The sequence below is a fragment of the Paenisporosarcina quisquiliarum genome, from assembly GCF_027563315.1.
In the GTDB taxonomy this organism is placed as follows: Bacteria; Bacillota; Bacilli; order Bacillales_A; family Planococcaceae; genus Paenisporosarcina; species Paenisporosarcina quisquiliarum.
Window position 1 is genome coordinate 115,343 of record NZ_JAMKBJ010000003.1, and the last position, 115,343, is coordinate 230,685.

Annotated in this window: 116 protein-coding genes, 1 tRNA gene, 1 riboswitch and 1 other annotated feature (2 of these 119 running past the window's edge); of the genes, 25 read left to right on the plus strand and 92 right to left on the minus strand. The window is 38.8% G+C overall.

What is annotated here, in order from left to right; all coding sequences use genetic code 11:
• The 5 genes from M9R32_RS04795 to M9R32_RS04815 form a co-directional block, all read right to left on the minus strand.
• Window positions 1-574, minus strand: the 5' portion of a protein-coding gene (locus M9R32_RS04795; RefSeq protein ID WP_269925598.1) for a hypothetical protein. It extends 671 nt beyond the left edge of the window; only the first 574 of its 1,245 coding nucleotides appear in the window; it begins with the start codon at window positions 572-574; the stop codon falls past the left edge of the window.
• The gene (locus tag M9R32_RS04800) at window positions 544-1,725 is read right to left on the minus strand and encodes a DUF58 domain-containing protein (RefSeq protein WP_269925599.1); all 1,182 of its coding nucleotides are present in this window, start codon (window positions 1,723-1,725) and stop codon (window positions 544-546) included. The genes M9R32_RS04795 and M9R32_RS04800 overlap by 31 nt, the downstream gene beginning before the upstream one ends.
• The gene (locus M9R32_RS04805) at window positions 1,722-2,660 is read right to left on the minus strand and encodes an AAA family ATPase (protein WP_269925600.1); all 939 of its coding nucleotides are present in this window, start codon (window positions 2,658-2,660) and stop codon (window positions 1,722-1,724) included. The genes M9R32_RS04800 and M9R32_RS04805 overlap by 4 nt, the downstream gene beginning before the upstream one ends.
• Before the next feature lie 89 nt (window positions 2,661-2,749).
• A complete protein-coding gene (locus tag M9R32_RS04810; RefSeq protein WP_269925601.1) occupies window positions 2,750-2,938 on the minus strand; it encodes an aspartyl-phosphate phosphatase Spo0E family protein in 189 nt (62 codons plus the stop codon).
• Between the two features lie 95 nt (window positions 2,939-3,033).
• A complete protein-coding gene (locus M9R32_RS04815; RefSeq protein ID WP_269925602.1) occupies window positions 3,034-3,222 on the minus strand; it encodes a hypothetical protein in 189 nt (62 codons plus the stop codon).
• A 121-nt stretch (window positions 3,223-3,343) separates the two neighbouring features.
• Here M9R32_RS04815 and M9R32_RS04820 point away from each other — a divergent pair, with 121 nt between their 5' ends.
• The 3 genes from M9R32_RS04820 to M9R32_RS04830 are packed head-to-tail and all read left to right on the plus strand — an operon-like array spanning window position 3,344 to window position 4,959.
• Window positions 3,344-3,565 (plus strand): DUF2187 family protein, encoded by a 222-nt coding sequence (locus tag M9R32_RS04820; RefSeq protein ID WP_269925603.1) that lies wholly within the window; start codon window positions 3,344-3,346, stop codon window positions 3,563-3,565.
• A 55-nt stretch (window positions 3,566-3,620) separates the two neighbouring features.
• Window positions 3,621-4,226 carry a CPBP family intramembrane glutamic endopeptidase gene (locus M9R32_RS04825; RefSeq protein WP_269925783.1) on the plus strand — a complete coding sequence of 202 codons (606 nt, stop codon included), beginning with the start codon at window positions 3,621-3,623 and terminating at the stop codon, window positions 4,224-4,226.
• Between the two features lie 49 nt (window positions 4,227-4,275).
• Window positions 4,276-4,959: a hypothetical protein gene (locus M9R32_RS04830; protein ID WP_269925604.1), complete on the plus strand. Its 684-nt coding sequence runs from the start codon at window positions 4,276-4,278 to the stop codon at window positions 4,957-4,959.
• A gap of 35 nt (window positions 4,960-4,994) precedes the next feature.
• On the opposite strand, the gene M9R32_RS04835 is transcribed toward M9R32_RS04830, so the two are convergent.
• The 3 genes from M9R32_RS04835 to M9R32_RS04845 all read right to left on the minus strand — a co-directional run bounded on the left by M9R32_RS04835 (window position 4,995) and on the right by M9R32_RS04845 (window position 7,407).
• Window positions 4,995-5,441 carry a MarR family winged helix-turn-helix transcriptional regulator gene (locus M9R32_RS04835; protein ID WP_269925605.1) on the minus strand — a complete coding sequence of 149 codons (447 nt, stop codon included), beginning with the start codon at window positions 5,439-5,441 and terminating at the stop codon, window positions 4,995-4,997.
• Between the two features lie 63 nt (window positions 5,442-5,504).
• On the minus strand, window positions 5,505-5,987 hold the full coding sequence (locus M9R32_RS04840) for a methylated-DNA--[protein]-cysteine S-methyltransferase (RefSeq protein ID WP_269925606.1): 483 nt from the start codon (window positions 5,985-5,987) through the stop codon (window positions 5,505-5,507).
• Window positions 5,938-7,407: a PAS domain-containing sensor histidine kinase gene (locus M9R32_RS04845; RefSeq protein WP_269925607.1), complete on the minus strand. Its 1,470-nt coding sequence runs from the start codon at window positions 7,405-7,407 to the stop codon at window positions 5,938-5,940. Before M9R32_RS04845 ends, M9R32_RS04840 begins: the two co-directional genes overlap by 50 nt.
• Before the next feature lie 201 nt (window positions 7,408-7,608).
• Here M9R32_RS04845 and M9R32_RS04850 point away from each other — a divergent pair, with 201 nt between their 5' ends.
• Window positions 7,609-9,357, plus strand: coding sequence for a B12-binding domain-containing radical SAM protein (locus M9R32_RS04850; RefSeq protein WP_269925608.1), 1,749 nt, complete (start codon window positions 7,609-7,611; stop codon window positions 9,355-9,357).
• Window positions 9,358-9,382: 25 nt separating this feature from the next.
• Here the strand turns inward: M9R32_RS04850 and M9R32_RS04855 are convergent, their stop codons facing one another.
• From M9R32_RS04855 to M9R32_RS04900, 10 genes are all read right to left on the minus strand, one after another.
• Window positions 9,383-10,732 carry a TrkH family potassium uptake protein gene (locus tag M9R32_RS04855; RefSeq protein WP_269925609.1) on the minus strand — a complete coding sequence of 450 codons (1,350 nt, stop codon included), beginning with the start codon at window positions 10,730-10,732 and terminating at the stop codon, window positions 9,383-9,385.
• Between the two features lie 129 nt (window positions 10,733-10,861).
• A complete protein-coding gene (locus M9R32_RS04860) occupies window positions 10,862-12,055 on the minus strand; it encodes an anti-sigma-I factor RsgI family protein (protein WP_269925610.1) in 1,194 nt (397 codons plus the stop codon).
• Window positions 12,052-12,810 carry an RNA polymerase sigma-I factor gene (sigI, locus tag M9R32_RS04865; protein ID WP_269925611.1) on the minus strand — a complete coding sequence of 253 codons (759 nt, stop codon included), beginning with the start codon at window positions 12,808-12,810 and terminating at the stop codon, window positions 12,052-12,054. Before sigI ends, M9R32_RS04860 begins: the two co-directional genes overlap by 4 nt.
• A 132-nt stretch (window positions 12,811-12,942) precedes the next feature.
• Window positions 12,943-13,668 (minus strand): hypothetical protein, encoded by a 726-nt coding sequence (locus M9R32_RS04870; RefSeq protein ID WP_269925612.1) that lies wholly within the window; start codon window positions 13,666-13,668, stop codon window positions 12,943-12,945.
• A 137-nt stretch (window positions 13,669-13,805) separates the two neighbouring features.
• Window positions 13,806-14,549: a TerC family protein gene (locus M9R32_RS04875; protein ID WP_269925613.1), complete on the minus strand. Its 744-nt coding sequence runs from the start codon at window positions 14,547-14,549 to the stop codon at window positions 13,806-13,808.
• Window positions 14,550-14,563: 14 nt separating this feature from the next.
• Window positions 14,564-14,716: riboswitch (yybP-ykoY riboswitch) on the minus strand.
• Between the two features lie 64 nt (window positions 14,717-14,780).
• Window positions 14,781-15,866, minus strand: a complete 1,086-nt coding sequence (locus tag M9R32_RS04880; RefSeq protein ID WP_269925614.1) for an SDR family oxidoreductase — start codon at window positions 15,864-15,866, stop codon at window positions 14,781-14,783.
• A 90-nt stretch (window positions 15,867-15,956) separates the two neighbouring features.
• Window positions 15,957-19,025 carry an efflux RND transporter permease subunit gene (locus M9R32_RS04885; protein WP_269925615.1) on the minus strand — a complete coding sequence of 1,023 codons (3,069 nt, stop codon included), beginning with the start codon at window positions 19,023-19,025 and terminating at the stop codon, window positions 15,957-15,959.
• A gap of 410 nt (window positions 19,026-19,435) precedes the next feature.
• The gene (locus tag M9R32_RS04890; protein WP_269925616.1) at window positions 19,436-21,010 is read right to left on the minus strand and encodes a peptide chain release factor 3; all 1,575 of its coding nucleotides are present in this window, start codon (window positions 21,008-21,010) and stop codon (window positions 19,436-19,438) included.
• Between the two features lie 154 nt (window positions 21,011-21,164).
• On the minus strand, window positions 21,165-22,649 hold the full coding sequence (locus tag M9R32_RS04895) for a UDP-N-acetylmuramoyl-L-alanyl-D-glutamate--2,6-diaminopimelate ligase (RefSeq protein WP_269925617.1): 1,485 nt from the start codon (window positions 22,647-22,649) through the stop codon (window positions 21,165-21,167).
• Between the two features lie 11 nt (window positions 22,650-22,660).
• Window positions 22,661-23,716, minus strand: a complete 1,056-nt coding sequence (locus tag M9R32_RS04900) for a M42 family metallopeptidase (RefSeq protein WP_269925618.1) — start codon at window positions 23,714-23,716, stop codon at window positions 22,661-22,663.
• Between the two features lie 103 nt (window positions 23,717-23,819).
• Between M9R32_RS04900 and M9R32_RS04905 the strand changes: the two genes are divergently transcribed.
• Window positions 23,820-25,418 (plus strand): ATP-binding protein, encoded by a 1,599-nt coding sequence (locus tag M9R32_RS04905; RefSeq protein ID WP_269925619.1) that lies wholly within the window; start codon window positions 23,820-23,822, stop codon window positions 25,416-25,418.
• A gap of 98 nt (window positions 25,419-25,516) precedes the next feature.
• On the opposite strand, the gene M9R32_RS04910 is transcribed toward M9R32_RS04905, so the two are convergent.
• Both M9R32_RS04910 and M9R32_RS04915 read right to left on the minus strand, forming a co-directional pair.
• Entirely contained in the window at window positions 25,517-26,905 is a 1,389-nt protein-coding gene (locus M9R32_RS04910; protein ID WP_269925620.1) for an aldehyde dehydrogenase, read from the minus strand.
• 108 nt (window positions 26,906-27,013) lie between these two features.
• A complete protein-coding gene (locus tag M9R32_RS04915) occupies window positions 27,014-27,952 on the minus strand; it encodes a Gfo/Idh/MocA family protein (RefSeq protein ID WP_269925621.1) in 939 nt (312 codons plus the stop codon).
• Between the two features lie 135 nt (window positions 27,953-28,087).
• Between M9R32_RS04915 and M9R32_RS04920 the strand changes: the two genes are divergently transcribed.
• Window positions 28,088-28,231, plus strand: coding sequence for a hypothetical protein (locus M9R32_RS04920; RefSeq protein WP_269925622.1), 144 nt, complete (start codon window positions 28,088-28,090; stop codon window positions 28,229-28,231).
• A gap of 54 nt (window positions 28,232-28,285) precedes the next feature.
• Here M9R32_RS04920 and M9R32_RS04925 read toward each other — a convergent pair whose 3' ends face one another.
• Window positions 28,286-29,557, minus strand: a complete 1,272-nt coding sequence (locus M9R32_RS04925; protein ID WP_269925623.1) for an MDR family MFS transporter — start codon at window positions 29,555-29,557, stop codon at window positions 28,286-28,288.
• A 31-nt stretch (window positions 29,558-29,588) separates the two neighbouring features.
• Window positions 29,589-30,497: a DNA-3-methyladenine glycosylase family protein gene (locus M9R32_RS04930; protein WP_272508279.1), complete on the minus strand. Its 909-nt coding sequence runs from the start codon at window positions 30,495-30,497 to the stop codon at window positions 29,589-29,591.
• A gap of 68 nt (window positions 30,498-30,565) precedes the next feature.
• On the opposite strand from M9R32_RS04930, the gene M9R32_RS04935 reads away from it, so the two are divergent.
• From M9R32_RS04935 to M9R32_RS04945, 3 genes are all read left to right on the plus strand, one after another.
• The gene (locus M9R32_RS04935; RefSeq protein WP_269925624.1) at window positions 30,566-31,291 is read left to right on the plus strand and encodes a thermonuclease family protein; all 726 of its coding nucleotides are present in this window, start codon (window positions 30,566-30,568) and stop codon (window positions 31,289-31,291) included.
• Between the two features lie 16 nt (window positions 31,292-31,307).
• Window positions 31,308-31,832 carry a 2'-5' RNA ligase family protein gene (locus M9R32_RS04940; protein WP_269925625.1) on the plus strand — a complete coding sequence of 175 codons (525 nt, stop codon included), beginning with the start codon at window positions 31,308-31,310 and terminating at the stop codon, window positions 31,830-31,832.
• Window positions 31,833-31,909: 77 nt separating this feature from the next.
• A tRNA-Val gene (locus M9R32_RS04945) sits at window positions 31,910-31,982 on the plus strand.
• Window positions 31,983-32,131: 149 nt separating this feature from the next.
• On the opposite strand, the gene M9R32_RS04950 is transcribed toward M9R32_RS04945, so the two are convergent.
• The 16 genes from M9R32_RS04950 to M9R32_RS05025 form a co-directional block, all read right to left on the minus strand.
• Window positions 32,132-32,758 carry a DUF1643 domain-containing protein gene (locus tag M9R32_RS04950; protein WP_269925626.1) on the minus strand — a complete coding sequence of 209 codons (627 nt, stop codon included), beginning with the start codon at window positions 32,756-32,758 and terminating at the stop codon, window positions 32,132-32,134.
• A 74-nt stretch (window positions 32,759-32,832) separates the two neighbouring features.
• Window positions 32,833-33,810 carry a hypothetical protein gene (locus tag M9R32_RS04955; protein ID WP_269925627.1) on the minus strand — a complete coding sequence of 326 codons (978 nt, stop codon included), beginning with the start codon at window positions 33,808-33,810 and terminating at the stop codon, window positions 32,833-32,835.
• Window positions 33,811-34,845: 1,035 nt separating this feature from the next.
• Window positions 34,846-35,229 (minus strand): peroxiredoxin family protein, encoded by a 384-nt coding sequence (locus M9R32_RS04960; RefSeq protein ID WP_269925628.1) that lies wholly within the window; start codon window positions 35,227-35,229, stop codon window positions 34,846-34,848.
• Window positions 35,230-35,240: 11 nt separating this feature from the next.
• Complete coding sequence (locus M9R32_RS04965) at window positions 35,241-35,588, minus strand: DsrE/DsrF/DrsH-like family protein (protein WP_269925629.1); 348 nt, start codon at window positions 35,586-35,588, stop codon at window positions 35,241-35,243.
• A 42-nt stretch (window positions 35,589-35,630) separates the two neighbouring features.
• Window positions 35,631-36,407 (minus strand): sulfite exporter TauE/SafE family protein, encoded by a 777-nt coding sequence (locus M9R32_RS04970; protein WP_269925630.1) that lies wholly within the window; start codon window positions 36,405-36,407, stop codon window positions 35,631-35,633.
• A gap of 75 nt (window positions 36,408-36,482) precedes the next feature.
• The gene (locus tag M9R32_RS04975) at window positions 36,483-37,610 is read right to left on the minus strand and encodes an MBL fold metallo-hydrolase (RefSeq protein ID WP_269925631.1); all 1,128 of its coding nucleotides are present in this window, start codon (window positions 37,608-37,610) and stop codon (window positions 36,483-36,485) included.
• Window positions 37,611-37,732: 122 nt separating this feature from the next.
• On the minus strand, window positions 37,733-38,125 hold the full coding sequence (locus M9R32_RS04980; RefSeq protein WP_269925632.1) for a DsrE/DsrF/DrsH-like family protein: 393 nt from the start codon (window positions 38,123-38,125) through the stop codon (window positions 37,733-37,735).
• Between the two features lie 47 nt (window positions 38,126-38,172).
• Window positions 38,173-38,748 (minus strand): sulfurtransferase TusA family protein, encoded by a 576-nt coding sequence (locus tag M9R32_RS04985; RefSeq protein ID WP_269925633.1) that lies wholly within the window; start codon window positions 38,746-38,748, stop codon window positions 38,173-38,175.
• Between the two features lie 50 nt (window positions 38,749-38,798).
• Window positions 38,799-39,095 carry a rhodanese-like domain-containing protein gene (locus M9R32_RS04990; RefSeq protein WP_269925634.1) on the minus strand — a complete coding sequence of 99 codons (297 nt, stop codon included), beginning with the start codon at window positions 39,093-39,095 and terminating at the stop codon, window positions 38,799-38,801.
• 34 nt (window positions 39,096-39,129) lie between these two features.
• The gene (locus tag M9R32_RS04995) at window positions 39,130-39,609 is read right to left on the minus strand and encodes a DsrE/DsrF/DrsH-like family protein (RefSeq protein ID WP_269925635.1); all 480 of its coding nucleotides are present in this window, start codon (window positions 39,607-39,609) and stop codon (window positions 39,130-39,132) included.
• A gap of 57 nt (window positions 39,610-39,666) precedes the next feature.
• Complete coding sequence (locus tag M9R32_RS05000) at window positions 39,667-39,894, minus strand: sulfurtransferase TusA family protein (protein ID WP_269925636.1); 228 nt, start codon at window positions 39,892-39,894, stop codon at window positions 39,667-39,669.
• Between the two features lie 202 nt (window positions 39,895-40,096).
• Entirely contained in the window at window positions 40,097-40,219 is a 123-nt protein-coding gene (locus M9R32_RS05005; RefSeq protein WP_269925637.1) for a hypothetical protein, read from the minus strand.
• Between the two features lie 225 nt (window positions 40,220-40,444).
• Window positions 40,445-42,475: a TRAP transporter permease gene (locus M9R32_RS05010; RefSeq protein WP_269925638.1), complete on the minus strand. Its 2,031-nt coding sequence runs from the start codon at window positions 42,473-42,475 to the stop codon at window positions 40,445-40,447.
• Complete coding sequence (locus tag M9R32_RS05015; protein ID WP_269925639.1) at window positions 42,468-42,983, minus strand: DUF1850 domain-containing protein; 516 nt, start codon at window positions 42,981-42,983, stop codon at window positions 42,468-42,470. The genes M9R32_RS05010 and M9R32_RS05015 overlap by 8 nt, the downstream gene beginning before the upstream one ends.
• A gap of 71 nt (window positions 42,984-43,054) precedes the next feature.
• Window positions 43,055-44,014: a TAXI family TRAP transporter solute-binding subunit gene (locus M9R32_RS05020; protein WP_269925640.1), complete on the minus strand. Its 960-nt coding sequence runs from the start codon at window positions 44,012-44,014 to the stop codon at window positions 43,055-43,057.
• Between the two features lie 108 nt (window positions 44,015-44,122).
• Complete coding sequence (locus M9R32_RS05025; protein WP_269925641.1) at window positions 44,123-44,707, minus strand: phosphatidylglycerophosphatase A family protein; 585 nt, start codon at window positions 44,705-44,707, stop codon at window positions 44,123-44,125.
• A gap of 107 nt (window positions 44,708-44,814) precedes the next feature.
• Here M9R32_RS05025 and M9R32_RS05030 point away from each other — a divergent pair, with 107 nt between their 5' ends.
• The 3 genes from M9R32_RS05030 (at window position 44,815) to M9R32_RS05040 (ending at window position 46,563) form a co-directional block, all read left to right on the plus strand.
• On the plus strand, window positions 44,815-45,537 hold the full coding sequence (locus M9R32_RS05030) for an alpha/beta hydrolase (protein WP_269925642.1): 723 nt from the start codon (window positions 44,815-44,817) through the stop codon (window positions 45,535-45,537).
• Window positions 45,538-45,614: 77 nt separating this feature from the next.
• A complete protein-coding gene (locus M9R32_RS05035; protein WP_269925643.1) occupies window positions 45,615-46,133 on the plus strand; it encodes a YjcG family protein in 519 nt (172 codons plus the stop codon).
• Window position 46,134: 1 nt separating this feature from the next.
• The gene (locus M9R32_RS05040; protein WP_269925644.1) at window positions 46,135-46,563 is read left to right on the plus strand and encodes a GNAT family N-acetyltransferase; all 429 of its coding nucleotides are present in this window, start codon (window positions 46,135-46,137) and stop codon (window positions 46,561-46,563) included.
• A gap of 35 nt (window positions 46,564-46,598) precedes the next feature.
• On the opposite strand, the gene M9R32_RS05045 is transcribed toward M9R32_RS05040, so the two are convergent.
• From M9R32_RS05045 to M9R32_RS05070, 6 genes are all read right to left on the minus strand, one after another.
• Window positions 46,599-46,859 (minus strand): stage VI sporulation protein F, encoded by a 261-nt coding sequence (locus M9R32_RS05045; RefSeq protein WP_269925645.1) that lies wholly within the window; start codon window positions 46,857-46,859, stop codon window positions 46,599-46,601.
• Window positions 46,860-47,009 carry a YjcZ family sporulation protein gene (locus tag M9R32_RS05050; RefSeq protein WP_269925646.1) on the minus strand — a complete coding sequence of 50 codons (150 nt, stop codon included), beginning with the start codon at window positions 47,007-47,009 and terminating at the stop codon, window positions 46,860-46,862.
• Between the two features lie 66 nt (window positions 47,010-47,075).
• Window positions 47,076-47,441: a stage V sporulation protein AE gene (spoVAE, locus tag M9R32_RS05055; protein ID WP_269925647.1), complete on the minus strand. Its 366-nt coding sequence runs from the start codon at window positions 47,439-47,441 to the stop codon at window positions 47,076-47,078.
• A 9-nt stretch (window positions 47,442-47,450) separates the two neighbouring features.
• Window positions 47,451-48,455: a stage V sporulation protein AD gene (locus M9R32_RS05060; protein ID WP_269925648.1), complete on the minus strand. Its 1,005-nt coding sequence runs from the start codon at window positions 48,453-48,455 to the stop codon at window positions 47,451-47,453.
• Window positions 48,449-48,904, minus strand: coding sequence for a stage V sporulation protein AC (gene spoVAC / locus M9R32_RS05065; protein WP_269925649.1), 456 nt, complete (start codon window positions 48,902-48,904; stop codon window positions 48,449-48,451). The genes M9R32_RS05060 and spoVAC overlap by 7 nt, the downstream gene beginning before the upstream one ends.
• Complete coding sequence (locus M9R32_RS05070) at window positions 48,904-49,311, minus strand: YhcN/YlaJ family sporulation lipoprotein (RefSeq protein ID WP_269925650.1); 408 nt, start codon at window positions 49,309-49,311, stop codon at window positions 48,904-48,906. The genes spoVAC and M9R32_RS05070 overlap by 1 nt, the downstream gene beginning before the upstream one ends.
• 130 nt (window positions 49,312-49,441) lie before the next feature.
• Here M9R32_RS05070 and M9R32_RS05075 point away from each other — a divergent pair, with 130 nt between their 5' ends.
• On the plus strand, window positions 49,442-49,972 hold the full coding sequence (locus M9R32_RS05075; RefSeq protein ID WP_269925651.1) for a CotY/CotZ family spore coat protein: 531 nt from the start codon (window positions 49,442-49,444) through the stop codon (window positions 49,970-49,972).
• Window positions 49,973-50,314: 342 nt separating this feature from the next.
• Here the strand turns inward: M9R32_RS05075 and M9R32_RS05080 are convergent, their stop codons facing one another.
• The 3 genes from M9R32_RS05080 to mgtE all read right to left on the minus strand — a co-directional run bounded on the left by M9R32_RS05080 (window position 50,315) and on the right by mgtE (window position 53,125).
• Window positions 50,315-50,623 (minus strand): hypothetical protein, encoded by a 309-nt coding sequence (locus M9R32_RS05080; RefSeq protein ID WP_269925652.1) that lies wholly within the window; start codon window positions 50,621-50,623, stop codon window positions 50,315-50,317.
• A gap of 102 nt (window positions 50,624-50,725) precedes the next feature.
• Window positions 50,726-51,496 (minus strand): enoyl-ACP reductase FabI, encoded by a 771-nt coding sequence (fabI, locus tag M9R32_RS05085; RefSeq protein ID WP_269925653.1) that lies wholly within the window; start codon window positions 51,494-51,496, stop codon window positions 50,726-50,728.
• A 255-nt stretch (window positions 51,497-51,751) separates the two neighbouring features.
• Complete coding sequence (mgtE, locus tag M9R32_RS05090) at window positions 51,752-53,125, minus strand: magnesium transporter (protein ID WP_269925654.1); 1,374 nt, start codon at window positions 53,123-53,125, stop codon at window positions 51,752-51,754.
• A gap of 99 nt (window positions 53,126-53,224) precedes the next feature.
• On the opposite strand from mgtE, the gene prpE reads away from it, so the two are divergent.
• Window positions 53,225-53,968 (plus strand): bis(5'-nucleosyl)-tetraphosphatase PrpE, encoded by a 744-nt coding sequence (gene prpE, locus M9R32_RS05095; protein ID WP_269925655.1) that lies wholly within the window; start codon window positions 53,225-53,227, stop codon window positions 53,966-53,968.
• Here the strand turns inward: prpE and M9R32_RS05100 are convergent.
• From M9R32_RS05100 to M9R32_RS05115, 4 genes are read right to left on the minus strand one after another with little or no spacing between them, the layout of a single operon-like run.
• A complete protein-coding gene (locus tag M9R32_RS05100; protein WP_269925785.1) occupies window positions 53,965-54,837 on the minus strand; it encodes an RluA family pseudouridine synthase in 873 nt (290 codons plus the stop codon). The genes prpE and M9R32_RS05100 overlap by 4 nt on opposite strands.
• Window positions 54,830-55,630: an NAD kinase gene (locus M9R32_RS05105; RefSeq protein WP_269925656.1), complete on the minus strand. Its 801-nt coding sequence runs from the start codon at window positions 55,628-55,630 to the stop codon at window positions 54,830-54,832. Before M9R32_RS05105 ends, M9R32_RS05100 begins: the two co-directional genes overlap by 8 nt.
• Window positions 55,627-56,307 (minus strand): GTP diphosphokinase, encoded by a 681-nt coding sequence (yjbM, locus tag M9R32_RS05110; RefSeq protein WP_269925657.1) that lies wholly within the window; start codon window positions 56,305-56,307, stop codon window positions 55,627-55,629. The genes M9R32_RS05105 and yjbM overlap by 4 nt, the downstream gene beginning before the upstream one ends.
• A gap of 44 nt (window positions 56,308-56,351) precedes the next feature.
• The gene (locus M9R32_RS05115; protein ID WP_269925658.1) at window positions 56,352-56,738 is read right to left on the minus strand and encodes a UPF0738 family protein; all 387 of its coding nucleotides are present in this window, start codon (window positions 56,736-56,738) and stop codon (window positions 56,352-56,354) included.
• Between the two features lie 109 nt (window positions 56,739-56,847).
• On the opposite strand from M9R32_RS05115, the gene M9R32_RS05120 reads away from it, so the two are divergent.
• From M9R32_RS05120 to M9R32_RS05130, 3 genes are all read left to right on the plus strand, one after another.
• The gene (locus tag M9R32_RS05120) at window positions 56,848-57,420 is read left to right on the plus strand and encodes a CYTH domain-containing protein (protein ID WP_269925659.1); all 573 of its coding nucleotides are present in this window, start codon (window positions 56,848-56,850) and stop codon (window positions 57,418-57,420) included.
• 155 nt (window positions 57,421-57,575) lie between these two features.
• Window positions 57,576-57,974: a globin domain-containing protein gene (locus tag M9R32_RS05125; protein WP_269925660.1), complete on the plus strand. Its 399-nt coding sequence runs from the start codon at window positions 57,576-57,578 to the stop codon at window positions 57,972-57,974.
• Window positions 57,971-58,783: a ClpXP adapter SpxH family protein gene (locus tag M9R32_RS05130; protein WP_269925661.1), complete on the plus strand. Its 813-nt coding sequence runs from the start codon at window positions 57,971-57,973 to the stop codon at window positions 58,781-58,783. Before M9R32_RS05125 ends, M9R32_RS05130 begins: the two co-directional genes overlap by 4 nt.
• A gap of 405 nt (window positions 58,784-59,188) precedes the next feature.
• Here M9R32_RS05130 and pepF read toward each other — a convergent pair whose 3' ends face one another.
• The 10 genes from pepF to M9R32_RS05180 form a co-directional block, all read right to left on the minus strand.
• Window positions 59,189-61,006: an oligoendopeptidase F gene (gene pepF / locus M9R32_RS05135; protein WP_269925662.1), complete on the minus strand. Its 1,818-nt coding sequence runs from the start codon at window positions 61,004-61,006 to the stop codon at window positions 59,189-59,191.
• A 64-nt stretch (window positions 61,007-61,070) separates the two neighbouring features.
• Window positions 61,071-62,219, minus strand: a complete 1,149-nt coding sequence (locus tag M9R32_RS05140) for a competence protein CoiA (protein ID WP_269925663.1) — start codon at window positions 62,217-62,219, stop codon at window positions 61,071-61,073.
• Window positions 62,220-62,323: 104 nt separating this feature from the next.
• Window positions 62,324-62,992, minus strand: a complete 669-nt coding sequence (mecA, locus tag M9R32_RS05145; RefSeq protein ID WP_269925664.1) for an adaptor protein MecA — start codon at window positions 62,990-62,992, stop codon at window positions 62,324-62,326.
• A 265-nt stretch (window positions 62,993-63,257) separates the two neighbouring features.
• Entirely contained in the window at window positions 63,258-63,653 is a 396-nt protein-coding gene (spxA, locus tag M9R32_RS05150; RefSeq protein WP_162920212.1) for a transcriptional regulator SpxA, read from the minus strand.
• A 408-nt stretch (window positions 63,654-64,061) separates the two neighbouring features.
• The gene (locus M9R32_RS05155) at window positions 64,062-65,267 is read right to left on the minus strand and encodes a putative glycoside hydrolase (protein WP_269925665.1); all 1,206 of its coding nucleotides are present in this window, start codon (window positions 65,265-65,267) and stop codon (window positions 64,062-64,064) included.
• 140 nt (window positions 65,268-65,407) lie between these two features.
• On the minus strand, window positions 65,408-66,349 hold the full coding sequence (locus M9R32_RS05160) for an ABC transporter ATP-binding protein (RefSeq protein ID WP_269925666.1): 942 nt from the start codon (window positions 66,347-66,349) through the stop codon (window positions 65,408-65,410).
• Entirely contained in the window at window positions 66,349-67,404 is a 1,056-nt protein-coding gene (locus tag M9R32_RS05165) for an ABC transporter ATP-binding protein (RefSeq protein WP_269925667.1), read from the minus strand. The genes M9R32_RS05160 and M9R32_RS05165 overlap by 1 nt, the downstream gene beginning before the upstream one ends.
• A 17-nt stretch (window positions 67,405-67,421) precedes the next feature.
• A complete protein-coding gene (gene opp3C, locus M9R32_RS05170; RefSeq protein ID WP_269925668.1) occupies window positions 67,422-68,441 on the minus strand; it encodes an oligopeptide ABC transporter permease in 1,020 nt (339 codons plus the stop codon).
• The gene (gene opp3b, locus M9R32_RS05175) at window positions 68,441-69,373 is read right to left on the minus strand and encodes an oligopeptide ABC transporter permease (protein ID WP_269925669.1); all 933 of its coding nucleotides are present in this window, start codon (window positions 69,371-69,373) and stop codon (window positions 68,441-68,443) included. Before opp3b ends, opp3C begins: the two co-directional genes overlap by 1 nt.
• Window positions 69,374-69,570: 197 nt before the next feature.
• Window positions 69,571-71,307 (minus strand): peptide ABC transporter substrate-binding protein, encoded by a 1,737-nt coding sequence (locus M9R32_RS05180; protein ID WP_269925670.1) that lies wholly within the window; start codon window positions 71,305-71,307, stop codon window positions 69,571-69,573.
• Window positions 71,308-71,550: 243 nt separating this feature from the next.
• Between M9R32_RS05180 and M9R32_RS05185 the strand changes: the two genes are divergently transcribed.
• Together M9R32_RS05185 and trpS are read left to right on the plus strand one after the other, a co-directional pair.
• Entirely contained in the window at window positions 71,551-71,898 is a 348-nt protein-coding gene (locus M9R32_RS05185) for a DUF3899 domain-containing protein (RefSeq protein WP_269925671.1), read from the plus strand.
• Window positions 71,899-71,952: 54 nt separating this feature from the next.
• Window positions 71,953-72,175: a binding site (T-box leader), on the plus strand.
• 226 nt (window positions 72,176-72,401) lie between these two features.
• Entirely contained in the window at window positions 72,402-73,388 is a 987-nt protein-coding gene (gene trpS, locus M9R32_RS05190; protein WP_269925672.1) for a tryptophan--tRNA ligase, read from the plus strand.
• Between the two features lie 667 nt (window positions 73,389-74,055).
• Here the strand turns inward: trpS and M9R32_RS05195 are convergent.
• From M9R32_RS05195 to M9R32_RS05225, 7 genes are all read right to left on the minus strand, one after another.
• Window positions 74,056-75,897, minus strand: a complete 1,842-nt coding sequence (locus tag M9R32_RS05195; protein ID WP_269925673.1) for an oligopeptide ABC transporter substrate-binding protein — start codon at window positions 75,895-75,897, stop codon at window positions 74,056-74,058.
• 71 nt (window positions 75,898-75,968) lie between these two features.
• The gene (locus tag M9R32_RS05200; protein ID WP_269925674.1) at window positions 75,969-76,880 is read right to left on the minus strand and encodes an ABC transporter permease; all 912 of its coding nucleotides are present in this window, start codon (window positions 76,878-76,880) and stop codon (window positions 75,969-75,971) included.
• A gap of 31 nt (window positions 76,881-76,911) precedes the next feature.
• Window positions 76,912-77,874 (minus strand): oligopeptide ABC transporter permease, encoded by a 963-nt coding sequence (gene opp4B, locus M9R32_RS05205; RefSeq protein ID WP_269925675.1) that lies wholly within the window; start codon window positions 77,872-77,874, stop codon window positions 76,912-76,914.
• A gap of 1 nt (window position 77,875) precedes the next feature.
• Entirely contained in the window at window positions 77,876-78,823 is a 948-nt protein-coding gene (locus tag M9R32_RS05210; protein ID WP_269925676.1) for an ABC transporter ATP-binding protein, read from the minus strand.
• Window positions 78,820-79,869 (minus strand): ABC transporter ATP-binding protein, encoded by a 1,050-nt coding sequence (locus tag M9R32_RS05215; RefSeq protein WP_269925677.1) that lies wholly within the window; start codon window positions 79,867-79,869, stop codon window positions 78,820-78,822. Before M9R32_RS05215 ends, M9R32_RS05210 begins: the two co-directional genes overlap by 4 nt.
• Window positions 79,870-80,356: 487 nt before the next feature.
• Window positions 80,357-81,592 (minus strand): beta-ketoacyl-ACP synthase II, encoded by a 1,236-nt coding sequence (gene fabF, locus M9R32_RS05220; RefSeq protein WP_269925678.1) that lies wholly within the window; start codon window positions 81,590-81,592, stop codon window positions 80,357-80,359.
• A gap of 110 nt (window positions 81,593-81,702) precedes the next feature.
• A complete protein-coding gene (locus tag M9R32_RS05225; RefSeq protein WP_269925679.1) occupies window positions 81,703-82,638 on the minus strand; it encodes a beta-ketoacyl-ACP synthase III in 936 nt (311 codons plus the stop codon).
• 190 nt (window positions 82,639-82,828) lie between these two features.
• Between M9R32_RS05225 and M9R32_RS05230 the strand changes: the two genes are divergently transcribed.
• The gene (locus M9R32_RS05230) at window positions 82,829-83,017 is read left to right on the plus strand and encodes a YjzD family protein (RefSeq protein ID WP_269925680.1); all 189 of its coding nucleotides are present in this window, start codon (window positions 82,829-82,831) and stop codon (window positions 83,015-83,017) included.
• A gap of 56 nt (window positions 83,018-83,073) precedes the next feature.
• On the opposite strand, the gene M9R32_RS05235 is transcribed toward M9R32_RS05230, so the two are convergent.
• The 3 genes from M9R32_RS05235 to M9R32_RS05245 all read right to left on the minus strand — a co-directional run bounded on the left by M9R32_RS05235 (window position 83,074) and on the right by M9R32_RS05245 (window position 86,846).
• Complete coding sequence (locus M9R32_RS05235; protein WP_269925681.1) at window positions 83,074-85,188, minus strand: ATP-dependent Clp protease ATP-binding subunit; 2,115 nt, start codon at window positions 85,186-85,188, stop codon at window positions 83,074-83,076.
• A gap of 525 nt (window positions 85,189-85,713) precedes the next feature.
• Complete coding sequence (locus tag M9R32_RS05240; RefSeq protein WP_016428030.1) at window positions 85,714-86,022, minus strand: metal-sulfur cluster assembly factor; 309 nt, start codon at window positions 86,020-86,022, stop codon at window positions 85,714-85,716.
• 50 nt (window positions 86,023-86,072) lie between these two features.
• Window positions 86,073-86,846 carry a prolyl oligopeptidase family serine peptidase gene (locus M9R32_RS05245; RefSeq protein WP_269925682.1) on the minus strand — a complete coding sequence of 258 codons (774 nt, stop codon included), beginning with the start codon at window positions 86,844-86,846 and terminating at the stop codon, window positions 86,073-86,075.
• A gap of 137 nt (window positions 86,847-86,983) precedes the next feature.
• Here M9R32_RS05245 and M9R32_RS05250 point away from each other — a divergent pair, with 137 nt between their 5' ends.
• From M9R32_RS05250 to M9R32_RS05260, 3 genes are read left to right on the plus strand one after another with little or no spacing between them, the layout of a single operon-like run.
• A complete protein-coding gene (locus M9R32_RS05250; RefSeq protein ID WP_269925683.1) occupies window positions 86,984-87,790 on the plus strand; it encodes a Cof-type HAD-IIB family hydrolase in 807 nt (268 codons plus the stop codon).
• Between the two features lie 25 nt (window positions 87,791-87,815).
• A complete protein-coding gene (locus tag M9R32_RS05255) occupies window positions 87,816-88,670 on the plus strand; it encodes a DegV family protein (protein ID WP_269925684.1) in 855 nt (284 codons plus the stop codon).
• Window positions 88,671-88,688: 18 nt separating this feature from the next.
• Entirely contained in the window at window positions 88,689-90,017 is a 1,329-nt protein-coding gene (locus M9R32_RS05260; RefSeq protein ID WP_269925685.1) for a CoA-disulfide reductase, read from the plus strand.
• A gap of 197 nt (window positions 90,018-90,214) precedes the next feature.
• Here M9R32_RS05260 and M9R32_RS05265 read toward each other — a convergent pair whose 3' ends face one another.
• The 9 genes from M9R32_RS05265 to M9R32_RS05305 all read right to left on the minus strand — a co-directional run bounded on the left by M9R32_RS05265 (window position 90,215) and on the right by M9R32_RS05305 (window position 103,706).
• Window positions 90,215-91,672, minus strand: a complete 1,458-nt coding sequence (locus tag M9R32_RS05265; RefSeq protein ID WP_269925686.1) for an alpha-amylase family glycosyl hydrolase — start codon at window positions 91,670-91,672, stop codon at window positions 90,215-90,217.
• A gap of 298 nt (window positions 91,673-91,970) precedes the next feature.
• Window positions 91,971-92,345, minus strand: a complete 375-nt coding sequence (locus M9R32_RS05270) for a YisL family protein (RefSeq protein ID WP_269925687.1) — start codon at window positions 92,343-92,345, stop codon at window positions 91,971-91,973.
• A 102-nt stretch (window positions 92,346-92,447) separates the two neighbouring features.
• The gene (locus M9R32_RS05275; RefSeq protein ID WP_269925688.1) at window positions 92,448-93,350 is read right to left on the minus strand and encodes a fumarylacetoacetate hydrolase family protein; all 903 of its coding nucleotides are present in this window, start codon (window positions 93,348-93,350) and stop codon (window positions 92,448-92,450) included.
• Window positions 93,351-93,392: 42 nt separating this feature from the next.
• On the minus strand, window positions 93,393-94,583 hold the full coding sequence (locus M9R32_RS05280; RefSeq protein WP_269925689.1) for a DUF418 domain-containing protein: 1,191 nt from the start codon (window positions 94,581-94,583) through the stop codon (window positions 93,393-93,395).
• A 2-nt stretch (window positions 94,584-94,585) separates the two neighbouring features.
• The gene (addA, locus tag M9R32_RS05285; protein ID WP_269925690.1) at window positions 94,586-98,308 is read right to left on the minus strand and encodes a helicase-exonuclease AddAB subunit AddA; all 3,723 of its coding nucleotides are present in this window, start codon (window positions 98,306-98,308) and stop codon (window positions 94,586-94,588) included.
• Window positions 98,292-101,786, minus strand: a complete 3,495-nt coding sequence (gene addB / locus M9R32_RS05290; RefSeq protein WP_269925691.1) for a helicase-exonuclease AddAB subunit AddB — start codon at window positions 101,784-101,786, stop codon at window positions 98,292-98,294. The genes addA and addB overlap by 17 nt, the downstream gene beginning before the upstream one ends.
• A 96-nt stretch (window positions 101,787-101,882) precedes the next feature.
• Window positions 101,883-102,455 carry a signal peptidase I gene (lepB, locus tag M9R32_RS05295; RefSeq protein ID WP_269925692.1) on the minus strand — a complete coding sequence of 191 codons (573 nt, stop codon included), beginning with the start codon at window positions 102,453-102,455 and terminating at the stop codon, window positions 101,883-101,885.
• A complete protein-coding gene (locus M9R32_RS05300) occupies window positions 102,452-103,090 on the minus strand; it encodes a TVP38/TMEM64 family protein (RefSeq protein ID WP_269925693.1) in 639 nt (212 codons plus the stop codon). Before M9R32_RS05300 ends, lepB begins: the two co-directional genes overlap by 4 nt.
• A gap of 58 nt (window positions 103,091-103,148) precedes the next feature.
• Window positions 103,149-103,706 (minus strand): helix-turn-helix domain-containing protein, encoded by a 558-nt coding sequence (locus tag M9R32_RS05305; protein ID WP_269925694.1) that lies wholly within the window; start codon window positions 103,704-103,706, stop codon window positions 103,149-103,151.
• 75 nt (window positions 103,707-103,781) lie between these two features.
• Here M9R32_RS05305 and M9R32_RS05310 point away from each other — a divergent pair, with 75 nt between their 5' ends.
• Together M9R32_RS05310 and M9R32_RS05315 are read left to right on the plus strand one after the other, a co-directional pair.
• A complete protein-coding gene (locus M9R32_RS05310) occupies window positions 103,782-104,468 on the plus strand; it encodes an AzlC family ABC transporter permease (RefSeq protein ID WP_269925695.1) in 687 nt (228 codons plus the stop codon).
• A complete protein-coding gene (locus M9R32_RS05315) occupies window positions 104,468-104,776 on the plus strand; it encodes an AzlD domain-containing protein (protein ID WP_269925696.1) in 309 nt (102 codons plus the stop codon). Before M9R32_RS05310 ends, M9R32_RS05315 begins: the two co-directional genes overlap by 1 nt.
• Before the next feature lie 750 nt (window positions 104,777-105,526).
• Here M9R32_RS05315 and M9R32_RS05320 read toward each other — a convergent pair.
• The 12 genes from M9R32_RS05320 to ftsX all read right to left on the minus strand — a co-directional run.
• Window positions 105,527-106,321, minus strand: coding sequence for a sulfite exporter TauE/SafE family protein (locus tag M9R32_RS05320; RefSeq protein WP_269925697.1), 795 nt, complete (start codon window positions 106,319-106,321; stop codon window positions 105,527-105,529).
• 4 nt (window positions 106,322-106,325) lie between these two features.
• A complete protein-coding gene (locus M9R32_RS05325; RefSeq protein WP_269925698.1) occupies window positions 106,326-106,676 on the minus strand; it encodes a rhodanese-like domain-containing protein in 351 nt (116 codons plus the stop codon).
• A 12-nt stretch (window positions 106,677-106,688) separates the two neighbouring features.
• Window positions 106,689-106,949, minus strand: a complete 261-nt coding sequence (locus M9R32_RS05330) for a metal-sensitive transcriptional regulator (protein WP_269925699.1) — start codon at window positions 106,947-106,949, stop codon at window positions 106,689-106,691.
• A gap of 48 nt (window positions 106,950-106,997) precedes the next feature.
• On the minus strand, window positions 106,998-107,234 hold the full coding sequence (locus M9R32_RS05335) for a glutaredoxin family protein (protein WP_269925700.1): 237 nt from the start codon (window positions 107,232-107,234) through the stop codon (window positions 106,998-107,000).
• Between the two features lie 19 nt (window positions 107,235-107,253).
• Window positions 107,254-108,630 carry an MBL fold metallo-hydrolase gene (locus tag M9R32_RS05340; RefSeq protein ID WP_269925701.1) on the minus strand — a complete coding sequence of 459 codons (1,377 nt, stop codon included), beginning with the start codon at window positions 108,628-108,630 and terminating at the stop codon, window positions 107,254-107,256.
• A gap of 158 nt (window positions 108,631-108,788) precedes the next feature.
• Window positions 108,789-109,034 carry a CsbA family protein gene (locus tag M9R32_RS05345; RefSeq protein WP_269925702.1) on the minus strand — a complete coding sequence of 82 codons (246 nt, stop codon included), beginning with the start codon at window positions 109,032-109,034 and terminating at the stop codon, window positions 108,789-108,791.
• 10 nt (window positions 109,035-109,044) lie between these two features.
• Window positions 109,045-110,214, minus strand: coding sequence for a PDZ domain-containing protein (locus M9R32_RS05350; RefSeq protein ID WP_269925703.1), 1,170 nt, complete (start codon window positions 110,212-110,214; stop codon window positions 109,045-109,047).
• 80 nt (window positions 110,215-110,294) lie between these two features.
• Window positions 110,295-111,725, minus strand: coding sequence for a S41 family peptidase (locus M9R32_RS05355; RefSeq protein WP_269925704.1), 1,431 nt, complete (start codon window positions 111,723-111,725; stop codon window positions 110,295-110,297).
• Between the two features lie 78 nt (window positions 111,726-111,803).
• Window positions 111,804-112,379, minus strand: coding sequence for a redoxin domain-containing protein (locus M9R32_RS05360; RefSeq protein WP_269925705.1), 576 nt, complete (start codon window positions 112,377-112,379; stop codon window positions 111,804-111,806).
• Window positions 112,376-113,026: a hypothetical protein gene (locus M9R32_RS05365; RefSeq protein WP_269925706.1), complete on the minus strand. Its 651-nt coding sequence runs from the start codon at window positions 113,024-113,026 to the stop codon at window positions 112,376-112,378. Before M9R32_RS05365 ends, M9R32_RS05360 begins: the two co-directional genes overlap by 4 nt.
• Before the next feature lie 140 nt (window positions 113,027-113,166).
• Entirely contained in the window at window positions 113,167-114,525 is a 1,359-nt protein-coding gene (locus M9R32_RS05370; protein ID WP_269925707.1) for a murein hydrolase activator EnvC family protein, read from the minus strand.
• A 24-nt stretch (window positions 114,526-114,549) separates the two neighbouring features.
• On the minus strand, window positions 114,550-115,343 hold the 3' portion of the coding sequence (gene ftsX, locus M9R32_RS05375) for a permease-like cell division protein FtsX (RefSeq protein WP_269925708.1). It continues 91 nt past the right edge of the window; only the last 794 of its 885 coding nucleotides appear in the window; the start codon falls outside the window, past its right edge — the gene reads right to left on this strand; it ends in the stop codon at window positions 114,550-114,552.

The following is a 115,343-nucleotide window of genomic DNA, read 5'->3' on the forward strand; positions in this document are numbered from 1 at the left end:
CTGCAATGCTTATAATTCCCAAATAAAATAAAACAAGTTTATAAAACGGCACTCGATTCTCTTCTTTTGAGCGCTTCCATTGAACAATCATTCGATCCAGCATAAATAAAAGTATACCGACAATAGCCAATTGTATGGTCTCTCTTATCGCATCAGGTCTTCTTAATATGGTCGCTAAAAAATAGGATAAAGAGAAAAGCACAAGAAGCAGAGTCATAAAATACCCATCATGTGTGGCATCCTCTTGAATTTTAGAATATCGTTCCTGTATTCTCCACAATGAAAATGCTAGTATAGCAGCAAAAAACCAAAATGGAGCCCCGAATACGAATGCCAACAGACCGAAGATTACTGAAACTAGTAAAGAAATGGCTATTTGGTAGCCCGTCTTATAGAAAAATAAATTGATTACGATCGCTATTAACAATAAAATACCGATCCATAAGAATGGAAAGGAAATTGTCGTATCTCCTCTAATAAATATGAAAAGAAATGATATTAACCATACATCTTGAAGGAACTTTCCAAATGATTCGAATTGTACTAATGGCTTTGAAGAGACTGCTGATGCCATTTCACTTCACCTCCAAGACTCGATAGTCGAACATCCACTTGAGTTTGTTTGGCCCATTTCTTCACATATTTACCCAGCTCTTGCGAATCATGTGTAAATATAATGACTGTCATTGGAAGGTTTCCATGCATATCCAGATGCATCAACATACGGTTAAATGGAATCGTCAGTTCATTATTAGACAGGACTGATAATAATTCCATCGCATATTGACGGTGCTTTTGACCATCTCCAACAGGAAGATAAACATATGGGGTCGTTCCAAACGATCTGACATTGACCGTCAATGAAAATGGAATTCCTTCTCTATAGAAATAATCCACAAAGGAGGCAATTTCCTCAATTCTTTCTTCAAGATCAGAAATAATGGAATAGTGATTGACGACATTTAACACTAACAATACAGATTCATTTGCAACTTGAGTGAAAACTTTCGTTTGAAGTTGCTGCATTCTTGCACTGGCTTTCCAGTGAATATGATGAAATTGATCACCTGCCTGGTAATTTCTCGTCCCTATTGGTGAAAACAAGTCTTGATACAACGAATATTTATACTCATAATCCCCCGGTTTAAGTGGGGAAGGTTTTCTTTTGTCTTTTAATGAATGAATAGTTGGATAAACCATTTGTTCCATTCGTAAAAGCGGTTTATGTAGTAAAAAGACAGAGCCCTCACCGAAAACATGCGGAATCGTTAATTCCAAACTTGTTAGCTTTGATAATCCTCTCTTCTGCCCTTCAATTGGAACTTTCACTGTCACTATTTCTTTATAACCAATCGTCAGAGGAACGACAATTTCGATTAGTTTACTATGACTTGTATCCTTATCATTTAGTGGCTTAACTGCATCATGAAAATGTAACCTGAGTTGGCCGTTCCAAATGGGAAGCCCCTTATTTTCAAATGTCAGTTCCCATTCAGACCTTTCTCCTTTGAACATACGACGTCTATTTTTATCATTTACTAACGTCAATTTTTTTCCTACATTTTTCAAATAATAAATTTGCATGAACGTTACTACACCAAAGAAACCAAAAACGCCAGCTGCTACATATTGCGCAACAATGACTGACATCGTAAAGCATAGAGCAATAATTGTCAGAACCCAATTGGTCTTCATTGCACCGAAATATTCCCGTTGCCAGGTCATCTTGCCATGGCCTCTACAGGAGTTTGTACAGAATCAATAATGTCGTGGAGAATTTGTGCTGGTTCACGGACCAATAACCCTTCAGCAGATAATATAAGTCTATGGGTAGCAAGTGGTGGAACCATTTTCTTCACATCATCCGGGGTTACGTAAGTACGTCCATTTATGAATGCATAGCCTTGTGCTGCATGCAGAAGTGCCAGGGAAGCACGAGAACTTAATCCTAATTCAACGTGCGCATGTTGCCTTGTCGCTTGAATGATTTGTAAAATATACGTCTCTATATCTTCATGGACCGTTACGTTTCGGACTTCTCTACGCCATTGTTGTACATCTTCAATGTCTATAATCGATGAAGTTTTTACCTCTCCAGGATTTTGACTAAACTCTCTTAAAATTCTTCTTTCTTCCTCAAAGCTCGGATAACTTATTTCAATGCGGAATAAGAAACGATCCAATTGGGCTGCTGGCAATGAAAAAGTACCTTGTTGTGATTCCACAGGATTTTGAGTAGCAATTACCATAAACGGATTCGGAAGAACGATCGTCTCTCCATCAATTGTCACTTGCTTTTCCTCCATCGCTTCCAACAAGCTCGATTGAGTTCGAGGAGTCGCACGGTTAATTTCATCTGCAAGCAAAATGTTGGTGGCTACCGGTCCAGTTCGCAGAACAAATTCCTGTGTTTTCGGATCAAAGTAACTGATACCTGTTACGTCAGAAGGCAATACATCAGGTGTAAACTGTAACCTCTTGAAATTCCCTTTAAATGCATGTGCAAAAGATTTAGCCATCATCGTCTTCCCTGAACCAGGAACACTCTCAAGCAACACATGACCACCTTGAATTAAAGCAATTAACATAAAATCTATTTCTTTCTCACGTCCCACAATTGACTCATTTAAATTTTTTCTCAGCAAATTCAATTTTGACATTCTAAATCCCCCTTATTAACTATATAAGTATACCAAATATACCTATTATTCTGATAAAACCAGATAATAAAAAAACTAAGCAGAAACGCTTAGTTTTTCATTAATTCTTTATCAATCGACGGTTTATTTGGGAAGTCTTTTAATTGATATATGTTTAATAAACGATCTAACTTTTTACTAAGTCGGATAGTATTGACGTTTCCAAAACCATTTTCAAGCGCTGACTTAATCATTTTTTCTCTTGTAAGTTCCACTTGCTCAAGAATTGATTCCGGCACGTGATACCTCCTTTACCAAACCCATATTATCCATTATTATACACCAATATCTTATCGTAAACACAAGTTTATTCCGACAAAATCCGACATTTTTATTAACTTCTTGCTTCAAGATCATAAGTATAGATAACAATTCCACCCTGTTTAGCAGTACCTCTTATATGTTTAAAGTCTTCCCTCTTAACCAAAACTTCACGAAATGCCAAAAAGTCGTCTTTTTCGATTGTAATAGAGGTTAGTTTACCAGTTCTTAATTCTTCCAATTGTTGTTCATATGTATTCATGGGTAGTCTCCCTTTATATAAAAATTTCAATTGATTTAAATATGTTTTCAGAAAATACTTTACGGCAGAAAAATTATCATGCACACTATTGAATATGACTGCATTAAGGAGCTGAATGTCTGTGGAAATAGCAACTGTAGGATCAATAATTGAATTTAAAGATGGCTTGCAGGGAATAGTAGAAAAAGTCAACGAAAACTCCGTCATTGTGAATCTTTCCATAATGGAAAATTTCGACGAACTCGAAATTGAAGAAAAAACAGTCGTTAATCATAAACGGTATAAAATAGTATACCTTAAAGAGCAAGAGTCTACACCCATTGCTGAAGTAGAAGAAGAGTGATTCCTAAAAATTTAACAGAGCCCAAAAAGTACTGGAGGTGTGTAAGTTGAATATTATGGCTTCTCATCTAAGATGGACTGTCTTACTGGTTATTGTCTATTTATTACTTTTTCTCACTTTTTCGTTCGAAGTAATTTTTTGGTATATGTACACATTCACTATGCTATTATTTATGGCCTTATCATTTGTTCTTGGTAAAATGGAAGACGAAGTTCAGACCTGGGAGTACTTAATTTTCGGAATTGGTTATGGTACACTCACTTATGGGCTAATTGCTACTGCATATCGATTCTTTTCAATATTTACGGATCAGGCAGCAGTTTCAGTCGAACGATTTTTGAGTGACTACGGCCCGACAACCGTTTGGCACTACTTGTTATTGATGCTGATTATAGCCCCTGGAGAAGAGTTATTTTGGCGCGGCTTTATTCAGCAAAAATTAAAAAGGTATATGAGCCCTTTCTTTGCTGTATTGGTTGCCTCCTTACTTTTCGGATTATCTATGGCTTTCAGCGGATTTTGGCTGGGAGTTCTTGCGGCGGTCACATCAGGGTTACTGTGGGGACTATTGTATGAGTGGAAAAAAAGTATGCCACTCATTATCATTGCTCACATTACAATGACCATTCTCCTATTTTTGGTTTTACCGCTCAACTCTTGAAACATATGACAATCACATCACGTCTACTACACAAAGGAGGAATATTTATATGAAAAAATCATGGCTATTATTTGCATCCTTGTCTCTAGCAATTACGATGCTTTCTGCCTGTAACTCTACTGATGAAGCAAATGGTTCTGAAAGTGATAAAACCACTGAAGTTGAATCAGATGAAACGACTGTTGATGAAACAGCTGATGAAGATAAATCAAAAGAGGAAACAGAAACTTCTACTGATACTGAAACTAGAGGACCTGAAAAAGCACTTTCCTATTCAATCGATGACGAAAAGAAAGAGGAAACAGCTAAGTTAACGGATAGTGACGAACAGAACTATTCGATTTACAAATTAGATGGCTATTCATTAACAGGAGAAGAGCCTAATAAAGATTCACTTTACTATGACGAAAATTCAGCCGTATTCATGCGTGTTGAAACGATTTCCAAAGATGAAGCTGACTACGAAATCATTAGAGATACGATGATTGAAAGTATTGCAGCTGTAAGTATTGGTAAAGAGCCTGTGAAAATTGATAAACAAGAAAAATTACCACAAGGCGAAGGCATTTCTAATCAAATTGGATACGAATCGAAGTTTGAATTAGGAACTGTTTCCGGTATGGTATTTGAACAAGGTAATTTGATTGTACGATTGACTATCTTCGATCAGAACAGTGTCAATTTAACGGATGCATTCTTGAAAATGGGCGAAACAATCGCTGCAAAACAATAAAAAATTCTGGCTCATCTATTGAGCCAGAATTTTTTTTAATAGGACAAATCTTTAATTGATAAACCTAGTTTTTTCAATAAAGCAATCGCTTGTTCTTTTTCTTCAATATTCAAGGCACCCATCATTTCATGCAACTGTTTCTCATGTTCAGGGAACAATTGAGCCATAAAAGCCTCACCCTCGGGTGTAATTTCAGCAAAAGTCACTCTTCGGTCAGATGGGCATGATACACGGTGAATATAACCTCTTTTTTCCAACTTATCGATAACATATGTAATCGATCCACTAGCAAGTAAAATCTTATTCCCTATTTTCTGTAATGGTTGACGTCCTTTATGGAACAATAGCTCCAATACTGCAAATTCAGTAGGGTTTAATCCATTCGCTTGAAAAAATTGAATTGTACATTCATGCAATGACTTATATGCCCTTGAAAGCACTATGAATAATTTTAACGATTGTGTCAGTTCTTCGGATTTCATCTCAATCACCTGTATTCCTATATCTCTAATTAAAACTAGTATATAGGGAATAGAAGAACTTTGTCAAAATGCTTTGGATTCAGTATGTTGCCGTTCAAGATCAATCAGAATTTTCTTTAAGGGTGTAAGAGATCCTGCGTACCCTTTCAATGAGTGATCTTTACCGATGACACGATGGCATGGAACGACTATGGGTAATGGATTTTTTCTATTCGCTTGTCCGACTGCCTGACAAGCTTTTGCATTTCCGATTCGATTTGCTAGTTCTTGATAACTGATGGTCTGTCCATATTCAATCCCTTTCAACTGATTCCAAACACTCTGCTGAAAAATAGTTCCGCTTGGATTCAGTGGCAAATCAAAATGTATTCTCTGTCCGCTGAAATATTCGTTTAATTGCTGCTTGGCATTTTCAAACACCATTTCATTCTGACTGTTGCTTGTCTCTTCGGAAACACTCTGTTCATGAAAGTGAATAGCTGTTAATTTTCCGTCATCAATTTGAAGATATAACTTCCCTAAAGGACTTTGTATGTCTTTGATCATGGCTGGTTTTCTCCTTACGTTGTGCCGATTGATAAATTGGAAGGATAATATGAAAAGTAGTACCCTTGCTTCTCTCACTTTCCACTTCTATACTCCCTCCATGATTTTTGATTGTTTGCATTGCATGTGCTAGCCCTAATCCGGTACCGTGTTCCTTTGATGTATAGAAAGGTAAAAAGATCTGATGAAGCTGCTCAGGTGTCATGCCCACCCCTTGATCTTTTACCGAAATCCATACCTGGTTATCGTCACGCAGAGTTTGAGTTAGTATCACTTTCCCCCCATGAGGCATCACTTCCATACAATTCTTTAAAATGTTCATGAATACTTTCTTCAGTTCGTAAGCATCACCCCAAATAAGATCAGCATCTTTTTCCCATGTGATGAATTCGAGTTCAATATTTTGTAAAACTCCCTGTGGTTGCATAAAATGAACGATTTCCGTAATGATGGAGGATACTGAAATCATATTGAAAGACCGTGTAGTCGGCTTAGATAATACTAAAAACTCATTGAGGATGGATTCCATACGAGTGAGTTCACTATTAACAATCTCAAGATATTGATGACCTTGTTCTGTGACTTGATTTGTGAGTAATTGAATAAAGCCTTTTAAGGAGGTCAGTGGATTTCTTACTTCATGAGCGATACTGGCTGCCATTTGACCGAGAGTGGATAACGATTTAAAATGTTCAATCTGTCTTTTTAATGCAAAATTTTCAGTGTCATCACGAATAAGTGTGATATACATTTCCAGATTCTCATCGAACACTGACGTAAAATGATAATTTTTTGGTTCACCATTCGCATCTATTTTTGATAGAACCATTTTCGCATTTCCTCTTAAAAAAAGTGTTTCTAAAAACTTTTTGGATTCTGTATATGAATGCGGAATCCGTTCGAAAATAATTTTCGAATTTCTGCCTATTACTTCATCAAGCGATACTTCAAAAAGGGTCTCTACTTTCAGATTGGCATCGACAATGATTCCCTCAAAATTTGTCAAGATCATTCCATCTGGAGCGTTTTTAAAGAGCGCTTTGTAATTGATTGATTCAGCACAATGATGATGGTTTACGAATTTTTCAAGGGTTTGCCTGAATCGAATAATATATTGGTCGGATAATTGATTGTAACATCCTTCAAGTTCGTAATGCATTTTCCGGTTTTCAAGATTATCTAAATAAATTTGACTCTTTGAATGGTTATAGAGAGTTGCATTCTTTAAAAATGCCCGCCATTTTTCGGAAGAGGTCTTGTCCATTTGATTAGCAATCTCTTCAGGATGATGGTTGGAAAAGAATTCTTGTGCTTTATTATTCATCTTGATGATCCCTTTGCCATTTTCAAAAAGGATTACTGGATTTTTCTCATCTTTATATAAAAAATCGAACATCTCAGTCATTTTATCGATAAACAATACCTTTCACCGACCTCTCTCATTCTTTTCAAACATAATATGCCTTGAAGTTTCAAGATATTCTGCAAAGGTCGAAACGCAAAATTACTTTAAATTCAGATTGTTTCATGCGATATATAACATCTAATGGGGATGAAAGCTTTATTGTTTGAAACAGTATTCCTTGGTAAAATAGGATGGTGTAAAAAAGGAGAATGCTTAATGAACATCGTCTTAGCTACGCTAAATGCTAAATATATTCATACTAACCTGGCTCTACGGTGCCTGAAAGTAAGTGCCCAACCTGAGTTTAATCCGACAATTGCTGAATATACAATCAAAGATCCATCTTTTAATATTGTTTCAGACATTTATTTGAAGAAACCAAAAGTGGTCGGTTTCAGCTGTTACATCTGGAATATCGAAGAGACATTAAAAGTAGTACGTCTTTTAAAAAGAGTGAGTCCAGAAACTATTATTGTACTCGGTGGACCAGAAGTATCTTACGACTCAAATTATTGGTTGAGACGTATGGAAGAAATCGATTTTATTGTTATGGGTGAAGGTGAAGTATCATTCAAACAACTGCTTCATTATGTCGAAGGGAATGTCTCCTTGCAAGAAGTACCTGGAATTTGTTACATGCAGGATGGCAAGTTTATGATTCATCCACAGGGTCCTAAAATTGATTTACGTGAGATGCCATCTCCTTTTCGTTTTGAAGAAGACATCCCACACTTATCTAAACGAATTACTTACATCGAAACAAGCAGAGGCTGTCCTTTCTCATGTCAATTCTGTTTATCTTCCATAGAAGTCGGTGTACGCTATTTCAATCGTGAAAAAGTAAAAGAAGATATTCGTTATTTAATGGATCATAATGCGAAAATTATTAAATTCGTTGACCGCACCTTTAATATCAGCCGGAGCTACGCGATGGAAATGTTTCAATTTTTGATTGACGAACATCGACCTGGTGTTGTTTTTCAATTCGAAATTACAGCAGATATCATGAGACCTGAAGTCATTCAGTTCTTAAATGATAATGCACCTGCTGGATTATTCCGTTTTGAAATCGGTGTACAATCCACGAATGAATTAACAAATGAATTGGTAAAAAGAAAACAAAACTTTGCCAAATTAACTCGAACAGTAACAATGGTAAAAGAAGGCGGTAAAATTGCGCAGCATTTAGATTTAATCGCTGGATTACCTGAAGAAGACTATGCTTCTTTTAAACAAACGTTTAATGATGTATTTGCGATGGGTCCGGAAGAATTGCAATTAGGCTTCTTGAAACTATTACGCGGGACTGGGTTACGTGTACAAGCTGAACAATATGGCTATGTCTACGTCGATCAGGCTCCGTACGAGATTTTTGCAAATAATGTTCTTACTTTCGATGATATGTTGAGAATCAAACAAGCGGAAGATGTTCTTGAAAAGTATTGGAATGCTCATCGACTTGATCGAACTGTAGCTTATCTCGTAACCGAAACTTTTGATACACCATTTGATTTCTTCCAGGACTTCGGGAGTTATTGGGAGGAAAAAGGCTGGTCAAGAATTGGTCACCAGCTTGAAGATTTATTTAAACGTCTAGAAGAATTCTTAATGCAAGACGGACGTGCAAATATGGACGTTGTCAGAAGTTTGATGAAAATTGACTACTTAGCACATCATCAATTCCAACCACGTAAACCTTGGTGGGAAAAAGAGATGCAAAAAGAAGCTCAGTCAGCTATTTACCGAAAAATCATAAAAAATCCACAGCTGGCAGGATCCACTTTCGCCGGACTTAACTTACATGAACGTGAAGTGTATAAACAAACACTACTAGTTCCTTTCTCTCTAGATTTGCATCAACTTGAACAAGAGCAAGTGGTGTCGAAGGATGGTTACTTACTGACGTTCTTTAAATCTGGACAAGCCCCACAATTTTCATTTATAGCAAAAGAGCAGGTATCCTGATTTTTCAGGACCTGCTCTTTTTTTATCACCCTATAATTACACGTTCTTTCGGATAATGGAACTTTGTTTTGGTGGTACGCCCACCGATTGTAAATAGGAACGAAATTAATCCCACTCGTCCTACAAACATCAGAACCATAATCAATATTTTACCAAACGTCGATAACTCATCCGTAATGCCTAAAGACATTCCGCAAGTACCGAATGCGGAGGTAATTTCAAAAACGATGGCTGTAATCGGTAATGTTGGTTCGGATATGGATAATGCAATCGTTGCAAACAGCACCATGAAAATCGCTAAAATAATTACAGCATAGGAACGGAACACATCAATCAGTTGAATCTCTCGGTTAAAAATTTGAATTTCGTTTTTTCCACGCGCAAAGTTAATGAGAAACAAAATTGCAATGGCAAACGTGGTCGTACGAATTCCTCCACCGACTGAACTTGGAGAAGCCCCTATGAACATCAATGCACTAATGAATATATTGGTCCCCTGTGCAAACTCAGTGATATCCATCGTAACAAGGCCACCAGAACGAGAGGAAACTGAATGGAACATTGCAGCAAATAAGGCTTCATGCCAAGACATGTCGCGAAATGATTTGAACATTTCAAGTGCAAGAATGACCACAGTTCCAACTAACAGCAAAAGACCAAATGTAGCGGTGGTAATTTTAGTGAAAAGTGAAAAACGGAAATTTTTATTTTTGCCTGACAAAAAGGCTTTGATTTCGATTAAAACTGGGAATCCAATAGCCCCTAAAATAATTAATATCATATTGATAATCTGTACAAAGTAATCATTATGGTATGGAATCATGGATTGACCAGTTATATCAAAGCCACCGTTTGTTGTCGCTGATACAGAGGCAAACAAGCCGTGTATGAACGCTTGTGAAAATGTTTCATAAAATTGAGTGAAATAGAATGTAAGGATAAGTGCACCTAATAACTCGATTAGCAATAAAATCTTGATGATTTCAATAATAAGATTGACTACCCCGGATAATGAATGCTGGTTATGATCCATCATGATTAATTGACGCTCACGCAAGCCAATCTTCTTCCCAACCAGTAACCACACGAATGTGCCGAGGGACATGATTCCAATGCCACCAAGTTGAAGTATCACCATTAACATGAATATCCCAAAAGTGGAGTAGGTTTCTGAAACATTTAATACACTGAGCCCTGTCACACTTACAGCACTGACGGCTGTAAACATACTATCAATAAATTTCACTTCGACTCCATCTTGATGTACGCCAGGTAAGTTTAGTAACCCTACTGATATACCGATTGCTAGGAAATAGTAGGAGACAATCGCCTGGGCGGGAGTTAAATTCCGTATGCGACTAATAATTGGATTCATAAAACGGTCAAGTCCTTTCAACAGACACAATTAGGTCATCTATCTATTCTAAAAAACATTTTGTGAAAAAGAAAGGAATAGTCGATATTCTCTACAAAAAAGTGCTTCTCATTACGAGAAGCACTTCTACTAACGTTTCTTTTTATACGGTTCTTTATTATGCTTACTATGATCTTTTTTACTATCATTGTTTTTTTGATTTTCGTTTGTTTGATTCCCGTTGTGTTTTTTATTATTTTTTTGATTAGCCTTGGAATTCTTATCTGAAGATTGATCATTTGGTTTAGATTGAGTTTTTTGTTTTTCGTCACTTTTCAATTCATTTTGTTGTTTTTTTTTATTAGCATTGGGATTCATATCTGATGATTGATTATTTGGCTTTGATTGAGTTTTTTGTTTTTCTTTAGCTTTCATTTCACTCTGTTGCTTTTTTTGATTTTGATGCTTCACTTCAGTTTTTATCGGTTTTTTTATTATATTGTTAGATTTTTTTTCCGAAGATTTTTCTTTTTTCTCATTTTGTTTATTAGGTTTCTGTTCATTATTTTTTGTATTTTTCTCTTTAGAGTTTGTGTTTGGTTTTTGGAAATTCTTTTTCTCTTGTTGCGGTTTTAATTTAGATTCATCATTTTGTTTTATCTTCTGCTGCTTTTCTTCTTTTTTATCATTATGTTCAGCTTTATATTTCTGAACAGATATACCTTCATTATTTGCAGCTTTTCGATCTTCTACTGAAGCTTCCTGTATATTAACAGCCTGTTGTTTTACAACAATTTTGCTTGTAGAATTCGTAACTGCAGAAATAATCACTTTTTCCAGATTTTCATGATTTTCTTCATTTTCATAAATGGTCGTAATCTCAATTTTCTCAGATTCCTCAATAATGGATTCCGTTCGATTTACAATTTGTAATAATACCCAATCTAAAGACTTACCTTTCCAAAAAGTAATGTCTCGTTTGATTGCATTCCCATCTTCATTTAGCCCTTTAAATGAGTAAACAGCACCTTTATTATCAATGCCCAGTTCTACGCTCGGGTTGATATCAATTTGTACATAAGCAGATACTGTTGATTGTGCCGGCAACAATACTGAAAACAACAAAATGATTGTCGCAACAACTGATACAATCGGTGCGGTCCATGCACGATTAAACGTGAATTTTTTCACGTTGTTGTTCACAACGGGTTTATAAAAGGCTTCTTCACCTAATTGTACAGACGAATTAAGTGGTATACCTTTTTCAAATACTCCATCTGCCGTGAAGAAGATGCTATATGAAGATGTATTCTCAAACACGATCCCTTTTCGCGTGTTCATCATGACATCCGTCCTTTTAAATAATCTTTAATGTAATGCAAATCGCTTTTTAGCAAAATAGCAATCGCTATAATATATTTGCGCTGTCTTTCCAGTGTCTTTCGAGATACATCGACTAACTCTTCCAATTCTTTTATAGGAAGTTTCTTTTTAGTTTGAAGCACTTCATAAAACTCTTCTGTTTCCGCAACAAGTTGAGCTATTTGTATAGCAGTCTTTCGCGAATCTTCATGTGAAGGTGAGATTTTTACGAGTTCTTGGAAACTCAATCCATAAGGTTTGAGCATGGATTCATAAACAGTGATTTGATGCTTTCTTTCTTCCGCCTGCTGCGTCGCTGTAAATTGTTCAAATGAGTTCGTAGATTCCAGGATTGAAAAAGAACTGGATGGATTCTCATCATCGTCAGTCATTTGACCTAGACTAATTTCTTTTCTTCTTGCTTCTTTACGAATATAGTCAATCAGTTTACGCCGAATCAGCAGATGAGCAAATGTTAAGAATGATGCATTTTTATCTTGTTCGAAATGCTCAATAGCATCGTGAAAAGCGGACATAGCAATGCTGTATTCATCATCTTGTTCACTGATAAAACGTTTACATACAAATGAAGCTGTTTTTTTCATAAAAGGAGTGTAGGAAGAAAGAAGCTCATGTAGAACTTCCTTATCCCCATCTTTAGCCTGAAGGACTAGCAATTCCAAATCGTTTTTTGATTGTCTCTTTGAAAAAAGTCCTTGAATCGTTGCTAGTATCACAAGCTCACCCCATTCCCGCACAATTGTTAAGTCTTATCGATTGTAACGGGTTATGGATAAAATGAAAAGACGTTTTGCATGTCATTTTCATAACAATTCATCTACTTAAGACTTGTGGTTACGGCCAGTATTCTATTTTTTATCTCCATGACCGTTACCTTTTTTATGTCCATCTTTTTTGTCATGGACTCGATCTTTTCGGTCTTCTTTTTTAGAATGATGTTCATCTTTACGTTGTTGTTTTTTTGCTTTACGTTCTTCTTTTTTGGCTTCTTTTTCAGCTTTTTTAGCCTCTTTTTCGACTTTTTTAGCTTCTTTTGCCGCTTGTTGTTCTGCTAACTTTGCTTCATAAGCCGCTTTTTCCGCTGCGATTTCCGCTTCTTTTTTAGCTTTTGCAGCTTCAATTGCTGCTAGTTCTTCAGCTTTTTTCGCTTCTTCTTTAGCTTCTTCCTCAGCTTTTTCTTGTGCAGCTTTTTCTAGTGCTGCTTTCTCTTCAGCAGTCGGTTCTTCTGTAGATGGATTCTCTTCCTTGTTTTCATCTTCCCATTTAGCAATCGCTTTTTCAATATTTCTCTGGATAGCCGCTTTTGCAGTAGGGTTATTGATTTTTTCAATATTTAAGGACAAAGCGAAAATATTATTTGCAAGATAACCTAAAGGAATATTTGTTGAAATGGTTTGTAAATCTTCAACTGAAGTCGATTGATCTTTCAAATTGTTCAAAGCGTCTTGTAGATTTACCGTTTCAAAATTGGAAGAATCTACTTTTTCAGTATCGTTTGCAAAAGCATGCAAAGAAGTTGATGCAACTAAGCCTGTTGCTAAAACAGCTGCAGAAATTTTTTGGAATTTTTTCAATGCTTTCCACCCCTTATAATTTTTACACTTTCATGTCTTCAAACTATTCGACATGACAAACCATTTTTAAGGGGGTACAAAAAAAGCTGTGTAAAATCTTTTCGATTTTACACAGCTTTTATAAAATTCTTCATATCCTATTTTTGGTGATTTTCTTCTTTCATTTCTCTTGCATCATTTGCATCATCAACTTCATCAGCCAAGGTAATAAGCTTACGATTTTTGAATCGACCTGCCAATACTACGCCAACAGTGACTAATGCAATCATAATCCAACCTACGTATGGATATGCTTCGAAGAAATCATGTAAAAACGGTTCATGTGTAATCATTCTTGCTGCAGTGAATGCCAAAACAGCAGAACCGATATAAATAATAATTGGGTATTTATCAATCAACTTCACGAAGAGTGTACTTCCCCACACCATAATTGGAATACTAATAATCAATCCAATGACAACCAATAAAAAACTGTGTTCTGAAGAAGAGTTCGCTGCACCAGCAACGGCTAATACATTATCTAGACCCATAATAGTATCTGCAATAATGATTGTAGTAATCGCTGACATCATAGTAGTCGAGGCTTTATGATCCCCCGCATCTCCGTCTTCAATTAATAATTTATAAGCAATCCATATTAGAATTAGTCCTCCAACAAGTTGTAGGCCAGGAATTTTTAAAATCCATACAATCGCAAGAGTCGCAAGAACCCGAACCACGACAGCTCCAGCTGTACCCCAAATAATTGCCTTTTTTCTATGTTGTTCAGGTAAGTTTTTTGCTGACATTCCAATAACAATGGCATTGTCTCCTGCTAATACTAAATCAATCATAATGATTGATAGTAGAGCAACTAAAAATTCAACAGTAAAGATATCCATAATGATCTCCTTTAAATAAGTTTTTGAAAACAAAAAGACCTCTGCCTTTTTAAAGGCAAAGGTCTTGCTAAGCACATTATGTAATGGCTATCATAACCGATGGCAAATGCCATGTAATGACGACTATGAAATAGGTTTCCCTATAGCTACTCCCCTTTGACAAATGTCAAAAGTCTATTATGTTTTCATGTACAATAATTATACCATATTGAACAGAGTTGTAAACAATCACTACTTAATCGGAATATGATATGATTGGTCTTTTTTGTGAAGCTCATAAAAAGCAAGCATACTTGGCAATGATTCGATAAAATCAGCACATTGGATTCCACTGCCGCTTAATACTTCTTCTGCTACAGCCGTATCGAACTGTGCCGTCCAAGTTAAATAGTCGAGTGTCTCTTTTTCCACACCCAATTTTTTTCGTACTACTTTTAATTGTAATCCCGCTTTCGCAAGTGCAAGAGGTATTCGCCCTTTTGGCCATTTCCCCGTAACATTCCAGACCATATGTCGATATACTTCCTCCACTGGATGAGGGTTTGGATCGGTCAAATGAATTGTTTTACCAATAGCTTTATCGTTCTCACTGCAATTCACTACTGCTTTTATAATAAAATCGATTGGTACAACATTTATCAATGATTGCGATTTACCGATATACGGTATTAACGGAAGTTTTCGTAGGTTATCAATCATATTGATGAAGAAATAAGGACCATCGAATTTTATCGTTTCCCCCGTAACAGAATGCCCCCTTACAATCCCCGGACGAATAATCGTAGTTGGTACTATACCTTTCATTTTTTCAACGAGAACTTCCGCTTCATATTTTGTTTCTTCATAATAATTTTTAAATGCTTTAGGACGGATTAATTCACTTTCGCGCAATAGACCGTCTCTGGTTCCTGCTACGTACGCCGTACTAAAGTACATATATCTTTTTAGATGCGGAAAATTTTTCACAAAATCATTTACATGATAAGTTCCGTGAACATTTACTTTCCATGCAGCATCTCTGGCCACCGCTAAGTCATATATCGCGGCTAAATGCCATACTGTATCGACTTCTCGATGAAGAGTTTCAAGTTCAGCGGTGCCAATATCTAATCCTGGATATGTGATATCACCTTCCACTAACTGAATGCTTACGTGAGGAGATAATTTCATGATTTCCTGGGAAATCTCTTTTGCTAGTTTCATTTGAGATGATAAGACAACTGCATAAATCTTCTCTACTTTATTTTGGTCAATCAACTCTTGCATAATCTGACGTGCGATGAATCCAGGAAATCCAGTGAATAATGGAATTTGCATTTATACTCCTCCGAAACTCTTAATAATTGAATAGTACGAAAATTATCACAAAAAAACAACGTCTATTTTTCAATAGGCGTTGTTTTTGGTTTATGATCTAGGTGCTTTTGCACTTTTACGTGTTTGACGATCAAAAAGACTATAAATAACCGGGATGACATATAACGTCAGCAAGGTAGAACTAATTAGACCACCGATTACGACAATCCCCATAGGTTGATTAATCTCAGTACCCTCACCAATTCCTATAGCGAGTGGTAACAAGCCAAGTATTGTTGTTAAGGCAGTCATCAATATAGGTCTTACGCGATCACGTGTAGATGAAACAATTGAATCGTAGGAATTGTACCCTTCTTCTTTTCGTTGATTAATAAAATCTACCAGCATAATCCCATTATTAACGACTATGCCTACAAGTACCAATAACCCAATTACTGCTGTAATACTGACAGGTGTTTGAGTGATAAACAACCCGAGTGCTACACCAATAATCATGAGTGGTACTGAAAACATAATGACAAAAGGATATTTGAACGATTCAAACTGTGCAGCCATCACAATATAAACAAGCACAATTGCAAGTACAACTGCTAGCAACATATCATTGATGGCACTTTCAAATAACTCCCGGTCTCCACCGAACTTGATTTCAACTTCTTCCGGTAACTTTAATTTTTCAATTGCCTCATCCACTTGATCAGACATTTCCCCTAATGAATAAGAAGAATTATATTTCAATGAAAAGCTGACTGAATTTGCTTGGTCTACTCGACGAATGGATACCGGACCCTCGGCAATTTCAATTTCAGCAACTTCCTGCAATTCAATAAATTGGCCCGAAGGTGTTCGCAATTTCAGTTTTTTCAACTGTTCAATGCTACTACGGTATTTCTCGTCGTATTTTACGTATACACCATAAACATCATCATTTTCAGAAATAATTTGGGTAGCAAACGCCCCCCTTGTCACACTGTTCACTGTTTGTGCTATTTGTGCAGGAGCCAGTCCAAATTCGGTTGCTGCATCCTTTTTAACTGTCATTTGAATTTCATCTATTGTCTCTTCCAGATCATTTGTCATTTCTGTAATCGAATCAAATTCACTTAAAGAATTCTGAATATCAGAGACTGCCTTCTCCAGACGTTTGTTATCCGAATCGGTAACGGTAAAAGATAATGAATTTGGTGTTGAACCTGCAGCGGTTTGTAAATTAAAACTTACTTCCGCGTCATCACCAACATTTTTTAATACTTTTGGTTGTACTTCATCCACAAAATCAAAAACGGAACGTTCACGTTTATCTAATGGAATGAGTTTGACATAAATTTCTGCTCTGTTCGCTTCTGAAGTTCCTTGTGATTGACCTTGTTGAGTCCCTCCAACGAGACTTACATAAACATCCACTTCTTTTTCTTTGTTCAATTCGTTTTCAATCTTATCCACAACTGCTTGAGTTGCATCAACTGATGATCCATTTTCCAGTTCTACACTTACACTTACAAATCCTTCATCAGTTGCGGGAAGGAACTCAGTCCCGACTTGGAACAATCCAAAGGCTGCAGCTCCAAGCATGACTGTTGTAATAATCATAACGATTAATCGGTGTGCAAGAGCCCATTTAATCGAGCGTTCAAAATTGTTGTACGATTTTGAACGTCTACGTTTTGCTTCTGCGTCACCTCTTGGTTTTTTCAACATTTTACTCGCTAGCATTGGAATAACTGTTAGCGCAACTACTAATGAAGCAATAAGGCTGAAAGAAATGGTTAAGGCAAACTCTGTGAAAATCTGGCCTATTAAACCTGTAATAAAGATAACCGGAACGAACACGGCAACTGTTGTTAATGTTGAAGCAGTAATTGCTCCAGCTACTTCCTTTGTACCTTCGCTGGCAGCAGTTTTTGAATCTTTCCCCATCCCTAGATGGCGTTCAATATTTTCGATAACCACGATGGCATTATCAACCAACATCCCAATACCGAGTGCCAGTGCACCAAGCGTCATAATGTTTAATGCGAAATCAGCAAAATACATCAAGACAAATGTAACGATAACCGAGTAAGGAATCGCGATACCAATGATGATTGGACTCTTAATTCCACGTAAAAACACAAAAAGTACAAGCATGGCGAAAAGCCCACCAAATGCGAGTGAAGACCCAATGTTGCCGATGGCTAACTTCACATAGTCACCTTGGTCGAATAAAATATCCGCCTCTACCCCTTTATATTCTTCTTTCTTTAAAAGTTCATCTAAAGATTCTTTAAACGAAGTAGAAACATCTGCTGTATTGGCTCCTGATTCTTGCAGAACAGACATTAAAACTGCTGGTTCTTCATTTGCACGTGTTTCAGTTATTGTTTCTTGTTCTGCTAACGCAACCGTTGCCACATCTGCAACCGTTATGTTTTTACCGTCCATCGGGTTGACGGTCACAACGAGATTCTTTATATCTTCTACAGTCGTCAACGTACTGACTATGCGAGTCGTTAATTGCTTTCCGTCCTGAGTTTCAATTGGATCTCCAGGAAAAGAAACATTATTCGCTTGAATCAATTGCACAATATCAGATTGCGCCAAACCTTTTTCTTCAAGTTTTTGCTGATCCAGCAATATTTGTACTTCCTCTACTAACGCACCAGAAACATTGACACTCGCTACTCCATCTGTACGTCGTAACTCTTTTTCCAACTGTTCTGCTATGACACGTACGTCTCCACCATTTTCAGGAGCACGTAGTGATAACTGAATGATTGGGAACTGTGCGGGGTCAAATTTCAAAAAGCGAGGCTTTTGAGATTCGTCTGGAACTGGTGTTTGATCGATACGCTGCATAATATCACTTTGGACATCATCAATATTGGTCGACCAATCAAATTGCATCAAAATAAAATTGGCACCTTCCTGAGAAGAGGACTGCAACGTTTTAATGCCAGGCAAAGTTGATAGGCTTGTTTCAAGTGGTTTTGTCACTTTTTCGCTGACTTCTGTAGGGCTCGCCCCAGGATAACTTGTCACAACCACTCCAATCGGAGGATTCAGTTCCGGAATTAGCGTAACCGGTATTTTCAAGAACGATACAATACCTAATATAATGACCAAAAACATGATGACTGTTGTAAAAACGGGACGCTTTATTGAAAAATCGCTTATTTTCATCTAGTGAATTCCTTTCCTGCCAAAACTTCTCTCTCTATCATATTCGTTACACTCACTTACTTCAAATGTGAATATAGCGAAACTTTATTCCGACACAGGATTGACAATAATTCTATTGTAATTCACTTTTTCAGCATTTCCCCCTCACTCGAGAAGACTTAATTTAATTAGAGAGCGTTTTTTACGTAGTCAATTGCCGTTTAGAGGACTAAGCCGACTCTTGGTTGTAAAAATCGACGTTGACGTAGGAATTATTGGCGTTCACGTAGGAAAAATCGACGTCCACGTAGGAATAATTGGCTCTCACGTTGTAATCGCAGTATAAGCGTAACCGTTATGCGAGGGAAATCTATCTTCCATTTGCTCCATATGAGCAAAATAAAAAACCTGTCGAATGACAGGTTCCTTACTTATAACAAACTAAATAGCTCGATATTTTCATTTTTATCTTGGAACCAGCGCATTGCAAAATCGTTTTCGAACAAGAACACATAACGATCGTAGCGGTCACGAACGAGCATGCTTCTTGGACTAGACATAGATTCCTTCACTTCACTTTCGTTTTGAATCCAACGTGCAATTTTGTTTCCAATGGATTCCATACGAACTTCAACGTTGTATTCATTTTTCATGCGGTGTTCAAACACTTCAAATTGAAGCTGACCAACTGCTCCAAGAATGACATCTTCCGTATGAAGTGTTTTGTAGTACTGGATTGCGCCTTCTTGTACCAACTGCATGATCCCTTTATGGAAATGCTTAGATTTCATTACGTTTTTGGCTGTAACACGAACAAATAACTCTGGTGTGAACTGTGGAAGTTTCTCATAATTAAAGGTCTTTTTTCCTCCGACTATGGTATCACCAATTTGATAGCTACCCGTATCGTGCAAGCCGATAATATCCCCTGCTACAGCTACATCTACTGTTTCACGATCGTCTGCCAAGAACTGAGTCGATTGCGTCAGTTTAAACGTTTTACCCGTACGTGATAACGTTACCGTCATACCTCGCTCGAATTTACCGGAAACGATACGCACAAAGGCAATACGGTCACGGTGAGCAGGATTCATATTGGCTTGAATCTTGAAAATGAAACCTGAGAATTCTTCAGATACTGGATTAATCACTTCTTCTGCATCCGTTTTTCGAGGCTGCGGAGTTGGAGCGAATTGTAAGTAAGTTTCAAGGAATGTCTGCACACCGAAATTCGTTAGAGCACTGCCAAAGAATACTGGTGTCATTTTTCCGTTTTTTAATTTTTCAAGATCAAAGTCATTACCCGCTTCATTCAATAACATGATATCTTCTAAAGCTTGTTTGTAATACGAAGTTTGCTTCATCGAATGATCGACAGCCAATTCACCTTCTTCATCCAAAGGCAAAAAGCGTTCCTTCTCATCTGTACGGAATTGTTCAACACGATTGTTAAAACGGTCATAAATTCCTAAGAACTCTTTCCCCATACCAATCGGCCAGTTCATCGCATACGATTCAATTCCCAATACTTCTTCAAGTTCTTCCATTAACTCTAGTGGTTCTTTACCTTGACGATCCAATTTGTTAATGAACGTGAAAATTGGAATCCCGCGCAAGCGACAAACTTTAAATAATTTAATGGTCTGAGCTTCGATACCTTTTGCAGCATCGACAATCATAACTGCACTATCTACAGCCATCAATGTACGGTATGTGTCTTCACTGAAATCTTGGTGACCAGGCGTATCCAAAATATTGATGCGGCAATCGTCGTAATCGAATTGCATAACGGATGAAGTAACAGAAATTCCACGTTGTTTTTCGATTTCCATCCAGTCGGATGTAGCAAATTTTCCGGTTTTCTTCGCTTTTACTGTACCTGCATCACGAATGGCTCCACCAAAAAATAACAGTTTCTCTGTCATTGTAGTTTTACCTGCATCGGGATGCGAAATAATCGCGAAAGTTCTTCTTGCTTGTATTTGGTCTTGAACTTGTTTAGTCATTATTAAGTATTCTCCTTCTTTTTTTCCTCTATCATCATATGGAGTTTTTCAAAAAATTACAAGTGAACAAAAAGTCGAAAGAACCGATCGGCAAATGTGATCGGTTCTTTGTTGCGGTTTCCAGAATTAATCGTCAACGTTCTTATTCTGCTAATCAAGAACGAGAAGGAGAATCCTGGAATTTCAATTTACCGGCCGCCAATGCGATATCTCCATCGCTATGTGGAAACTTAGTTCGGCCAATAATTTGATAATCTTCATGTCCCTTGCCTGCAAATATGATGATATCACCCGGTTCAGCAACTTCTATCGCATGCTTAACGGCCAATTCACGGTCACCAATACAAGCATAATTTTTGTGTAACATTCCTTTTTCTAAATCAGCAAGGATTGAGTCATATGGTTCATCGCGTGGATCGTCTGTTGTTAATATTACATAATCTGCTACCGAAGCCTTCTCTGCCATTGATGGGCGTTTTGAACGATCTCGGTTGCCACCCGTTCCGACTAAAAAGATCACACGGTTTGTCTTATACGGTAGAACTGAAGAAATCGCTTTTTCGATTGCGTCCGGTGTATGTGCATAATCAATAAAGATAGATATTGGCAACTCACTATCCAGCTTTTCCATTCTTCCTTTAACTGGAGAAATTTTTTCAAGCTGTTCAATGATTTGTGGTATCGTATATCCCTGTGTATATAAAGCAGCTGTTGCAGCTAAAGCATTATATACATTGAATTCACCTATCAAATTCATTCGAACCGGGAAAACTCCTTCAGGTGTCTTCATCTCAAACGTTGTACAATTCGACTGTAGCTGAATATTGTTTCCTTTGAAATGTGCATCCGTCTTAATGGCATATGACCAGACGGGATAACCGGTCATTTCTTTAAGTCGATTTGACCATTCATCATCCGCATTCACTATGGCATGTTTTGAGCGTTGTAAGTCCTGTCCTAATTGAGAGAACAGCAGACCTTTCGCTTGCCCGTACTGTTCCATCGTTCCATGGAAATCCAAGTGATCATGCGTCAAGTTTGTAAAAATGGCGATATCGAAGTCGACGCCAGTTAAACGCCCCAATACCAATCCGTGAGATGAGACTTCCATAATCATCGTCTTACATCCTTCACTTTTAGCACGATTGATCATTAACTGTGTGCTTAACGCATCACTTGTCGTATTTGCAGAATCATACAATACTCCATTTAAGTTAAAACCAATCGTTCCCGTCAAGGCGGATTTCACAGCGAGACCTTCAAGCATATTCTGGATGATGCCACTGACACTCGTTTTACCATTTGTGCCAGTTACACCGATCATCGTCATATCCTTGGAAGGATAGCCATAAAACTTGGCTGCTAATAACCCTACTGCTCGTGTTGTGTCGTCAACGACAACACATGCGACACGTGAGTAGTCCAATTCCAGTTGTTTTTCAGATACAATTATTTTTGCCCCGCTTTCAATTGCTTGCAAGGCGTAATCATGTCCATCTACGGTATATCCCTTAATGCAAATAAAAACACTTTCTGGTTGAACACTACGTGAATCAACCGCTATGTCAAACACTTCAGTGGGAAGTGAACCGTGAATTTCTTTAACCGGCAAGCAACTGATTAAGTCAATTGACTGCATTTGCTTTCCTCCTATTCTGTCTCCATTGGAGAGAGCACATATGCTTCTAGCAGTGCTGCAGTATGTTTCAATGAATCAATATGTGTTCGTTCATATGCATGGGATGCTTCAATCCCTGGTCCGAATAAAGCATGCTTCACGTCGAATCCTGCACGGATTGCAGCAGATGCGTCAGAACCGTAATACGGGTAAATATCTAGCTTATACTCGATGCCTTGCTGTTTAGCCAAATCAACTAAATGACGCGTGAGATCGTAATGGTAAGGTCCTGATGAATCTTTCGCACAAATAGAAACCGTATACTCATCGGATGTTTGCCCATCGCCTATTGCGCCCATATCGACAGCAATGTATTCCACAACTTCTGCTGGAATATTCGAATTACCACCATAGCCAATCTCTTCATTGTTCGAAATATAGAAATGAGTGGTATTGGGAAGTTTCAAATCATTTTCTTTTATTGAAGCTATCAATTGTAACAACAAAGCTGTACTAGCTTTATCGTCCAAGTGACGTGATTTGATAAAGCCCGAATCTGTTTGCTCAAATCTAGGATCAAACGAAACAAAGTCACCCACTTCAATACCCAGTGCTCTAGTTTCATCAGCATTTGTCACTTTTTCATCTAACCGAACTTCGATATTCTCAACGCTGCGTTCAGCAGAGCCTGCATTTTTGTATACATGAACTGTCGTTTGATGCATCAGAATCGTTCCACGGACTCTTTTACCAGAGGCTGTATGTATATGACAGTATTCGCCTTCTACAGCATTCCAATTAAACCCACCGATCATCGATAGTTTAAGTCGTCCACTTCCTTTGATTTCTTTTACCATCGCACCGAGGGTATCAGTATGTGCTGTTAACAATCTATGTTTAGAAGTATCTTTCCCCTCAATCGTAGCAATTAAAGCGCCTTTGTTTGATAATTGGTAAGTTACTTGCATGTCGTCCAATAATGAAGCCATAAATTTCATGATTTCTTTCGTATATCCCGAAGGACTTGGGATTTCAACAAGCTTTTGTAGCAATTGAATTGTTTCTTTCTCTTTAAACACGCTAGACATGATTAACCCCCTGTATGATAAATATCATATCAAAATTCAGCATGTTCGCACACCGCCAAATCATGTATGATATAGGAATAACTCTTGATTATCGAGGTGAAGAATGGACAAATTATTAATCCTGACAAAACGTAATCGTTTGTTTATTAATTTATTTGCAATCGGATTACTTTTACATACATTATCAAGTCTGTTTATCCCTTTTCAATATACAACTTCCATTCCATTTTTCGCTATATTTTACTGCATTCTATTATATACATTCCAAAGAATGAACATAAATAATCACGTCTTGCAGTTCCTAATATTAGGTGGTATGAATGGATATGTTCTCTATCTAAATTTAGATACACCGTATTACATACATATTTTACTATTTGTTTATCCACTATTCATCGCTTCATTATACCATTCAATCATTTCAAGTTTAATTCTTTTAATGATTACTGGACTGGAAGTCATTTATATTTTTCAAAAGCACTTTAAAAATTTCCAAAACACCATTGAATTCGGTGATTTATATGTTTTCCTGATATTGTTGATTTTAATGAGTTTGACAGCAGTTGTCCATTCACTCTTTATGCGGAACACATGGGAACGCGTAGAAGAACAACAAGCGACACTGGAACGAGCCCTGGATTCAAAAGAAGGCTATTTACATATGTTCTTTGAGAATGCAAAGGATGGAATAGCCGTATTCGATTTAGATGCTCGAATCATTGCACTAAATCCAGCATTTGAATTGCTATACGGATGGAGTCGGGAGGAATGCATCGGTAATCGAATTCCGCTTGTCCCTCCTGAGAATGTTGCTGCAGCGAACGAAAGAATCGAAAAAGTTTTAAAAGGAGAAAGTTTTTACTCGTTTGAAACGAGAGATATGAAAAAAGATGGAACCTTCTTTGATGCGCAATTGACGTTGAGTCCTATTTATGACAAGAGTGGAGATATGGTGGCCATGTCCGTTATCACGCGTGATATCTCTTATCGCAAAGAAGCCGAGAAACTTATTGTCCAGACTGAAAAGTTAAAACTGGCTGGAGAAATAGCCGCAGGTGTCGCCCACGAAATCCGTAATCCGATGACCGTGATTTCAGGTTTTATTCAAATGATGAATACGGATGATCAACACCCTTATCAGACGTATACAAAATTAATTGAGTCTGAACTTGAGCGAATCAACTTGATTATTAGCGAGTTTTTGATTCTTGCAAAACCTCATGTAACGAAGGCAAAAGAATTTCATATAGAAAAGATTCTTCAAGACGTCGTTCTTCTCTTCAGTCCGGAGCTTAATTTAAGAAGCATATTGCTTAAAGAGTCCTGGAAAGCGCGTTATGCAATTGTTGTTGGTGAGCAAAATCAAATTAAACAAGTAATTATCAATATCGTAAAAAATGCAATAGAAGCCTTGAGCAATGGTGGTTCGCTTGAAATTTCTACAGACTTAGAAACTCAAGGATTCGTGACGATTCATATACGTGATAACGGTGAAGGTATGACGCAGGAAGTTGTGAATCAAATATTTGAACCTTTCTTTACGACTAAAACCACAGGAACTGGTCTTGGGATGATGATTTCTCAAAAAATCATTCAGGAACACGGTGGTAAGATATTGATCAATAGCCAACTTAATAAAGGTACGGTTGTCTCCATATTGTTACCTTACACACAATCAGAAAAATCAGCGTCATCCAGTTAAATGGATGACGCTGATTTTTTTTAGTTATATGTTTCTATATCAGAAGCTACGAGCGAAACATCAAATAAATCATGAAGATCGTGTAATTTAAAAATCCTTTATTTAAGAAGTGTCTTTACAAGTTTCACTTTGTTCTTATAGGGTGGAAAAACAATATTCACTGGAAATTTCGTGCTTTTTTTCAAAATTGATTTGGCATGTGTGAATGCTTCAAAACTATATTTTCCATGATATGCATTCAAACCGGATGAACCCACTCCACCAAATGGCAAATGAGCACTTCCTACATGCGTTACAGTATCATTGATGCACCCTCCTCCAAAAGGCAGTTCATCTAAAAAGTACTGAATGGCTCTTTCATTTTCCGAAAACAAGTAAGCAGCCAATGGCTTAGGATATTTTCTAATTTGGCTAATGGCACTTTCCAATCGATCGTACGTCATAATCGGTAAAATGGGGCCAAAAATCTCATCTTCCATGGAAGGGCTGTTCCACGAAACACCATCGAGAATTGTCGGTTCAATATATAGATCACTTTCATCCATATTTCCACCCAGGGAAATGTGGGCTCCCTCATGTCTAATCAACTGTCTTAAACGATCGAATTGTCTTGCATTAATAATGCGTCCATAATCTGGACTTTGTTGGACGTCATTTCCATAAAACTCTTTAATCGTTTTTTTCAATAGCTTAATGAATTGGTCTTTCACTTTGTGATGCACCATTAAATAATCCGGAGCAACACAGGTTTGTCCAGCATTAACGAATTTCCCCCACACTATACGCTTCGCAGCAACTTCTAAATTCGCAGTATGATCGACAATTGCCGGACTTTTCCCGCCAAGTTCCAATGTCACAGGAGTCAATCTTTCAGCCGCGGCTTTCATGACGATTTTCCCGACTTGAACACTTCCAGTAAAGAAAATTTTATCGAACGGTGCATGAATCAATATTGACGTCTCTTCACGTTCACCCTCCACCACTCGAATATATTCTGGTTGAAATGTTGATTCAATAATTTTTTTGATAATGGCAGCCGTATTGACAGCCGATTCAGAAGGTTTGACAACCGCACAATTCCCACCAATAATCGCCCCAATAAGGGGTTCCATGACCAACTGGAAGGGATAATTGAATGGTCCGATAATTAAAGCAGTGCCATAGGGTTCGCGGATAATGAAGCTTTTTGCGGGTTGTAAATGGAGAGCCGTTTTAACAGCTTCCGGTTTCATCCATTCCTCTAAATGCTTCAACATGTATCCGATACTATCTAAAACAAATCCAACTTCTGTCGCATAAGCTTCAAACTCGCTTTTGTGTAAATCTTTATAAAGCGCTTGTACGATTTCTTGTTCGTGAAGTTGTATGGCTTGTTTTAACTTACTTAATTGTTGTTTGCGAAATGCTGCTGATTTAGTGGCACCTGTAAAGTAGAATTCATGCTGTGCCTGAATCATATGGTCAACGTCTTGTGCTGTGAAATTCATTCTATCACTCCCGTCATCTATAACATTATTGTAACGAGTAGAATCTTGCTAAGCAAAAAAGACACCTTAAAAAAGGCGTCTTCATTTGAATTTCATTTATTATGCCAATCAACTCAATAATTCATCAATCCAACGCTGTACAATCAAACCTTCTTCGAATGATACAAGTGAAGCTTCTTTTCCCAATCGCGCATCATGACAGGCGTCCCACAACGTTTTTGGAGTGAAATTCGTCTCGATTTTCATTTCAGGTTCATCCTTTTTACTTTCCCATAACTCTGACCAATTTTTTATTGTTATTACTTTTTCTGATCCGAACACTTTAAATTCCAAGCGTTCTTCATGTCCCGCTCCACTCAACCCATTGAGCAGAATTGGTATACCGTTGTCCGTTTTGCCAATTGCAAATGAACCTGTCTCGGACAAATTTTCATCTTCGGGAAAATGTGTCTGATGAGCTGAAAACGAAAAATTTCCAAAAAGTCGATACATGATTTGCAGATAATGTGGAAATACTTCTCTTATAAATCCACCTTGCGCACGAGAACCAATCCATGGATTTTGCTGCCATTTTCTTGGCCAATGCGGGAAATATGTATGAAGTTCAACACGAAGTATTTCTCCTAGAGAATGGTCCGCAACTTCATTCATTAAGGTTTGAATTGCCGGACTGTACATTAGAGGAAAATGCATCGCCGTTAAAACATTAGCTTGTTTAGCACTTTCAACCATTAATTTCCCACTTTCAACATCGTGAGCAAGTGGCTTTTCAGATAAAATCAAGCAACCTATTTCAGCTGCTTGTAAAGCAAGTGAGGCATGGCTATTAGGAGGTGTTCCAATATACACCCAGTGTGGTTTCGTCTCAAATAATTCTTCAATGGAATTTGCTATTGGCAACTGGTACCTTTCTTGCATTTCTTGTAATCGTTGTGTATTCTCATCGAACGCACTGACAATTTTGCAATTAGGATTCGCTAATAGTTGATTAATAATACGTTCTCCGACAATTCCGGTGCCTATAATCGCAAATGTTGTTTGGTTCATATCGCACACTCCTTCTTATAGTTTTGCATCATATTAAGGTCTTAAGAAGTATTTATCAAAAAAGTTGTTTAGATGTGTAACTTTTTAGGGTAAAGAACAACTAAATCATTTAAGACAATAAAAGGAGGAAATAACATGTTAAAAACAGAAACTTGGTGGGAACCTATCTTCTCGGGAAACTTAAGCTTAGGAATCAATAAGGAACGTTTAGCTGAACTAGAGGAAGAATCCTTCATCTATTTCAACGATAAAGAAGAAATTGAAACTCCGGAGCAATAAATTTGCAGAAAATAATCCGAATCCAACCTACATAAGACCGCTTCCCTTTAAAGATTATGGAGAAGCTGTCTTTTTTTGTTCGAACAAATAAAACATCCAGTAGTAAACAATAGCACTTATTATGGCTAATATCGCAATGATCATAAATGTCCAAAAGAATCCGAACCAAACAGTTAATGGAATGGATAATGGTGCGATCATTCGGCCAACTGTGTAGCGTAAACTTGCCGCCGCAAAATATTGACCACGCATATCTTCAGGCGCCAGTTTGGAAATAAAACTTTGCTGTAAACCTACAATCATTAACTCACCAAATGTAAAAATAGCCATTGCTATTAGGAAGACCCAAAACAAGTCAAATAGCGAAAAAACAACCATGGCAATAGCATACAAAATCGAAGAAATGAAGAAAATATTTTTTTCTTTAAATGAAACGACAAATCGTGTAACTGCAACAGTCAACAATGCCACAAGCAATCCATTCTCAGAGATGAGTGCACTAAAAGCTAGCTCACCAGTAAGCTTTACATCTGATCCGAACCAATTCCCTAAAGATTGTTGTCCAATAACTTCTTTGACATACACCGGCAGCAATAAATCCAGTTGCATAAACGTTTGTGCACTCAGAATTCCTGCAATGATGAAAAGAAGGAACAATTTGTCATTTAAAATGACACCATAATCTTTCACTTGAGTTTGTATAGCATGCATAAAGCCCCTTGGTGCACCTTTTCCTTCAATAGATGTACGAACTGGGTTTGTCTCTTCCGTATACTTAATCAAAATCCACGCCAGCAATATACATACCAGCCCAGCTGTAACCATTAATCCGAACCTGTAGCTGAAGAAGAAAATTCCTCCAAGGATTGGTCCAATCACAACTGCAATGTTTATGGACGTATAAAAAACGGCAAAAACATCACTGCGGTGTTCTTCAGGTACGACATCGGCTACCATTGCCTGACTTGCTGGCCAATATAAAGAACCAAATATACTGGCGATTGTAAATGCGATAAACCCTAAACTAGGCGAATCTAAAATAGGTGAATTCGCAAGTGCAAACAGGAAAAATGATCCCCCCTGACCAAATGAGGACAATACCATCATCGTGCGTCGACCAAATTGATCTGCACAGTATCCGCCTACTAAATTGGCTCCTACTGAAAATACTTGCGACAGAATCAGCAATAAACCGGCAGTAGTTTTCCCAAACTCCTCGGCAAAATAGATCGCTAGAAACGGGAAAAACATCCAAAACGTAATGTTCATAAACGCTTCCCCGATTAACCTCGCTTTCAAACTTCGATCCCAATCTCTAATTTTCATGTTGTCTACTCCCTAAGATCATTGTTTAATCTTAAATTATTGTATCATTGGGAGCATTAAATGAAACATACCTATTTCGGAAAGAGTCCTGCTCAATGCTTCTCCACAAATAAAGTGATGCGTAGCTTAAATATGGAGACCATTCTGGGAAATGGGAAGAAATTTCAGCCGCCTTCGGTTTATCTGCGACTCCCCATAGTTTTTTCAACGCGTTCTGCAATCCAATATCAGCTAGTGGGAATAAATTGGGCCTGCCCAATCCGAAAAGCAAAAAACTTCCCGCTGTCCATGGACCAATGCCGCGGTAGTTTACCAGCGTTTCAATAATTTTTTCATCATCCAGCAATGCAAGTGATTCAAGATTCAATTCTCCGCTTGCTATGGCGTTGGAAACACCGATTACATACTCAGCTTTTCTCGTACTGAATTGTAATTCGCGCAAGTCTTCCACTTGAAGTTTACCCACTAGTGCTGGTTCTGGATATATCCATACCCCTTCGACTTGCTCGCCAAATGTATGAACGAAACGGGTCGTTAATGTATGTGCAAAAGATAGATTCAATTGTTGGTGGATAATGCTCTTCATTAACGTTGCATACAAAGAAAATTCCCGAATAATAGGTGTTCCACGGTGCTCTTCAAATATGGAAGAAAGATTAGTAGTAGCAAAGTGTTCATGAACCGGCTCCAGTGAACGATCAAAATGAAATATTTCTTTAATTTTCCGGATTTTTTTTTCGTCTTTCGGACCAACTATATTAAAAATAGGCTCATCTGTCGTACCGATAGCTTCGACTTTATAAATTTTGCGGTCCTCAGTCGGTACCATTACGTAACGCTCATCATTGTTCAATGATATTAATGGATCCATTGATAATCGCTCGAGTACGCGCTCGAAATCATATGGGAAATCTAAACGAATAGTTATAGTTTCTATCATGGTCGTTTCCTTCCTGTTCAGTTATATTTAATAAATACATATTGGCATTAAGAATCGAGGATATACAAATGAAAATATGGATATGGCTCTTCCTAGCTCTAGTAGTCTTGACGGGCTGTGAAGAGACTTCAAATACTACTCTATCATCAACTAGCTCGGACGGAATGATTCCTGTGGAATTGATTAATGTCATTGATGGAGACACCATTAAAGTAAAGTATAACGGAAAGACGGAAACTGTCAGGTATTTATTGATTGATACACCTGAGGTACAGCACCAAACGCTCGGAAATCAACCTTATGGAGATGAGGCGAGTGACCGCAACAGCCAGTTGCTATCAAACTCTGCTATTTCCCTGGAGTTTGATGATGGAGACCGCTACGATGACTATAACCGGTTATTAGCTTATGTCTATGCAGACGGAAAATCCGTCCAAGAAACGTTATTAAATGAAGGATTGGCTCGAGTTGCTTATGTATTCCCACCAAATGACAGGCATGTAGAAGCTTTTGAAAATGCGGAAAGAAAGGCTCGGAACGATGGTTTAGGAGTCTGGCAGCATGAAAACTATGTAACAAATAGAGGATTCGATGAAACAAAAGTAGAAATGGATGTAACGGGTTTAACAAAAGAAAACTCCAATGACTGCTTAATAAAAGGCAACATAAACCGGGAAAACAAGAAAATTTATCACGTGCCTCAAGGGAAATATTATGAGCAGACAAAAGCGGAAAAATGGTTTTGTACAGAGCAACAAGCGATGAAGGCAGGATTCAAAAAATCTGGAGAATAATAAAGGAGAAATGAATATGCAAGTATTAGTGTTAAGATTTGACTACAAACTTTCAACTAAATTGGAACATGACAGTAAAGACTTACATTTGGCTTCAAGTCGCGGCAATGAAACTCCGCTCCCACCACATCTCAGCCTATTTTCTTTTGAGCAAATTAATCCAGTCACTTTAAGTGAACAAGTTAAAAGCTGGGTTGAACAACAAAAGACTTTGGACATTTCGTTTTCATCATTAGGCTTCTTTAAACAAAATGGAACTTTTTTTGCGGCACCTGTTGTGACTAAAGAATTGGTAACGTTCCATCGGGAATTGTATTCTTTAATATCACATTTACATACGAATGAAATATCCCCCTACCTTCCTGGTAAATGGGTTCCTCACTCCACTTTGATTAATAGAGTTCCTCTTACAACTTGGGGTCCTCTTTTCCAAAGAGCCAGTCTGGCCTTTGAACCTCAAACGGGCAAAGCTGTTGCGGTGGAATGCTGGTCAATTGTAAATGGACGCGCACAAACGGAGTGGACCTATTTCTTAAAGTAAAATATTCGCATATTTCTTTGCTAGGTCATTGACTATTATATTGTGAACGATATAATAGAATTTGTCCTAGTAAAAACGATCTTGTAGCTCAGCTGGGAGAGCGCCACCTTGACAGGGTGGAGGTCGCTGGTTCGAGCCCAGTCGGGATCATAATAGAAAGAGCCTTTAAACGTTGATACATCAATGTTTGAAGGCTCTTTCTATATGTATTCTTTTTAACCGATTACTTTATTTTTTCTTTTCTAAATTTACCATTATTTAATAATTGTTAGATAAAGAAAGCCACAATGTGTTAGTAGTTATTTAAATAACATTTCAAAATCAAAATTCTCTATCCGGACAATAGGTGCTTCAATATATCTTTTGATATTCGTTTGTGGTCTGGGATGTGGCGCATAGTACAAATTGAGATGTTTATACTTTTTATCATTAGACTTCAATACTTCATAGGCGTATAATTTTTCTTTCTCTGTGTCGAATATTTGTTTAATAGAAGGCTGCATTTTCAATTGATCTAGGATACCCAGTTGTCCTTTTACTCCCCATCCTAAAAGTACATAATCGGAGCGTTTCATTGTATTTGAAATAAATTCCCAATTTACTTGATTATATTGAAAATGAGTACCTTTTATATTCTTACTGTTCCCATCAATCAGACTAGAAACATTAACTACATTTAATGCGTTACAGCCTTTTTTCTTAGCAACATTTATTAGTTGGTCAACAGTTGGATCAGAATCATTATGAGCCGCTTTACTCGGATTCATCATAAATGCTGTCAAAACACTTCCAGCTTCTGCCCATCTCTTCTCTAAAAAAGAACGATTTTGTTTATCTGGATCAAAGATAGCAATTCCGTTAATTCCTTTATGTTCCCCTCGATAAATCATTAACTTATTAGCATCAGCAATGTCAACTATCCACACAAACATTCCACCTTTTTATTTTTACAGTTTCACACGCACTTGCACTTGTAAATCCCTTTAGAATTCCTGCCAACTCATTTTTGCAAATCTTCTTTCAAGCCTCCGTCATCCAAGATTTCTAATTTTTCCACTGCATCTTTAATCTTTGCAATCCCCTTAACGGTAGCGGTCATTTGTTCGCCGCCGTCTTTTTTATAATGAACGACGACCGAGGTGCTATAGCTTGTTGGTTCATTTTCATCTTGATGTACTTCAACTTCCCCAACGCTTAATTCATATCCATTTTCAGCGGCAATGGCTGGATAGACAAACCCGAATAAGGTAATAAAATTTTCCAATCCATCCTTTGAAAAGGTACTATATTTTTTATTTAAATACTCCACAAGTGGTTTATTATCCATTGGATTTTCGGAACCGGACCACAACTTATTCAGCTTATGATCGGTCTTGTCAAACTGCCCCTGCAGAATTCCCAAAGCGAGTGCCCCATTATCGCGACCCACGTTAGAAATTTTGATCATCTCTTGATAAAATCCACTATCACTTAAGCTCTTGATTCCACTGATTTTACCATTCTCAGACATTGTGATGAATCCGGTCAGTGTTGCGACGTTCTTCTCTCCGCCTTTTTCAAATGTTACATCTACTTGATAGTCATAGTTCCGCTTAAAAGCTTCTTGTTGATGAATCTGAATTTGATCGGTCTTGAATGAGTATCCGATTTCATGTGCTAGATAATGATATGTGTATACATGATTTTTTAAAATTAACTCTTGAATTTCCTCTTCTTCTACATAAGGGCTAAAGGTTTCATTCATGTAATCTGTATACTGCTCTATTCCAGTCTTTTCAGAATCAGTCGTCTCTTCGAACATGTCATTTCGTACTTGTATAGCTTTTTCATCCGGTCCATTAAATTCAATTTCTAAGTACTTTTTAATCGTTTCGATATTTGGATCTTCAACCGCTTCTACTTCAATCTTCTGCTCCGAACAGCCTGTCAGAAACAAAGTCAACAGAAGTAAAATGCCACCTGCCTTTTGAATGATCATGAAGATTCCTCCTTCGTAATAGGTACATCCATTACCTTAATTACGGCTACAATCTGTGAATGGTTTCACTTTTTGGTATATTTACCTAATCCCTTCAACTTTGTCTTTGATGTATTCTTTTGCTCAATTGCAACATCAGTTTAAAGATTTACAAAGCTCTATAAAGTACAATCTTTTACGGGTAAGTCTTAATCCCTTCCCATTTTTTCAAAACGTCTCCAACGATTACGTTGAAAAAAGGTTACGATGAACAAGGCCCACAACTGGACAGTTAAGAAAAGAATCATCCACAAGAGCGAGTGATCCCAAAAAGCTAACCTCACAATAATCGTGTGAACCAGTACTATGATAAAGCTAATCCCAGCTATCCCTCTGTTTCCCACTTCAGCCATAATAATTCCAAAAAAAATCACTAAAAAAATCGGCAGCCAGTACATTGGTTTCACCTCACTTTTTTGATAACATCATGAATTCATTTAACAATTTTATTCTTTCCTATCAACTGACACCAAAGTAAATTATATAATTATCCAACATTATACCACGTTGGATATTTTTGGTATATCGTATTAATAACGATAATTTTCTTGTTATATTAAGTGAATAAAACTTTAAAACTATTATTGTCGGATAATTATCGCATTGCGTTATCACGTCTATCGTGCTATACTTCCTTAATAACGTTGGCACACCGTTTTACAATGATTTGACTTCCAATAATAACGATTGTTTTACTCCTTAACCTTGACAGAGGGAGGAGATTATAAGTTTAAGCCCAGTCGGGATTATTGGGTGCCAAACCCACGAGAATCTTTAAGGAACGAAAGATTCTTCCAAAAAAAGCATCATCTCTTATGAGGTGATGCTTTTTTCTTCGTCTTAAATTTCAATTTCAACATTTTTGTATCCAATAAAAAACCCTCACTCCTATGAGTGAGGATAAGAAACTACTTTAATTGGGTATCGCGATTATCAACTATTTTTTAAGGTTTAGTAAACCGACTAATCCCATCTATACAGCCAGCTCCAATTTCATTAAAAATGTACAAATAGATCTGCTGAAACTGCTTCATTTAACACCCATTTAATTGGTACTTGATCGGCAGGATATAAAAAGTGAATATCTTCTTTAAGATCCAGGTCGACTACGTACAATTTCACGCCTGTTTCGACAGCAATTTCAAGTAATTCATGAATGGATGGAGCATTAAAATCATTAAGAGCATTGGAAAGATACTCAATCCCTTCAGAAGGGACTGGAATATACTTTTCATCTAAAATATTAACACCTTTCCTCGAAAAAGCTAATATGACGTCAGCACCAGAAGAAGCAGCACCGACAGCAATATTTAAGGGTGGGTAAGCAGATTCTAAGGCGTCATGAAGAGCTAAGACAACTACTTTTTTGGGTTCCATCATTTGTACCCCTCTCAATAACTCAGTACGGCATCTGCTTGATATGCTGACTCTAAAAAAGTAACGACTCCCGCGAGTTCAGCACCATCAACCAATTCCAAACCATCTGCAATTAAGATATTCATCTGGCATCCGTAAAGTTTAATCCCCAATTGACTTGCCGAAGTTAATAATTGAGCTAAATCCTCACCATGTGTGCGATCAAGCTTTCTTAAGTACCTTCGATCCAATATTCTTGCGCCATCCAAATCAAAAAATATAGCCACTTCATTGTTTTGGTCAATCATTTCGATTGCTTGTTTTAATACATTGATCGCATTTGAGCTTAATGATACAAAAAAAACAAATTTTTTGTTTGCCATTTCAACCCCTTCTTCCCGATACAAGCATTAGATACTGTTAACTTATAAGATATCCATCCAAATCTTCACTGCAGTAGCTAGAATCAATACAGCAAGAATGACTTGCAATACTTTTGTATTCATCTTTTTCCCTGCCATTGCGCCAAGTGGAGAAGCAATCAAGCTGGCTACAACCATGATAGCAGCTGGATAATAATCTACTTGTCCAGTAGTTACTTTACCAACCGTAGCGCCGATTGAAGAGATAAATGTGATGGCTAATGATGATGCAATCGTCATCCGAGTAGGAATTTTCAACACAACCAACATGATTGGAACTAGTAAAAACGCTCCTGCAGCTCCTACAATACCCGCTCCGATACCAACGATTAAAGAAAGTGAAGCAGCAATCCATTTATTGAATTTCACTTGATCAAGCGGAATATCGTCTATTCCTTTTTTAGGAATAAACATCATAACAGCTGCAATAGCCGCTAAAATACCGTAAATCAAATTAATTCCATCTTCACTCATTAATTTCGAACCATAACTACCAACAAAACTACCAATTAGAATACTGACACCCATATAAAGTATTAATGATTTGTTTAAATATCCACCTTTACGGTATGCCCATACTCCACCGATTGTTGCGAAGAATACTTGTACCGCACTGATTCCTGATACTTCATGTGCACTGAATGCTGCTAATCCCAACATTGGTGGAATATACAGGAGCATCGGATATTTAATGATTGAACCCCCAATTCCGAGCATTCCGGAAATATATGATCCTACGAATCCAATCAAGAAAATGGTAATGATAAATCCTAAATCCATGATTTTTCCTCCTTTAAGGAAAAGGAATCCTCAGGCGGATTCCTTTCAATTAATATCACTGATTAGTTGTTCAAATTAACGTACGGCACAGCGATTTGGTCCGATTTCCATTTCACGCTGTTTTTCATCATCTGGGCTAATAATACCCATGTTTGTTTGACGAATCTCTTGATAAGCATTTGGTTGTGGTGGTAGATTTTCTGTTACTAATTTTCTAAATTCATTCTCATCATCAATATTTAAACCATGATTTTGAGCATATAATGTACCTAATTTTTCAGACACACTTCCATCCTCATTCAATTCATCGATAATCATGAAATGAGCAGGAAGAACAATTAGCTCTTCAGATAATTTTCTGTAGCGTTCGTACAGACTTTCTCTTAAATCTTTTACCCAATCTTCTGCCATACCAGCTAAATCTGGTCGCCCGATTGAATCAATGAATAAGATATCCCCTGATAACAAGTATTTTTCATCTACAACAAATGAAGTTGATCCAATCGTGTGTCCTGGTGAATATAACGCATGAATATTAATCGTTGTGTGACCGATTGTTACATCATTCCCATTTTCCAACGGTTGGTATTCAAAAATTACTTCTGTCGCATCCTTCGGTGGTAACCAATATGTTGCTCCCGTGTTTTGAGCAATTGTGCGTCCACCTGAAATGTGATCAGCATGCAAATGTGTATCAAACACATGTGTAATTTTCGCTCCCAAACCTTCTGCAAATTGAATATAAACATCAGTCATTCGAGTAGCGTCTACGATGGCTGCTTCGCCATTTGACACGACCATATAAGATAAACATCCTTTACCAATACGAACAAATTGATAAAGTTCTCCGCCATTTTCTAAATCGCCAACTTTAACCGGTTCTAAATGCTCGCTCCACGCTTTCATTCCACCTTGTAAATAAGAAACTTCAAGTCCTTCATCTGATAGCATTTCGGCAATCATGATAGATGAACCTTCTTTAGCACACACTACCAGGATTTCTTGATCAGAAGGAAGTTCATTCATGATTTCTTCCACCCCATCCAATAAATCGAAGTATGGGATATTTAGATAACTAAAGTTTTCACCTTCAATTTTCCAATCTTGAAAATCACCTTCGTTGCGGACGTCTAAAACAAACAATTTTTCTTTGTTAAATACTTTTGTTGTAACTTCTTTTGAAGTCATTGCTTTTACAGTCATTTATTTTTACCCCCTACGGTATTATTTTAGTTAAAAATTAAGCTATGTTAAACGATACTGTTGTATATTGTACAATTGAGGTTGCACTAGTTTTTAACAGTATTTTTTAACATAACTAAAAATTAAAATGTTAATGTTACTTCTGCATCTTTAGCGAATTCAAGGAATGTAACAGCTCCGCCAACATCGATTCCATCAACAAATGATTCTTTTTCAAGACCCATAACATCCATTGTCATTTGGCAACCGATGAATTTTACATCAAGCTCTTGAGCCATTGCAACCAATTCAGGAATAGCTGGTACGTTTGCATTAGCAAATCCTTCTGCGAAGTGCTCTTTTCCTTCAGGCATTGCCAGTTGTTGATTTGCTTCTTTATGAATCAAATTTAATCCTTCAAAAGTGAAGAAGATAGCTACTTCTTGATCTGTTGCTGCTGCTGCAGTTGCGATATTAAAAACTTTATATGCATCGAATAATCCACCATTACTTGCGATAATTGCTACTTTACTCATTTTAGTTCCTCCTAGTTAGTTGTAAATTTTCGTTTATCGTTATGCGATTAATTGTTAATACTTTTCGTTTCTCCAGTCCATTGGCTCATCCCCGGCAGGACATTAATTACGTTCGTAAAGCCGTTTTCAGCTAATTTTTGTGCAGCGAAATCACTGCGATTACCTGTGCGGCATACTACATAAATTTCATCTTCTTTATTTAATTCATTTAGTCTAGATTCCAGTTCACCCATAGGAATAGATTGGGAATTTGGAATATGATCGAAAGCATATTCTGCAGCTTCACGTACATCCACTACCACAATGCTGTCATTGTTTTGTAATTTCGTTAGTAGTTCATCGTTAGTAGCAACATTCGGATGTTTTCGTTCAGTCGCTTCCTCACCAGAAGACTTTCTTAAGTAATGTTTTAGTACATCTCCATCTTCCAAAGTGCCAAGATACTGATGACCAGTACTTCCAGCCCAAGCTTTAATATCCGCTGTAGACCCTTTATCTGTAGCCAAAACTTCTAGAACTTGCCCAGCTTCTAAAGTAGTCATTGCTTTTTTAGTTTTCACGATTGGCATCGGACATGCTAATCCTTTTGCATCTAAAATTAAATTTGCTTTAATTTCATTCATTGTATTACCTCCACATTTATACCACTAAGGGTATTTATAGTCAGAAAAAATTATTGTACTTGCCCTTCGTAAGAAAGCATGCCACCAGTCATATTGATAACTGAGTATCCGTGGCTCTCAAGAATTTGAGTAGCACGACCGCTTCTGCCGCCAGAACGACAAACCATGACGTACTCTTTTGATTTATCCAGCTCGTTCATGCGAAATTCAAGTAATCCAAGAGGAATGTTTACAGCACCCGGTATTTTTCCAGCTGCTACTTCATCCACTTCACGGACATCAATAATATTTAATGTTTTACCTTCAGTGACGTTCATTTCAACTTCTTTTGCTGTCATTTCTTTCATGAATAAATCCTCCTCAAATGTTTTGTTTATATTATTAAATGAATAGGTTCACATTGCCATCTTGTGCATCTGCCAAGTAAGCTGCTACCCCTGCATATTCAATGTTGTCCAATAGCTCCGCTTGTTGAAGACCTAATAAGTCCATTGTCATCGTACAAGCAACCAATTTAATGTCTTGTTCTTGCGCCATTTCAATCAAGTTTGGTAAAGACATCGCATTATGCTTTTTCATGACATCCTTGATCATCTTCGGTCCAAAACCAGCAAAGTTCATTTTTGAAAGGCCCATTTTATCTGCGCCTCTTGGCATCATTTTGCCGAACATTTTTTCCATGAATCCTTTTTTAACCATTACATTTTCGTCTTTACGTAATGCATTTAAACCCCAGAATGTATGGAAAATGGTTACTTCGTGATCATACGCAGCTGCACCATTCGCAATGATATATGCTGCCATTACTTTATCGTAATCTCCACTGAATAAAACAATGGTTGTTTTTTTCTGTTCACTCATTTTATCTCTCCTTTGAAGTCACTAAATACCCATAAAGGTATTTTTCTTGTTAAAAAATTAAGCTTTTTTAATCCAGAACTTAAGCACATCATTTTCTTCAAGATGTTGTAGCATTTCGTGGCCACCTGATGCAGCCCAAGCTGTTAAATCATTCACAGCGCCTTTGTCTGTTGTATGAATTTCCAGTACTTGCCCACTTTCAAGTTCTTTCATTGATTTTCTAGTTTTAACGATTGGCATCGGACAAGCCAATCCTTTAGCGTCCAAAAATTTATCTGCATTCATTATTGTATTCCTCCTTTGAAATGTGAAAGGTAATTTAATACCTCTAGGGGTATATTACAAGAAATAAAAATAGATGTCAACCCATTGTCTCGATGTTTTCACTTATACCCCATTATGTATATTATGTACCCTGTAAAAGTATGTGAATAAACTTCAAAGAAAAAGCATCACCCCGTTTGAGATGACGCGTCTTCTACAATTATTAAGCTCGCCAGACACCACGTTCCCACTTCTCTATAAATTGCTCAAACGTAAGACCATAGCGTTCTCTAATTTTATGATACACAAAATATTGTCCCAAGCTTTCAATGAGTCGATCTTCCATTTAAACGCCTCCTGTTGATGTTGATGGATTCATTTATTCTATTCATCTTTAGCTTGTCCCTAGACATTAAATCATATTCAAGTAGTAAGAATTTTTGCTCGTACATTTGTTTACTTTCAAATAGAACCAATGATTTTACTTCTTATTAATTAGTATCTGCGTTTATCCGTACAAATAAAAAAATCGCAATGAGCACGAGAGGCTCACTGCGATTTTTTAAATTTCCTAAATTGCTGGTACAGCTTTTTTCTTATCATGACTCTTATCACGTGTGAAGTATTGGATGGCAAATAGAGTGATAAACATTACCAATCCAATGATGTCGGATAATCCTTCTGGATAAATAAGAAGCAATCCCGCAATTACAGCTAAAATGCGTTCATACCATTTTACGTCTCGATACCAATAACCAATCATACCTGCACCAATTGAGATCATACCAGATATAGCAGTAATCAAAACCCAAATCAATTGAGGGATTGTCGTATCAATCATTAATAACTCAGGTGATAGTACGAACATATATGGAATAATGAACGCTGAAATCGCCAATTTGGCCGAAACAACTCCTGTTTTTATCGGATCTCCGCCAGACACTCCAGATGCCGCAAATGCAGCCAAGGCGACAGGTGGCGTAATATCGGCAATTATACCAAAGTAGAATACAAATAAATGAGCCGACAAAGCTACTGCCATCGGTACCGCTGCGCCTTCAGGCAAATCTAGCATCAATAACGTGATGATGGCAGGTGCTGCTATCGTGGACGTGATAACATAGTTTGCAGTCGTTGGAGACCCCATTCCAAGAACAATTGCTGCGATCATCGTCAAGAATAGTGTCAATAAAATATTTCCACCTGAAGCAGATACCAAACCGTTCGCCAAACTTAAGCCAAGGCCTGTTTTAACAACTACACCGACGATAATACCGGCCGCTGCAGTAGCGGCTGCTACAGCCAATGCTGTTCGTGCTCCATCTACCAGGGCTTCAATAATATCCTTAAAACCGAGTCGTGTTTCTTTATTAAATGCACTCACTAAAATTGTCAGGAGAATCCCGTATAATGCCGCTCGCATTGTCGGCACACCTGTAAGTAAAAACAAAATAATCCCGACTATCGGTAATAATAAGTATATTTTCTTTAACACTTCTTTGCGATTTGGCATTTCTTCTTTTGACAATCCGCGTAAACCTACACGTTTTGCTTCAAAATGCGTCATAATCCAAATCCCTGTAAAGTATAAAAGTGCGGGTATTGCTGCTGCTTTTGCAATGTCCCAATATTTAATACCACCAATGAATTCTACCATTAGGAAAGCCGCTGCTCCCATAATTGGAGGCATAATCTGCCCTCCCGTTGATGCAGCCGCTTCAACTCCACCAGCAAATTCTTTTTTATAACCTAATTTTTTCATCATTGGTATGGTGTATGAGCCTGATGTCACCACGTTAGCTACTGAACTCCCTGAAATGGTTCCTTGCAAGGCACTTGAAAAAATCGCAACTTTGGCAGGTCCACCGATCAAATGACCCGCAAAAGCAACCGCAAGATCATTGAAGTACTGACCTACACCTGTCTTTACCAGAAAAGCTCCGAATAACAGGAAGACGAAAATAAATGTAGCCGATACACTTAACGGCGTTCCTAATATACCATCAGTTGTGAAGAACATAAGTTGAACGACACTTTCTAGTTCTTGTCCACGGTGCGCCAGGAAACCTGGGAAATAGCGACCGAAGAACATGTAAATAATAAAGATGGAAGCAATTATGGTAATCGGTAAACCAACTGCTCTTCTCGTAGCTTCCAATACGAGCAAAATAGCCAATACCCCAACTATTAAGTCGAGAGGAGTTACATTACCTACCCGGAATACCAGATCGTTATACATAATAGGCCAGTATAAACCTACACCAACCGATAAGATGGACAAAATATAATCGTAAAAAGGAATCTTGTTCCTTTTAAGTTTGCTTCCTCTTTTAATAGCAGGGAACAGTAGAAAAATAAGGGATAGTGCAAACCCTAAATGAATTGAACGTTGAATGTACGCAGTAAATTGCTGAAAAATAGCCGTATACAATTGGAATAGAGAAAAAGCCAAAAGTCCAAAGAACACTACTTTTAACATAACCCCTTGTAAATGTCGTGTGTTAGATTCAGGGTCGTATTTTTCTAATATTTCACGTTGTTCCTCATCAGTTAATTGTTCAAATTGTTCTGGTTGTTCATTGCGCTCAAGTTTTTCACTCACGAATCTTCACTCCTCTCAACTGGTCAAAAAGCGACAAGCGCGCAACTTGGAAAGTATACGTTTCGCCTCTTTTTAAAAACTTTTTCAAATCAAATTCATTGTCTTCATATCGCAAAGCCAAATCTCGATCAACATCCCCCACCATAATATTAAATGAAGGGAACACTTGCGACATATTGGTTATGTAATACTTCCCTTCTTTTTCGACAAATTTTTCTCCTTTTCCTGCACCGGATGGCATGCCAATAGCAAAATCTTCATATTCAAGGGAAGATAGTTGAATAGCATGGTTCTCTGTCACTTTATATGTTTCAATGACATCCGATAGATGGATGGAATGTGTGTAGCGTATGCGGAAAGTCTTCTCTTGTTCGAGAGGAAGATAGGCAACGGGATGGGTTGTCCGTTGCTCGAAGAATACGAAACTCCATTTGTAAGGAATAAATGCACTCAATAGGATACTCATGATTGAAAAAACTATGATAATCATTTTCAAGCGTTTATCCATCCGATTCATCCTTACTCTTGAAAGAAGAAGAACGATGAAGCATAATGCTTCATCGTCTTATCATCAATTATTTATTTTCCTGCGCCAACTTCATCAAAATATTTTTGTGCACCTGGATGAACATCGATATCGATTCCATCTAAACCAGTCTCAGATTTGATGAATGCGCCTTTTGGATGTGTAATTTTGTCTGTGTTTTCGTAAATCGCTTTTGTAATGTCATATACTAATTCGTCTGGAAGCTCTTTGCTTACCGCTAACATAGCCAATACAGAAACAGTTGGAACTTCTTTTGTAGACTTGTAAGTGTCAACAGGAATTGTTTCTTTAGCATAGTATGGATATTTCTCAATTAATGCATCTGCCTTATCATCTTCTACAGGTACAATGACCACATCAGTAGTTGCGCTTAATGCCTCAACCGCTCCCGTAGGTGTACCAGACGTAATGAATGCTGCATCAATTTGACCTGATTGTAGACTTTCAGATGACTCACCAAAATCCAAGTTTTGTGCATCAATATCATCCATCGACATACCATGGATTTCTAACAATTGTTCAGCATTTGCAAATGTCCCTGAACCAGGAGCACCAACAGATACTTTTTTACCTTTAAGATCTTCATATGAAGTAATACCTGATTTTGCTGTCGTTACTAGTTGGATTGTTTCAGGATATAGTGCACCGATAGCAGCGATGGAATCAATTGCATCTCCCTCAAACATAAACTCGCCAGCAGTTGCATAGTAAGCAATATCCGTTTGAACAAAAGCAATTTCAGCTTTGCCATCTTTTAAAGCTGTCATGTTAGCAGCAGAAGCCTGTGAGACTTCAGCAGTTGTTTCCACACCTGTTTCATCCGTAATGATCTGAGCCAGTGTGCCTCCAAGTGCATAGTAAGTACCAGTCGTTCCACCAGTAACAATACTTAAGAATTTGTAATCTTCTTCGCCCCCTGAACTACATGCGCCTAAAATTAATGACGCAGATAAGCCTAGTGCAGCAAGAATTCCCAATTTCTTCTTTTTCATTGATTCATTCCCCCTAGTCTGAAATAGTTGTACACCTAATATTCTAACATGAATCATTATTCATTAGTTAAATATTGTGAAACTTCAAATGGGGAAAATACACATTTATCAGGTCGTTGTTCCTTCAATTTTAGTTTCTGGAGCTGTTTCTTCCGGTTCGATGTCTGCAAATGTTTCATTATGTTCTTCTAAATCACGCGTTCTATGTGCAATGCGTGAAGAAGCACAAGCAGCTATACTCGCTACAAGATCATCCAAAAACGTGTGAATACCTTCTCCGATTTTTGTATCCAGTTTTTTAATAATACCGATTTTATTTTTGTCCAAGTGACCGAATGTGGTGACGGCTATACTTCCATATGTAAATACAGAGCCTAACGCAATCGTTTCATCAACACCAAATAAGCCTTCATCCGCTTCCACTATCTGTTGTAATGGTGCTGAAAGCATTTTCTTCTCGGCCAACTCATCAAGCTCAATGCCTACTAATATGGCATGTTGCATTTCTCTCTTTTTCAATACACTTTCAACTGATTCAATACAATGTTCCAATGTAAGACCCACATTGTATGCTATTTGCATTTCATAAACGATTTTTGCGATTTCTTCAATGGAAACCCCTCGACGTTCCAATGCCTGTTTAGTAGCATCAATAACTTGTTGCGAATGTACACGTAATCCATTTTGATCCATTATGCCATCTCCGTTTCATTCGTTTCTTGTTGTCAATATTCATAATTATACCTTCCAACTGCAGTATGGTACAATTTCTGTAGCAAGATTTAGAGGAGGTTAATCCGTTGTCTAAAGGTACAATCCAAGACGTTACGCTATTTAGTGACGCCTTACAAGAAGATATGCAACTGCTGATTTATATACCAGCAAATTATTCACCACTTTATAAATATACAGTTTTAATTGCTTCTGACGGAAAAGATTACTTCCAATTGGGAAGAATGTCCCGTGTTGCGGATGAGTTACTCGAGAATAAAGAAATTGAAAATATGATCATTGTTGGTGTTCCTTATAAAAGCGTGGAAGACCGTCGTCGCAAATATCACCCATCCGGTGAGCAGCATGATGCGTACTTGCGTTTTCTTGCACATGAACTCGTCCCGTATTTGGATCAAACTTATCCAACCTATCAAATCGGGATGGGACGAGCATTGATTGGCGATTCATTAGCAGCAACCGTTTCACTTCTCGCCGCTGTTAAATACCCCAATATATTCGGAAAAGTTCTCTTACACTCCCCGATGGTGAATGATGAAGTATTAGCAAAAGTTGAAAATGTTCGGACTCCTCATTCATTCTCGGTTTACCACGTTATTGGTACGGGCGAGGATGTAGTAAAATTAACCAATGGTGAAACTGAAAATTTCCTGGAACCTAATCGGGTTTTAAATTCATTGATGAAAGACAAAGGATTTTCGTTGTTCTATGACGAATTTGAAGGAGACCATACTTGGAAGCATTGGCAACCGGATTTAAAGCGTGCGATTAAAATGAATTTTGGACACTAATCGTCAAATGAAGCCTTATCCAGAAAATTTGCTATACTATAAGTATGTAATACTCAACTAAAAAGGAGGTTTTTAGGATGAAATATGGAGTCGTTGCATTCCCATCTAAAAAACTACAAGATTTGGCAAACTCATACCGTAAACGTTATGATCCACATTATGCACTCATTACCCCTCACATGACGGTCAAGGGCGTCTTTGAAGCAAGTGACTCTGAAATTGAACAACTTTCTACAAGCATCAGCAACGTAGTTAAACGTCACAAACCCTTCAAATTACACGCAACTCGCGTTAGTTCGTTTTCACCAGTTACGAATGCAATCTACTTCAAAGTAGAACCGAGTGAAGAATTGATCAATTTACATGAAGATTTACATTCGGAAGAAATGGGTGGCAAAGCGGAATATGCATTTGTCCCACATATTACGATTGCACAAAAAATGTCATCTGGTGAACATGACGATATTTATGGTCAATTAAAAATGGTTGGCGTCGATCACGAAGAAATAATTGATCGCCTACATTTACTTTATCAACTTGAAGATGGCTCATGGACGGTATACGAAACATTCCGTTTGACTGGAGCTGAAAATTAATTTGATTACGACCAAACGAGTGGTAACTCCAAAAGAACTCGAAGATGCGTTCTTTGTTCGTCAAAAAGTTTTTGTGGATGAGCAGGATGTGCCCGTACATTTAGAAATGGATGAACATGATCAATCTGCTGTTCATTTCGTGGCGTATGATGATGAAATGCCGATCGGTGCCGGCCGTATTCGAGAACCTGAACCAGGGGTTGCGAAAGTGGAACGTGTTTGTATCTTGCCTCAATATCGTGGTAAGCATCTAGGAAATTTGATGATGGAAACGATGGAAAGTTATGCGAAGGAAGCTAATTTAACGACCGTTAAACTTAATGCACAGTCTTATGCCGTACCTTTTTATGAAAAGCTCCTTTATCAAATTACTTCACCTGAATTTATGGATGCGGGTATCCCTCATCGTGCCATGCAAAAAAAACTATAACAAAAGCACTTGTTCATATGAACAAGTGCTTTTATTTATTCGTTTCTTGGGTTCATCATGTTAGCTATCTCATTAAGATTTAGCTTGTTTCCTTTTTGAACAACCGATTTAACAATTTGGTCTTCGAAATCGCTTGAAATCTGTTTTCCAGCAATTTTCGATACTTTTCGAACGATTTTTTTCACTTGGCGTTCATCTGAAAAATCAGCATGCTGGATTGCATTGGCTAATGTAAAAACTTCGTCCATCGAAACGCCCGTTTTTTGCTCGATCTTCTTAAAAAATGAGTCGTGCATTTATTCTCCTCCTATCGTGATGAAACTACTCCCTACGATGATTAATAGGATGAATAGTACAACTATGAGGATAAATGTTGACCCTTGATAAGGAGCACCAGCTGGATACATTTGTGGATAACCACCGCAAGGATTATAACCTCCGCACATACGATTCCCTCCCTTCCCATTCGAATTAGGATATGCGAACGGGTTTTAAAGAGGAGGGCATTTTGCTCAGGACACTTTGCCTTTGGACCTGAAAATAAGTGCTGCTACAACGCCGAATATTATGGCTGCACTGATACCGGAACTTGTCACTTCGAACATACCAGTTAAAACACCGATAAAACCATGTTTTTCTGCTTCTTGCATAGCACCATGTGTAAGGGAATTACCAAAAGAAGTAATCGGAATGGTTGCTCCTGCTCCTGCAAAGTCGATGAAAGGCTCATATAAGCCAAACCCATCTAGAACAGAACCAATGACTACTAATAAACTTAATGTATGCGCTGGCGTTAATTTCGCCACATCAAAAAGAAGTTGTCCCACTACACAAATGAGTCCACCAACGATAAAAGCCGTAATGACTGAAAAGATCATATTGTCACCTCATTCCATTGACAATTCAACAGCATGCGCGATGCATGGAATCGATTCACCCTGTTGAAATGAAAGCGGGGATAATAAAGCACCAGTGGCTACAAGTAGGATTTTCTTATATTGCTTCGCTAATAATTCCGCATAAATTGGTCCCAGATAAACAGTCGCTGAACAACCCGCTCCACTGGCTCCAGATAAAAATTTATCGTTATTTCCGTAAAATTCTGCTCCTGCATCGCGATATTGATCAACAAGATAGGAAGAAACACCACTTGTTTTGATTAATTCCTGCAAGATGGCCGAGCCCGTCTTTCCAAGATCCCCTGTCATAACAAAATCATATGAAGTTCCTTTATTTTGAGCTAAATGTCGCTGAATTGTATCAAAGGCGGCCGGCGCCATGGCACTTCCCATATCAAGGGGATCTGTACATTCGCAATCCACTACTTGACCAATTGTCGCTGACTGGACAAAAGGTTTACCAACTTGATTGTGAGAAAGAACGCCATAACCTGCTCCAGTTACGGTCCATTGGCCTGTCGGGGGTTTTTGTGTGCCGTATTCAATTGGATATCTGAACTGTCTCTCAACAGCATTATGCTGGCTGGCTGCACCAAATAAAATTCGGTCCATTTGCTTGGTTTCAAGAAAGAAACTCGCTGTAATGAGAGAGGATATGCTTGTTGCACAAGCAGAAAACATCCCCATATAGGGAGTAGCAAGCTGTCGTGCCGCAAAATTTGTTGGTGTCATTTGATTGACTAGATCCCCTCCAAGGAACAAATCAATATCCGGCAGTTGAAATCCACCTTTCATGATAGCCAAATTACAGGTATCTTCTATTAACTGGGAATGTCCTTTTTCGTTCGTTTCTTGTCCAAGACGTTCATCTTCATAGACATGGTCGAAATGGGGATGAAAAGGACTTTCTTTTTCTAGAGGACCAACTGCAACGGCTGTTGAAACGATACTTGGCTTTGAAGGAAACTGATACGTTCGCGAATTCTTTACCAAGAAATCACCCCCATTTTAACCAGAATGGTTTTAATAAGGGTCACAACAAACGCTGAGAAAGTACCGTATACAATGACAGGTCCCGCGAGTTTAAACATATTGACACCGACCCCTAAAATGAAACCTTCTGATTTATGTTCAATCGCAGCCGAAATCACGGCATTACCAAATCCTGTTACAGGTACAGCTGAACCGGCCCCACCGAACTGGCCGATTTTTTTATAGATGCCGAATCCTGTTAAAAGCATCGAAATAAACACCATTGTTGCGACGGTTGGATTACTGGCCGTCCTCTCCGTAAAAGAAAAAAAGTACATATACACATATGAAATGAGTTGACCAACTGAACAAATGATTCCGCCTGTCACAAATGCTTTCAGACAGTTCTTTAGTACGGGCCGTTTCGGTGCAATCTCGTCCACTGTTTGTTGATATGAATTGGGATCCATTACGTATTCTCCTTTGCCAATGCTCGCAGTTCATCCAAATCTTTCTTTAAAGCATCTTCAGTCGGTTGTTTTTCAATGATTTTCTTCAGTTCCCAAGTAATTTTCAAATCACTGGATACAAACACCTCATGGTCTGGAAATAGTGATTTTACTTCTTTTTCAATTGAATTCGCAATTTTTTCTTTGCTGAATTTTGACAAAGGTTCTACTTGCAATGAGACAACCAGTTGATGATCAAAAAACACACCCGACGCTTCGCTTATTTTCATATTGTCATGAAAAACTTCTTTGAGCATTTCCACTTCTTCCTGATCATCATCCACATGATAAATAGATACTTGTGGTTTTTCATCAGAACACCCTGCCAATAGCAATAACATACAGCTCAACAGTCCGAATTTTTTCATTATCAATTCACCTTTTATCCTAGTATGATGTAAATTCAAAAGTTTATGTATAAATTGGTTACGCGCCCTGACCATCGACCATAATCGACATATTGTATAAAGAATCTGAAAGAGAGCGAGGTGAAAAAAAATGGGATGTGGGCGTAACTTGGAATCATCATCATCATCCGTTCATGGCATCAAGAAGAAAGATCAATGTATTTGTGATGTAGTTCGTGCAATTAAAGACATTCAAGATCAAGCAACGGACAACGACTGTCCGGTATGTCCAACGAATTGCTTCTTGGAGCCACTTGGTGGATTAGTAAGTCCTTCTCGTCATCAAGCTGATACTCGCGTATTCATGCTTTTGACGAAAGATGGTACACCTTTCAAAGCTTTCTTCCGCGATACTGATCGTAAAGACTGTGATTGCTTCTCTGTATTCTTCCGTGTAGAAGAAATATTCGATGGTTGCTGTGCAACACTTCGTGTATTAGAACCTTTGGATTATCATCACAAAGAAGTAGATCTTTTGAATGACTGTGGCACCAAACTGGATTTAAGAAAAATCTGTAAAGTGCGAGATTTCCGACTTTCTAGCAGCTGTATTACCGTTGACTTGAATTGCTTCTGCGGCATTGAATGTGTGGCAGACGTATATCTAGGTGTTTGTGACTAATCATTAAACACGTCAAGCGAGCAGTGTCTAATTAGCTCGATTTCCTTCATAAAAGGAAGTCGGGCTTAGTTTTTGTATATCGACAGATTGTGTAAAATGCTGAAATTAATTCTTTTATTTGGTGAAAATTTAAATTTCATTTATTTAATATGGTTGATTTCCGATTCACTTTTTTATTTTGAAGCAAACAAGCGATGAAGAAATAGAGCCAAAACCGGCGCAAGTTTTCTAATGTTTTGAAGCATCACTGCGACCAGTAATCACAGGAGCCCAAATAGGTAGACGTACATAACAAAAAAAAAACATCCATTGTCTTAAAATGGATGTTTTCTTCGTAACTATTCAGAGACGGATTGGGAGTTTTTTACCTCCCCACCAAATCTCTTTGATATCGTTAATTTCAATTGCCGTAATCACATCTGCTGCTGATTTAATGAGAACACTTTCGGAATGCAGTAGGTCGACGACACCACAAATTTTCTCACCATCTTGTAGTTGAAAACAAAGAGGTTTATATACATACTTTGCAAAATCTGTCGTCAAAAAACGCAACCTTTGCCACATTAACGGATCAACTTCGACTTTCGTTTCGACAGCTTTCACTTCTGGCTCCGGGAAGATTGAAGTACTTTCTTCTTGCCAACGAGACACCTTTCGAACATACCGATAGACTGGCGGACCTTGGACAAAAAGGAGCGGATCATTTTCCAATGAAATATACACACCCTTTTTGAAATAGCTTATGCAGCCGGTTTACAAAATGTGAAAGCCACTGTCACAGTGGATGGTTTCCCCAGTAATCCCGCGGGATAGCTGACTGAATAGGAATAGTGCCGTATCCCCGACTTCTTCTGGTGTCGTATTGCGGCGAAGAGGTGCACGCTCTTCGATTTCTTTCAACACACTGTTAAAATCACTTACTCCTTTAGCAGACAGTGTACGGATTGGTCCAGCTGAAATCGCATTGACACGGATGTTGTATCTTCCAAGATCCGCTGCCAAGTAACGCACTGACATATCCAGAGATGCTTTAGCAACACCCATGATGTTGTAATTCGGTACAACTTTTTCTCCGCCTAAATAAGTTAGGGTGACAATACTTCCGCCTTCTGTCATTAATGGCTTCACAGCTTTCGCTACGACTGTTAATGAGAAAGCACTTATATTATGCGCAAGTAAAAACCCTTCACGAGAAGTATCTGAAAAATTGCCAGCTAACTCTTCCGTTTTTGCAAATGCGATACAGTGAGCCAAACCGTCAACTTTGCCTACTGTTTCCCCGATTGTTGCAAAGCATCTTTCCACATCTTCGTCATTTGTTACGTCACAAGGAAGAACAAGCTCATGTTTTCCTTCCAATGTTGCCACTAAATCACGAACCGGTTTCTCGAAACGTTCACCTGCATACGTGAAAATAATATTCGCTCCCGCTTTATCCAACGACTGTGCGATCCCCCAAGCGATACTGCGTTTATTTGCTACTCCCATGATGACAAATGTTTTCCCCTGTAATGACAAAGACATATAAAAATCCCCCTATTAATCTTGTTTATTAATACCTGGTACTAATAATACATCACAAAAAAAGAAAGTGCAAAAAAAGATTATGAAATTAGCTTTTTAACATGGTCTTAAGGGGTGGCTATTCACGATTTCTGGGGTCTATTCGCGTTCCGATGACTTCTATTCGCGTTCAGCGCCACTCAATTCGCGTTTCGTGACACTCATAATAAAAAACCAGGGCCTCTTTTTAATATGAGGTCCTGGCTTACCATCGTTCTATAGTTGTGTGAGGAACATACTCGCCAATCCTAAATAGATTAAGATACTAATAATGTCGTTAAGTGTCGTAATGAAGGGTCCTGAGGCTACTGCGGGGTCGATATTCATTCGGTGAATAAGCAATGGAATAAACGATCCAGACAAGGTCGCCACGAAAATGGAACCGAAAATGGCAGCTCCAACTAATAGTCCTAGCAATAAATCATGTTGACTGAAAAATACAATGCCTACCCCAATAGTGGCACATACAACTCCCGTTATAAGTCCTGTGCCCGCTTCACGCATCAGCAATTTCAATTTACTTTGTTCCGCAATATCACCTGTCGCAATCCCTCGAACGGCTACTGCAAGAGCTTGTGTTCCGCTGTTTCCTGCCATTCCGGCAATTAACGGAATAAATACAGCTAAAATTGCTACTTGATCAAGCGTTTCTTCAAAAATCCCCATCAAGTTTGCCGTTAACATACCTAAAAATAATAAAATAATGAGCCAAGGCAATCTTTTTTTTGCTGCAGTCAATGGACCTTTATCGAAGGTATCCATTTCTGATACGGCGGCCAATTTAGAGTAATCATCATTTGCTTCTTCTTCAAGAACATCCAAAATATCATCAACCGTGATAATTCCCAGTAAATGATTTTGAAAATCCACGACCGGAACTGCCAGGAAGTCATAGTCTTTAATCATTCTTGCAACTTCTTCCTGATCTTCACTTACAGATACACTGACGACGCGCTCGTTGCGAATTGAACGTATAAGTGTGTCTTCTTCGGCAATAATTAAATCACGTAAAGAAACAACTCCTGTGAGCTGGTGATCATCATTCACGACGAAAAGGTAATAAATCGTTTCCGCTTCTGGTGCAGCGTTTCGTAAAATCGTCATCGCAGAGCGACACGTCGAATTTTCGGGTATTGCTACATATTCGGTCGTCATGATCGATCCGGCTGTATACTCTTCATAATGAAGTAAATCTTTAATTTCCTGCGCGGACTCGTCATCCATAATCGTCAAATAGCTGGCTACTTGATCTTTTCCCAGTTCATTCAGAACGTCTACAGCATTATCGGCATACATTTCGGATAACATATCCGCTGCATACGTATTGTCCATTTCTTTCAAAAAAGGTTCGTATTCATCATCATCAAGTTCAATTGACTGGAAAATTTCAGCCATTTCTTTTGGAGAGAGATACTGATAGATAATTTGCCTGCTGTCAGGTCCTACCTTTTCAAAAAATTGTGCCTGATCATACGGATGAAGCGCTAAAAATTCATCTCTGAATTCGTCCACTTGATGGTCTGTCAGAAATGCCAGTAATTGTTCGGCATCGAGTTGATGTTCTTCGTTATTTTTACGCTCTTCTGTCATGTATGCCCCCTCCTTTCTTCTCTTTTACTTTTCTACATTCCTCATTGTATGGGTTACACTGAGGGTATAGCAAACTATATCTTAATTGAGGTGATTGAATTGTCGTACGACATTATTGGTGATATACATGGTTGTTATGATGAACTGATTGATTTGATTGCAAAACTTGGCTATCAGAAACAAGATGGACATTTCGTTCATCCACTCGGACGCAAGCTCGCTTTTGTCGGGGATGCTACAGATAGAGGACCTAAATCCTTGGCAGTTCTGGAATTATTGTTTTCAATTCAAGATAAAAAGCAGTTAGTTTATTGCCCGGGAAATCATTGCAACAAACTTTATCGATATTTTAAAGGAAATAATGTACAAATAACGCATGGTCTTGAGACAACTGTGGAAGAATTTAAGCAGTTACCTAAGAACAAGCAAGAATTTTTCAAAAAGCGTTATATTGCCTTTTACGAAGCTCTACCAATTTATGAGCAGCTGGACAATGACCAGTTGCTCATCGCTCACGCTGGTATTCGGGAAGATATGATTGGTAAACCGATAAACAAACGTATTATTGACTTTACATTATACGGAGATATCACAGGTAAAACACTCGCTGATGGGCGTCCTGAACGGCGAGACTGGGCTAAGCATTATAAAGGTTCGGCATTTATCGTATATGGTCACACGCCAACTTCTGAACCTCGCTTCAAAAATCGAACAGTCAATATTGACACTGGTTGTGTTTTTGGAGGGAAATTATCTGCATTAAGATATCCCGAAATGGAAGTCGTTTCCGTACCATCACTTCAACCTTTTATAGAAGAAAAATTTCATGTATATGATCACTAAATAAGTAGTTTTTTCATATCTTCGGGCAAAGGACTTATAATAGTCAACATTTCCCCTGTTAACGGGTGTTTGATTTCAACAGATGCACAATGCAGGGCCTGGCGCTTGATTAAATCTAGTTTCCCACCATAAAGATCATCACCCATAATGGGATGTCCGATATGAGCCAAATGGACACGGATTTGATGCGTTCTCCCTGTGTGCAACAAGCACCTTACATGAGAAAAATGAAAACTTTGTCGAATTATGCTGATGTCAGTATGAGCAAAAAGTCCGTCTTCCCTAACTTCTCTTTCGATTATACTGTCTCCTTTACGTCCAATCGGTTCGATGATTTGCTGAAACGGTTTTTCGACTTTGCCGTGTGCGATGGCCTCATATGTTTTATTCATCACATGACCATGATTCATGATGTGATGAATATGTCGGTTTTTCACTAAACATACTAAGCCGGATGTATCCTTGTCGAGACGTGTTAAAATATGGACCGTCGAAGGAATCGACATCTTTTCATAATAATGGGCAACATAATTGGCTAATGTATGCGATGGGTGTTCCCTTGAAGGAATTGTGCTTTGGCCTGGTGGTTTATTGACAATCAAGAGAACATCATCTTCATAAACAATGTCCAGAGGGCCTTCTTGGCGTATCAGCCCTTCACTTACTTCTTCATAAGGAAAAAGAACGGTCACAACATCTCCCACCGAAAGAGAATGTCTGACCGTTTTTTCTTGCCCATTTACAAGTAAGCATCCTCCGTCGAATTTAATCGAAGTTAAGGTGCGTTTGGAAATTCCCCACAAAGCAAGAGCTTCACGAAGTAACATGGGCTCTGTTACGTTAAATACTAAATGAAATTGTTTATACATCGCTGTCGATAAATGAATCGTGCACACGTTTCCAGAAAGGGAAAGGTCGGAAACGGGCAAATCGAACTTTTTCTTTTGCGACACGATATTGAATGGATTTTACATCTTTATGAAGCAATTGCAAATGATCAATTGTCACCATGAAATCAACGGCTTTCACTGGCTTTAACACACATGTATGATGTGATGGCAATACTAGAGGTGCGCCGACAGTACGGAAGACCCGATTGTTGATGGACGCCATTTCCGTCAACTGCATTGCTTCTAAGGATGGATGAATAATTGCCCCGCCAAGAGCTTTGTTATAGGCTGTACTCCCTGAAGGTGTAGACATACAAAGACCGTCGCCACGGAATCGTTCAAAATGGCTGTCATTTAACTCGACATCCATCACCAATGTCACGTCAGGAGATTTAATCGTACTTTCGTTTAAAGCCAAATAAACGCTTTCTTCATCATTATTACGATAATTAATTGTCGCTTCGAGCAAAGGATACTGTATAACTTCGAATTCTTTTTTTGCAATTGAAATGACTAATTTTTCAATTTCGGCCGGTTTCCAATCAGCATAAAATCCTAAATGGCCCGTATGGATACCTACAAATGCTACCGTAGACAACTGTTCCCGATATCGATGGAATGCATGCAACAAAGTACCATCTCCACCGATAGAGATTACGATATCTGGTGATTCTTCATCCCACACCAGTCCAAAATCAGACAAGTAGGTTTTTGCACTGTCCATCAGTTCGTTCGAGTGTGCATCATTCCTTGATTGAATGGCAAATTTCATGAACGTTTCGACCTACTTTCTGCAGAGTTCGCTGGGAAATTCGCATTTCCACTCTCTTTATATTCACTAAAGTATTTTTGTGCTTCTTGAATTTCATCACGGATCAACGACATTTCTTCATCCAATCGAAAAGCTGCTTCAGCCGCACTTTGCAAACGGTTCTTTATTTCTTCAGGAAATAATCCTTTATACTTATAGTTTAACGAATGCTCAATGGATGCCCAAAAGTTCATTGCCAACGTACGGATTTGAATTTCCACTAAGATTTGGATTTTCCCATGGATGGTCTGAACGGGATATTCGACAATCATATGATACGAACGGTATCCACTTGGTTTTTCGTGAGAAATATAGTCACGTTCTTCAATAACTTTAATATCGTGGCGATCTCGCAGTAACTCAACCACCGTTTCTATATCATCAACAAATTGACACATAATACGTAATCCTGCAATATCCTGCAGTTCATGAACCAATATGGAAGAAGGTTCAAAAGCGATTCCTTTTTCAAGTGTTTTATCATAAATACTTGCCAGTGGTTTTACCCGACCAGTAACAAATTCAATTGGCGAGTTAGTATTTTCTATTTCATACTGTGTTCTCATACCCTTTAGTTTTATCTTCAATTCATCTACCGCTTGTTTATACGGTTCTAAAAAACGCTCCCATTGTCCCATGACCAGTCCCCCTTGCCATTGCTATCAACGTGTGTTTAATCTTTTTAATTTGTTGCAAGCTGCTCTTTAAATGCTTCTTCGACCGCATTTGCAAATTCTTCACCATAGTTGTGGTTGCCTTCGATATTAAAAATAAGCATAGTTAATTCTTCCCTGAAATTCTCTAGCACAATCTGTGTCTGCCCCAAAGCCAACACAGGCTCCTTTTCAGCTCCAAGTGAAACAGCCATTAGTGGCCAAACTGTTTTTGGAAATTGCACATATGTATACCCTTCGCCATCATCAAGTAAGTAGACGAATGCATTTTCATCTGTATCAGTGATTAATTGTCCCGCAGCTCTTACTTCATGATTTGTTGGATCTTCTTGTAATAAAAAACGAATATCGTTTTCATTTTGCACACCGCTGTCGACAATATATGTTTTACGCAAAATAAGCTCTTCCTTTCAATCTTTACTTACCTCATATTTTATCATAGCTTCCCATATGTTGCAGTTTGCAATTTTTTCAGGATAATAAGTAAGAAGGCGGTGTATCCCAATGTCCATTCAAAAAGAAATAGAATTTAAAAATTTATTGGAAAAAGAAGAGTTTGATACTTTATGCAGTGAATTTGGCGTATTAGAGGAAGATTTCCATATACAGACCAACACATACTTTGACACAAAGGACTTTCAGTTACGTGATGCTTTCATGGGATTTCGATTACGAGTCCTTGAACAACGCAATGAATTGACTTTAAAGGCTCCAGGAGAAAATCAACATACCATGATTGAGACTACCCGACTGATTACTGAATTTGAACGGGATGAAATTTTACAGAATGGCTGTATCAAGCCACAAGCTTTTGACGAATTCCTTTCATTACCGGAAGTTTTGTTCTCGTTTGGATCACTTCGTACATGTCGTGTGGAAATACCATATCAAAAAGGTGTGCTCGTCCTGGACCGCTCTGATTATTTGGGTGAAACCGATTATGAAGTCGAATTTGAAGTTACGGATTACGAAAATGGACGACAAAGTTTTAATACTATGCTTTCAACCCATCGTATTCCTGTACGTCCAACCCCGAAAAAAATTGCACGGTTCATGAAAGCGGCTCAGCATAAATAAACTTTAAGTAGACTAGTACCATTTGTACATTAAAAAATGGCTATTGCAAAAATGAATCTGAAATTAGATGGAAGAATTACCAAAATCGATTTGTTTGAGAAATATCCGTGAGGTTGATAGAATGGGAATACAGCGAAAGCAAAGGAGTTTATATAATGACCCGAAAACCTATTATTCCTTATGAGGAAATTGGTCCGGATAAATTGTCGCAACTTGTTGATGCGTTTTACGAGAGAGTCGCGGCACACCCAAAGCTTAAGCCTATATTTCCAGATGATTTGACGGAAACCGCTCGTAAACAAAAACAATTTCTGACTCAATATTTAGGCGGACCTAACATTTATTCACAAGAACACGGACACCCCATGTTACGTGCCAGACATATGCCATTCCCTATTACACCCGCTAGAGCACAAGCCTGGCTTGAATGTATGCATGAAGCAATGGATGAGGTGGAGTTAGAAGGAAAAATCCGCGACGACTTTTATCATCGCCTTGTACTAACGGCTCATCATATGACGAACCGGCCAGATCAAGAGGAGGAAATCGTGTGAATAACTTGCAGATTCCGCCCGAAGCGATAGTTTCTACGAGTTCAACAAAGCCAATTGAGCTTTATGCATTTATTGATCCACTATGCTCTTCATGCTTTGATTTACAGCCGATTTTACGAAAATTACAAGTCGAATATGAACAATATTTTACGTTACGAGTTGTTCTGAGTACGAAGCTCTCTACATTGAATTCAGTCTGTACAGACGATTCGTTGGATGCTGATGATTTTACCCATCCTGCCCTTCCTTCTGTAGCCATTAAAGCAGCAGAACTTCAAGGAAAACGAGCAGGAGTCCGATATTTACAAAAGCTTCAGGAACAGTTTTTCCTTGATACTAAAAATGTGGCTTCCTTCTCAAACCTTTTGGCTATTGCGGAAGAAGCACAGTTGGATGTAGAAGAATTCAAGTCTGATTTACAGTCAAAAGAAGCTACTCGCGCCTTCCAATGCGATCTTCACATCAGTCGTGAAATGGAAGTCAATGAGTCACCTAGTATGGTATTTTTTAATGAACATATTGAAGATGAAGGCCTGAAAGTATGTGGTGTGTATTCTTACGAAGTATACGAGCAAATTCTAGCAGAAATGTTGGATATGAAACTCAGCCGACAAGAACCACCTACACTTGATGAACTTTTCCAACGCTACCATACGTTGTCTACCAAAGAAGTCGCATCTATTTACGGTGTAACAAATTACGCTGCAGAGCGAGAACTAAAGAAACGCACTTTGCTCCAACAGTTGGAACGCATTCCTTTGGCTGATACGAATCAATGGAGATTAAAATCTTATATGCAAAAAGTATAAAGTTAAACTTTTACAAGAAGCCCCCCATGCGATTGAAACTCTCGCGTGAGGGGCTTTTGTGCTGGTAGGGCATATCATTAATTAATGAGTAATTTATAAAATAGGATCAGTCAATAAATATAAAAAACAAAGAACCGCCTTTCCATTTCTGGAGAGACGGTTCTTTTCACAAAGGGGATGGGAGAAATGTTCACGTTCAAACAAAGGGGTGTATGTTTGTATGTGATTTATTTCACATCTAAACGATATCATGACATAACGAATAAATCAATCTTTCACAATCTTTTTCACAAAATCGTCATAAGGTAAGCGCTTCCAAGGTATTCTTCTCATTTTCCTGTTTTACTGACATTATTTCGATATAACGAAAAGACCTCCACTCAAGAAAAGTGGAGGTCGAAATTATTATTTTAATAGAAGACTTTCAAGTTCTGTAAGCTTCTCTTCAAACACTTTACATGCCTCTTCAATCGGTGCAGCAGATGTCATATCTACTCCTGCTTTCTTCAGCACTTCAATCGGTGTATCTGAACAACCCGCTTTTAGGAATTGATTGATATAACGATCAACTGCTGGTTGGCCTTCAGATAGAATTTGATTGCTCAAAGCTACTGCAGCACTGTAACCCGTTGAATATTGATACACATAATAATTGTAATAGAAGTGAGGAATGCGAGCCCATTCAAGACCGATTTCTTCATCAACTACCAAATCATCACCAAAATATTTTTTATTTAAGTCATAATAAACTTCAGTTAGCCTATCTGCCGTCAGTGCTTCCCCGTCTTGATTCATTTTGTGAATTAAATGCTCAAATTCAGCAAACATTGTTTGACGGAATACTGTTCCACGGAAACCTTCCAACCAATAGTTCAACAAGTAAATGCGTTTTTGCTCATCCTCAATTGTCTTTAGCATATATTCATTCAACAATGCTTCATTGCAAGTAGATGCAACTTCGGCAACGAAAATCGAATAGTCCCCGTAAACAAATGGTTGATTTGCACGTGAATAATAACTGTGAAGACTATGACCGAATTCATGTGCCAACGTGAACAGATTATTCACATTATCTTGCCAGTTCATCAGAACATATGGATTTGTTCCATATGCCCCAGACGAATATGCTCCTGAACGTTTACCTTTGTTCTCAACAACATCCACCCAGCGGTCTTCTAATCCCTTTTTAGCAATGGATACATACTCTTCACCTAGAGGTGCAAAGCTATTTAGCATGATCTCTTTTGCTTCTTCATATGGAATCTCCATTTTCGCTTCTTTAACTAGTGGCGTGTATAGATCCCACATATGCAATTCATCTACACCTAATACTTTCTTACGTAAAGAGACGTAGCGTTGCAATAAGTGCAAGTTTTTGTTTACTGTATTGACCAAATTATCATAAACTTGCTCAGGAATGTGATTATCAGACATTGCCGCATGTCGGGCAGAATCATAATTACGGATTCGGGCATTCACGTTATCACGCTTGACATTCCCTGCTAGAGTTGAGGCAAAAGTGTTACGAAACTTCCCGTATGTCCCGTACATTGCACGGAAAGCATCTTCACGTACTCGACGGTCTCCGCTTTCAAGTAATCGGCTGTAGCGGCCATGAGTCAATTCCAGCTCTTCCCCATTTTCATCCTTAATTGTTGGAAATTCTAAATCGGCATTGTTCAACATCCCGAACGTTTCTGAAGAGGCATTTGCTACTTCAGAAAGTTGAGCCAGTAAAGCTTCCTGTTCAGCAGGCAAAACATGTGGACGCATTTCGTTTATTTCCTTTAATACTTGTTTGTACAATTGCAATCCTTCATGTTCCTCAAGATAGTTTTTAACTTTGTCTTCTTCCAAAGCCAAAAGTTCTGGAGTCATAAATGATAGACCTGTAGATACTTTTACAAGCAACGTTTTAATTCGGCTATCCATTGCTTGGTAATGGCTATTAGTAGTGTCTTGATCATATCGCATGTGAGAGTAAGTGTATAAACGATAGATTCGCTCCAAGACTTCATCTTTATAGGTAAAAGCATTGAAAAGAGCTTCTGCCCCGTTATTGAACGTCCCTTTAAATGAATCTGCCTTTTCAGCAAGCTCACTTACTTCTTTGTATTCACTTTCCCATGCCTCATCACTTGAAAAAATATCTTCAAGTTTCCATGTTAATTCAGTTGGTACTTCACTGCGTGACAAAATTTTGTTTTTTGTTTCTGTTGTCATTTCCGTTCCCCCTCAAATCGATTTAATAGAAAAATCGAATAACTTCTATATTTTCTCAATTTTCCTAACGTTTTGCAACTATAAACCTATGAAAATGTTCGAATAAATATGATTCACTTACTAATTGTTGTGAGACTAATTCAGTAAAATTATAATTAATACTCTGCAGTAATTGACAGTATTTCTGGATTACATCAATCGCCAGTTTTAAATCTAGTACTCTGCAGTGCTCAATTAGAAAAGCTTCAATCAAACTTTCATTAACATTAGCCAAATCTACTTGCTGATTTGATAGCCAGCAAATTAGTGCCAACTGCCATTCGGTTAAATGATGATAAAAAACTTGTGATCCTGGTATAGGAAAGCCAATATACAATGGCAATTTTTCAGGAAGAATCCGTTGAAGATAGCAATCATTTAAAAATTTATCCCTTGCTCCGAATTTGCTAGTAAAAATTCGATTGGTTAAAAACTTTAAACGTTTATGTTGATAAATTCTCCAATATTGTTTTTGTTCTATTTCTGTAAGTGGTTTTACACGTGCAAAGGCAAAAGTTTGGTCCTCAATTGATAAGGTACAAATCTTGGATATAAATGATGTACCGGTGATATGTACAAGATGGCTGAAGTAAATAAATTGAGAAATGGATGGATTATAAGTAATTAAAGTGGGATTAGATGAAGAATCCATCCCAATAAAAGATTGCTCAAACTTTGATAATTTGATCAACGTAACTCCACTTGTATTAAAATTATTTGGTGAACGGAGTATCCAAACAGTAGGAATTTTTATTCGTCTATAACCACTATTTCTTTTTTCAATATCCTCGATCGGAATGACACTACATTGAAATTCGATGGCATATAAACTTTTGTTTTTTCGAATTAATAAATCTGGGCGTTGGGAAATTTTAGGGACAAACGCTTCAACCTCTACGTTATAACCAATACGTGTAAAGAACTCGGCAAGCTGCTGTTTCCCAATTAAATGTGTGGGGGATTCTCTTTCAGAAAAAGAAGTAAAGCAATCAGTCAAAACGATATGCGCGAAATGTGGAGTAACGACTTTTCCAATTTTCAAGCGTAGGGGGTTTCCACATTGGGGACATGCAAATTGGCTTGTAGATCGTAAATGTACCAGGTGTTCTCTTGTCATTTGTCTTTCCAAAGTAAAAATTTTATCATTATCTTTTTTAGCCGTTAATATATACACTCCTCCTTTCCCTCATTTTACGAATATTTCGATAGATTAGCAAATTAGGGAAGCATCATACATAGAAATAAACATAAAAAAAACCTCCCCGTTAAGGGAGGAGTTTAACTGAAATATTTAATTATTTGTTCAAATACTTCATCGGCCATAATTTCTTTGCCATACTCTTTCATTCGGTGAACCGTCACGGTTGAACCTGACGTATATTCAGAAAGTATGCTGACCATATTTTCAATTTCCTCGTCATTCATTAGTTCCGCATCTGCTTTTACGTATAAGTAGTAACGTTCTTTATAAGCGAATAAAGACGTTGATACATACGAAGGCAAATCAATACGCTTAGCTAATGGAATCAAATCTTCAAAGTCATTCACTAAAAAAGTGAATTCACTTTGGGGTTCATTTGAATCAGTAAAAAGACCACCATATTCATCATATGATTGCGCGTCTGATGAACTCTCAGACATATTAGAAAAGTATTGACCCTTTTCATCCATTTCAAATGGAGAGTCTACTTTCTTTCCATCACGATTAATTTGTGCCCGAGTTACTGTCACTTCAAGTCCTTTGTCCATAGCATGAACTTGAATCCATAATGGACCTTCGACTTCAAAGTCCGATTCATCATTAATTTCATCCATCATTTCCCAAAAGAGTTCTTCGCTTTTATCTCGATTAAACCAAATTTCGTCTCGGCTGAAGCCTCTTTTTTCAATGTCGATGTATGAAATGTAGAATTTGACTGTGTTTTCATTAATGCGTTCGATATCCATTTTACACATCTCCCTTCGATCGCTTTTAAAGGGATTCCCCTTTTTTCAGCAACACTTCAAGCCGCTTACCGATACAGTGTCTGTTTCTATTGTATGACGGTCCAGAGGAAAATGAAAAGGATATGCTTCTACTCTGGAAAATACAATTTATTAGCATTGTAGTAGAGCGCGCTAAGAATGGCAAGCTGAAAAATGCAAAATGACTGACGATTTCTTCTCAATTAAAATTAAAAGAAGAATTCATCAGTCAATTTTCCGTAAAAATTTAGTTAACCATACGTTGAGCTTCAAGCAATTGATAAGCTCGAACTTTACGAGGTAAGAAACGACGAATTTCATCTTCGTTATAACCTACTTGCAAGCGTTTTTCATCCAGAATAATCGGACGACGAAGTAGCCCAGGATGTTCTTGAATTAATTCGTATAAACGTTGTAAAGGTAAGCTCTCCACATCAACATTTAATTTTTGGAATATTTTAGAACGAGTTGAAATGATCTCATCTGTACCATCTTCAGTCATTCGAAGAATTTCTTTAATTTCGCTAATACTTAGCGGTTCCGAAAAGATGTTACGCTCAGTATATGGAATGTCATGCTCTTCTAACCATGCTTTCGCTTTTCGACATGATGTACAGCTAGGAGAAGTAAACAATGTAACCATCATAGGAACACTTCCTTTCAAATGTGTAAACAAGTTCGAGTATATTGTAACGACTTTTAATTTAGAATTACTTTAATATAGGTTACTAAAATTTATTATACACCATTTTTGACCTTTTTAATATAGATTCTGAAGAAAAAGTCAAGTAATTTAATATTGGTTCACATTTTGTTAATAATATGTAGATACTGCATGCATTGGCTTGTTTCCTGATCCTACACATTTAAAATATACCCGCATCTCAACCATTTTAAACACTACATTTTCACAGCGTTTCCAATTCTCATTTAGAAAATGAAAATGACAATGTGTTTTTTATCTATATTAAATAATACGTTTAAAACACCCAAAAGGTTTCATTTTTCAAAAAAAAAATTCCCTTTCATTTGAAAGAGAATTTTTTTGTTATTATGGCGTGTAATCAACACCAGGCGAATAACGATTGCCGGCATTCCACAGTAAATATTCTTTGATTCCAGCTTCATTTAATGCGCGAATTTGTGCTTCCACTTCCTCAGCACCGTATTTTTGGTAATTACCTGCTCCCAAATAGGATGCTGTGAAATCTTGCAACCATGGACGTGAGATTGGTGGAGTTTTCAGTTTGCCCAAAGTAGCATTTTCTGCCTTTGCATATTCTTGAACAAGTTTGTACGGTTCTAAATCAGGCTTGGCAATGCCGAAATAAGATGTCCAGTGACTTGGGTAAATCATTGAAGAAATAACATCAACATTTTCAGAAATTTTCCCGAAATTCTGGCCAATTCCTGGCGCTTCCGGTAACGTCGCAGCATATCCGAAGATATCCACAGAAACCTTTACATCATAAGGTTTTAATTGTTCACGTGCATATGCGACAAAATCTGTAACCGCTTGTACTCGTTTCTGCACATCATCGTTCTTAGATGTTGCATAGTCACCTTGACCGTATTTCAGTGTATCTGAACGCGTTTCAAAGCCTTCTGGGAAGCGTACATAATCAAACTGTATTTCCTGAAAGCCCATTTTAGCTGCTTCAATCGCAATTGCGACATTATGATCCCATACCTCTTTCATGAAAGGGTTTACGAATGATTCTCCACGTCCATTTTTCCAGACTTCAGTCCCTTCTACAAAGGACAATTCAGGTTTCGCATTAGCAAGTTTTGAATCTTTGAAAACCACTACACGGGCAATTGGATAGACTTGTTTCTCTTCCAAAACCTTTAACATAGCTTTTGGATCTTTCATATACGGGTTACCAATATTTAATGATTTCAAAGGTGAATCATCAGCTGGAACATAGGTCAGATCACCGAAATCATCTTTAATATCAATAACCATGGCATTCAATTCTGTGGAATCCATTAACTTCAGTAAATCGTTAAAACGAGCACCACCTGCTGAGTGCCCTGTAACATATACCCCCCGAACAGCATCAGGGTAGGTAAATTTCAGTCCTGAATCATATCTGAACAATTTGGAAGCGGCAATCAGTTCTTCTTCGACTTCCGTGAAGCCATATGTACGTTCCGTAAAGTCTTGGTTATGTATTTCGTTTTCTGCTTGCACTGCAGATGGCATTAGTAATGCTGCAACTAAAGCACTTGTTGCTACGTATTTATTTATTGTCATAATTTGTACTTCCTTTCTATTCTCTACCATTTTAGCAAGTATACGTAGGCTTTTAAAGGTTCAATTGTCTTATATCAAACAAAAAAGCCATTCCTTTTGGAGGAATGGCTCATTTCATTTTCACTATCTAATACAGATAATTAAACGCGTGCAGCAGAAGTTAATTTTAACGACTCAAATTCGCGTTCTGAACAGAATACAAAGTGGCCAGGTGTAACTTCACGCATTGCGATTTCTTCGCCATCTTGATAATTATGAGACGCAGGGTCATATGATTTACGTACGCGTGTGCGCTCATAGTTAGGATCTGGAAGCGGAATTGCTGATAACAATGATTGAGTGTATGGATGCAATGGATTCTTATACAACTCATCAGCAGGAGCCAATTCAACTAATTTCCCGAAATACATAACACCGATTCGGTCGGAAATGTATTTAACCATCGACAAGTCATGTGCGATAAATAAATAAGTCAATCCTTTTTCTTCTTGCAACTCTTTTAACAAGTTCACGACTTGAGCTTGAATGGAAACGTCAAGTGCAGAAATAGGTTCATCAGCAATAATGAACTCAGGATCTACTGCAAGTGCACGAGCGATACCAAGACGTTGACGTTGGCCACCTGAGAATTCATGTGGATAACGGTTAGCATGTTCCTTGTTAAGACCAACTGTCTCAAGAAGCTCATGAACACGATCTTTACGCTCTTTTGCATTTTTAGTTAAGCCATGAATGTCTAATCCTTCTGCAATAATATCCAAAACTTTCATACGTGGATTTAAAGATGCGTATGGATCTTGGAAAATCATTTGCATTTTACGGTTAAAGATTTTTAAATCCGACTTAGATTTCTTTCCGTGAACATTAACTCCATCAAAAATAACTTCGCCGTCTGTTGCATTATATAGGCGGATGATTGAACGGCCAGTTGTAGATTTCCCACAACCTGACTCCCCAACCAGTCCAAGTGTTTCACCTTTGTATATATCGAAGCTAATGTCGTCAACTGCACGCACTTCATTAGCTTTGCCTTCATTGAAATATTGTTTTAAGTTTCTAATTTCGAGCAATTTTTCAGCCATCAGCGCGCAACTCCTTCATAGTATCGACTTCCCGGGAATTTCTTCATGCGCTCCACAATAGCAGCTGGCGGTTCGACTTGAGGTGCATCCGGATGTAATAACCAAGTTGCAGCGTAGTGTGTATCGCTAACTTGGAAAACGGGTGGAGCTTGTTCCAAATCGATTGCAAGTGCAAAGTCACTACGAAGTGCAAATGCATCCCCTTTTGGAGGATCCAACAAATCAGGAGGTGTCCCTGGAATAGCATATAATTTCTCATCTGCTGAATCCAAAGATGGCATTGAACTTAATAATCCCCAAGTATATGGATGTTGTGGGTTATAGAATATTTCATCTACTGTACCCATTTCAACAATGCGTCCACCATACATGACAGCTACACGATCCGCCACGTTTGCCACTACTCCCAAATCATGTGTAATGAAGATGATCGATGTATCGATTTTCTTTTGCAGGTCTTTCATCAATTCCAGAATTTGAGCTTGAATCGTTACGTCTAGAGCTGTTGTTGGCTCATCCGCAATCAAAATCTGAGGATTACATGCAAGAGCAATTGCAATAACAATACGTTGGCGTTGACCACCAGAGAATTGGTGAGGATATTGCTTAATTCGCAATTCCGGTTTTGGCATACCAACCATACGTAATAGATCAATGGCAATTTTCTTCGCTTCTGTTTTGCCTACTTTTTGGTGCTTTAACAATGGTTCCGTAATTTGACGGCCGATTGTCATTGTAGGATTAAGAGAAGTCATTGGATCTTGGAAGATCATTGAAATATCTTTACCACGGATTTTTTGCATTTCTTTATCTGAAAGCTTCGTTAAATCTTTGCCGTTGAACAAGATTTGTCCACTTTTGAATTCTGAACTTGATTCTGGTAAAAGACGCATAATTGCTTTTGTAGTTACTGATTTCCCTGAACCAGATTCACCAACAATCGCCAGCGTTTCCCCTTTTTGCAAATCAAAGTTTACACCACGGATGGCTTTAACTTCACCTGCAAAAGTGTGGAAGGAAAGCTGAAGGTCTTTAACTTCTAAGATTTTTTCCATTGTCGCTTTCCTCCTTCTTAATCTTTCATTTTCGGATCTAGTGCATCACGTAATCCGTCCCCGAGTAAGTTGAACGCAACCATCAATAAACTCAAGACAATCGATGGGAACATCAAAATATGCGGTTGGAATTTAATTAGTTTATAACCATCGTTAATTAATGTACCAAGTGATGCAGCCGGTGGTTGTAAACCAAGACCGATAAAGCTTAAGAAAGCTTCGAAGAAAATCGCACCCGGAATTGTAAACATCGTGTTGATAATAATAATTCCTAGAATGTTAGGAAGTAAATGTTTAGAAATGATACGGTTGTTACTTGCACCTAATGTACGTGAAGCCAATACGAATTCTTGGTTTTTGTATTTCAAAACCTGTCCACGTACAACACGTGACATCCCGATCCATCCAGTAATGGTAATGGCGATAATGATTGCCATAATACCTGGATCCATTACGAGAATCATTAAGATAACAACAACTAAGTTTGGAATACCGTAAAGAATTTCAACGATACGTTGCATGATATCATCTACGCGTCCGCCATAATATGCGGAAATACCGCCGTAGAGTACACCGATGACCATATCAATGATCGCTGCAACAAATGCAATGAATAATGAGATTTGAGTACCTTCCCATACACGTGAGAACATATCTCGTCCTAAACCATCAGTACCGAACCAGTAGTAAGTGTCTACTTTTTTCAGTTCGTATAAATCAACATCAGTACCTGCCATGTTCCCTACTCCATCCCAGAAACCAAGGTTTTCAAAACCTTGAACTTTAGGTGGTAAGTTTGCATGAGTAAGTGTTTGTGTCTCGGCATCATGTGGACTTAACATTGGTCCGATAAACGACATAAGGATAATTAAAATTAAAATTACAATGCTGACGATGGCCGCTTTGTTTTTACGAATGCGTAACCATGCATCTTGCCAGAAGCTTAAACTTGGTTTAGAAATACGTTCTGCTGCACTGCTATCGATCGTAATGCGCTTAAAAGAATCAGCAGGTAATTTATCTAGATTTTGTGTCATTAACTATTACCTCCTGATAAACGGATACGTGGGTCGATTACTCCATAAAGAACATCGACAACTAAAATAATGAAAATCAAGAATACAGAGAAGAACAAAGTTGTTCCCATAATAATTGAGTAGTCATTGATCATGATTGCTTTTACGAATTGCTCACCGATACCTGGAATAGCAAAGATTTGCTCGATAACAAGTGAACCCGTAAGTAATCCAGCAGCAACTGGTCCTAAAACTGTTACCAATGGAATTAACGCGTTACGGAAAGCATGTTTGAATGCTACTTCAAATCCGCTGGCACCTTTAGAACGTGCTAGAGTAATATAATCTGAGCTCAATACTTCAATCATTTCTGTACGGATGAAACGTGAAGCAATTGCTAGTGGTCCCATAGCTAATGCAATGGAAGGAAGCACACTGGACATCCAGCCGTCTTTCCAAAGTGCAACAGGGAACCAACCTAGTTGAACGCCGAACCAGTATTGTAGAGTTGTAGCAAAAACGAATGATGGAATGGAAATACCGATAATGGCGATTAATGTACTACCGTAATCCCAAATCGTATTTTGTCGTAATGCGGCAATCATCCCAAGGACAATACCGATCAGAACTCCTAAAATCATGCCTTGTGCACCAAGTAAGAAAGATGGTCCTAGTCGATTAATAATTAAATCAGTTACACTCGCTCCTTTGAACTGGAATGAGTTACCTAAGTCACCTTGTGCTAAATTTAGCATGTATTTACCATACTGAACTGGTAGTGGTTCATTCAAACCATATTTCGCCTCTACTACCGCTAGTTGGTCAGGGGTAAGTTTCGAAGCGGATGCAATAGGGGAACCTGGTAGCGTTTTCATTAAGAAAAATGTTGCCGTCGCAATCAGGAAAAGAGTAATGAACATATAAAAAACACGTCTTGCGATATACTTAGCCATTTTTGCACCTCCTAAGTGAATACGAGCAGAAATTAATCTACTAATCTATATAAACAGACGAAACTAGATGTTGTCAAAACCAATTTTTGAAAACAGCTAATTTTTGGTCAATTCATACTCATTTAAAAAGAGAGTATATGGCCCCATTGGATACCATATACTCTCTCTCTATGAGATTTTTTTATCTTAGTTAAAGATTACTCTTTACCTGAGATGTACGCCCATTTGTATGAGTAGTCTCCACCGAATGGGTGAGAAACAATACCTTTAACATAAGGTTGTACTAATGCCATTGTTCCGCGTTGGTAGATCGGAGCAATTGCATAATCGTCAGCAAGCAAGATTTTTTCAGCTTGAGCCATTGCATTCCAACGACCTTCTGCATCAAGAGCAAGTTCGCCTTTAGCTGATTCGATCAACTTGTCGAACTCTGGGTTAGAGTAAGACATTAAGTTATGAGAAGAACCTGTTACGAACAAGTCTACGAAAGTCATAGGATCTTGATAGTCAGGGCCCCAACCAGAAACTTGGATGTCATAATCTTGTGCTTCATCAAGTTCTAAACGAACGTTGAATGGTACTTCTTTAAGTGTAATTGTTAAACCTTCAAGGTTAGTCTCTAATTGAGATTTGAAGTACTCGTCCATTTTCTTAGAAAGGTCAGAGTCTCCACCTAAGATTTCAAGAGTTAATTCAGTAACACCTAACTCAGATAGACCTTTATCCCAAGCAGCTTTTGCTTCTTCAACGTTGTAAGTAGCTAAGTCGCCATTTACTTCACGGAAGTCAGCACCTTCTGCAGTGAAAGTGAATTCTTTTGGTACTAAGTAGTTAGCTGGTAATGAACCGTTAGCTAATACTACAGAAGCTAAATCATCTTTGTTGAATGCTTTAGCAAGAGCTTCACGAATGTTTTTGTTTGCAAGTGCTGTTTTTTCACCGTTACGTTCTTGGTTGTATTTGAAGTAGAAAATAGTTGGTTCTAATTCTTTTAATAGGTTTTCATCGTTAGCATATTGCATTGCGTACTCACCAGAAAGACCAGTACGATCTTTTTCGCCAGTTGTGTAAAGGTTAACTGCAGTAGCTACTTCTTTAACAACGTCGAAGTTGATTTGAGTAAGTTTTACAGTTTCTGCATCCCAATATTGTTCGTTTTTCTTCAGTTTCCAAGTTAAACCAGTGCCATCCCAATCAGTCATGATGAATGGACCGTTATAAAGAACTGTTTCAGAATTTGTTGCATATTTATCGCCTTGTGCCTTAACGAATTCTTCTTTCAGCGGGAAGAATGTTCCGAATGACATCAATGAGATAAAGTAAGGAACTGGACGCTCAAGAGTAACTTCAAGAGTTTTCTCATCTAGAGCTTTAACTCCAAGATCAGCAACTTCAGCTTTTTTCTCACCGATAGCAGTTGCGTTTTTGATTACGCCAGCCATCATGTAAGGACCGTATGGAGAACCAGTCGCTGGGTCGATAGCACGTTTCCATGCATACTCGAAATCGTTAGCAGTTACAGGTGAACCATCAGACCATTTAGCGTCACGTAATTTGAACGTGTAAGTTAAACCATCTTCAGAAATAGTTGGTTCCTCAGCAGCCATAGCTGGAACAGGAACATTTTCTTGATCTAAACGCATAAGACCTTCGTTTACGTTACCTAACATATCGAAACCAACTTGGTCTTCAACGATTGAAGAGTCCAATGATGGAATCTCAGCTACGTGGTTTAGGTTAAGGATTTGCTCCGCATCTAAAGCACCTTCAGCTGGTTCTTCTTCTGTTTCTGTTTCTGTGCCTTCGCCATCAGTAGTTTCTTCAGTGTCAGTTTCTTTAGCAGGTGCTGCTGGTTCATCTTTACCACAAGCTGCTAAGAAAACACTAAGAACTAGCATTAGGCTTAATAGCCAAACTAATTTGCTTTTCTTCACTTAAAACGACCTCCTTAAATATTCTGAAAAATTGTTACAAGGTTAATTATACATATTCAAAAAAATCTGTACAGTCTTTTTTTGAATATTTTTTACACTTATGTAACAGAAAGATTACAAGAGAATAACAAAACCGTTGGTAGTGTAAGGTTTTTCGAGAATTGTGAATAATTAATTCGTTTAGCGAAATTTTGATTTTTTCCGTCAATTCTTCTACAATGTGAGAAGGATTGAGGTGTTTTTATGAAAAAGAGTGTTATATGGTTTGTTGCTGCTCAGTTACTGATTATTGCAATGATGTTACTTATCTCGAAAGAAGTGTCCCTTACCTCTTATATAAACATGTCGTTTTTTGTGGGTGGAACAATCACTTTTATCGGCCTATTGGTTTATGTAGTATCGAATGGATTTTTCGATATTTTTACGATGAGCATGCGAAAAGTTTTTTCAACCAAAAGAAGTTTAGTGGATGCAGAATCCATGCGTGCCCCATCGGAATTACTTGATTTCCAGACGAGGCCTTTTTTCCAATTAGGTGGGTCCATTTTACTCGGAATGACCATAGCATTAATCATTTATTATTTGGGATAAATTGCACTTGATTTTGGAGTTTCTTCTATATTATAATGACAATCAAATTACATGTTAAATGCAAAGACGAAGAATAGTACTTTTGAATGGGTTGTCCAGAGAATCTGTATTTGGTGAAAACAGATCTTCCCATCATTAGGAATGGACTTCTGAGCATGGTTTGCGAACCGGAAATCGGTGTAGCTCATCACGTGTCTTCACGTTACGAAGTTAAAGAGGCCAAGATTCTTTGGCAATCTGGGTGGTACCACGGATTCACACATCATTCGTCCCTTTTTGAGGGAGAGTGATGTGTTTTTTTATTTTTAGCAGTGTTAAATTTTGTTGGCCATCTTCCGAAAAGACGTTTCATTTTCAGCTGTTCTACCACAAATTACTAAGTAGGAAACGGTATTCAATACGTGGGCTAGTAAGTAATTATAGTGAAAATCAGCGGAAACAGGACTTGGAACGGAAATCAACAACATCATTTAACAAGATCTCATTTTTGAGGAGGAAACCACTTGAAGAAAATTTTTTCTGGCGTACAGCCAACAGGAACGGTCACACTTGGTAATTATATCGGTGCGTTCCGTCAATTTACTACTTTGCAAGATGAGTATGAATGTATTTTTTGTATCGTTGATCAGCATGCGATAACAGTTCCACAGGATCGACTGGAGCTTCGTAAAAACATCCGATCACTTGCAGCCCTCTACTTGGCAGTCGGTATCGATCCGAAGAAAGCAATTTTATTTATTCAATCAGAAGTACCTGCTCATGCTCAGGCAGGATGGATGATGCAATGTATTTCATATATCGGTGAATTAGAGCGCATGACGCAATTTAAAGATAAGTCTTCGGGGAAAGACGGCGTTTCTGCCTCCCTTCTTACTTATCCACCACTGATGGCAGCAGATATCCTTCTTTATCAAACCGACATTGTGCCGGTTGGGGATGACCAAAAACAACATGTGGAATTAACACGTGATTTAGCTGAGCGCTTCAATAAACGCTACAATGATGTATTGACGATTCCAGACATTCGTTTGCCTAAGAATGGCGCACGTATCAAGGCTTTACAAGATCCACTTAAAAAGATGAGTAAGTCGGACCCAAACAAAAAGTCGACCATTTCTCTTTTGGATACACCAAAAGAAATTGAGAAAAAAGTTAAAAGCGCAGTAACAGATTCAGAAGGAATTGTAGCTTTCGATGTAGAGAATAAGCCAGGCGTCTCTAATCTGTTGACCATTGAAGCAGCTTTAACCGGTGTAACTATTGAAGCACTGGTTGAAAAGTACAAAGGTGTCGGATATGGTGATTTCAAAGTCTCCGTTGCAAAAGCAATCATCGATCACATCACACCGATTCAGGAACGTTATCAAGAACTATTGGTCTCTGATGAACTGGATGCGATTCTCGATGATGGTGCAAAGAGAGCACAAGCTGCAGCTTCCAAAACGCTCAAAAAAATGGAGAACGCGATGGGCTTGGGTAGAAAACGATAATTGTCATAAGAATAAATGATCCTAAAAATAAGAAAAAATCAGGTGTCTGGAATATAAATGTCCAGACACTTTTCCATGAGTAGCCGAGCGACAGATAATTTAAATACAACAAGATCTGCATCATACTAAGAACAATACATATGTAACTGATTAAGAACATTAACCATTTAATCATACAAGCACCCTTTTTCACTACTATATGAATCGTTTCTATCAAGTTAGTCATGCATGTTACTTTTTTATGGTACTTCTCATGCAAAAAAGACTCATTCCAATTAAAGGATGAGTCTTTTTTTGATAAGCAATGATAAAATCAATTTGAGGTTAATATTCCGCAAAACAGCTACGCTTTCCGCGGGCTTGCGCCGAACTAACTCGAACTGATCGTTCGTGTGGATTTCGACACTTCGCTTTTCCCGCTGGAGTCTACGCTATTTTGCTCCATATCTCTGAGTAAGAAGAAATTGCCGCTAAATGTTTTATGGTATGAGACAGAGAAATTAGGAGGAAAAGCTCTTCAATCATTGTCAAAATGTAGTGCCCCACAACCATCTATAGTAAAAAACGATTCTTTATGTGCCATCCACCATATCCATTGACTAACGCTAGATTGCCATAGAAAAAGACTCATCCTAATTAAAGGATGAGTCTTTTTGTTATCAATTAATTATTTAGAAGATTTAGCAGGGTCTTCAGAAATTAATGATACTTCGTTCCAGTCAAAGTTTGAAGAGTAGTCGATATCGTAATTCTTAACAGCTTTGTTAACTGGACGTAATTCTAAACGGTATTGAGTTGGAATGATTGGTGCATTTTCAGACATATATTCTTGCCATTCACGGAATTTACCTGCACGGAATTCAGGATCGAAAGCGTCTGGAGAGTCGATAGCAGCTAAAAGCTCTTCTAACTTCTCAGAAGTGTAACGGCTGAAGTTATATTGTGCAGTTTTTGAGTAAAGACCTGATGGTGATGGGTTAGTACCTGTACCCCATGCAGCCATGAAGATATCGATTTCTGGATCGTCAGCTTGAACTTTATCATAGAAGCTGTTGAATTCGATTGTACGACCTGTTGCAAGAGTTACATTTAAACCAACATCTTTCCAGTTTTGCAAGTAGAATGATGCGATATCTTCAGCGATATCTCCACCTGACATTGTAGCAAATTTAATTTCAAGCGGTTTTCCATCTTTGTTTTCACGAAGACCGTCGCCATCAACATCTTTGTATCCAGCTTCGTCTAATAATGCATTCGCTTTATCAACATCATATGAGTATCCTTCTAATGTATCATCATAGAATGATGCGAATACTGGTGGAATTAGTGAAGTTGCACGCTCACGTAAGTTGTTGTAATACACTTCAGAAACCTGTTCTACGTCGATTGCATAACCCATAGCTTGACGAAGTTTTACATCGCCCATCTTAGCATTTGGATCCATTACTACTTCGCTCTTCTCCATATCGTACTTACCAAGTTTGAAACCAATGTATTGGTAGTAAAGTTCTTTACGGCCAAGAATAGTAAGGTTATCGAAATCTTTAATTTCTAAATATTTGTCTGTGCTGAATGTGTTAGCTGTCATATGGTATTCCCCTGTTTGTAATGCAACAGAGATTGATGTAGAAGGAACTGTTTTAACTAATACAGCATCAAGTTTTGGAGCACCTTTCCAGTAGTTTTCGTTCTTCACGAATTGTACTGATTCACCAGGTACGATTTTGTCGAACTTGAAAGCCCCTAAAGTAACGATATTTTTACGTACAGCATCAGATTCAAGTAAACCTGCAACTGGAATATCTTTTAGGATATGGCTTGGTTCAGCTGAAGACCATAGACCGTCTCCACCACTGAAGATTGCTGGTGATAATTTTTTGAATGAAATTTCTAAAGTTGTTTCATCAACTTTTTTCAAACCAGAAATTGTGTCTGCTTTTCCATCATGGTATTCTACAGCACCAACGATGTTTTGGAAATCAGCGTCATAACGAACGCCTGTATAGTCTTTATGACCAATGATTAAGTATGGTTGCATTAAGTCTTCCACTTTAAGTGGCTCTCCGTCAGACCATTTAACGCCTTCACGGATTTTAACTGTTGCTTTGTTGTTGTCTTGATCAACTTCTAAACTAGCGATACCTTCGTCAGTCAATAAGAAGTCACCATCTGTTGCAAAAATTGCGTTGCTTGCAAATTGCATGATGTCTGCATCATAAGCATCTTCATATAATACTAGAGAGAAAATACCTTGGAAAGGTGAGTCATTAACTAGAGCTACTTTTAAAGTACCTCCATCCATTGCATCTCCTTCGTTCTCAACAGTCAGTGGGAATTGGGAAGTGTCTACTGCTTCTCCGCCATCTTCGCCATCTTCTTCACCATCTTCGCTTCCTTGTTCTGTACCTTCGTTATCTTTTGGAGAATCGTCGCCTTCGTTGTTGCATGCACCAAGTACAAGCATGAAAGCTAAAAGTAAAGCAAGTAATGTCCAAAGCTTTTTGTTCATTCCATTTCCTCCTTTTTATCTTTTCTTCTATATATCAAACGTTAAACGTTTAATACCAATATCACGTGGTTTTATCCTAATCGTTGTCTTGCATCCGCAGATCGGCGAATCGCTTGGCCGACATAGTTAATTGCCAACATCAGGAACAAAATCAATAATGCTGCTGGTAACCAAACCCACCATTTTTCGGAAAGTACAAGCGGATTATTTGCATAACTCACTAGTGTCCCCAAACTTGGTGTAGAAGGCGGTAAGCCGAATCCTAGATAGGAGAGGCCCGTTTCAATACCAACGTTTCCTGCGAAATTCAGTGTTAATTCAACAATTAATATAGAGCTTAAATTTGGCATCAATTTTTTAAGGATAATGCCACCGTCACTTGTACCCATTGTTTTTGAGGCATTGATGTAGTCTCTTCTTCCTTCTGATAATGCCTTGCTTCGGACCAATCGAGCAGTCCCTGGCCATAGAAATACACTTAATATCAGAATGAAAATTGGAATATTATATTTAGGTACAATCGTTACGAAAACAATAATAATCATTAATGATGGGATTGTTATAAAGAAATCAATGATGCGCATGAAGATATTATCAATCAGCCCACCAAAGTATCCTGTACAAAGCCCAATAATTATGCCCAAAATACCTGTTAAAACTGTGATTGCAATTGCAATCGTAATAGAATTTCTTGCACCAATAATTAATTGACCCAAAATGTCGCGGCCGCCTTGATCTGCTCCAAGGAAGAATTTCTCTCCTGGTTCTGCGAATTTATCTCGCAGGCTTACACGCATCATTTCTTGTTGATCAATTGTCAATGCCCAAATATAGATGGCTGAAATAACGGTTATTAGAGCTATCAAGGAAAACATAGCTAATTTATCTTTTTTGAATTCTCGAGCTATTACTTGAAATCCAGTAGGCGGAGAGCTTACTTGAGATTTCTTCTCTAAGCCTATACTTTCATTTATTTCATTCAATTGAATTCACTCTCCTTAACTATTATTTTCGTCAATCTATCCTAATACGCGGATCTACAATACTCATGATGATATCGGATAAAAGACTACCTAATAAAGTTGTGAATCCGAAGAGCATAACCAGTGCCGTTATGACACTATAATCACGTCCAGATATGGATTGAATAAAAAGTTGTCCCATCCCAGGGTAGCCAAAAATTGTTTCAATAAAAATTGATCCTCCGAGCAATCCCGTAATCGTGAATCCGAGGAATGCTGCTATCGGTAAAAGAGAATTTCGGAAGATATGCTTCGTATATACTTTGTTAATTGGAATTCCTTTACTACGTGCCGTGCGGACATAATCCATCGATTTAGCATCGATTACTTCCGTTCTTAAATATTGGATAACTCCAGTTGTACCAAGTAATGCAAATGTAATGGCAGGCAATAAAATATGATAAATCTTACTCCACAAGTATCCTATCGTGCCGGAATCATATTTAATGTCTACGGTACCACTAGTTGGGAACCATTGTAGCTTATAACCAAAGAAGAATAAGAAAATCAATGCCAGAACAAATACCGGAATTGCATAACTGATGAAGCTGTACAGGACGACGATTTTATCTAAAAATGAATTTTGGTAGCGTCCTGCGAGCACTCCTAGTGGAATAGCAATTAAATATAATAAAAATACACTCAGTAGCGACAACCATAATGTGTTCAGGGCTCGGTCACCGATTAAATCAGCAACAGCTACCTTGTATGTATAGCTTTTTCCGAAATCCCCATTTGCGGCATTCATAATCCAATTAAAGTACTGTTGGTACCAAGGATCATAAAAACCTGCTTCTTGACGTAATTCTTCAATACGAGCTGGATCAGTATCTGGAGTAATCATCCCAGTGAATGGATCTCCAGGCATGAATTTTGCCATGATGAAGATGAGTAAACTTAGCACGAATAACTGCGGAATCATGACCAAAACTCGTCGGATAATTGTTTTCCACATGTTAAATGCCCCCTTCCAGCGAATCCGTTTTCGCTACTTTATGCGTGTCGGAAATTGCTTGAAGATCATACACTCTTCCATTGGCATCAAAATATCGGTGATTTTCGACTTGGTAGCTTTTTTCGACATTTATTCTCTCAACTTTACGAACTGCGCGTGAAGCGGGTTCGATATTCGGAATCGCTGACAGTAAGCGTTTTGTGTAAATGTGTTCAGGAGCTTGATAAATGTCCTTCTTCGTACCTGATTCTACAAAACGTCCTTTATACATAATCGATATTTCATCACACATGTGTTTCACAACACCAAGATCATGAGATATGAAAAGGTAACTTAAACCAAACTCGTCTTGAATGTCTTTCAAGAAGTTCAATACCTGAGCCTGAACCGATAAATCCAATGCTGATACAGGTTCGTCAGCAATAATCAGTTTTGGGTTTGTTGCGATTGCACGAGCAATCCCGATACGTTGCTTTTGTCCACCTGAGAATTCATGTGGGTATTTATATTTTGCATCTTCTGGCATACCGACAATCGCCAAAAGTTCATTGATTTTTCTTCTCTCTTCTAAATCAGAGAGTTTCAAGAAATTGCGAATCGGTTCAGCAAGAATATCTTGCACTCGTTTACGTGGATTCAAACTTGAATGAGCATCTTGGAAAATCATTTGGATATCTCGGTTATACGCAGAATTTCGTTGACGACGTTGATTCGTCACATCCTGTCCTTCATAGAAGATTTTACCGGATGTTATTTTTTCAAGGCCGATAATTGCTTTTCCTGTTGTTGATTTCCCACAACCGGATTCACCTACAAGTCCGTATGTTTTGCCTTTTTCGAATTCCATATTTATGCCGTCAACAGCATGAACATGGTCAACGATTGTATTAAAGAAACCGCCGCGAATTGGATAATGCACACGCAAATCCTTTATTTCCATAAAACTCATGTCAAGCTTCCCCCTTCTTCACCTTCAAAGTGAAAGTGGTTCCAGCAGGTACATCTTACAAAATGTCCTGGTGCAATTTCGTGAAGTTGTGGATCTGCTTCGTGTGCTTCAGCTGGAATCCATGGAATCCGAGAAGCGAAGCGGCAGCCATTTCGAGGTAGATTCACTAATGAAGGTACTAAACCTTGAATGACTTCTAATTTTTCATTGTCACTATGTGTTTGTGGTATTGAGTTTAATAATGACCTTGTATAAGGATGCACAGGATTGCTGAACAACTCTTCAACCGTTGCTTCCTCAATTATTTGACCTGCATACATAACTGCTACTCGGTCGGCTACTTCCGCTACAACTCCTAAGTCGTGTGTAATTAAAATAATGCCTGACTCAGTTTCAGCTTGCAGATCTTTCAATAAATCCAAAATTTGAGCTTGTATCGTCACATCAAGAGCAGTTGTAGGTTCGTCCGCAATGATAATCGACGGCTTACAAGAGATTGCAATGGCGATAATAACTCGTTGACGCATACCACCTGAAAGCTGATGTGGAAATTGTCTGACGACTCTGTTTGGATTTGGTATTCCTACTTGATTCAACAGTTCTAACACACGATTCGTTCTCTCTTTTTTAGACATTTTCGTATGATAGATTAATGACTCTTCAATTTGATCTCCAATACGCATCAAGGGGTTCAATGCAGACAATGGATCCTGAAAAATCATGCCAATGTCATTTCCGCGTATGTTATTCAACTTTTCATCCGTCAATTTTGCTAAATTAAGACTTCTAAATTCAATTTCCCCGGTTATTCTAGTGTTGTTTGTATCATGAAGCCCAATGATGGAGGTTGCTAAAGTACTTTTACCGCAGCCAGATTCTCCAACAATCGCTAAAATCTCGTTTTTCTTTAAACTTATAGAAACGCCGTCCACTGCATTATAATATGTGTCTTTGACTCGGAAGCCAGTATGTAAATCTTTAATGGTTAAAAGTTCTTGAGTATTGTCCGCATGCTTTATTTTTGGAAGTTCTTGAGTCGTGTTCAAATGATTACTCCTCTCTGCAAATACTAAGTTGATTTGAAACTCTCTTACTCTTTTTAAAATAATCAATATTCTGTTAATTGTTCACCTAGTTGTAAATTCTATTACAGAATTATTACAACCGCAATACCTTTTTTGGAAATTTCCTAAATTTCCTTTAATTTGAATTGATGGTAACTCAATTAAACCTAGCAATATCAAGGTATTTGGTCATAAATTTTAAAATAAACAAAAATTAATAAAATAAATTAACATGACTTTTTGACTTATTCCTGTAATATTTCTTGGTTATTATTAGCTATAAAAAATTACGAAAATTTATTTCTTATCTTAATTATCTGAGAAACTAATGAAAATTATATGTACTCCTTAGGGAAATAATTTATGAAGCCGTAAAATTGGAAGAGGAATCAAGTTAGATGGCAACCAGTTGAGGATGTTAAAAAGCTGATCCAAAGGTAAGTTTCGCCTTTGAATCAGCTTCTATGTTTTATATTTTTTTAAACAATAGGGACGCGTTATGCCCGCCAAAACCAAGTGAGTTGCTCATTGCATACCCGATTTCTTTTTGACGTGATCCATTCGCTACATAATCAAGATCACAAATTGGATCTGGATTTTCCAGGTTCATCGTCGGAGGCAAAATACTTTCATGAATAGCTAGTGCAGTAAATACGGCTTCAATTCCTCCAGCCGCTCCAAGTAGATGTCCCGTCATGGACTTTGTTGAACTTATCGCAAGCTTATAAGCATGTTCCCCAAATACCGATTTAACTGCCATTGTTTCGAATTGATCGTTATAAGGTGTGCTCGTACCATGTGCATTAATGTAGTCAACGTCAGATGGAGAGATTCCAGCATCATTAAGTGCTTGTTGCATGGCACGTGCTGCACCTTCACCTTCAGGAGCCGGTGCAGTAATATGATGAGCATCCCCAGTTGAACCGTAGCCGATAATTTCTGCATAAATTTTCGCCCCACGTGCTACCGCGTGCTCATATTCTTCCAAAATAACAATCCCTGATCCTTCTCCAATGACAAATCCATCTCGATTGGCATCAAATGGACGTGAAGCGGTTTTAGGGTCTTGATTTAACGTAAGTGCAGTATTCGAACAGAAACCAGCAACTGACATATTGGTGATTGGTGCTTCTGCTCCACCAGAAATCATCACATCAGCTTCTCCGCGTTGAATTACTTTGAAAGCATCACCGATTGAGTTTGTGCCTGATGCACAAGCTGTCACGGTACATGAATTCATTGCTTTCGCACCGAAATGAATGGAAACTTGTCCGGCAGCCATGTCCGGAATCATCATTGGCACGAAAAACGGACTTACCCGGCGATAGCCTCGGTCAAGGAAAGTACGGAACTGTGCTTCATACGTTTCCATACCGCCAATACCCGACCCAATCCATACACCTGTACGAAGACCAAGTTCAGGTGATAACTCCAAATTGGCATCTTTCATCGCCATAATAGATGCTGCTAGAGCAAAATGTGTAAAGCGATCCATTTTTCTCGCTTCTTTTCGTTCTATATATGTTTCGATATCAAAGTCTTTCACTTCAGCAGCCACTTTTGCTGGGAAATCGTCAGGGTTGACGCGAGTCATTGGCCCGATGCCAGATCTGCCCTCTTTAATCCCTGCCCAAGTTGTTTCAATATCATTACCAAGCGGTGAAACCGCTCCTACACCAGTTATTACAACACGACGTTTTGTCATGATTTTATCTCCCTTCATGTTGAAACAAATTTATTTAAGATTAGCTGTCTAACATTCCATTCGAATAATAGGGTTGAATCCACTCCAATGGACAGTCCTTCAGAAAAACACTATCTTCCCCATTTTAAACAAATGGCCCCCCATGTTAAACCGCCGCCAAATCCAACAAGAACCACAACATCATCATCTTTCACTCTTCCTGCTAAAATATCTTCTTTTAGAGAGATTGGTATGGATGCAGCGGAAGTGTTCCCAAATTGGTTTATGGTTTTGGACATTTTCTCTTCAGGTAATCCTAATCGCTGTCTTGATGCTTCCATAATTCGAATATTCGCTTGATGAGGCACCAGGAAATCGACTTCGTCTTTAGTCAGGCCAGCTTTGTCAATAACATTCTCTGCAGATTCCCCCATTTGACGGACAGCAAATTTATATACCTCACGACCATTCATTTCAAGATAAGGTCCGTCTTGGAATAAATGTTTTCCACCAGAGCCGTCTGCACCAAGTTCGAACGATAAAATACCTCTGCCTTCAGAAACTTGACCAATGATAGCAGCTCCGGCACCGTCTCCAAATAAGACAGCTGTATTGCGGTCTTCAAAGTTCGTAATCTTTGATAGTTTTTCAACGCCCACAACAAGAACGTACGGGTAGACACCAGTTTCAACAAACTGCTTAGCTGTAATGACACCGTACATAAAACCAGCACACGCCGCCGAAATATCCATTGCAGCCGCATTCTTTGCACCGAGTTTTTCCTGAATCATCGTGGCAACAGTCGGAAAAGGCATATCTGGCGTAACCGTAGCCACTAAAATCAGACCAATTTGATGTGCTTCTATATCAGCGTCTTCTATCGCTTGTTTTGCTGCTTCGTAAGCCATATCTGATGTATTCACATCATCGTCCGCAAATCTTCTCTCTTCTATACCAGTGCGAGTTCGAATCCATTCATCGGTTGTATCCATTTGTTTTTCCAAATCAAAGTTTGTGACAACCCGTTCTGGCATATATCTTCCTAAGCCGATAATCCCCACACTCATTAGACACCCTCATTTCGCTTGTTATCTTATATTAGTACCTGGTGATAATCATAACGAATCAAACATGAAATATCAACTCATCGTCACGAATTTGCCAAACTTCGTGTATGTTCGCCAAAAGATTCTTTGTCCCATTCTGCTCTTGTGATATGATGGTAGAAGTAAATAGTCTGTCCAGAGGTGAAACAACATGAAATTTGTCATTGCATTAATTTGGTCATTTCTACTTGTTACAATGCTGAACTATGTAGTTAGCTCAGTAGCGGCAGTGCCATTCAACTTTGAATTGGGTGCCATTCTTTCACTTGGATTTGCAGCACTTATCTTCTTGATTTCTGCAATTATTCCAAACGATCCAGTAACTCATGATCATCACTAATTTAACAAAGTAAAAAACGGAGTCTCTGAAGCTTTCACATCAGAGACTCCGTTTTTTTATTGTTTTACGTTGACTTCCCCATTTTCAACAGTTACTTCAACCGTGCTTCCCGGCGTCAAACTCCCACCGAGGAGCGCTTTTGCTACAGCGGTTTGTACGTGTCGCTGAATGAAGCGACGCAACGGACGTGCACCAAATGCCGCATCGGTTCCCTCATTGACCACCCAATCAATCAATGTCTGCGAGAATGTAATTGTGACTTCTTGCTCTTTCAAACGTTTTGCTAATTGTGCCAAATACTTTTCAGTAATTGAAGTAAAGTGTGAACCTTTTAAAGAATGGAACAAGACAATTTCGTCCATGCGGTTCAATAACTCTGGTTTGAAATGTGTTCGAAGTGCTGTCATCACCAATGTTTCGGCTTGCTCTGTATCATCCAACAAATACTGTGATCCAATATTCGAAGTCAGAATCACAACTGTATTAGCGAAGTTGACAAGTCGTCCCTGACTATCTGTAATGCGTCCATCATCCAATAATTGCAGTAAAATATTCGCTACATCCGGATGTGCCTTTTCAATTTCATCGAGCAAAACCACTGAGTATGGATTACGTCTTACCATTTCCGTTAATTGTCCGCCTTCTTCATAGCCGACGTATCCTGGAGGTGCCCCAACAAGGCGCGAAACACTATGTTTCTCCATATATTCCGACATATCAATACGAATAAAATGATCTTCAGAATCAAATAAATTAGCAGCTAAAGCCTTCGCAAGCTCTGTTTTTCCTACACCAGTTGGACCAAGGAATAAAAATGAGCCAATTGGTTTTGTAGGATCCTTAATACCAGCTCGTGCACGCCAAACTGCTTCCGTTACAAATTGGACAGCCTGATCCTGCCCCACTACACGTTCCTGTAATGTTTCCTTCAGTCTGAGAAGCTTATCTCTTTCTCCTTCGACAAGTTTCGTCACTGGAATTCCTGTCCAACGGGATACGATAGAAGCAATTTCTTCCGAAGTCACTTCTTCACGAAGTAATCGATTTTCCGAAGTCGATTCAAGCGCAGACTCTAGAGTGGCGATTTCTTTTTCGAGCGTTGGTATTTTACCATGACGAAGTTCAGCAGCTTTATTTAAGTCATAATTATTTTCCGCCAGTTCCAGATCTCTACGGTAACTATCCAAAAGTTCACGCTTCTTTTGAATATGCTGCAGAGACTCTTTTTCTGTGGACCATTGATTTCGCATGGACTCTGTTGAGGTTTTTAACGCATCGAGTTCATCGCGTAATTTTGATAACCGCTGTTGACTAGCTTGATCTTTTTCTTTCATCAATGCTTGCTCTTCGATTTCCAATTGCATCATTCTTCGTGTCACTTCATCCAGTTCCTGCGGCATCGAATCAATTTCTGTGCGAATCATTGCACATGCTTCATCCACTAAATCGATTGCTTTATCAGGTAAAAAGCGTTCAGTTAAATATCGGTCAGACAGTTGTGCAGCCGCTACAATGGCCCGGTCATGAATCCGTACGGCATGATGCAATTCAAAACGTTCTTTCAGTCCACGTAAAATCGAAACCGTATCTTCAACTGACGGCTCCCTTACCAATACTTGTTGGAAACGTCGCTCCAGTGCAGGATCTTTTTCAATGTACATACGGTATTCATCAAGCGTCGTTGCTCCGATACAATGCAATTCACCACGTGCCAGCATCGGTTTCAACATATTCCCTGCGTCCATTGCACCTTCTGTCTTTCCAGCACCGACAATGGTGTGAATCTCATCTATGAACAGAATGATACGCCCTTCACTATCTTTGACTTCTTTTAACACAGCTTTTAAACGTTCCTCAAACTCACCACGATATTTAGCACCTGCTATCAATGAACTCATATCCAGTTCATAAATATCTCGTTCTTTCAATCCCTCTGGTACATCTTTGCGTACGATACGTTGTGCCAATCCCTCGACAATAGCTGTTTTCCCAACACCCGGTTCACCTATTAGGACTGGATTGTTTTTTGTTTTTCTGGAAAGAATACGAATCACATGTCTGATTTCCTGATCACGTCCGATCACAGGATCCATGTTCCCTTTTCGAGCCTGTTCCACTAAGTTACGACCATATAGTTCCAGTGGTCTTTTTTGTTCTTGTTGCTGTTGCATAAGCATGTCACTCCTTTGTTTGACCTTTTTTGACTAATTGATTTTATTATAGGATGTCGGGAGGAATATTGTAAAGAAATGTGCATGGAGTGTGGGATGAATTAAACGGGGTGAGTTAGGGTTTAATTGGGGTTGGACGGAGTTTAAATGGGGTAACTTTAGATTTATTTGGGGTTGGACAACGTTTATTTGGGGTAACTTTAGATTTATTTGGGGTTGGACAACGTTTATTTGGGGTAACTTGAGCTTTATTTGGGGTAACTTGAGCTTTATTTGGGGAGCGGTGTTTATTTGGGGTAACTTGAGGTTTATTTGGAGATCGGCGTTTATCTGGTGTAACCCAATCTTTAAATGGGGTAACTGGAGTTTTATTTGGGGGTGCACATCGTTTATTTGGGATAACTCAATCATTAATTGGGCTAAAACCATGTTTATTTGGCGTACTATTATCCACCTATTAATTGATTAATCTCCTCCAAATAAAAAACCACTCACTATTGTAGTGAGTGATTGAATAGGAAATCATTATCTGACACCGAGTGCCATTTTTGCGTAGCGGGACATATTGTCTTTTGACCAGCCTGGAGTCCACACAATATTGACATCGACTTCCTTAACTTCTGGTAATTCGTATAATGCAGTTTTAACTTGGTCAACAATCATTGGGCCCATTGGACAACCAAGTGATGTTAAAGTCATTGTCACAACGGCAAATCCATCTTCCGATAAATCTACATCGTAGACAAGGCCAAGGTTGACAATATCAATACCAAGTTCCGGGTCGATAACATTTTCTAGTGCACCCATCATGCTGTCGCGCATATCTTGATCCATGTTCATCCCCCTCTCTACCTAACATATATGTTCATCATAACAAATGCAGCTTATTCAGACAAATAGTGAGCCATGAAATTGGTTGATTCCAACATACCTTGTCTTGAAACAGCATGTCCTGCTGATTTATCCGTCATAAACTGGAAACGTTCAGGGTCATGATCATAGGATTCTCTCAATGCGTTGAAGAAGTTAAATGTCGGTTCATATGGGACCACATTATCTTGAATCCCATGCCAGAAGAATACTGGTCGTCCATTCAATGCACTCGGGTTTAACGTAATATCAAATTTACTTAGTGTCTCAAACATTTGCTTACGTTCCACATCAGTCACTGGTAATTTAAAGCCTCTTGCTTCATATTGTGCCATCTGTGCCTTCGCTAAATGTACGTAACCCGGAGAACCCATCATCACGGCAGCGGTGTCAATCCACGGATAGACATTTAGACATCCAAGTGTTTCAATGGCCCCCATTGATGTTCCGGCTAACCCTATTTTTGTTTGATCCTTCATTAAATTTCGTTCAATTAACTGTTCTCTTATCATAGCTACTTCTTCTATAGAAGTTAATACTATTTCCCAGAAGCGTAGTGACAATTGAACTTCATCGAGATTTTCCTGTCTTTCGCCATGCAAATGCGCATCCGGTAGTAAGACACGAAAACCTTTTTCAGCCAATTGATAGGCATAATGTAAGTTATGTTCTTTTGCACTCGTGAAGCCATGAAGAAAAATCACGACTGGAACTTGTTGTTCCCGAATCGATTCTTTATATACATGTAATAGTGGAATTTGTCCCCACCGCTCATTTTCAACGTTCACTTTGCCACTTCCTTTTTATCTAATACTTGTTATCGTAGCAAAACAAATCAAAAAGTTCAAAAACGAAGTTGGATTTTTTTGACTAATGGATGTCCATGACGATACACTTTACTATAGTAGGAAAGGAGTCTTTTATTATGCAACCTCATTTAATCGTTTTGGATTTGGATGGAACGTTATTAACCGATGAAAAAGTCATTTCTGAAAAGACTTTACATACGTTATTTAAAGCAAAAGAAAAAGGTCATGAAATTATGATTGCGACTGGTCGACCATACCGTGCCAGTGAAGTTTATTACCACCAATTAAAAATGCAAACACCAATCGTTAATTTTAATGGTGCATTTGTTCATCACCCCACTGATCATACATGGAAACCGATTCATGAACCCATAAACTTAAAAGTCGTCAACGAAGTAATTGATGCCGTTCATGATTATAAATTTCACAATATCATTGCCGAAGTGATGGATGATGTTTATTTGCATTACCATGATGAAAAATTGCTCGATATCTTCAGCTTTGGAAAACCCCAAGTTACAACCGGGGATATACGAAATTATTTAAAGTCTGACCCGACTAGCTTACTTATTCATGCAGAAGAACATGAAGTTCCTGCGATTCGCCAACACTTGCATGACGTTCATGCAGAAGTGATTGACCACAGACGTTGGGGCGCACCATGGCATGTTATTGAGATTGTGCGTAGTGGTCTTAATAAAGCTGTAGGTATTTCTCATGTATCGAAACACTTGAATATTCCACAGGAACGGATCATTGCATTCGGTGACGAAGACAATGACCTAGAGATGCTGGATTATGCCGGAACAGGCGTAGCTATGGGAAATGCTATTGCGCAACTGAAAAACATCGCTAATGAAGTAACATCTTCAAATAATGACGATGGGATTGCGGAGTTCTTACAGGAACGTTTAAACTTATAGAAATAGATGATTCAGGGGGATACAAATGAGAATATTTGCAGACAGTGCTTGCGATTTACCGAAATCTTTTTATGAAACAAATCAGGTCACGCTGATTCCTTTACGCGTGCACATTGATGATGCTGAATACTTGGACGTTATGACAATCGATTCAACTCAAGTTTATGCTGAAATTCGCCAAGGTAAGCAACCAAAAACCTCACAAGCCTCACCAGAGCAATTTTTAACGTTTTTTGAAGAACTGGCGAAATCGGGCGAGGAAGGATTGTATATTGCTTTTTCTTCCGAGCTATCTGGAACACACAATACCGCCGTCATGATTCGTGATCAGGTAAAAGAAGAATATCCCGAGCTTAAACTAACCATCATTGACTCGAAGTGTGCATCACTGGGATATGGGTTGCTAGTAAAAGAAGCCGTTCGCCTTAGAAAATTAGGTGAACCACTTGAACGCATTGTCGAAATCATTCGTTTTAAAGCACTAAATACGGAACATTTGTTTACAGTTGAAGACTTGGATTATATGGCTCGTGGCGGACGAGTGTCGAAAACAAGCGCAGTTATTGGCGGGTTATTAAATATTAAACCTCTTCTTCACATGGAACAGGGTAAACTGGTACCGATTGAAAAATTAAGAGGCCGTAAAAAAGTCATGAAACGAATTCTTGAACTTATGGAAGAACGTGGTGAGCGTTTACATGAGCAAACCATCGCAATCAGTCATGGGGATGATGAAGCATTTGCCTTGGAGATGAAGGCAATGATTGAAGAGACATTCCAACCTAAACAAGTTGAAATTCACATGATTGGATCTGCCATTGGTGCTCATACTGGACCAGGCGCGTTAGCTTTGTTCTTTTCTAATCAGATTCAGGCCTAAGAAACGGAGCGAATAAACATGAAGAAAATCGTGATCGTTGGTGCAGTTGCAGGTGGCGCTACTGTCGCTTCCCAAATTCGTTATTATGATAAAGAAGCGCAAATTGTCGTATTCGATCAGGATGATACGATGTCCTACGGGGCGTGTGGTATGCCGTATGTTATCGGGGGCAAAATTTCTGACCCTGAACATTTAATTGCAGCAACTCCTGATGAATTCAAGACCGAGCGCAATATAGATGTTTTCCTGAAGCATCGTGTCACGAAAATTAATCGCCAGCTCAAGTCAGTAGAAGTCTTGAATTTGGAGACCCAGCAATCTTTTAATGAATCATATGATTTTCTTATCCTTTCTCCAGGTGGGACGCCGATTGTTCCTGAAACACCTGGCATGGAAAGCGCGACTATGTTCACGTTACGCAACTTCAATGACATGAAAAAAATCAATCATTATCTAGCAACTGAAAAACCCAAAAGCTGTGTCATTGTAGGTGCTGGATTCATCGGAGTAGAAATGGCCGAAAATCTAGTTGAGATCGGTTTGAATGTATCCATTGTCGAAAAGTCCCCACAAGTCATGAATATCTTGGACGTGGATTGCTCTGCCCTAGTGGAAAAAGAATTAAGTGATCACGGTGTACGAATATTTAAAGATAATTTCATTACTAATGTAAACGATTCTAAAATCAGCCTCGATTCAGGCGAAACGTTAGAAGCTGATTTCATTCTCATGAGCATAGGTGTATCACCAAGTACAAAATTGGCGAAAGACGCCGGTCTAATCATTGGTGATACAGGTGGAATCATCACAAACGAATTTTTGCAGACGAATGATTCTTCGATTTACACAATTGGAGATGCGGCAGAAAACAAAGATTTCATCACCGGCGATGCCAAACGAGTTCCACTTGCGTGGCCTGCCCATCGTCAAGCATTCATTGTAGCGAAGCATATTACCGGAGAACAAATTCCGTTCAAAGGCTTACTTGGTACAGCCATTTGCAAAGTATTTTCACTAGATGTGGCGCTTACGGGTTTGAATGAAAAAACATTGAAGGATAGCTCTTTTGAGTTTAAAACAATTACTCAAAAATCTAAATCCAATGCTGGTTATTATCCAGACCATGCAAAAGTTTACTTGAAAGTTCATTATGATTCTCTGTCCCGTAAAGTATTGGGAGCACAAGCAGTTGGAGGAAAAGGCATCGATAAACGAATTGATGTACTATCCACAGCCATTTATGCTGGCCTGACAGTCGATGATTTACAAGCTTTAGAACTTGCCTACGCCCCTCCCTATTCTTCACCGAAAGATCCAGTGAATATGGTCGGTTACCGGGCTAAATAAAAAATCGCTTGAGACTTTAAATAGTCTCAGGCGATTTTTGTTTTGTTCTGATGTGATTGTCCGGGGGCTATCCGCATTTTTGTGATGGTCTATTCGCGTTCCTAAAAAAAAATGGACAGCTGCGGCCGCAGCTGTCCCAAACAAATCTATTCAAGTTTACCCACGTTCTAATCACGTTAAGGTAATTTCATCCTCATTTATCGACTATTCTTCATTTCCTCTGCCTTGCGTTGCTTTCCTTTACGCCAAACCAGATATATAAAGGTCATAAACAGAATGTAGACCAAGGCAAGAGCTGCTAAGTAGCCTTTATTGATTCCTTTATGATTCGTCACGTTATAAAATTCGGCAATTTCTCTGTCGACTACAAGTCGATAGTTGCCATCATCTCGTTGACGCAAAATGTCTCCTTCAAATAAACCTCGAAGTTCTTTCTTGTCACCAATCACTTCACGAGGGATATCAAAGCTCTGAGTGCCACCAGTGTTGTTGATGGCGACGATCCATGTTTCTTCGTCATTGGAACGTTCATAAACCATGAGTCCTGCTTCGTTATATAACATATCCATTTTACCGGTTCGAAGTGCTGCTGAATCATTTCTCAATGAATGCACATCTCCGATAAATTCAATTAGCTCTTCATCCGTATTAAAATCCAGGATTGGGTGAGAAGCTGGTGGCTTATCGCCGTTAACAGCAATTTCGGAACCGTATGTCATAACCGGAATACCAGGCATGGATAACAAAGTCGCCATGGCCATTTTCCAACGTGTCGGAGGAAACATATTTTCTTCAGCCGCATTGGCTGTGAATCGCTTGGTATTAATTGAATCTATTTGCTGCATAACAGGTTTATCTGTCGAAAACTGTGGCAATTTCGCCGTATCCAGATCTACATTTTTGAAAATATTGCGATACAAATCTTCTTGGCCACTGGCAACTTGCGCATCAAAATTTGCATCACTTGATTCGAGAGCAAGCACATATAACTTATCATTTTCTGTTTTAAGCTTCTCGATCAAAGAATTTAAAAATGCCTTGTCTATTCCATCAATTCCTGTCAAACGCAGACCGTCGACGTTATATTGTTTTACAAAATCTAAAGCCGCTTTTTCTACAGCTTGTTGAGCATCCTTATTAGTCAAATCCCATGAAACGGTCCCATTTTCATTTGAAATAACCCACGAAGCCTTGTCCTGATCAGTTGCCCAAATGTGTTTCGAACTTACTTGCTGGAGCGGGAAATCAACCACGACCCCTATATTCTTTTTATTCGCTTTATCGATCAGTGTTTTCAATTCTTCTGACGTCCCAAAATGACGTTCTAATTGACCATAATCCAAAACACGTTTCCCGTCGTAAGTCTCGGTTGAAAAGACTGGTCCCAGTGAAACCATCGAAAAGCCCATTTCTTGAATGTGATCGAGTTTTTCCACCACACCCATAAAGTCTCCGCCTGCGAATGCACTTGGCTCTCTTGTATTGACTTCGAAATCGTTTTCAATCGTTTTATTGAAATATCGGTCCACCAATAAATCGTATATACTTTCATCTTGAATGCTTTCTCTTGAAGCTGCTTGAGTGGTTAGCGGCGCAATCAAACCAATCAGGATGGTTAATGCCATTGTCGCCCGAATCCATTTTTCTTTTTTCACGTGAGGTCCTCCTCTAACGAATCTTCCTACGTTATTTTATCAAACCGAACTTAGGCTCGCCATGATTAGCAAAGAATTAACTTTGATTTACGTCAAAACTGTGAAAAGTCATGGGTGTGCTGAAGTAGCCTACATGCAACTCGTTTCCAACTAAATTGGCTGATTGTCTAACAAAATGCTCAAACTCTCCGACTAAATCTCAAATTCCTCCAACTAATTTTCCATATTCTCCTACTAAATCTCGCAACAAAAAAACCACTTGCCTTCAATTAAATGAAGGAAAGTGGCTTAATTTAGTTTAAGCTAAGAAGCTGCTTCCTAAAGGTAATTTGAACCCTAGGAACATTGTGATAAACAAGAAAACGAATAGTAATACCCAAAACATGGTTGTTGGCTTTTGTTTTTTCATGCGAGCCAAAATCATTTCCATCATTCCGATGATTACGATTCCACCAAGCAATTTAAATCCGTAAAGCATGCCCATATCGAAGTCCATGCCTGTGATGAATAATGCTACACCTGTCAAAATGATGAAAACGTAAAATAATCGTAACACCATCTGTGTAATTTTTTGCCCTTTGCTGCCGTTTACAAGTAATACTGCGACAAAGAACAAGATGATGCCTACTACCCAAGAAGTAATGTGTAAGTGTGTGCTAGCTAAAAAATCCAAAATCGTCACCTCATCTAATTAATCATTCGATTCTATCGTATCATATCTCGTGACTTAACAAACTCTTTTAGTCACTAGATTCAATTCTAATTAAGAAATTCTTCACTTAAATCGGTTTACCAACGTCCCGATCCCTTCGACCGAAACTTTCACCGTATCACCGGCTGCCAAAAATTTAGGTGGATTAAAGCCTTTTCCTACACCGGATGGAGTACCTGTCAAAATTACGTCGCCAGGTTCAATCGTAACCAATGCTGATATTTGAGCAATCAATTCTTCAACAGGAAAAATCATATCATCTGTACGTCCATTTTGGCGAACTTCATCGTTTACCTTCGTAACAACAGTTAGGTTCTGCGGATTTGGCAGTTCGTCTTTCGTTACTAAATATGGTCCCATTGGACATGAACCTTTTAAGCTCTTGCCAAGGAAAAATTGTTGGTGTTTCTTTTGTAAATCACGTGCAGTCAAATCGTTCGCAATCGTATACCCAAAAACATGGTCATACGCTAATTTTTTAGGGATGTTATCGCCTTTTTTACTGATGACAACAGCCAGTTCCCCTTCATAATCATACGAAGAAGTGACATCCGCATGAACGGGCAATGTTTCTTCATCAGCTGCAATCGTTGTCGGTGATTTTGTGAAAATCATTAGATGTTCAGGTGCCGCTTCTGATCCCATTTCTTTGGCATGCTCAGCATAGTTTCGTCCAACTCCAAAGATATTTTTCGGTGTACGGGGAATTGGTGATAACCATTCAATGCTTGAGAATGCACGTTTGAATTGATTCGGCTCTTCCGACTTTAATGCAGCATCTGCCAATTTCCGCATCTGCTCAACAAAATCCATTCCATTTGCAATTCCTTCAATTATTGTTTGAGGAAAAGCAGGTAATACTTGGAGCGTCTCTTGTATCGCTAAAACGTCCCACACGGCTTCTTCTTTTTTCACCTTAGGACCGAAACAAATTTTACCTTCATAGCGATATGACACGATTTTCATATACTGACACTCCTTCTGTAATGAAATTTTGTTAAATTCAGTCTACGATATTTCGACAGGATTTTCATCCGTTTTTTTATTTATTTTTCCGTAGGTAGCTCTTTTCCAAATCATTTCAATCGGACCCTGCTTAAATTTAGTAAACCAGATTTCGGCAAAAATTATCTGAAGAATAAAGATTCCGACTGCGAGCCATGTCCCAGTCAGGACATCCATTTTGCCATATAACCCGAATCCGTATGAATAAAAGATGGTAGTGGCAATGACGGACTGTGTGAGATAGGTCGTCATGGACATTCTGCCCACTTTTGCAACCGGCATCAATAGCTTACGGAACACAGTCACTTGGCAAATTAGCGTTATTAATCCTGCATACCCGATTGCCACAAGCGGCCCTCCGAAAATATCCTGGACAAACATTGTGAAAAAGTCCGCTCCAGATGTAAAAGGCAGTACTTTTATGGAATAACCAGCCGCTAGTGCAACCACCGTTAATATAGTCCAAAACATTTTCTTGTCTGATGTGCGCTCAATCAATTTAGCTTTAGCCGCTGCTGCTCCTATAAGCATATAAGGGAAAATCGTAATGAAGATTAAAAACAACGACCCGGATTCTATATTGGCATAGCTCCAGTCGGCCGCCCTTTGACTAAAGATATCTGTCCAGCTTCCAGTAGCAAAAGCCTTAATAGACGATTCAATTTCCTGCACACCGGCATAAAATACTTGACCTGACTGGGCAACCAAATAGCTAATGAATGCAAGTCCCAAATTCGGTATTAGGTAAAGTGGCAAAGCAACAACCAGTAGCCATGTGCTTGAAAGCCGTAATAACAAAATGACAATAAATCCACACACTGCATAGCTGATTAATATATCACCTGACCAGATCAGAAAAGCATGCAGAATTCCGATACCCAATAATATAATTAGCCTACGTATCCCAATACGTAAAAACGAAACGCCTCGTTGCTGTGATTTCAGAAATTGCATCATTAATCCATAGCCAAATAAAATAGAAAATAAAGGATAGACACTTCCCTGCAACATAACATCGATCCATTGAAACGTTTGTTTATCACTCAGATTTGTAAACCAAGTGTATGGATTTATGTAGTAATACGGTGAATGGAATGCCAGCATATTCACGATAAAAATCCCAAGAAGCGAGAAGCCGCGCATCAAATCGATTGCGACTACCCGGTCCTGTAATTCAGTTGGTCTTATATTCACTTTCAATCCTCCAATACGATTGTTTGATTCGAGTCAAACAAATATAAAACTTTTTCTTTGATGGTAATTGAAAGAATGTTTTCTATCGCTTTTTGATAAAGCGACAGCTGCAATCCATAACGATGCTGCATTTCCCGTAAAATTGAAGAGTCGTTATGGAAGACTCCTTTAATTCGGTCGGTCTTATAGTCAAGCAAAACCCAATGACCATCGTCTTCCTGGAATAAACAGTCCGCAATCCCCTGTAAAATTTGAATCTCCTCGTCTTCATCTTTCATGCCATACGTAAAAGGTACTTCACGTAGAATATCGGAAGAATGACGCAATCGCTCTGCAATCGGGGAATGCAGGAAGCTTTCGATTGCATTTAATTTTATTGCTTTTGCTTCATTCGAGGTCAATAACTGCCGTTCTTCCAGAAGTTGAATAAATGATTCAATCTTTTCTTTCGTCGGCTGTAAATTGATATCAAGATGTTGCATTGCGGTATGCATTGCGGTTCCGATTTCTGCACTTGTTAGCTTCCGTTCACCTTGTTGTAGGAAAGCAGGTCGTTTATAGACAGTTGAAATGGCTTGTTGCACTTCACTCGTCCTGAAAAATTCAGGCTCTTCTTCTTTTCTCAATTGATCGATTCGCTTCAGTTCACTTACTGATTGCTTGGAACGTTTTGCAATAGATCTTTCGTGGGCGTACACCGCATTAAACCGACGTTCCACTTCAGCCATCATTTCCGGGGAAATACCTATCTGATTAGCTTCCTCTGTAAGTTCTGAAGATGTTCCGAAGGCATCCAGTTCACGCAGCTCTTCTACGTATATGGTTTCAAACGACCATTTCGAAGGATGTTCCAATGCATGGGTATCCGTCTGTCCTTGCCATATAGCAAAATCACTATGTCTTGCTACAGCAGGACCAATCCAATCCAAGAATCCTTTTGCACGTGATCGAACATATTCAGGTAGCATATCTCCACTTGACGCGGCAATATCCTGCCATTTACTGATTGATTTTTGTGCATCTTTCACAGTTCCAACGAGCATAAGCTTTTCTTTTGCTCGTGTCATTGCTACGTAGAGAACCCGCATTTCTTCCGACTTCAACTCTAGTTGCTTCTTCTCTTTCATCGCTAAAAATGGAAGCGATGTGTAGGAAATTCTCTTTTCAGGGTCAACTGCTTTTACAGCCAAGCCGAACGTCTGATCAAATAAATACAGTTCATTGAAATCCATTTGATTGAAGTCACGGCCAAGACCTGCAATGAATACAAACGGAAACTCGAGTCCTTTGGAGGAATGGATCGTCATTAAACGAACGACGTTTTCTTTTTCACTCATTGCTCGTGCTGTTCCGAGATCGTCTCCACGTTTTTTCATTCGGTCAATAAATCGTAAAAAGCGGAAAAGTCCGCGGAATGATGTTTTTTCATAAGACAATGCACGATCATGCAATGCCCTTAAGTTCGCTTGCCGTTGTTTTCCTCCAGGCATAGCACCCACCATTTCGTAATAATGAGTATCCATGTAAATCCGCCAAATCAAATCTGCCAATGAACCACGTCGTGCCAAGTCGCGCCATTCTTCATAATGAAGGAAGAAACGTTGCAGTTTTTCAGCAGTTTCGGAAGCAATCCCACTGCCCCCCATCCGGACGAAGTTTTTGAGTGCTTCATAAAATGGCTCTTTTGGTGCTGACAGACGGATGTGGGAAAGTTCCGCTTCCGTTAATCCCACAAACGGTGCACGTAAAACGGATGCCAGTGGTATATCCTGATACGGATTATCGACGATTCGCAGGGTATTTAACATAATCATTACTTCCAGCGCGTCAAAATATCCTTTTGAAAGGTTTGCGTATAATGGAATGCCTGCCTGCTTAAATTCTTCGGTTAAGTCTGCGGACCAAGTCATGGATCTCGTCAGTATGACAATATCCCGGTATTCAAGTGGTCGTTCATGTTTCGACCAAGCGTCCACCACCATCGTTTTCCCATCCATTAATGAACGTATTTTACGAATGATATAACGGGCTTCCCACTGGGATTTTTTCAACTCATCCAATTCCAATATCTCTTCATTGATCTCTTCTTCTTCACTGGTACCATCTTCATCTTCTTCACTTTGCTGGGACAGTATGGTGAGCTCAACTGCCGCAGGTTGCTCAGGGTAAGGAGCTCCTGCTTTTAATGCCGCCGCATCATCATACGCAATTTCCCCTACGCGCTCCCCCATGATCTGAGAAAAAATAAAGTTGGTGCCTTCTAGCACTTCCTTACGGCTACGGAAGTTCGCATTCAAGTCGATTTTCACACCCGTATGCAACGCTTCTGTCGTAAACTTCAAGTACTTCTCCAGGAATAACATCGGTTCAGCTAATCGGAAACGATAAATAGATTGTTTAACGTCACCGACCATAAACATATTGCCGTTTGCTTCCGTACCTGTTTTGACAATTTGTAAAATGGTTTCCTGTAAACGGTTTGTATCCTGATATTCATCCACCAAAACTTCTTTGTACTGCATCATGATATCTTGCGCTGTACTTGAAGGAACGAGTTGATCATTTTCTTTCGTCGTCAATATTTGCAAAGCAAAATGCTCCAGATCCGAGAAGTCGACCAAACCTCGCTCACTTTTTGCCAAACGGTATTGCTCACCATAAGTTAAAGTGAGGTCCACCAATGTTTGAAGAAGCGGATGCATCATTCTCATTTCCTGCAGTAATCGTGCAGGGGTACGGGTGAAATAGGCATCTTTCACTCCATTGACGCGTTTCTTTAATTGATCGCGCTTATCTTTCGCTTTTTGAACGAGTTCGTCGTCAAACGTGTCTTTTGGAATGCGTGCCGCTGTCGCAAATTTTAAAGTTTGGAAATACTCGAAAGCCGATTCCCATGTTTGTGAAGAAATTCGACGAATCGCTTCAGCTAATACGAGCTGATCTTGTTCAACTGTAGTCCCGTAAGGAGCGGGACCTGCTGGCAGCAACGCCAATCGACGGATTTCTTCCGTCATGGCATACGCTTCTTCTAAAGCATGTTGAATCGTCAGTTTTAGCGCTGGGATAAATGGCAAATCATCAATACTCATTTCCTCAGGAACATCATAGCTTTGCGAAATTGACTGCAACCATTTTTTCGGTTCCGGGTGAACACTCGCTGCGTCGTATAATTTATCAATTAACGTTTCAATCATTTGGTCGTCTCGGTCTGTTGTAAAACTATCTACAAGTCGGTACAACGCTTCCGGATTTTCTGCTTTATGTGCCGACTCCAATACAAATGCCAATACATCATCACGGATTAGCGCTGATTCAGCTTCATTTGCCAGCCTGAATCCCGGGTCCAAATCCAGAACATAGGCATACTGTTTCACGATGGATAGACAAAAAGAATGAAGTGTCGAAATTTGTGCTTTATTTAATAGACTTAATTGTCTTCTTAAATGACTGGAAGAAGGATTTTTCACAAGCGCTTTTTCCAGCGCTTCCGCCATACGATGGCGCATTTCAGCAGCAGAAGCGTTTGTGAACGTCACGACCAAAAGTTCATCCACGTCAATCGGATTGTCTTCACGAATCATCTTCTGAATCAAACGTTCAATCAGTACTGCTGTTTTTCCTGAACCTGCCGCAGCGGAAACGAGTATGTCACGCCCTTCTGCGAAAATGGCCCGCCACTGGGCGTCAGTCCATGTTACATCTTGTGGTTTAGTCGGTATGAGCATCCGGTGCGACCTCCTCTTTAATTCGTTGCGTGACTTCCTCCGGTGTACCAACTGTCAGTTTCCGGTAGTGCTGATCAGGATCAGTCGGATCAAACTGACACACACTGCGGAAATTACAATAGTCACAGGCAGTTTTATCTTTCATGCGGTAAGGTAATACTCGTGTATCCCCTGCAAGCATACCGTCTCCCGCCTGTTGATGTTTTTTTCGTACAAAAGTCCGTAAATTTGCCATGTCCTGCGTAGATACAACTTTTGAAAAGGACTTGGAAATAGAGCCATCTTTATTAATACGGGCTGGAATTACTTTTGACGTACCTGTTATTTCCGTGTCCATTTCACTTAGAACTTTGGCATCGTCAATTAACAAGCCTCGCATTTTGTATTTCTTAAATACTTCTTCAGCAAGATCCATCTCAGAAAGCTCTTTCGCCAATTTCAACATCGGATTATGGACATGAAGATATAACACACCTGCCGGATTTGCTTCCTCACCAAGCCACACGGCAGAGTTACTGACTGCCACGTCTAAATACGTCAACATCTGCAACGATATACCGTAATACACATCGTTCAAATCTAATCCTTTGGCGGACGATTTATAATCCACAATCCGTACAAATGGCTGGCCTTCAACAACCGCTGCATCCACGCGATCAATGCGTCCGCGCATTTTCATGGCATGGCCATTCTTCAAGGGTATTTCCAGTGTCGGTAATTCCTCTCCTGGTCCAAAACCTGCTTCAATTGCAATCGGAACAAATGTCGAGACACTCGCATGATCGCGCAAAGTCGTCATGGTGCGTTGCAAGATTTGTACAAGCTTACGCTGAATATAGCGATATCTTTTCGAACTGAGTAAAATCTGATGTACGAAATATGGCGAAATCTCTTCTACTGCTTGTCTCGCCAGTTCCCAGGCTTGAGTTGTTGAAAGCTGCGACCACGACAATCCGAGACGCTTCGTTTCATCCGCAATCCATTTCAAAGCGGCATGGAATAAATCGCCGATAGCTGGTGCTTCAAGAAGGTACTCTGCCCGTTCCTCCAAACGCAAACCGTATGTTGCGAAATGCGCAAACGGACAACTGTAATATTTTTCGACTCGCGAGACACTGGATGTGAACGTGTCCCCATATAAGGCATTTGTCGTTTGACGGTCCAGCCGTTGTGCGACAGTAGGCTTTGTCAAAGGTCGAATGATTCGTTCAAAAACACTGTGCCAAAACGGATCATTTTTATAATAAGATGCCACCGCTTGCCATTCTTCTTCAAGATCCCCTTCAGTTGCCGCTTGCTTTAGCTTTGTGGCTAGGAAAGGAAGTGTAGCTCGGGGATGCTGAATATAGTGTTCCGCGCTATCTTTTAAGACAGCAGGGTCTATGACAGCCAGTTCAACTTCAACTTTTGGTAACAACTGTTGCAGTCGCTTGATGTACGTCGAAGGAAGCAGGGCTTTGCCTTCTTCATCTGCAACGGAATAGGATACAAATAGTTTCTCTGAAGCAGTAGTCACCGCCCTGTATGCCATATAGGATTCGTCCATCAGACGCATTTTGGATGTCGGTGCCAGTTCAAATCCAATCTGCATAAACCATTCCCGCTCCGTATCCGAAAGCAAGCCTTCCTGTTCCAGTCTTTTTGGGAATACCCCGTCATTGACACCAATGACAAATGCTGCCCGGATATCTGACAATCGAGATAAATCCACCGTTGCGACGGTTACTTGATCTAGAGACGGCGGAATGCGTGAAAACTCCAACGTGTCGAATCCTTCTTCCAGTAGAAGCAAGCTTTCTTTCGGCGTTAGTTTTTCATCACCGAACATCAAGACAAATTGATCCAACACATCGATCCACTGTGACCAGGCTTGGTCATGTTCAGACGCCAGTAAAAGATGGCCTTGTTCATTTTCTTGATCTTTCAAGAATTGCAGCTTTTCGTAAATCTGCAATTCTTCCATTAATTCAAACAGCGCTTGCGCAATATCTCTTCCTGTCTCGCATGACTCTATTTTCTTTGCAAATTGTTGTAGAGGGGTTAGCACGATATCCCGGACTGCTGTAATATCAGCTTGAATCGCACGTTCCTCATCTGTTTGAACTTTGGAATGAAACTCAAGTCCGCGGTATTTCTTCACGAGCCATCGACGTTCATCCGACCATCGTTCGCCATAAATCCCTTGTGAAATGACGAAATTCTCCAAGCGATCTGCGCGTTCACGCCAAACTCTTTTGTTCGCCTGCAAGGGGAAGAACAAATCTGTTTTGATTGCTCGGAACATTGGCTCATATTGGAAGTCATTCAATACCGCTTCAAATGCTGAACGACTGAATTCAACTAAAGGATGATGAAGCATAGCTTTTTTCCGGTTGATAAAAACGGGAATATCATATTGGGCAAATGTAGTTTCAATCAATTCATCATATACTTCTGGTTGACGATATAGGATGGCAATGTCGCGGTAGCGGAACTGCTCGTCTCGAACTAATCTTCGAATATGTCTGGCAACAGCATGTATTTCAGCCCGCCTGCTATCTGCTTCAATCACATGGACATGCTTGTGATCGTCTATAGAGGGAGCGGGATAACTATGTAATGTCTGTTCAATATGTTTAATCTCGTTTGTCTTAAAGCGTTGGTTTTCATTTAAATGAACGGAGGGTTCAATGGCAATGGATTCAGTTCTTGCCATTTCCTTTAATCGTTCTGCCGTTCTTGCGGCACTATGGAATAATGATTGTTCATCCATCAAATCATTGGTTTCATCATCTAAAGGCAGTGCAATTGTGACTCGTTTCGCATGCTTGATTAATTCGCCGATGATTTCGTACTCCCTGCTCGTCATCGTCACAAATCCATCAATATAGATATCCGCTTCCGCAATCAGTTCCGATTGAACAATTTGTTTCGACAACAAAGCATAGTAACCTTCACTGTCAATATAAGCGGTACCCAATCGTTCTTCCAATGCACGCAACAAAACTGACAAGTCATGGGACTTATCTTGTAAAGTGCGAGGGGCATTTAATTGTTTAAGAGATTGTTCGAGTGAAAGTAAAGTCGTCCCGTCAAGACAATAACGCGTGAATTCCTTTAGCAGCATTTCCATTTGGTTCGTAAAACCTCGTTTATTAGCTGCTTGTTTAAACAAAGAGAATTCTTCCTTATGCTCTTCCAGTAATCGTCGAATCAACATACGATAGCCAAATCCACTGATCTCTTGTCGACTGATTCCTCCAGTTTCCTGTAAAACCCGCCACGCTAATCTTTTGAATGTAGTGACTTGTGTACGGATGATGCCGTTTGCATGTTTTGTAGAAGATAGTGCAAATTCAGTTGAAAATGACATTTGGTCAGGCACCACAAAAAATATAGGGGTTCCCAGTGGATTGCTTAATGCATTTTCAGATACTTCCTGTCGCATGAATTCGGATTTCCCAACACCCGCTCGTCCTGTAATTAATCGCAGTGACACATGCACGTCCCCCTAACAAAATAGTGTTTACATAACAAATAAATCCCGAATATTTTCCTTCCCTCTATTGTACCTAACTACTGCTAGAGGGGGAAATTATTCGGGATTTTCACCTGAGAAATTAATTGTTGCGGATTCCAGTGGCCAGTACCTCGCAACTACTTTTCCAACAACATCTTCTTTGTTGACGAATTGAAAATAACGACTGTCCAAACTTTGCCTGCGATTGTCGCCCAAAACAAAATACGAATCAGCTGGTATTCGAACGGCACCAGTGATTGTTTCAAGTGTAAAATTTTCTGTCAAACGGTCTTCTGGGTTACGATACGCGTCGTACGACTGCAAATATGGTTCTTCCACTCTTTTATTATTGATAAAAAGAGTGTCGTCTTTATACATGACGAGATCTCCTGGAATCCCAATGACTCGCTTGACAAAATCTTCATTGTCATCAGAATGAAAAACCAGTACGTCCAGCCGATCAATTTCGCCAATTTTGTACGAAATTTTACTTACTAAGACTTTATCTGAATTTCTCAGTGTAGGCTCCATCGAATAACCAGAGACCGCATAATTGGTTATAAGAAATGATCGGATGATGGCAATGATTAGTAATCCGATGATAATCGCTTTTAACCATTCCCATGCCTCTTGTTTCATTGCAGTCAAACCGTTGGCCCCTTCCCTTCCTGTCGTTCTTTTTGTATCAATAGAAAGTCAGCTTCAACCCGTTTATTTAATCTATTTTCAACTTGTTTCCCAATGAACCATAACAAGATGATTACGCCCACAACTATTGCAGTTCTTATCGGTTGATTAATGAGTGCTCTAATATCATAACCGATAAAGCTGATTGTCAATATCATCACAAATTTACCGGCAATTAACGTCCATAGATATGAATTTTTTTTCATGTCTGAAAGTCCTGCTACTAAATTGACCAAAGCTGATGGTGTAAATGGAAAACAAAGTAACAAAAATAATGGACCAAACCCATGATTTTCTACCCAATGGATGAGTTTCTGTACACGTTCGTGCTTGGTCATGAATCGAAGGAATCTCGCCCGTCCATATTTTCGAACCAGTAAAAAAACGAGATAAGAACCTACAAGCGTACCTGCCCATGATAATAAAAACCCTATCCATAAACCATATGCGCTAGCGTTTGCAAAAACGAATACAAATAGAGGTAAAAACGGTAAAAATGCTTCTAAAAATGGTAAAAGGAAGCCAATGAGAGGTCCCAGTGAACGATAGTCTCTTGTCAGTTCCAATAAATTTTCAGCTGTTAACCAATCGAACATGTTCCTCATCCTCAAAATAATAATTGTTATCTTTCAGTTTTCCCGAGACAAGCCCACATCAAACATACTGATAATGGATGATTAGATGAATAATAGTCATTGTCTCGCTTGTATTCAAATAACGATGTGTTTGATTCCCGGCAAAAACAAGTGTCTCTCCCGTAAGTAAATCAACCTCTTCACTTTCGAGGATGATTTTTAGTTGTCCATCCACAATGGTGAGCGATTCCTCGACACCTTTTTGGTGCGGTGTACTTTCATAAGAACAGTATGGGTCCAATTCAATTCGATAAAACTCCCACCCCCTCTTAGGGTCATACGGAATAATAGAATAAACTCGATAGCGTCCTTCATCTTCCGTCAAAAAAGGGATATCAGAAGGTGTTATTTTTTTTGCACTCAGTTCTGGCGGCTGCAACAAAGATGAGAAACTGATTTTAAGTCCATCTGCAATTTTCCAAATTGTCGATACGGTAGGGTTCGAATCCCCTTTTTCCATTTGTGCCAATTGTGCTTTGCTCACATCAGTCAACTTGGCCATTTCGTCTAAACTCATTCCCCGTTGTTGGCGGATTGATTTTAACTGTTGACCTAAATTCCGTCTCATCTGTTCCATCTTTTCACCTCTTATTGTTTACTTTACCATACAGATGTATAATATATTAAACTTTGAAGCGGAGGAATATGTTCAATGACATTTATGAATGGAATCAGAGCCGGAATCAGCATTGCCATTGGCTATTTTCCGATCGCATTGACCTTTGGGTTACTTGCAAAAACAACCGGATTGTCCATGTGGGAAGCAACAGCCATGAGTATATTCGTTTTTGCTGGCGCAGCACAATACATATCATTAACTTTAATATCAAAAGGCGTAGACCCGATTTTAATCGTACTGAATACGTTTGTGGTCAATATCCGACATTTTCTTATGACAGCTTCATTAAATGAAAAGATGCAACCAGATGCACGTTGGAAAAAAGCCATCTATGCGTTTGGGGTTACGGATGAAACGTTTTCAGTACTGGCCACAAATAAATCAGACACCATTCGGACTCCTTTTGCAGCCGGTGTTATTTTAATTTCTTACGGGAGCTGGGTTGTTTTCACTGCTGTAGGTCATGTCATAGGTGCAAATTTACCCGAGTTCCTTCAAGCAGCGATGTCAATCGCATTATATGCAATGTTTGTCGGTTTGCTCGTTCCTTCCATGAAGGGCAACCGCAAAGTGATGTTGCTCGCTTTGTTCGGAGCAGTGATTCACAGTAGTTTGTATTGGAGCGGGCTGCTTTCGACAGGATGGGCCATTTTAGTTGCGACCCTTGGTTCAGCTATTTTGGTTGAAATGATTTATGCGAAGAAAGGAAGTGCAAGTTGATGGAAAAATGGTATTGGTGGATGTTACTCGGTATGGCTGTGGTTACCTATATCCCTCGCGCGTTTCCTTTAACTTTCTTGGAAGGCCGTGAATTGCCTCTCCTTGTGAGTGGCGTTTTGCGTAATATTCCTTACGCTGTTTTAGGCGCATTAATCTTTCCCGCTATTTTATTTGTGCAAGAAGGAAATATGTTATTCGGTCTTATTGGTGCACTCGCCGCATTCGCACTAGCGTTTGCCGGAGCGAATGTGATTGTCGTTGTTATGGGTTCCATTGCTGTCCTGGCTATTTATAGTTTGATCGGTTGATCCATACTTTTATAAATGACAAAAGCGAATAGCTACATCGCTACTCGCTTCAGGCTGTAGACAACTCATGAAAATGATTTGTTTATAGTCTTTTTTTATCAATAAGTAAAGCTAAATTGCATTAAATGACCGCTTTCCGTGGGCTCGCGCCGAACTAACTCGAGCTTTGCTCGAGTGGATTTCGACGTCTTCGCTTTCCCACAGGAGTCGGTCATTTAATTTATAGGTTAAAGGTGACTGAAGCTGATTAGTAAAAATCTTTCCCATGAACGTGACCAGTTGGAAATGCTAAGTATTTATCAGTTCGTACCAATTTATTAGCCAGTGTACAGAAGTAAGACTCATAGAAAACAAAATTAAACGTCATGTTTGGGAAGAATGAAATAGGTTTTCTCAACTTATCATGTCTTAACATAGTTCCTCAAAAACTAATGATCGATGTTTACTATTAATGATTGTAGTGGAAGGCGGCGAAAACATGCTGCTCCTGCGGTTACTCGTCGCAAAGATATTGGCCATTCGACCAATATCTTTCCTGCGGGAATAGCGTGTCCAGGTGAGACCCCGCAAGAGCTTGCGATGAGGAGGCTCACGGACCGACCGCGGAAAGCGACCGCATGTTTCTGCATCGCTACGCTAGCTTCGAAACATGAAAGTTCGTTGTAACGGAAATCACATTTATATTAGGTAAAGAGGGCTTGTCTCAAATGTCATTTATAATGACTTTAAGACAACCCCTCTTGTAATTCATCATTTCATTATTTGAATAAACAGATCTGACCAGATTTTAATAACGGTTGCCGTAATCAATATGGCCAATACCCATTTCAGTACATGTTGATTTACTTTCTGACCAACTATAGCTCCAAGTGGGGCTGCAATTAAACTGGCTACCACAAGAATGCCTGCCGGGAAAAGGAGCACTTGATCAGTTGCAAATTTACCGACTGTCGCTCCGATTGAAGAAATGAAAGTGATGGCAAGAGAAGTAGCCACTGTTACACGAGTCGGCAAACGTAATACCACCAACATAATCGGCACAAGTAAAAATGCGCCTCCCGCTCCTACAATTCCTGAAAACACACCGACAATTAACGCAAGGATAGTGGCAAGTGTCAGAGAATAATGGACATCTTCCATTTTTCCTTCTCCATTCTTTTGGGGAAGAAACATCATAACCGCTGCAATAAGAGCTAAAATACCATAAATCACATTCACGGTGAACTCAGTTAAATGTGAAGACCCAAAACCACCCAACAAACTCCCGATCAATATTGCGCTTCCCATATAAATAATCAGTCTCTTGTTTAAATACCCACTATTTCGATATACCCATACGGCACTCATCGTAGCAATCAATACTTGAACCGCACTGATACCAGAAACTTCATGTGCATTAAAAGCTGCATATCCAAACAAGGATGGAATGATTAACAACATGGGATAGTTAATGATTGCACCGCCAATGCCAACCATCCCTGAAACAAAGGATCCGACAAATCCGATGGCAAAGAGCAGGACAATAAATCCTATGCTATAATCCATTCCCTTACTGCCACTGGCTCATACCGCCGCGAACATTCACGACGTTTGTAAACCCTGCCTTCTTCAAAATACCTGCAGCACGAGAACTGCGCATTCCGCTTTGACAAAGCACAATCGTTTCTTTTGAAGGATCAAGTTTATTTAACTTAGCTGGTAGTTGATCGAGAGGAATATTTTGAAACTGTGAAATATTTCTACCTTTATATTCTCCTGGTGTACGAACATCCACAAATTGCTTTGATTTATCTGTCAGCATTCCACGTAAATCTGTTGTTGAAATCGTTTTGACACCTTTAGCAGGTTTCATTCTCCAAACGATAAATGCCACAATTACCGCGATAACAATCCATTCCATCTTATATCTCTCCTATCTGCTTTTCATGAGTAACTGAACAGCTTGTTTCACATGCTCATCGGATGAATGCCCCTCAGCAATACTTGTCCGAACACATTGCTCCAAGTTTTCACTGACGATTAATCCGATTGTTCGATCCAGGGCACCTTTAATGGCACTTAATTGCGTCACAATATCAGTACACTCCCGTGAATCTTCAATCATTCGAAGAACACCATGAAGCTGTCCGTCCACCCGGTTTAATCGGTTGACTATTTGTTTTGAGTAATCCATAGGTTTTCGCTCCTCTGTAAATTGAAAGAGGGCGCATTGCCCTCTTCTTTAAGCTTTTACTAGTTCCAATACACGATCCGGATCAAATCCAAGAACCCATTGGCCATTGATATTTGTTTGTGGAACACCCATTTGACCAGTTGTTTCCACTAATTTTTGTGCAGCCGCAGGATCTGCTTGCACATTTACTTCTGTAAATTCCATGTCATTTTGCTTCAAAAAACTTTTCATCATGTCGCAATATGGACAAGTGTTTGTTGAATATACGGTAATTTGTGGTTTCATTTTTATTTTCCCTCCGTTATTATGCTTTTTTATAGGCAGCATAGCCGCCAGCTAAATGCTTAACATTTTCGAATCCTTGAGATTTCAATACGCTTGCCCCGATAGCTGAACGTGCTCCACCTTGGCAATGCATTAAAACAGGCGTGTCTTTCGGTAAATCGATGTCACGAAGTTTCCCTAGGAAATGATGATGTGCTTCTTCGATATGTCCTTCATTCCACTCTGTATCGTTTCGGACGTCCATGACATAACTGTTCGGCATTTGTTGTTTAAATTCGTCGACTGAAAGTGTTTCGTAAGTAGTCAAATCGACTTCGTTTAATAGACTTGGATTTACAAACGCTTTGATTTTGTCCAAATGAATGGATTGAAGGGCGTTAATGATGCCTTCACGCTGTTCTTCTTCAGCTATGATGACGATTTGTTCATCATACTTCACTAACCATCCAGCCCAGTTCGTAAATGCCTTATTGTATGGAATATTGATGGCACCAGGTAGAAGTGTTTTTTCCACGAGATTTGCAGGACGTGTATCCAAAATGAATACCTGATCTTGTTTTGTTTCTTTCAGCAAATCTTCTTTACTTTGAATCGTTGGGAATGATTGTTCTTCCACAATATCTGGTCCGACTTTATTCACTTTTTTCATTTCTGCAAAGTAAACAGGTGCTTCCGGTTGATCTTTCAATAACTCTTCAACAAAAGCTTCTTCATTGGCTTCTTTCATCGCCCAGTTAAATTGTTTTTCATACCCTACAGTTGATGCTGGCACTGCTCCCAGTGACTTTCCACACGCTGAACCCGCACCATGTCCCGGCCATACCATCATGTAGTCAGGCAACTGTTTGAAGCGTTGGATAGATTGGAACATTTGACGTGCACCTTTTTCTGCTGTATCTGCAACACCAGCCGCTTTTTCCAATAAATCCGGACGGCCGATATCTCCAACGAATACAAAGTCACCCGTGAAGATACCCATTGGGTTGGCAGCTCCGCCTCCACGATCCGTCAAGACGAATGAAATACTTTCTGGTGTATGCCCAGGTGTATGCAATACTTCAAAATCAATGTTGCCGATTGAAAACTTGGAACCGTCTTTTAACAACTCAACATCCAAGTCTTTCGTATATTGATATTTCCAGTCCTCATCACCTTCATCAGACAAGTACAATTTAACTCCCAAATCATGTGCCAATTGACGTGAACCTGAAACGAAATCGGCGTGAATATGTGTTTCTGTTGCTGCGGATATGGTTAATCCTTCTTTTTTAGCAGCTTGAATAACATCTTTAGAATTACGTGCAGGGTCAATAATGATAGCTTCTCCAGTTCGCTGACAACCAATTAAATAAGAATACTGGGCTAATTTTTCATCAAAGAATGAGCGAAAATACATTTGCGTTCCCTCCAGTTTTTTATGCGTAGCTAACTTCTAATCACAATATACCACTAGGGGTATATTTTTTCAAGCGATTTGTTTGGCATTTATTTTATTTCACAATTTAATTGTACCCAAAAAAAAACGTCTCTACACCTAAGTGTAAAGACGTCAGCTTATTTATCTTCTCTTTTTCCACGTTGCATCATGCGAGTGGCGTACCAGAATCCCACAGTCAGAGACAGTGCATCAACGATATATAACAGCCATGTATGTGTATACCCTGCATAAACGGAAGCCGTAATTAAGGATACAGTTAAAATCAACGCGACGATATGAGAAAATGTGATTCTTGTAAACAGCACAACGAGCAATCCTGGTAAAAATAAAGCTAAAAGTATTTTAGTAAACATTGATTCCATTAATGCTCTCCTATCTTACGACCAATAATCCGAGACGATGATGGTCGTGACGATAAATGACATGTTGACGTAATCTCACTTCACCTTGATGATCCAATACCTCAAGGCGACAATGAGCCGCATTTATTTGAATTGCTTCATATAATTCACGTTCATTCGTAACAGTCCGACCATTCACCTTACGGATACACTCCCCAATTACAAGTCCCATTTTATCAGCTGGCGATTCTGGCAAGACACCAGCAATCATTACGCCTGAATCCTGAGGAGAAACAGCATAATTACCTTGTCTTTCCTTTACGGTGAAGTAGATCCATACTCCGATGCGTGCCAAAGCGCTTAAAGCTAGGCTAATAGCGGCAGCAATTGGGAGCCAATACGCAATAAGTGATAAACCAATTGTAGCCACCCCAACTGTAATGACGGCTTTACCTAACTTCGGATATAAGTTCACAGGGAGTGTTCTGCGTGCTTTTTGCTGGAAAGCGATTACGACTGGAAATAATACAAAAGCAAACGTTTCACTTCCAAACGTAAATTGTGGCCAATATGGCATGAAATCTGGAATGACACTTCCAGGTACAATACTCAATACAGGCAACATCCACAGTCGTTTTGATAAATAACTGGCAGATGTCAAACCACGTGAAGACTTTTCCAAAATAGGAGAAGCAGATTCAGCACCCGTCTTACGAATCAGCAACCCTTCAATGATGACCGCTGCACCCACGATCATACTTACAGGCAAAGACAGCTCAATCCATTTGCTATCGCCCACCCAGTTGAAACTCAATATCGAGAAACTGTAATTCATTTTAAAACCGATCCACAAAGCACCAATCGCGAGCGCTGCAGAAATGATGGGCGATCCAATTTGATACATAAAAAGCACGACGATAATCGCACTGATTAAACTGAATGTTACCACCCAATCTGTCGTAAGTGTCAGACCGATTCCTGTACTGAGTATGGATAAAATCAACGCATACATCCAGCTATCCGTGAACATTCTTTTCGCTTCAGTCCAACCCCAAAGAATCCTTGTACGGAAAGAACGTCTTTCCCTCTTCACTCGTACATATCCGAGAAGAACTGCAAAGCAGATGGTCACATAAAATAATGGATTAATAAATAATTTTCCGATTCCCTTAACCAACTCTAGTCCAATTTCTTGCCACATTAAGAAACACCACCCAATCAACGGTTCGTGCATTTCTTTCCATTGTAACAAACCGTTGATGGAATGCGTATAGGTTTTTTCTACTTTTGAATAGAATGGAATAAATAGCCTAGAGACATTTGTAGCTGATCGTCATGTTTTTTACTTGTTTTGTATGTCAAAATTGTCTCTCTGGCAGTTTGATAAAATACGATATCCATTTTTGGTTCATTATTAACTTTCTTTTGTTCCTTAAACGCTTTTACTGCTCTTGCTGTATCTTCATCGAAATAGCCGTCGACTCTCGTGATTTTAAACCCTGAAGCTTTCAGAAACTTCTGTCCATAAAGTATATCTTCATGGTAATCTCCTACCTGATAAGATCCACTAATCGGAAGTGGCTCAAGTTGGTAAAGCTCGCTCGCTTTGACCTCGAAATCAGCTTCAATACCAGTGCCATGAATCCATTGTTGACTAGGTGTTAACCATTTATGTGAAGATAACTTCATTTCACCACCATTTGTCAATTCCCATGTTTCCTGAACTGTTCCTTTGCCAAAACTCTTAGAACCAGCGATTGTTGCCCGTTGGTTAGATTTCAAAGCACCGCTTAACACTTCACTTGCGGAAGCACTGCCTTCGTTCTGAAGTAATACGATCGGCATTCTTTTCATCGTTTTTGTATAGTCATCTTCTTTTGTTGATTTTACGGTCAAAGGTTCAAGCACACCTTTGGAATCCTGCATGTAAGCAAAGATTTGACCACCTTTTAACATTGTTCCCACAACTTGTTCCACACTATGTAAATATCCTCCGGGATTGCCACGAACATCTATCACCAATCCGTCAATTCCTTGTTTAACGAGTGTACGAGTTTGTTCTTCCCACTCTTCAGCCGTTTTTTCACCAAACATGGAGATACTTACATACCCTATTGAAGAATCATCCTGATCTATTTTCTCACTGGTCACTGTTTGTATTTGAAGTGCCGACCTTGTCATCTTCATTTCAACATGTCGATCTTCTGTTTCTCTGAATACCGTTAAGGAGACATTCGTTCCTTTTTTGCCTTTAATTACTGAAAGCAAATCAGTTAAGCTCTTGCCCTCTACGCGCTGACCATCAACTCTAACAATTTCATCATAAGGCTTGACTCCTGCTTTTTCGGCAGGTGATTCTTTCATCGGAGTCACAACAATAAAACGCCCTTTATTTTCCATTATTTCTAAACCAATCCCCACGCGCTCGTCCGCCAAAGATTCACGGTGAGCTTTTGCTTCCTCTTTGGTCATGTATTTACTATAAGGATCTCCAAGCGTTTCAGCCATTCCTCTAAGTGCACCTTCAATCAATTGCTCCCCTTCCACGGGATGGACTGAACTAGTCAATATACGTTCATACGCCTGATCGATGGGAGACATATGACTGAACGGTTCACTTGCCTTGTCCTTTTTGAAAGGTGCCCAAAAAATGAGGAATAAAAGAATCAAAATAACTAAAAAACCAAACAAAAAAACCCGGCTTCTTCTCAAAAAATCGCCCCCTAATATCTTCGTTTCAGTGTATGAACGAAAAGGTGACGATAGGACAAGAAGAAGCCAGATTTATTATTATTCTAACTTAGAAACAAAATCTTCGATCATTTGATCATCCATCGGACCCACAATTTTATTTTGGATGCGTCCTTTTGTATCAATCATATAGGATGTTGGGATGGTGATGGCTTCAAAAGTTTGACCGACCGCCCCTTCCACGTCCATAGGAATTGGAAAAGTCAGTCCATAATCACGAACAAAGTCATCAACTTTATCCGCGCTGTCCCCGCTAGTTAAATTGACAGCCAATATTTCTACATTTTCTTGTTCTGCAAAATCTTCGTAGTAATTTTGCATATGTGGCATTTCTGCTTTACATGGTGGGCACCAAGTCGCCCAAAAATTTAAGATTACTTTTTTACCTTGATAATCAGAGAGCTTCACTTTCTTACCATCCAGCGTTGTTAATTCGAAATCTGGCGCGGTATTTCCTTTATTCAATCCCTCGCTAGAAGCAACACCTGTCATTTCAGTACCTAATTGTTCATTATCAATGGATTTTTCTTGATCCATATTATTTTTCACCATCGTGACAATGACGATGATGATGAGAGCAGCGAGTATTACGAGTCCAAATAATTTTTTTGTCATTGGTTCTCCTCCATTTTTCGTTTGTTTAAGAAAACATAGACAGTTATTCCGCATATCAAGAATAGTACTGTAATGAGCAGCGGACTTTGAAACAAACCTTCAGGTTGAATAATAGCGGCAAGAATATGGGCAAGTAACAAGAGGACTAGTAATTGTAATCTCCAAACATTCGACGTAAAAACTTTCATCCAAGTTAATATGGTCATTCCTGAAAAAATGGCAATCGTCATCAGTTTTTGCCAAAATTCTGCTTCATTCATACTAACCATAAGGAACTGATACAAAGATTGCAACAAGACGAACGCAATTATTAGAGCTACAAAATCTATCTCTGGCCAACCTTTACTTTTTAATTGCCATAATAGACGGCCAAGTGCTGAAAGTAATCCAAGGAATAAACCTGTCTTACCTCCATTGAAATACAGAATAGCTAAAGGAAATTCAAGAATCATTTCAAAATCAGTAATCAATACACTGAATTTCCACACAAGGATAAATAGTATTGCTGCATCTGAATACCAATCTTCCGTATCTTTCCCAAATTTAATCCATAATACAATTCCAGTTATGATTAACGCCAAAATTACTGCAACCCAGGATGAAGGGAGAGTTAACGATTTTATAATAAACCACTCTGTTACCGGCAATTTCACTCAACTCCTTATAACCAGTTATAATATACCCTCTATCGTATAACAATGTTTTGACTTTGTGTTGAATAATGCTTCAGAGAATCATGAAAAAAGCTCACCCTCAGATTACCTAAGAGTGAGCCACGATACTAAAATTAGAATGATACGTAACGAATCGGATTGACCGCATTTGAACGGCTTCCGTTCCAAGGACCTTCATGAATTTCAAAATGTAAATGAGAACCAGTTGAACGACCTGTACTACCCATTCTTCCGATCATTTGTCCTTTAGAAACTGATTGACCAGAACTTACATTAAATCCACTTAAATGTGCATAGACAGTAGTGAAAATTTGCCCATTAATTGAGTGTGTAACCATAATAACATTACCGTATGTGCCCATTGGAGCTGCATAAGAAACTATACCATCTGCCGCAGATAGAATCGGTGTTCCGATGCTATTGGCAATGTCACTGCCGTAATGGAATTCTGCTCCTGCTCCGATATCACGTCCACCGAATGTAGAAGAGAAACGTCCTGCAGCTGGTCTTGTCCAATCACCTGACGAGACAACTACTGGTGCGGGCGCTTGTGTTGCGTTTGAAGAATTTTGTTTATTACGTGAAGCAGCTTGCTGTCTTGCGCGTTCAGCTTTTTCCTGACGTGCTCGTTCTTCAGCAGCTTTTTTCTTACGTGCAATTTCAGCTTGACGTGCAAGTTCGATTAATCGCGCTTGTTCAGCCACTATTTTACTCTCGACACTTTTACTGATTTCTAGAGTTTCTGTATATTCTTTTTCAAGTGATTTCTTTTGTTGAATTAATTTTGCTTGTTCTGCTTCCAGTTGATCTACTAATTTACCTTTTGAAGCTTTTTGGGAATCAAGGTTTGCTTTTAAGTTTACTAATTTGTCGCGACTTGATTTTTGTTGAGCCAGTTTTTCTTCAACTGACGCTTTTTGCTCTTCCAACGACTTTTTATCTGCAGCTTGTTCTTCCAAGATTTTCTTATCTGCATCCATCAAAGTATTCACTGCTGAGAATCGGTCAATGAAATCTGAGAAACTGCTAGCCCCAAGTAATACATCCAGATAATTGACTGAGCCGCCACTTTCCTGAACTGAGCGAAGACGCTCTTTAATTAACTCGTCACGGTCAGCGATTTTCTTCTCTAATACTGTAATACTTTCATGTAACTTTTCAATTTCTAAGTTCGTACGTTTAATGTCGCCAAGTACGCGATCTATTTCACTATTAGTCTCAATAATTTTGCTATCGAGAGATTGAATTTGAGCAAGCAATTTTTCTTGGTTCGATTGATTTTCTGAAATGTCGCCTTTTTTCTGATCAATAGTCGAATTCAATTGTGATTTTTTACGATCCAATTGTTTTTGTTCATTTTTCAAATCGTTCAATGAGTTTGCCAATGCATCAGTTGGTTGTGTCATAAAAATTGAACATCCTAATACTGCTGCTATGGAAACTACCATCCATTTAGATTGTTTCTTTCTCATGTTCGGCCCCTTTCAAGCTCGCGTTTACACGCGTAAAAACTTACGTACTGACATAAAACTTCCCCACACACCAATGAAAATCCCCATCATTAGAATGAGACCATTTACTTGGTATAAGAATGGAGTTAACGGCAATAGATTAAATAATTCGCCTTTTAAATAAGGTTGTACCATTTCATATAAATTGTAATAAAGCAAAGTTACGAGAGTTATCGGCATTATCGCACCAAGAATCCCAATCCACATTCCCTCTAAAACGAATGGTATACGGACAAACCAATTTGTCGCTCCTACGAGTTTCATAATTTCAATTTCACGGCGACGCGCAACAATTGTGATGCGAATCGTATTCGAAATCAAGAACATCGCGGTGAATAACAATGCTAGTATCAATCCCAAACCTATGTTTCTCGCTACATTCAAGAAACTGAATAGCTTCTCAATCTTGCCTTCACCATATTCAACCGAATATGTATTTTTTAGACGATTAATCCGCTGGGCAACCTTTTCAGTTTCCTGAGGGTTTTCCGCTTTCACGTAGTAGGCTGCACGTAATGGATTATTTTGATCAGACAACCCCATTGTCGCTCCGAAATCTTTTATTAAATCTTCTAATTCCGCTTCTTTCGTTGAATAGACAACAGTCGCAACTCCATCTACTTCTTTTATCTCTTTTTCTAATTGAGCTGCAGCTGCGTCATCCGCAGTCAGTTCAAGCAACACTTTTATTTCGACATCTTTTTCTAAATCGTCAGCAACTTTGTTTAAATTCATCATAATCATGACGAATACGCCAACAAGTAATAACGTAACAGTTA

Excerpts from the sequence above, each read along its gene's own strand:
- M9R32_RS05335 (WP_269925700.1), bottom strand. The coding sequence starts at position 107,234 with ATGAAACCACAAATTACCGTATATTCAACAAACACTTGTCCATATTGC.
- M9R32_RS05070 (WP_269925650.1), bottom strand. The coding sequence starts at position 49,311 with ATGAAAAAATTCGGACTGTTGAGCTGTATGTTATTGCTATTGGCAGGG.
- M9R32_RS05360 (WP_269925705.1), bottom strand. The coding sequence starts at position 112,379 with ATGACAAAAAAATTATTTGGACTCGTAATACTCGCTGCTCTCATCATC.
- spoVAE (WP_269925647.1), bottom strand. The coding sequence starts at position 47,441 with ATGATCTTTTCAGTCATTACGGCTTTTATCGTTGGTGGACTCATTTGT.
- M9R32_RS05050 (WP_269925646.1), bottom strand. The coding sequence starts at position 47,009 with ATGTGCGGAGGTTATAATCCTTGCGGTGGTTATCCACAAATGTATCCA.
- M9R32_RS04805 (WP_269925600.1), bottom strand. The coding sequence starts at position 2,660 with ATGTCAAAATTGAATTTGCTGAGAAAAAATTTAAATGAGTCAATTGTG.
- mgtE (WP_269925654.1), bottom strand. The coding sequence starts at position 53,125 with ATGACAGAAGAGCGTAAAAATAACGAAGAACATCAACTCGATGCCGAA.
- M9R32_RS05160 (WP_269925666.1), bottom strand. The coding sequence starts at position 66,349 with ATGGCTGAAAAATTGCTCGAAATTAGAAACTTAAAACAATATTTCAAT.
- M9R32_RS05120 (WP_269925659.1), top strand. The coding sequence starts at position 56,848 with ATGTCCATTCAAAAAGAAATAGAATTTAAAAATTTATTGGAAAAAGAA.
- fabI (WP_269925653.1), bottom strand. The coding sequence starts at position 51,496 with ATGTCTTTGTCATTACAGGGGAAAACATTTGTCATCATGGGAGTAGCA.
- M9R32_RS05340 (WP_269925701.1), bottom strand. The coding sequence starts at position 108,630 with ATGTATTTTCGCTCATTCTTTGATGAAAAATTAGCCCAGTATTCTTAT.
- M9R32_RS04985 (WP_269925633.1), bottom strand. The coding sequence starts at position 38,748 with ATGAATGAAATTAAAGCAAATTTAATTTTAGATGCAAAAGGATTAGCA.
- M9R32_RS05235 (WP_269925681.1), bottom strand. The coding sequence starts at position 85,188 with ATGCAACAGCAACAAGAACAAAAAAGACCACTGGAACTATATGGTCGT.
- M9R32_RS05185 (WP_269925671.1), top strand. The coding sequence starts at position 71,551 with ATGAAAAAGAGTGTTATATGGTTTGTTGCTGCTCAGTTACTGATTATT.
- M9R32_RS05325 (WP_269925698.1), bottom strand. The coding sequence starts at position 106,676 with ATGGAATGGATTGTTATCGCGGTAATTGTGGCATTTATCGTTTGGAGA.
- M9R32_RS05165 (WP_269925667.1), bottom strand. The coding sequence starts at position 67,404 with ATGGAAAAAATCTTAGAAGTTAAAGACCTTCAGCTTTCCTTCCACACT.
- M9R32_RS05025 (WP_269925641.1), bottom strand. The coding sequence starts at position 44,707 with ATGGATCAAAATGGATTACGTGTACATTCGCAACAAGTTATTGATGCT.
- M9R32_RS04935 (WP_269925624.1), top strand. The coding sequence starts at position 30,566 with ATGAAAATATGGATATGGCTCTTCCTAGCTCTAGTAGTCTTGACGGGC.
- M9R32_RS05155 (WP_269925665.1), bottom strand. The coding sequence starts at position 65,267 with ATGACAATAAATAAATACGTAGCAACAAGTGCTTTAGTTGCAGCATTA.
- M9R32_RS04800 (WP_269925599.1), bottom strand. The coding sequence starts at position 1,725 with ATGACCTGGCAACGGGAATATTTCGGTGCAATGAAGACCAATTGGGTT.
- M9R32_RS05315 (WP_269925696.1), top strand. The coding sequence starts at position 104,468 with ATGGAAAAATGGTATTGGTGGATGTTACTCGGTATGGCTGTGGTTACC.
- M9R32_RS05225 (WP_269925679.1), bottom strand. The coding sequence starts at position 82,638 with ATGAGTGTGGGGATTATCGGCTTAGGAAGATATATGCCAGAACGGGTT.
- M9R32_RS04975 (WP_269925631.1), bottom strand. The coding sequence starts at position 37,610 with ATGACTGTAAAAGCAATGACTTCAAAAGAAGTTACAACAAAAGTATTT.
- M9R32_RS04910 (WP_269925620.1), bottom strand. The coding sequence starts at position 26,905 with ATGAATTTCACAGCACAAGACGTTGACCATATGATTCAGGCACAGCAT.
- M9R32_RS05020 (WP_269925640.1), bottom strand. The coding sequence starts at position 44,014 with ATGAAAAAGAAGAAATTGGGAATTCTTGCTGCACTAGGCTTATCTGCG.
- opp4B (WP_269925675.1), bottom strand. The coding sequence starts at position 77,874 with ATGTGGAAAACAATTATCCGACGAGTTTTGGTCATGATTCCGCAGTTA.
- M9R32_RS04905 (WP_269925619.1), top strand. The coding sequence starts at position 23,820 with ATGGACAAATTATTAATCCTGACAAAACGTAATCGTTTGTTTATTAAT.
- yjbM (WP_269925657.1), bottom strand. The coding sequence starts at position 56,307 with ATGGGACAATGGGAGCGTTTTTTAGAACCGTATAAACAAGCGGTAGAT.
- M9R32_RS04895 (WP_269925617.1), bottom strand. The coding sequence starts at position 22,649 with ATGCAGTCAATTGACTTAATCAGTTGCTTGCCGGTTAAAGAAATTCAC.
- M9R32_RS05250 (WP_269925683.1), top strand. The coding sequence starts at position 86,984 with ATGCAACCTCATTTAATCGTTTTGGATTTGGATGGAACGTTATTAACC.
- M9R32_RS04980 (WP_269925632.1), bottom strand. The coding sequence starts at position 38,125 with ATGAGTAAAGTAGCAATTATCGCAAGTAATGGTGGATTATTCGATGCA.
- M9R32_RS04835 (WP_269925605.1), bottom strand. The coding sequence starts at position 5,441 with ATGAAATCCGAAGAACTGACACAATCGTTAAAATTATTCATAGTGCTT.
- spxA (WP_162920212.1), bottom strand. The coding sequence starts at position 63,653 with ATGGTTACATTGTTTACTTCTCCTAGCTGTACATCATGTCGAAAAGCG.
- M9R32_RS04875 (WP_269925613.1), bottom strand. The coding sequence starts at position 14,549 with ATGGATATCTTTACTGTTGAATTTTTAGTTGCTCTACTATCAATCATT.
- M9R32_RS05300 (WP_269925693.1), bottom strand. The coding sequence starts at position 103,090 with ATGTTCGATTGGTTAACAGCTGAAAATTTATTGGAACTGACAAGAGAC.
- M9R32_RS05230 (WP_269925680.1), top strand. The coding sequence starts at position 82,829 with ATGAAATTTGTCATTGCATTAATTTGGTCATTTCTACTTGTTACAATG.
- M9R32_RS04825 (WP_269925783.1), top strand. The coding sequence starts at position 3,621 with ATGGCTTCTCATCTAAGATGGACTGTCTTACTGGTTATTGTCTATTTA.
- M9R32_RS04930 (WP_272508279.1), bottom strand. The coding sequence starts at position 30,497 with ATGATAGAAACTATAACTATTCGTTTAGATTTCCCATATGATTTCGAG.
- M9R32_RS05035 (WP_269925643.1), top strand. The coding sequence starts at position 45,615 with ATGAAATATGGAGTCGTTGCATTCCCATCTAAAAAACTACAAGATTTG.
- M9R32_RS04965 (WP_269925629.1), bottom strand. The coding sequence starts at position 35,588 with ATGGCAAACAAAAAATTTGTTTTTTTTGTATCATTAAGCTCAAATGCG.
- M9R32_RS04880 (WP_269925614.1), bottom strand. The coding sequence starts at position 15,866 with ATGCAAATTCCATTATTCACTGGATTTCCTGGATTCATCGCACGTCAG.
- M9R32_RS04885 (WP_269925615.1), bottom strand. The coding sequence starts at position 19,025 with ATGAAAATAAGCGATTTTTCAATAAAGCGTCCCGTTTTTACAACAGTC.
- M9R32_RS05370 (WP_269925707.1), bottom strand. The coding sequence starts at position 114,525 with ATGAGAAAGAAACAATCTAAATGGATGGTAGTTTCCATAGCAGCAGTA.
- fabF (WP_269925678.1), bottom strand. The coding sequence starts at position 81,592 with ATGACAAAACGTCGTGTTGTAATAACTGGTGTAGGAGCGGTTTCACCG.
- M9R32_RS05275 (WP_269925688.1), bottom strand. The coding sequence starts at position 93,350 with ATGAAAATCGTGTCATATCGCTATGAAGGTAAAATTTGTTTCGGTCCT.
- M9R32_RS04815 (WP_269925602.1), bottom strand. The coding sequence starts at position 3,222 with ATGAATACATATGAACAACAATTGGAAGAATTAAGAACTGGTAAACTA.
- M9R32_RS05345 (WP_269925702.1), bottom strand. The coding sequence starts at position 109,034 with ATGGAATCAATGTTTACTAAAATACTTTTAGCTTTATTTTTACCAGGA.
- M9R32_RS05310 (WP_269925695.1), top strand. The coding sequence starts at position 103,782 with ATGACATTTATGAATGGAATCAGAGCCGGAATCAGCATTGCCATTGGC.
- M9R32_RS04960 (WP_269925628.1), bottom strand. The coding sequence starts at position 35,229 with ATGATGGAACCCAAAAAAGTAGTTGTCTTAGCTCTTCATGACGCCTTA.
- M9R32_RS05075 (WP_269925651.1), top strand. The coding sequence starts at position 49,442 with ATGGGATGTGGGCGTAACTTGGAATCATCATCATCATCCGTTCATGGC.
- M9R32_RS04955 (WP_269925627.1), bottom strand. The coding sequence starts at position 33,810 with ATGATCATTCAAAAGGCAGGTGGCATTTTACTTCTGTTGACTTTGTTT.
- M9R32_RS05320 (WP_269925697.1), bottom strand. The coding sequence starts at position 106,321 with ATGGATTATAGCATAGGATTTATTGTCCTGCTCTTTGCCATCGGATTT.
- opp3b (WP_269925669.1), bottom strand. The coding sequence starts at position 69,373 with ATGGCTAAGTATATCGCAAGACGTGTTTTTTATATGTTCATTACTCTT.
- M9R32_RS05015 (WP_269925639.1), bottom strand. The coding sequence starts at position 42,983 with ATGGATAAACGCTTGAAAATGATTATCATAGTTTTTTCAATCATGAGT.
- M9R32_RS05125 (WP_269925660.1), top strand. The coding sequence starts at position 57,576 with ATGACCCGAAAACCTATTATTCCTTATGAGGAAATTGGTCCGGATAAA.
- opp3C (WP_269925668.1), bottom strand. The coding sequence starts at position 68,441 with ATGACACAAAATCTAGATAAATTACCTGCTGATTCTTTTAAGCGCATT.
- M9R32_RS04925 (WP_269925623.1), bottom strand. The coding sequence starts at position 29,557 with ATGAAAATTAGAGATTGGGATCGAAGTTTGAAAGCGAGGTTAATCGGG.
- M9R32_RS04860 (WP_269925610.1), bottom strand. The coding sequence starts at position 12,055 with ATGATGAACACGCGAAAAGGGATCGTGTTTGAGAATACATCTTCATAT.
- M9R32_RS04900 (WP_269925618.1), bottom strand. The coding sequence starts at position 23,716 with ATGTCTAGCGTGTTTAAAGAGAAAGAAACAATTCAATTGCTACAAAAG.
- M9R32_RS05240 (WP_016428030.1), bottom strand. The coding sequence starts at position 86,022 with ATGGATCAAGATATGCGCGACAGCATGATGGGTGCACTAGAAAATGTT.
- addA (WP_269925690.1), bottom strand. The coding sequence starts at position 98,308 with ATGCTCATACCGACTAAACCACAAGATGTAACATGGACTGACGCCCAG.
- M9R32_RS05045 (WP_269925645.1), bottom strand. The coding sequence starts at position 46,859 with ATGCACGACTCATTTTTTAAGAAGATCGAGCAAAAAACGGGCGTTTCG.
- M9R32_RS05100 (WP_269925785.1), bottom strand. The coding sequence starts at position 54,837 with ATGTATAAACAATTTCATTTAGTATTTAACGTAACAGAGCCCATGTTA.
- M9R32_RS05255 (WP_269925684.1), top strand. The coding sequence starts at position 87,816 with ATGAGAATATTTGCAGACAGTGCTTGCGATTTACCGAAATCTTTTTAT.
- M9R32_RS05005 (WP_269925637.1), bottom strand. The coding sequence starts at position 40,219 with ATGGAAGATCGACTCATTGAAAGCTTGGGACAATATTTTGTGTATCAT.
- M9R32_RS04940 (WP_269925625.1), top strand. The coding sequence starts at position 31,308 with ATGCAAGTATTAGTGTTAAGATTTGACTACAAACTTTCAACTAAATTG.
- mecA (WP_269925664.1), bottom strand. The coding sequence starts at position 62,992 with ATGGATATCGAACGCATTAATGAAAACACAGTCAAATTCTACATTTCA.
- M9R32_RS04920 (WP_269925622.1), top strand. The coding sequence starts at position 28,088 with ATGTTAAAAACAGAAACTTGGTGGGAACCTATCTTCTCGGGAAACTTA.
- M9R32_RS04850 (WP_269925608.1), top strand. The coding sequence starts at position 7,609 with ATGAACATCGTCTTAGCTACGCTAAATGCTAAATATATTCATACTAAC.
- M9R32_RS04995 (WP_269925635.1), bottom strand. The coding sequence starts at position 39,609 with ATGAGTGAACAGAAAAAAACAACCATTGTTTTATTCAGTGGAGATTAC.
- M9R32_RS05350 (WP_269925703.1), bottom strand. The coding sequence starts at position 110,214 with ATGTGGCAAGAAATTGGACTAGAGTTGGTTAAGGGAATCGGAAAATTA.
- M9R32_RS04840 (WP_269925606.1), bottom strand. The coding sequence starts at position 5,987 with ATGATCAAAGACATACAAAGTCCTTTAGGGAAGTTATATCTTCAAATT.
- M9R32_RS05305 (WP_269925694.1), bottom strand. The coding sequence starts at position 103,706 with ATGGAACAGATGAGACGGAATTTAGGTCAACAGTTAAAATCAATCCGC.
- M9R32_RS04830 (WP_269925604.1), top strand. The coding sequence starts at position 4,276 with ATGAAAAAATCATGGCTATTATTTGCATCCTTGTCTCTAGCAATTACG.
- M9R32_RS05000 (WP_269925636.1), bottom strand. The coding sequence starts at position 39,894 with ATGAATGCAGATAAATTTTTGGACGCTAAAGGATTGGCTTGTCCGATG.
- M9R32_RS04990 (WP_269925634.1), bottom strand. The coding sequence starts at position 39,095 with ATGAAAGAAATGACAGCAAAAGAAGTTGAAATGAACGTCACTGAAGGT.
- M9R32_RS04915 (WP_269925621.1), bottom strand. The coding sequence starts at position 27,952 with ATGAACCAAACAACATTTGCGATTATAGGCACCGGAATTGTCGGAGAA.
- M9R32_RS04890 (WP_269925616.1), bottom strand. The coding sequence starts at position 21,010 with ATGACTAAACAAGTTCAAGACCAAATACAAGCAAGAAGAACTTTCGCG.
- M9R32_RS05260 (WP_269925685.1), top strand. The coding sequence starts at position 88,689 with ATGAAGAAAATCGTGATCGTTGGTGCAGTTGCAGGTGGCGCTACTGTC.
- M9R32_RS04970 (WP_269925630.1), bottom strand. The coding sequence starts at position 36,407 with ATGGATTTAGGATTTATCATTACCATTTTCTTGATTGGATTCGTAGGA.
- M9R32_RS05210 (WP_269925676.1), bottom strand. The coding sequence starts at position 78,823 with ATGAGTTTTATGGAAATAAAGGATTTGCGTGTGCATTATCCAATTCGC.
- M9R32_RS05195 (WP_269925673.1), bottom strand. The coding sequence starts at position 75,897 with ATGAACAAAAAGCTTTGGACATTACTTGCTTTACTTTTAGCTTTCATG.
- pepF (WP_269925662.1), bottom strand. The coding sequence starts at position 61,006 with ATGACAACAGAAACAAAAAACAAAATTTTGTCACGCAGTGAAGTACCA.
- M9R32_RS05330 (WP_269925699.1), bottom strand. The coding sequence starts at position 106,949 with ATGGATTACTCAAAACAAATAGTCAACCGATTAAACCGGGTGGACGGA.
- M9R32_RS05105 (WP_269925656.1), bottom strand. The coding sequence starts at position 55,630 with ATGAAATTTGCCATTCAATCAAGGAATGATGCACACTCGAACGAACTG.
- M9R32_RS04855 (WP_269925609.1), bottom strand. The coding sequence starts at position 10,732 with ATGAATCCAATTATTAGTCGCATACGGAATTTAACTCCCGCCCAGGCG.
- spoVAC (WP_269925649.1), bottom strand. The coding sequence starts at position 48,904 with ATGGATCCCAATTCATATCAACAAACAGTGGACGAGATTGCACCGAAA.